This is a genomic window from Phormidesmis sp. 146-12 (assembly GCF_052939495.1).
The window spans coordinates 1-112,159 of record NZ_JBJPHS010000010.1 but is presented as its reverse complement, the minus strand read 5'-3'; the positions used below and the strand labels follow the sequence as shown (position 1 = coordinate 112,159).

General features: G+C 49.1%; 111 protein-coding genes, 2 tRNA genes, 1 pseudogene and 1 riboswitch. Of the genes and pseudogenes, 66 read left to right on the top strand and 48 right to left on the bottom strand.

The window, feature by feature from the left end; genetic code table 11:
* Positions 1-156: 156 nt before the first annotated feature.
* Positions 157-1,374, top strand: coding sequence for a geranylgeranyl reductase family protein (locus ACKFKF_RS07090; RefSeq protein ID WP_446867047.1), 1,218 nt, complete (start codon positions 157-159; stop codon positions 1,372-1,374).
* Here ACKFKF_RS07090 and ACKFKF_RS07085 read toward each other — a convergent pair.
* On the bottom strand, positions 1,364-1,540 hold the full coding sequence (locus ACKFKF_RS07085; protein WP_446867046.1) for a hypothetical protein: 177 nt from the start codon (positions 1,538-1,540) through the stop codon (positions 1,364-1,366). The genes ACKFKF_RS07090 and ACKFKF_RS07085 overlap by 11 nt on opposite strands.
* A 169-nt stretch (positions 1,541-1,709) precedes the next feature.
* Between ACKFKF_RS07085 and ACKFKF_RS07080 the strand changes: the two genes are divergently transcribed.
* The 7 genes from ACKFKF_RS07080 (at position 1,710) to ACKFKF_RS07050 (ending at position 8,560) form a co-directional block, all read left to right on the top strand.
* Positions 1,710-1,970 (top strand): hypothetical protein, encoded by a 261-nt coding sequence (locus ACKFKF_RS07080; protein WP_446867045.1) that lies wholly within the window; start codon positions 1,710-1,712, stop codon positions 1,968-1,970.
* A gap of 39 nt (positions 1,971-2,009) precedes the next feature.
* Positions 2,010-2,606, top strand: coding sequence for a Uma2 family endonuclease (locus ACKFKF_RS07075; protein WP_446867044.1), 597 nt, complete (start codon positions 2,010-2,012; stop codon positions 2,604-2,606).
* 454 nt (positions 2,607-3,060) lie between these two features.
* The gene (locus ACKFKF_RS07070; RefSeq protein ID WP_446867043.1) at positions 3,061-4,683 is read left to right on the top strand and encodes an ABC transporter substrate-binding protein; all 1,623 of its coding nucleotides are present in this window, start codon (positions 3,061-3,063) and stop codon (positions 4,681-4,683) included.
* 65 nt (positions 4,684-4,748) lie between these two features.
* On the top strand, positions 4,749-5,186 hold the full coding sequence (locus tag ACKFKF_RS07065; protein WP_446867042.1) for a retroviral-like aspartic protease family protein: 438 nt from the start codon (positions 4,749-4,751) through the stop codon (positions 5,184-5,186).
* 105 nt (positions 5,187-5,291) lie between these two features.
* Positions 5,292-6,317 (top strand): ABC transporter permease, encoded by a 1,026-nt coding sequence (locus ACKFKF_RS07060; protein WP_446859916.1) that lies wholly within the window; start codon positions 5,292-5,294, stop codon positions 6,315-6,317.
* 10 nt (positions 6,318-6,327) lie between these two features.
* Positions 6,328-7,110 (top strand): MOSC domain-containing protein, encoded by a 783-nt coding sequence (locus ACKFKF_RS07055; RefSeq protein WP_446867041.1) that lies wholly within the window; start codon positions 6,328-6,330, stop codon positions 7,108-7,110.
* Positions 7,111-7,312: 202 nt separating this feature from the next.
* Positions 7,313-8,560, top strand: a complete 1,248-nt coding sequence (locus ACKFKF_RS07050) for a DUF7453 family protein (protein WP_446867040.1) — start codon at positions 7,313-7,315, stop codon at positions 8,558-8,560.
* Positions 8,561-8,737: 177 nt separating this feature from the next.
* On the opposite strand, the gene ACKFKF_RS07045 is transcribed toward ACKFKF_RS07050, so the two are convergent.
* Positions 8,738-10,102, bottom strand: a complete 1,365-nt coding sequence (locus tag ACKFKF_RS07045) for a DUF2330 domain-containing protein (protein WP_446867038.1) — start codon at positions 10,100-10,102, stop codon at positions 8,738-8,740.
* A 10-nt stretch (positions 10,103-10,112) separates the two neighbouring features.
* Positions 10,113-10,979, bottom strand: coding sequence for an RnfABCDGE type electron transport complex subunit D (locus ACKFKF_RS07040; RefSeq protein ID WP_446867037.1), 867 nt, complete (start codon positions 10,977-10,979; stop codon positions 10,113-10,115).
* Here ACKFKF_RS07040 and ACKFKF_RS07035 point away from each other — a divergent pair.
* Together ACKFKF_RS07035 and ACKFKF_RS07030 are read left to right on the top strand one after the other, a co-directional pair.
* Positions 10,978-11,151 carry a hypothetical protein gene (locus ACKFKF_RS07035; protein WP_446867035.1) on the top strand — a complete coding sequence of 58 codons (174 nt, stop codon included), beginning with the start codon at positions 10,978-10,980 and terminating at the stop codon, positions 11,149-11,151. The two genes, ACKFKF_RS07040 and ACKFKF_RS07035, sit on opposite strands and share 2 nt — an antisense overlap.
* Positions 11,152-11,266: 115 nt before the next feature.
* Positions 11,267-12,526: a lipid-A-disaccharide synthase-related protein gene (locus ACKFKF_RS07030; RefSeq protein ID WP_446867034.1), complete on the top strand. Its 1,260-nt coding sequence runs from the start codon at positions 11,267-11,269 to the stop codon at positions 12,524-12,526.
* A 104-nt stretch (positions 12,527-12,630) separates the two neighbouring features.
* Here the strand turns inward: ACKFKF_RS07030 and ACKFKF_RS07025 are convergent, their stop codons facing one another.
* A complete protein-coding gene (locus tag ACKFKF_RS07025) occupies positions 12,631-14,088 on the bottom strand; it encodes a mCpol domain-containing protein (protein WP_446867033.1) in 1,458 nt (485 codons plus the stop codon).
* 418 nt (positions 14,089-14,506) lie between these two features.
* Here ACKFKF_RS07025 and ACKFKF_RS07020 point away from each other — a divergent pair, with 418 nt between their 5' ends.
* A complete protein-coding gene (locus tag ACKFKF_RS07020; protein ID WP_446867032.1) occupies positions 14,507-14,725 on the top strand; it encodes a hypothetical protein in 219 nt (72 codons plus the stop codon).
* Between the two features lie 129 nt (positions 14,726-14,854).
* Here ACKFKF_RS07020 and ACKFKF_RS07015 read toward each other — a convergent pair whose 3' ends face one another.
* A complete protein-coding gene (locus ACKFKF_RS07015) occupies positions 14,855-15,589 on the bottom strand; it encodes a 2-phosphosulfolactate phosphatase family protein (protein ID WP_446867030.1) in 735 nt (244 codons plus the stop codon).
* Positions 15,590-15,955: 366 nt separating this feature from the next.
* Here ACKFKF_RS07015 and ACKFKF_RS07010 point away from each other — a divergent pair, with 366 nt between their 5' ends.
* Positions 15,956-16,894, top strand: a complete 939-nt coding sequence (locus ACKFKF_RS07010) for a phosphoribulokinase (RefSeq protein ID WP_446867028.1) — start codon at positions 15,956-15,958, stop codon at positions 16,892-16,894.
* 32 nt (positions 16,895-16,926) lie between these two features.
* Here the strand turns inward: ACKFKF_RS07010 and ACKFKF_RS07005 are convergent, their stop codons facing one another.
* Entirely contained in the window at positions 16,927-17,487 is a 561-nt protein-coding gene (locus ACKFKF_RS07005) for a 5-formyltetrahydrofolate cyclo-ligase (protein ID WP_446867027.1), read from the bottom strand.
* Between the two features lie 87 nt (positions 17,488-17,574).
* Between ACKFKF_RS07005 and ACKFKF_RS07000 the strand changes: the two genes are divergently transcribed.
* Positions 17,575-19,158 carry a peptide ligase PGM1-related protein gene (locus tag ACKFKF_RS07000; protein ID WP_446867026.1) on the top strand — a complete coding sequence of 528 codons (1,584 nt, stop codon included), beginning with the start codon at positions 17,575-17,577 and terminating at the stop codon, positions 19,156-19,158.
* A gap of 42 nt (positions 19,159-19,200) precedes the next feature.
* Here the strand turns inward: ACKFKF_RS07000 and ACKFKF_RS06995 are convergent, their stop codons facing one another.
* The 3 genes from ACKFKF_RS06995 to psbD form a co-directional block, all read right to left on the bottom strand.
* Positions 19,201-19,395 carry a DUF2795 domain-containing protein gene (locus tag ACKFKF_RS06995; RefSeq protein ID WP_446867025.1) on the bottom strand — a complete coding sequence of 65 codons (195 nt, stop codon included), beginning with the start codon at positions 19,393-19,395 and terminating at the stop codon, positions 19,201-19,203.
* 202 nt (positions 19,396-19,597) lie between these two features.
* Entirely contained in the window at positions 19,598-21,463 is a 1,866-nt protein-coding gene (locus tag ACKFKF_RS06990) for an iron uptake porin (protein WP_446867024.1), read from the bottom strand.
* A gap of 807 nt (positions 21,464-22,270) precedes the next feature.
* Positions 22,271-23,332 carry a photosystem II D2 protein (photosystem q(a) protein) gene (psbD, locus tag ACKFKF_RS06985; protein ID WP_446861943.1) on the bottom strand — a complete coding sequence of 354 codons (1,062 nt, stop codon included), beginning with the start codon at positions 23,330-23,332 and terminating at the stop codon, positions 22,271-22,273.
* A gap of 412 nt (positions 23,333-23,744) precedes the next feature.
* Between psbD and ACKFKF_RS06980 the strand changes: the two genes are divergently transcribed.
* The 5 genes from ACKFKF_RS06980 (at position 23,745) to ACKFKF_RS06960 (ending at position 26,750) form a co-directional block, all read left to right on the top strand.
* Positions 23,745-24,011, top strand: a complete 267-nt coding sequence (locus ACKFKF_RS06980; RefSeq protein WP_446867023.1) for a hypothetical protein — start codon at positions 23,745-23,747, stop codon at positions 24,009-24,011.
* A 9-nt stretch (positions 24,012-24,020) separates the two neighbouring features.
* Positions 24,021-24,704, top strand: a complete 684-nt coding sequence (locus ACKFKF_RS06975; protein WP_446867022.1) for an ABC transporter ATP-binding protein — start codon at positions 24,021-24,023, stop codon at positions 24,702-24,704.
* Between the two features lie 153 nt (positions 24,705-24,857).
* A complete protein-coding gene (locus ACKFKF_RS06970; RefSeq protein WP_446860116.1) occupies positions 24,858-25,412 on the top strand; it encodes an NYN domain-containing protein in 555 nt (184 codons plus the stop codon).
* 66 nt (positions 25,413-25,478) lie between these two features.
* Positions 25,479-25,550 (top strand) — tRNA-Asn (locus tag ACKFKF_RS06965).
* A 30-nt stretch (positions 25,551-25,580) separates the two neighbouring features.
* Positions 25,581-26,750, top strand: a complete 1,170-nt coding sequence (locus ACKFKF_RS06960; RefSeq protein ID WP_446867020.1) for an aminotransferase class V-fold PLP-dependent enzyme — start codon at positions 25,581-25,583, stop codon at positions 26,748-26,750.
* A gap of 74 nt (positions 26,751-26,824) precedes the next feature.
* On the opposite strand, the gene ACKFKF_RS06955 is transcribed toward ACKFKF_RS06960, so the two are convergent.
* Positions 26,825-27,196 carry a VOC family protein gene (locus ACKFKF_RS06955; protein WP_446867018.1) on the bottom strand — a complete coding sequence of 124 codons (372 nt, stop codon included), beginning with the start codon at positions 27,194-27,196 and terminating at the stop codon, positions 26,825-26,827.
* Positions 27,197-27,469: 273 nt separating this feature from the next.
* Between ACKFKF_RS06955 and ACKFKF_RS06950 the strand changes: the two genes are divergently transcribed.
* Positions 27,470-27,634 (top strand): hypothetical protein, encoded by a 165-nt coding sequence (locus ACKFKF_RS06950; protein ID WP_446867017.1) that lies wholly within the window; start codon positions 27,470-27,472, stop codon positions 27,632-27,634.
* Here the strand turns inward: ACKFKF_RS06950 and ACKFKF_RS06945 are convergent.
* Together ACKFKF_RS06945 and ACKFKF_RS06940 are read right to left on the bottom strand one after the other, a co-directional pair.
* Positions 27,631-28,575, bottom strand: a complete 945-nt coding sequence (locus ACKFKF_RS06945; RefSeq protein WP_446867015.1) for an aldo/keto reductase — start codon at positions 28,573-28,575, stop codon at positions 27,631-27,633. The genes ACKFKF_RS06950 and ACKFKF_RS06945 overlap by 4 nt on opposite strands.
* Before the next feature lie 148 nt (positions 28,576-28,723).
* The gene (locus tag ACKFKF_RS06940; RefSeq protein WP_446860112.1) at positions 28,724-29,020 is read right to left on the bottom strand and encodes a hypothetical protein; all 297 of its coding nucleotides are present in this window, start codon (positions 29,018-29,020) and stop codon (positions 28,724-28,726) included.
* A 254-nt stretch (positions 29,021-29,274) separates the two neighbouring features.
* Here ACKFKF_RS06940 and trpS point away from each other — a divergent pair, with 254 nt between their 5' ends.
* From trpS to purB, 7 genes are all read left to right on the top strand, one after another.
* Positions 29,275-30,288, top strand: coding sequence for a tryptophan--tRNA ligase (gene trpS / locus ACKFKF_RS06935; protein ID WP_446867014.1), 1,014 nt, complete (start codon positions 29,275-29,277; stop codon positions 30,286-30,288).
* A 202-nt stretch (positions 30,289-30,490) separates the two neighbouring features.
* Positions 30,491-31,429, top strand: a complete 939-nt coding sequence (locus tag ACKFKF_RS06930; RefSeq protein WP_446867013.1) for a methylenetetrahydrofolate reductase — start codon at positions 30,491-30,493, stop codon at positions 31,427-31,429.
* Positions 31,430-31,706: 277 nt separating this feature from the next.
* On the top strand, positions 31,707-33,008 hold the full coding sequence (locus tag ACKFKF_RS06925; protein WP_446867012.1) for an ATP-binding protein: 1,302 nt from the start codon (positions 31,707-31,709) through the stop codon (positions 33,006-33,008).
* A 26-nt stretch (positions 33,009-33,034) separates the two neighbouring features.
* Positions 33,035-35,038: a tetratricopeptide repeat protein gene (locus tag ACKFKF_RS06920; RefSeq protein ID WP_446860108.1), complete on the top strand. Its 2,004-nt coding sequence runs from the start codon at positions 33,035-33,037 to the stop codon at positions 35,036-35,038.
* 272 nt (positions 35,039-35,310) lie between these two features.
* Positions 35,311-36,837 (top strand): YifB family Mg chelatase-like AAA ATPase, encoded by a 1,527-nt coding sequence (locus ACKFKF_RS06915; RefSeq protein WP_446867010.1) that lies wholly within the window; start codon positions 35,311-35,313, stop codon positions 36,835-36,837.
* Between the two features lie 183 nt (positions 36,838-37,020).
* Positions 37,021-38,475 carry a C1 family peptidase gene (locus ACKFKF_RS06910; protein ID WP_446867009.1) on the top strand — a complete coding sequence of 485 codons (1,455 nt, stop codon included), beginning with the start codon at positions 37,021-37,023 and terminating at the stop codon, positions 38,473-38,475.
* Between the two features lie 86 nt (positions 38,476-38,561).
* Positions 38,562-39,923, top strand: a complete 1,362-nt coding sequence (gene purB / locus ACKFKF_RS06905; protein ID WP_446867008.1) for an adenylosuccinate lyase — start codon at positions 38,562-38,564, stop codon at positions 39,921-39,923.
* Positions 39,924-40,029: 106 nt separating this feature from the next.
* On the opposite strand, the gene ACKFKF_RS06900 is transcribed toward purB, so the two are convergent.
* The 3 genes from ACKFKF_RS06900 to ACKFKF_RS06890 all read right to left on the bottom strand — a co-directional run bounded on the left by ACKFKF_RS06900 (position 40,030) and on the right by ACKFKF_RS06890 (position 42,498).
* Positions 40,030-40,818, bottom strand: coding sequence for an SH3 domain-containing protein (locus ACKFKF_RS06900; protein ID WP_446867007.1), 789 nt, complete (start codon positions 40,816-40,818; stop codon positions 40,030-40,032).
* A gap of 343 nt (positions 40,819-41,161) precedes the next feature.
* Entirely contained in the window at positions 41,162-41,908 is a 747-nt protein-coding gene (locus tag ACKFKF_RS06895) for an SH3 domain-containing protein (protein ID WP_446867006.1), read from the bottom strand.
* A gap of 149 nt (positions 41,909-42,057) precedes the next feature.
* Positions 42,058-42,498, bottom strand: a complete 441-nt coding sequence (locus ACKFKF_RS06890) for a hypothetical protein (RefSeq protein ID WP_446867005.1) — start codon at positions 42,496-42,498, stop codon at positions 42,058-42,060.
* 169 nt (positions 42,499-42,667) lie between these two features.
* Here ACKFKF_RS06890 and ACKFKF_RS06885 point away from each other — a divergent pair, with 169 nt between their 5' ends.
* The 5 genes from ACKFKF_RS06885 to ACKFKF_RS06865 all read left to right on the top strand — a co-directional run bounded on the left by ACKFKF_RS06885 (position 42,668) and on the right by ACKFKF_RS06865 (position 47,020).
* Positions 42,668-43,015: a hypothetical protein gene (locus tag ACKFKF_RS06885; RefSeq protein WP_446860101.1), complete on the top strand. Its 348-nt coding sequence runs from the start codon at positions 42,668-42,670 to the stop codon at positions 43,013-43,015.
* Between the two features lie 139 nt (positions 43,016-43,154).
* The gene (gene ycf46, locus ACKFKF_RS06880) at positions 43,155-44,663 is read left to right on the top strand and encodes a stress-responsive protein Ycf46 (RefSeq protein ID WP_446860100.1); all 1,509 of its coding nucleotides are present in this window, start codon (positions 43,155-43,157) and stop codon (positions 44,661-44,663) included.
* Positions 44,664-44,829: 166 nt separating this feature from the next.
* Positions 44,830-45,183: a DUF1257 domain-containing protein gene (locus ACKFKF_RS06875; protein ID WP_446860099.1), complete on the top strand. Its 354-nt coding sequence runs from the start codon at positions 44,830-44,832 to the stop codon at positions 45,181-45,183.
* A 95-nt stretch (positions 45,184-45,278) separates the two neighbouring features.
* Positions 45,279-46,139, top strand: coding sequence for a 3'(2'),5'-bisphosphate nucleotidase CysQ family protein (locus ACKFKF_RS06870; protein ID WP_446867004.1), 861 nt, complete (start codon positions 45,279-45,281; stop codon positions 46,137-46,139).
* A 191-nt stretch (positions 46,140-46,330) separates the two neighbouring features.
* Positions 46,331-47,020 carry a Crp/Fnr family transcriptional regulator gene (locus ACKFKF_RS06865; protein WP_446860097.1) on the top strand — a complete coding sequence of 230 codons (690 nt, stop codon included), beginning with the start codon at positions 46,331-46,333 and terminating at the stop codon, positions 47,018-47,020.
* Positions 47,021-47,080: 60 nt separating this feature from the next.
* Here the strand turns inward: ACKFKF_RS06865 and ACKFKF_RS06860 are convergent, their stop codons facing one another.
* On the bottom strand, positions 47,081-47,857 hold the full coding sequence (locus tag ACKFKF_RS06860) for an SDR family NAD(P)-dependent oxidoreductase (protein WP_446867002.1): 777 nt from the start codon (positions 47,855-47,857) through the stop codon (positions 47,081-47,083).
* Between the two features lie 146 nt (positions 47,858-48,003).
* Here ACKFKF_RS06860 and ACKFKF_RS06855 point away from each other — a divergent pair, with 146 nt between their 5' ends.
* Positions 48,004-48,327 (top strand): winged helix-turn-helix transcriptional regulator, encoded by a 324-nt coding sequence (locus ACKFKF_RS06855; protein WP_446860095.1) that lies wholly within the window; start codon positions 48,004-48,006, stop codon positions 48,325-48,327.
* Between the two features lie 165 nt (positions 48,328-48,492).
* On the opposite strand, the gene ftsY is transcribed toward ACKFKF_RS06855, so the two are convergent.
* The 5 genes from ftsY to hpsJ-B all read right to left on the bottom strand — a co-directional run bounded on the left by ftsY (position 48,493) and on the right by hpsJ-B (position 53,966).
* The gene (ftsY, locus tag ACKFKF_RS06850) at positions 48,493-50,010 is read right to left on the bottom strand and encodes a signal recognition particle-docking protein FtsY (RefSeq protein ID WP_446867000.1); all 1,518 of its coding nucleotides are present in this window, start codon (positions 50,008-50,010) and stop codon (positions 48,493-48,495) included.
* A gap of 93 nt (positions 50,011-50,103) precedes the next feature.
* The gene (gene nusB / locus ACKFKF_RS06845) at positions 50,104-50,730 is read right to left on the bottom strand and encodes a transcription antitermination factor NusB (protein ID WP_446866998.1); all 627 of its coding nucleotides are present in this window, start codon (positions 50,728-50,730) and stop codon (positions 50,104-50,106) included.
* A gap of 190 nt (positions 50,731-50,920) precedes the next feature.
* Positions 50,921-51,643 (bottom strand): DUF502 domain-containing protein, encoded by a 723-nt coding sequence (locus ACKFKF_RS06840; protein ID WP_446866997.1) that lies wholly within the window; start codon positions 51,641-51,643, stop codon positions 50,921-50,923.
* A gap of 391 nt (positions 51,644-52,034) precedes the next feature.
* Entirely contained in the window at positions 52,035-52,943 is a 909-nt protein-coding gene (locus ACKFKF_RS06835; protein WP_446866995.1) for a glycosyltransferase family 2 protein, read from the bottom strand.
* A gap of 225 nt (positions 52,944-53,168) precedes the next feature.
* A complete protein-coding gene (gene hpsJ-B / locus ACKFKF_RS06830; RefSeq protein WP_446860090.1) occupies positions 53,169-53,966 on the bottom strand; it encodes a hormogonium polysaccharide biosynthesis protein HpsJ in 798 nt (265 codons plus the stop codon).
* Between the two features lie 442 nt (positions 53,967-54,408).
* Between hpsJ-B and ACKFKF_RS06825 the strand changes: the two genes are divergently transcribed.
* Entirely contained in the window at positions 54,409-55,233 is an 825-nt protein-coding gene (locus ACKFKF_RS06825; protein ID WP_446866993.1) for a hypothetical protein, read from the top strand.
* A gap of 202 nt (positions 55,234-55,435) precedes the next feature.
* On the opposite strand, the gene ACKFKF_RS06820 is transcribed toward ACKFKF_RS06825, so the two are convergent.
* Entirely contained in the window at positions 55,436-56,488 is a 1,053-nt protein-coding gene (locus ACKFKF_RS06820; protein ID WP_446866991.1) for a diguanylate cyclase domain-containing protein, read from the bottom strand.
* Between the two features lie 378 nt (positions 56,489-56,866).
* Between ACKFKF_RS06820 and ACKFKF_RS06815 the strand changes: the two genes are divergently transcribed.
* The 4 genes from ACKFKF_RS06815 (at position 56,867) to ACKFKF_RS06800 (ending at position 60,967) form a co-directional block, all read left to right on the top strand.
* Positions 56,867-58,285: an amidase gene (locus tag ACKFKF_RS06815; protein ID WP_446866990.1), complete on the top strand. Its 1,419-nt coding sequence runs from the start codon at positions 56,867-56,869 to the stop codon at positions 58,283-58,285.
* Positions 58,286-58,520: 235 nt separating this feature from the next.
* A complete protein-coding gene (locus tag ACKFKF_RS06810) occupies positions 58,521-60,338 on the top strand; it encodes an ABC transporter ATP-binding protein (RefSeq protein WP_446860085.1) in 1,818 nt (605 codons plus the stop codon).
* 91 nt (positions 60,339-60,429) lie between these two features.
* Positions 60,430-60,741, top strand: coding sequence for a type II toxin-antitoxin system RelE family toxin (locus ACKFKF_RS06805; protein WP_446866989.1), 312 nt, complete (start codon positions 60,430-60,432; stop codon positions 60,739-60,741).
* The gene (locus ACKFKF_RS06800; RefSeq protein WP_446866988.1) at positions 60,719-60,967 is read left to right on the top strand and encodes a type II toxin-antitoxin system Phd/YefM family antitoxin; all 249 of its coding nucleotides are present in this window, start codon (positions 60,719-60,721) and stop codon (positions 60,965-60,967) included. The genes ACKFKF_RS06805 and ACKFKF_RS06800 overlap by 23 nt, the downstream gene beginning before the upstream one ends.
* A gap of 31 nt (positions 60,968-60,998) precedes the next feature.
* Here the strand turns inward: ACKFKF_RS06800 and ACKFKF_RS06795 are convergent, their stop codons facing one another.
* On the bottom strand, positions 60,999-61,310 hold the full coding sequence (locus tag ACKFKF_RS06795; RefSeq protein ID WP_446866987.1) for a hypothetical protein: 312 nt from the start codon (positions 61,308-61,310) through the stop codon (positions 60,999-61,001).
* Positions 61,311-61,420: 110 nt separating this feature from the next.
* On the opposite strand from ACKFKF_RS06795, the gene ACKFKF_RS06790 reads away from it, so the two are divergent.
* Positions 61,421-61,633: a helix-turn-helix transcriptional regulator gene (locus ACKFKF_RS06790; RefSeq protein WP_446866986.1), complete on the top strand. Its 213-nt coding sequence runs from the start codon at positions 61,421-61,423 to the stop codon at positions 61,631-61,633.
* Between the two features lie 52 nt (positions 61,634-61,685).
* On the opposite strand, the gene mgtE is transcribed toward ACKFKF_RS06790, so the two are convergent.
* Positions 61,686-63,041, bottom strand: a complete 1,356-nt coding sequence (gene mgtE, locus ACKFKF_RS06785; protein ID WP_446866985.1) for a magnesium transporter — start codon at positions 63,039-63,041, stop codon at positions 61,686-61,688.
* A gap of 350 nt (positions 63,042-63,391) precedes the next feature.
* Here mgtE and ACKFKF_RS06780 point away from each other — a divergent pair, with 350 nt between their 5' ends.
* The 4 genes from ACKFKF_RS06780 to ACKFKF_RS06765 all read left to right on the top strand — a co-directional run bounded on the left by ACKFKF_RS06780 (position 63,392) and on the right by ACKFKF_RS06765 (position 67,295).
* The gene (locus ACKFKF_RS06780; RefSeq protein ID WP_446866984.1) at positions 63,392-63,877 is read left to right on the top strand and encodes a hypothetical protein; all 486 of its coding nucleotides are present in this window, start codon (positions 63,392-63,394) and stop codon (positions 63,875-63,877) included.
* Positions 63,878-64,149: 272 nt separating this feature from the next.
* Positions 64,150-64,683: a zinc-ribbon domain-containing protein gene (locus ACKFKF_RS06775; protein WP_446866983.1), complete on the top strand. Its 534-nt coding sequence runs from the start codon at positions 64,150-64,152 to the stop codon at positions 64,681-64,683.
* Positions 64,684-64,755: 72 nt separating this feature from the next.
* A complete protein-coding gene (locus ACKFKF_RS06770; protein WP_446860079.1) occupies positions 64,756-65,328 on the top strand; it encodes a DUF3172 domain-containing protein in 573 nt (190 codons plus the stop codon).
* Positions 65,329-65,705: 377 nt separating this feature from the next.
* Positions 65,706-67,295: a B12-binding domain-containing radical SAM protein gene (locus ACKFKF_RS06765; protein WP_446866981.1), complete on the top strand. Its 1,590-nt coding sequence runs from the start codon at positions 65,706-65,708 to the stop codon at positions 67,293-67,295.
* Between the two features lie 114 nt (positions 67,296-67,409).
* On the opposite strand, the gene ACKFKF_RS06760 is transcribed toward ACKFKF_RS06765, so the two are convergent.
* The gene (locus ACKFKF_RS06760) at positions 67,410-67,898 is read right to left on the bottom strand and encodes a hypothetical protein (protein ID WP_446866980.1); all 489 of its coding nucleotides are present in this window, start codon (positions 67,896-67,898) and stop codon (positions 67,410-67,412) included.
* Between the two features lie 220 nt (positions 67,899-68,118).
* On the opposite strand from ACKFKF_RS06760, the gene ACKFKF_RS06755 reads away from it, so the two are divergent.
* Positions 68,119-69,942: an aspartate kinase gene (locus ACKFKF_RS06755; protein WP_446866979.1), complete on the top strand. Its 1,824-nt coding sequence runs from the start codon at positions 68,119-68,121 to the stop codon at positions 69,940-69,942.
* A 20-nt stretch (positions 69,943-69,962) separates the two neighbouring features.
* On the opposite strand, the gene ACKFKF_RS06750 is transcribed toward ACKFKF_RS06755, so the two are convergent.
* Positions 69,963-70,235, bottom strand: a complete 273-nt coding sequence (locus tag ACKFKF_RS06750; RefSeq protein ID WP_446866978.1) for a DUF4351 domain-containing protein — start codon at positions 70,233-70,235, stop codon at positions 69,963-69,965.
* A 431-nt stretch (positions 70,236-70,666) separates the two neighbouring features.
* Positions 70,667-70,816, bottom strand: coding sequence for a hypothetical protein (locus tag ACKFKF_RS06745; protein WP_446866977.1), 150 nt, complete (start codon positions 70,814-70,816; stop codon positions 70,667-70,669).
* 25 nt (positions 70,817-70,841) lie between these two features.
* On the opposite strand from ACKFKF_RS06745, the gene ACKFKF_RS06740 reads away from it, so the two are divergent.
* Complete coding sequence (locus ACKFKF_RS06740; RefSeq protein ID WP_446866976.1) at positions 70,842-71,021, top strand: hypothetical protein; 180 nt, start codon at positions 70,842-70,844, stop codon at positions 71,019-71,021.
* 111 nt (positions 71,022-71,132) lie between these two features.
* Here the strand turns inward: ACKFKF_RS06740 and ACKFKF_RS06735 are convergent, their stop codons facing one another.
* Both ACKFKF_RS06735 and ACKFKF_RS06730 read right to left on the bottom strand, forming a co-directional pair.
* Positions 71,133-72,794, bottom strand: coding sequence for a M48 family metalloprotease (locus ACKFKF_RS06735; protein ID WP_446866975.1), 1,662 nt, complete (start codon positions 72,792-72,794; stop codon positions 71,133-71,135).
* A 198-nt stretch (positions 72,795-72,992) separates the two neighbouring features.
* On the bottom strand, positions 72,993-74,156 hold the full coding sequence (locus ACKFKF_RS06730; protein WP_446866974.1) for an MFS transporter: 1,164 nt from the start codon (positions 74,154-74,156) through the stop codon (positions 72,993-72,995).
* A 317-nt stretch (positions 74,157-74,473) separates the two neighbouring features.
* On the opposite strand from ACKFKF_RS06730, the gene ACKFKF_RS06725 reads away from it, so the two are divergent.
* The 3 genes from ACKFKF_RS06725 (at position 74,474) to ACKFKF_RS06715 (ending at position 76,954) form a co-directional block, all read left to right on the top strand.
* Positions 74,474-75,457 (top strand): hypothetical protein, encoded by a 984-nt coding sequence (locus tag ACKFKF_RS06725; RefSeq protein WP_446866972.1) that lies wholly within the window; start codon positions 74,474-74,476, stop codon positions 75,455-75,457.
* Positions 75,458-75,462: 5 nt separating this feature from the next.
* Positions 75,463-75,948, top strand: a complete 486-nt coding sequence (locus tag ACKFKF_RS06720; RefSeq protein ID WP_446866971.1) for a hypothetical protein — start codon at positions 75,463-75,465, stop codon at positions 75,946-75,948.
* A gap of 385 nt (positions 75,949-76,333) precedes the next feature.
* On the top strand, positions 76,334-76,954 hold the full coding sequence (locus ACKFKF_RS06715) for a TenA family protein (protein WP_446860069.1): 621 nt from the start codon (positions 76,334-76,336) through the stop codon (positions 76,952-76,954).
* Between the two features lie 516 nt (positions 76,955-77,470).
* Here the strand turns inward: ACKFKF_RS06715 and ACKFKF_RS06710 are convergent.
* Both ACKFKF_RS06710 and ACKFKF_RS06705 read right to left on the bottom strand, forming a co-directional pair.
* Positions 77,471-77,962, bottom strand: coding sequence for a hypothetical protein (locus ACKFKF_RS06710; RefSeq protein WP_446860068.1), 492 nt, complete (start codon positions 77,960-77,962; stop codon positions 77,471-77,473).
* 78 nt (positions 77,963-78,040) lie between these two features.
* On the bottom strand, positions 78,041-78,682 hold the full coding sequence (locus ACKFKF_RS06705; RefSeq protein ID WP_446866970.1) for a Uma2 family endonuclease: 642 nt from the start codon (positions 78,680-78,682) through the stop codon (positions 78,041-78,043).
* Positions 78,683-79,001: 319 nt separating this feature from the next.
* Here ACKFKF_RS06705 and ACKFKF_RS06700 point away from each other — a divergent pair, with 319 nt between their 5' ends.
* The 4 genes from ACKFKF_RS06700 (at position 79,002) to ACKFKF_RS06685 (ending at position 83,210) form a co-directional block, all read left to right on the top strand.
* Positions 79,002-80,360 carry an AAA family ATPase gene (locus ACKFKF_RS06700; RefSeq protein WP_446866969.1) on the top strand — a complete coding sequence of 453 codons (1,359 nt, stop codon included), beginning with the start codon at positions 79,002-79,004 and terminating at the stop codon, positions 80,358-80,360.
* A complete protein-coding gene (locus tag ACKFKF_RS06695; protein ID WP_446866968.1) occupies positions 80,357-81,040 on the top strand; it encodes a Rho termination factor N-terminal domain-containing protein in 684 nt (227 codons plus the stop codon). Before ACKFKF_RS06700 ends, ACKFKF_RS06695 begins: the two co-directional genes overlap by 4 nt.
* 78 nt (positions 81,041-81,118) lie before the next feature.
* Complete coding sequence (locus tag ACKFKF_RS06690) at positions 81,119-82,453, top strand: TrkH family potassium uptake protein (RefSeq protein ID WP_446866967.1); 1,335 nt, start codon at positions 81,119-81,121, stop codon at positions 82,451-82,453.
* Positions 82,454-82,508: 55 nt separating this feature from the next.
* Positions 82,509-83,210, top strand: a complete 702-nt coding sequence (locus ACKFKF_RS06685) for a potassium channel family protein (RefSeq protein WP_446866966.1) — start codon at positions 82,509-82,511, stop codon at positions 83,208-83,210.
* 97 nt (positions 83,211-83,307) lie between these two features.
* On the opposite strand, the gene ACKFKF_RS06680 is transcribed toward ACKFKF_RS06685, so the two are convergent.
* The 3 genes from ACKFKF_RS06680 to ACKFKF_RS06670 all read right to left on the bottom strand — a co-directional run bounded on the left by ACKFKF_RS06680 (position 83,308) and on the right by ACKFKF_RS06670 (position 86,445).
* Entirely contained in the window at positions 83,308-84,078 is a 771-nt protein-coding gene (locus ACKFKF_RS06680; RefSeq protein ID WP_446866965.1) for a hypothetical protein, read from the bottom strand.
* Between the two features lie 111 nt (positions 84,079-84,189).
* Positions 84,190-84,927: a MotA/TolQ/ExbB proton channel family protein gene (locus ACKFKF_RS06675; RefSeq protein WP_446860063.1), complete on the bottom strand. Its 738-nt coding sequence runs from the start codon at positions 84,925-84,927 to the stop codon at positions 84,190-84,192.
* Between the two features lie 156 nt (positions 84,928-85,083).
* Complete coding sequence (locus ACKFKF_RS06670; protein ID WP_446866964.1) at positions 85,084-86,445, bottom strand: amidohydrolase family protein; 1,362 nt, start codon at positions 86,443-86,445, stop codon at positions 85,084-85,086.
* Between the two features lie 484 nt (positions 86,446-86,929).
* Between ACKFKF_RS06670 and ACKFKF_RS06665 the strand changes: the two genes are divergently transcribed.
* Positions 86,930-88,417, top strand: coding sequence for an alpha-amylase (locus ACKFKF_RS06665; protein ID WP_446866963.1), 1,488 nt, complete (start codon positions 86,930-86,932; stop codon positions 88,415-88,417).
* A 93-nt stretch (positions 88,418-88,510) separates the two neighbouring features.
* Here ACKFKF_RS06665 and ACKFKF_RS06660 read toward each other — a convergent pair whose 3' ends face one another.
* Positions 88,511-88,867, bottom strand: coding sequence for a hypothetical protein (locus ACKFKF_RS06660; RefSeq protein ID WP_446866962.1), 357 nt, complete (start codon positions 88,865-88,867; stop codon positions 88,511-88,513).
* A gap of 32 nt (positions 88,868-88,899) precedes the next feature.
* Positions 88,900-89,091: a CDGSH iron-sulfur domain-containing protein gene (locus ACKFKF_RS06655; RefSeq protein ID WP_446866961.1), complete on the bottom strand. Its 192-nt coding sequence runs from the start codon at positions 89,089-89,091 to the stop codon at positions 88,900-88,902.
* A gap of 117 nt (positions 89,092-89,208) precedes the next feature.
* Here ACKFKF_RS06655 and ACKFKF_RS06650 point away from each other — a divergent pair, with 117 nt between their 5' ends.
* A complete protein-coding gene (locus ACKFKF_RS06650; protein ID WP_446866960.1) occupies positions 89,209-90,189 on the top strand; it encodes a histone deacetylase family protein in 981 nt (326 codons plus the stop codon).
* A 490-nt stretch (positions 90,190-90,679) separates the two neighbouring features.
* On the opposite strand, the gene ACKFKF_RS06645 is transcribed toward ACKFKF_RS06650, so the two are convergent.
* The 4 genes from ACKFKF_RS06645 to ACKFKF_RS06630 all read right to left on the bottom strand — a co-directional run bounded on the left by ACKFKF_RS06645 (position 90,680) and on the right by ACKFKF_RS06630 (position 94,605).
* Complete coding sequence (locus ACKFKF_RS06645; RefSeq protein ID WP_446860058.1) at positions 90,680-91,759, bottom strand: Gfo/Idh/MocA family oxidoreductase; 1,080 nt, start codon at positions 91,757-91,759, stop codon at positions 90,680-90,682.
* A gap of 222 nt (positions 91,760-91,981) precedes the next feature.
* The gene (locus ACKFKF_RS06640) at positions 91,982-93,418 is read right to left on the bottom strand and encodes a hemolysin family protein (protein ID WP_446866959.1); all 1,437 of its coding nucleotides are present in this window, start codon (positions 93,416-93,418) and stop codon (positions 91,982-91,984) included.
* 313 nt (positions 93,419-93,731) lie between these two features.
* Complete coding sequence (locus ACKFKF_RS06635; protein WP_446866958.1) at positions 93,732-94,391, bottom strand: hypothetical protein; 660 nt, start codon at positions 94,389-94,391, stop codon at positions 93,732-93,734.
* Between the two features lie 76 nt (positions 94,392-94,467).
* Positions 94,468-94,605, bottom strand: a complete 138-nt coding sequence (locus ACKFKF_RS06630; protein WP_446866956.1) for a hypothetical protein — start codon at positions 94,603-94,605, stop codon at positions 94,468-94,470.
* Between ACKFKF_RS06630 and ACKFKF_RS06625 the strand changes: the two genes are divergently transcribed.
* A tRNA-Ile gene (locus ACKFKF_RS06625) sits at positions 94,571-94,643 on the top strand. The two genes, ACKFKF_RS06630 and ACKFKF_RS06625, sit on opposite strands and share 35 nt — an antisense overlap.
* A gap of 192 nt (positions 94,644-94,835) precedes the next feature.
* Here the strand turns inward: ACKFKF_RS06625 and ACKFKF_RS06620 are convergent.
* Positions 94,836-95,213, bottom strand: coding sequence for a hypothetical protein (locus ACKFKF_RS06620; RefSeq protein WP_446866955.1), 378 nt, complete (start codon positions 95,211-95,213; stop codon positions 94,836-94,838).
* A 240-nt stretch (positions 95,214-95,453) separates the two neighbouring features.
* Here ACKFKF_RS06620 and pyrE point away from each other — a divergent pair, with 240 nt between their 5' ends.
* The 3 genes from pyrE to ACKFKF_RS06605 all read left to right on the top strand — a co-directional run bounded on the left by pyrE (position 95,454) and on the right by ACKFKF_RS06605 (position 99,823).
* Positions 95,454-96,059 carry an orotate phosphoribosyltransferase gene (gene pyrE, locus ACKFKF_RS06615; RefSeq protein WP_446866953.1) on the top strand — a complete coding sequence of 202 codons (606 nt, stop codon included), beginning with the start codon at positions 95,454-95,456 and terminating at the stop codon, positions 96,057-96,059.
* 211 nt (positions 96,060-96,270) lie between these two features.
* Positions 96,271-98,727 (top strand): molecular chaperone DnaK, encoded by a 2,457-nt coding sequence (dnaK, locus tag ACKFKF_RS06610; protein WP_446866952.1) that lies wholly within the window; start codon positions 96,271-96,273, stop codon positions 98,725-98,727.
* Positions 98,728-98,839: 112 nt separating this feature from the next.
* Complete coding sequence (locus ACKFKF_RS06605; RefSeq protein ID WP_446866951.1) at positions 98,840-99,823, top strand: DnaJ C-terminal domain-containing protein; 984 nt, start codon at positions 98,840-98,842, stop codon at positions 99,821-99,823.
* A gap of 6 nt (positions 99,824-99,829) precedes the next feature.
* Here the strand turns inward: ACKFKF_RS06605 and ACKFKF_RS06600 are convergent, their stop codons facing one another.
* A complete protein-coding gene (locus ACKFKF_RS06600; protein WP_446860050.1) occupies positions 99,830-100,021 on the bottom strand; it encodes a hypothetical protein in 192 nt (63 codons plus the stop codon).
* A 217-nt stretch (positions 100,022-100,238) separates the two neighbouring features.
* On the opposite strand from ACKFKF_RS06600, the gene ACKFKF_RS06595 reads away from it, so the two are divergent.
* Positions 100,239-100,865: a chromophore lyase CpcT/CpeT gene (locus tag ACKFKF_RS06595; RefSeq protein WP_446866950.1), complete on the top strand. Its 627-nt coding sequence runs from the start codon at positions 100,239-100,241 to the stop codon at positions 100,863-100,865.
* Between the two features lie 73 nt (positions 100,866-100,938).
* Here ACKFKF_RS06595 and ACKFKF_RS06590 read toward each other — a convergent pair whose 3' ends face one another.
* A complete protein-coding gene (locus ACKFKF_RS06590; protein WP_446860048.1) occupies positions 100,939-101,271 on the bottom strand; it encodes a DUF565 domain-containing protein in 333 nt (110 codons plus the stop codon).
* A gap of 188 nt (positions 101,272-101,459) precedes the next feature.
* On the opposite strand from ACKFKF_RS06590, the gene ACKFKF_RS06585 reads away from it, so the two are divergent.
* Together ACKFKF_RS06585 and ACKFKF_RS06580 are read left to right on the top strand one after the other, a co-directional pair.
* Positions 101,460-102,008 carry a hypothetical protein gene (locus ACKFKF_RS06585; RefSeq protein WP_446866949.1) on the top strand — a complete coding sequence of 183 codons (549 nt, stop codon included), beginning with the start codon at positions 101,460-101,462 and terminating at the stop codon, positions 102,006-102,008.
* Positions 102,009-102,339: 331 nt separating this feature from the next.
* Complete coding sequence (locus tag ACKFKF_RS06580; protein WP_446866948.1) at positions 102,340-102,546, top strand: hypothetical protein; 207 nt, start codon at positions 102,340-102,342, stop codon at positions 102,544-102,546.
* 71 nt (positions 102,547-102,617) lie between these two features.
* Here ACKFKF_RS06580 and ACKFKF_RS06575 read toward each other — a convergent pair.
* Positions 102,618-102,791 (bottom strand): annotated as a pseudogene (locus tag ACKFKF_RS06575) (zinc ribbon domain-containing protein); the annotation flags it as partial.
* Positions 102,792-103,366: 575 nt separating this feature from the next.
* Here ACKFKF_RS06575 and ACKFKF_RS06570 point away from each other — a divergent pair.
* Complete coding sequence (locus tag ACKFKF_RS06570) at positions 103,367-103,759, top strand: hypothetical protein (protein ID WP_446866947.1); 393 nt, start codon at positions 103,367-103,369, stop codon at positions 103,757-103,759.
* A 158-nt stretch (positions 103,760-103,917) separates the two neighbouring features.
* On the opposite strand, the gene thiC is transcribed toward ACKFKF_RS06570, so the two are convergent.
* Both thiC and ACKFKF_RS06560 read right to left on the bottom strand, forming a co-directional pair.
* Entirely contained in the window at positions 103,918-105,291 is a 1,374-nt protein-coding gene (thiC, locus tag ACKFKF_RS06565; RefSeq protein WP_446866946.1) for a phosphomethylpyrimidine synthase ThiC, read from the bottom strand.
* A 7-nt stretch (positions 105,292-105,298) separates the two neighbouring features.
* Positions 105,299-105,391, bottom strand: a riboswitch (TPP riboswitch).
* 233 nt (positions 105,392-105,624) lie between these two features.
* Entirely contained in the window at positions 105,625-105,765 is a 141-nt protein-coding gene (locus ACKFKF_RS06560) for a hypothetical protein (RefSeq protein ID WP_446866945.1), read from the bottom strand.
* On the opposite strand from ACKFKF_RS06560, the gene ACKFKF_RS06555 reads away from it, so the two are divergent.
* Complete coding sequence (locus ACKFKF_RS06555; RefSeq protein ID WP_446866943.1) at positions 105,755-107,479, top strand: DUF3352 domain-containing protein; 1,725 nt, start codon at positions 105,755-105,757, stop codon at positions 107,477-107,479. The two genes, ACKFKF_RS06560 and ACKFKF_RS06555, sit on opposite strands and share 11 nt — an antisense overlap.
* Here ACKFKF_RS06555 and ACKFKF_RS06550 read toward each other — a convergent pair.
* Together ACKFKF_RS06550 and ACKFKF_RS06545 are read right to left on the bottom strand one after the other, a co-directional pair.
* A complete protein-coding gene (locus tag ACKFKF_RS06550; RefSeq protein WP_446866942.1) occupies positions 107,465-108,181 on the bottom strand; it encodes an endonuclease III domain-containing protein in 717 nt (238 codons plus the stop codon). The two genes, ACKFKF_RS06555 and ACKFKF_RS06550, sit on opposite strands and share 15 nt — an antisense overlap.
* A 208-nt stretch (positions 108,182-108,389) precedes the next feature.
* Positions 108,390-108,944 carry a DUF2267 domain-containing protein gene (locus ACKFKF_RS06545; protein WP_446866941.1) on the bottom strand — a complete coding sequence of 185 codons (555 nt, stop codon included), beginning with the start codon at positions 108,942-108,944 and terminating at the stop codon, positions 108,390-108,392.
* A 25-nt stretch (positions 108,945-108,969) separates the two neighbouring features.
* Between ACKFKF_RS06545 and ACKFKF_RS06540 the strand changes: the two genes are divergently transcribed.
* The 4 genes from ACKFKF_RS06540 to ACKFKF_RS06525 all read left to right on the top strand — a co-directional run.
* Positions 108,970-109,149 (top strand): hypothetical protein, encoded by a 180-nt coding sequence (locus ACKFKF_RS06540; protein WP_446866940.1) that lies wholly within the window; start codon positions 108,970-108,972, stop codon positions 109,147-109,149.
* 38 nt (positions 109,150-109,187) lie between these two features.
* On the top strand, positions 109,188-109,673 hold the full coding sequence (locus ACKFKF_RS06535; protein ID WP_446861996.1) for a YbjN domain-containing protein: 486 nt from the start codon (positions 109,188-109,190) through the stop codon (positions 109,671-109,673).
* 26 nt (positions 109,674-109,699) lie between these two features.
* Positions 109,700-110,431: a lipoate--protein ligase family protein gene (locus ACKFKF_RS06530; RefSeq protein ID WP_446866939.1), complete on the top strand. Its 732-nt coding sequence runs from the start codon at positions 109,700-109,702 to the stop codon at positions 110,429-110,431.
* 208 nt (positions 110,432-110,639) lie between these two features.
* A partial coding sequence (locus tag ACKFKF_RS06525) for a glycogen debranching enzyme N-terminal domain-containing protein (RefSeq protein ID WP_446866938.1) occupies positions 110,640-112,159 on the top strand: 1,520 nt, incomplete at its 3' end.

The following is a 112,159-nucleotide window of genomic DNA, read 5'->3' as shown; positions in this document are numbered from 1 at the left end:
CCTAAAGTCCCCCAGAATTGGGGAGTTGGGGGGCAGAAGCACTGAACACCGAAGCGAAAAACTTTCATCAAAGTCATCTTAAGAAAGGGAGGGGCATTCCTATTTTTTGGGTCTGTGGATTAGGCTAATGAGTGCGGTTTAGGAAACGATCGAGATATGCAGAATTACGATGTGGTAGTGTGTGGGGCGGGGCCGTCTGGGGCGATGGCGGCAGCAGAGGCGGCCCGATCGGGGCTAAAGGTTGCCTTACTCGAAAAGCAGTTTTTGCCTCGGCACAAGACCTGTGGGGGCGGAATGCCGATGGTGATGCAGACGGTTTTACACGATCTGGCACCCGAAGCATTTGTCGAATCGGATGTCACCCACATGCGGCATACCTGGAATTTTGCAGATTCTTACCTTGCGCCGATGAATCCGCCGGGGTCGAGCGATCGACTGTCTCTGTGGATGGTGCAGCGATCGATTTTTGACAATGCGCTGGCTCAAAGGGCGATGCAAGCAGGGGCAGAGTTGCGGGATGGATTGGCGGTGCGATCGCTCGAAGTGGAACCAGATGGCGTAAGAATTCGGGCGGAGGGCGTGAAGACAGGCAGTGAGTTTCTCGCGAAGGCTCGGTATGTGATCGGCGCGGATGGGGCGAATGGAATTACCGTCAAATCGACAAATCTGAGAAAAGATCGCGCGATCGCCATCGCAATGGAAGTTGAGCATCCACACACCTGGGGCGACGGTCATCTTGAACTTAGACCCGATGTTGCTCATCTGGAATATGGAGCGGTAAAACGAGGCTACGGCTGGATTTTTCCCAAAGCCGATCATTTGAATGTGGGGGCGGGACTGTTTCGGCCAGATCAAAAAGATGCGCGGGGCGGGCGAGAGATTCGCCTTCAGTTGCAAAAGACGATTTTTGATTATATGGATGCGCTGGGGGTGAAGTACGATCGCGACGCGCTCAAGTTTCATGCTCACCCGTTACCGACCTGGAGCGGCAAAGAAACCTTACACGAAGGGCGAATTCTCTTAGTTGGCGATGCAGCAGGGCTGATCAATCCCCTGTTTGGCGACGGCATTTTTCACGCTGTTAAGAGTGGCATCATTGCGGCTCAGTGTTTGTCAGAAGACGCGGCGGATCAGTACACCGATCGCATTCACGATGAGTTTGCCGCCAATTTTGATGCCGCTTTGAATCTGGCAAAGGTCTTTTATCAATGGACGGGCGTTTGCTACAAATACGGCGTGAAGTATGAGCGGGCGACTCGGATTGCGACTCAGCTTTTGTGTGGAGAACTGCTGTTTACCAATATGAAAGATCGGGCGCTGCGACGATTGAAGCGATCGGTCGGTGCCAATTTTTTCCCGGCGTTCAATTCCTAAAATCGTCAAACAGCACCAAAAACTCGCCTTCTGGAATGAGTTGCCGCACGATTTTCACATACGCTTCTGCTTCAGATTGGGTGCAAAATCGAGCCACGACGATGCGCTGCATTTTGGGCAATAGCCGCACCACAAACCATCGATTCAAGAAGTCTCGATCGTGCATAATATTTATATCTCCATTGAGTTTGGAGCTTGGCCAGTGCAGAACTTTCCACGGGACGCACTGGCCTTTCGCTTTGGTCAAATCATATCAGATTCAAAAAATAAAGTGAATCAAAACTGAAACATTTTTTTCGATTTTGTAGCTCTAACTGAGAAACTCTGAAACAAACATGCCGAAACGCTTTCCTGTAGGCCCACTCAGCGAACATGATGACGACTGGTTAACCGTTTGGGCTTGGCTGGCAAATCGAAGCAAATCGGCCCAAGCAGGATCGCTCGTCAGTAACGGCATCAACGAGAAGAAAACTGAGATTGAGAAAATTCTAGAGTACGTCGCCAAAAAGCGTGGAATGTCTTCAGATGAGTTGTTTGAGAAGATTTTGAATGGAACGATCGATAATATTGAAAAAGACGACGTGATCGAAGAGTAAACGGGTTGCACTCATCTAGGTCAGTCAGGAGATTACGCTATGACAGTCGCAAAGCCTCGGTTTTCAACATTTGAAGAATACTTAGCCTATGACGACGGCAGCGACAACCGTTATGAATTAGTCGATGGAGCGTTGATCAAATTGCCTCCCGAATCAGAGCTAAACGACAGCATTGCCAACTTCTTATTTCTCAAATTTGCTGCTTTGGGCATTCCGTTTCGGCTGATTCGCCCCGGAAAATGTGAGATTCAAGTCCCCGTCTTACACAAGCAAGATGCTGCAAATCGTTACCCAGATCTGGTGATTTTAGATGAGGTGCATCTGACTTTGACCCAAAAGCGACTCACAATCAAAATAGACATGCCACCGCCTCTCTTAGTGGCTGAAGTTGTTAGCCCTGGCAGAACCAACCGAGAGCGAGATAGCAACCGCAAACGCGCCCAGTATGCCAAACGAGGCATTGCTGAATATTGGCTGCTCGACCCCGAATATCAGGTGATCACAGTACTAAAGCTGCAAGGTGAGCAATACATCGAGATGGGTCAATTCCGAGGCGGCGATGTGGTTCAATCCCAACTTGAAATGCTTCAAGGGCTGCGACTGACGACTCAAGAAATTTTGGCAGCAGACGGTTAGATTGTGAGCGAGCAAGGCAATGTGCAACTTTCTGATCAACGTCCCCCTTTTGAAGGCTACCGTGTACACACAAGTTGATTGATCCGTCATTGCCGAGACCCTTCGCCCTCTAAATCCCCCAAAATTGGAATGCTAGGCAATCTCTCTAGGTCAAAGTCCCCCAGAATGGGGGATTTAGGGGGCTGAAGCCGATTGAAACGAAGCGATTCCGGACTTGTGTGTACACGGTAGCCTTTTTAAGGGGGATGAGGGGGGATCTCTAGACTGTGCCTCCAACGGTACGATCCCCCAACTCCATTCAAAAGGGGGCTAAGAAAAAGTTGCACGTCGCCTCGATCACTTCAAGAACTGTCTTGTACTTTTAGAATGAGCCGCTTCCTCAATCCTGCGCTTCACGCAACTGATGTAGACTAGCCATACCTTCTGCGATCGCAGGTCTTATCGTGAAAAAGTTATGGTGAAAAAGTTGTGGCGTTTCTCTCTGGGTGAATGGTTGAGAGGGTTGATGCTGTTTGGGTTGTGCTGTATTTTGGCGGTGAGTTGTAGTCGATCGACTCCCCAAAACAGATCCGACACCGGACGCATCACATTAGGAACGACGGCGAAAGTTAGCACGATCGACCCCGCAGATGCCTACAATGTTTTTTCTGGGAACTTGCTTTATAACCTGGGCGATCGTCTCTACAGCTATCAGTTAGGCACCACAAAATTAGAGCCACAGCTTGCTACAGCCCTACCCACCGTTAGCAAAGATGGCTTGACTTACAAAATTCCGTTGAGGCAAGGCGTGGTCTTTCATGATGGCGCTGCCTTTGATGCCAAAGCGATGACGTTTTCATTAGAGCGATTCATGAAAAATGGGGGATCGCCTGCGTTTTTGTTGTCGGGTACAGTTGATTCAATTCAGGCGACAGGAACGTATGAGCTGACGATTAAATTAAAAAAACCATTTGCAGCATTCCCTTCGCTGCTGGCATTTTCAGGGGCGTGTGCCGTTTCACCCAAAGCGTATGAGATTGGCGAAAACAAGTTCAAACCCAAAGAATTTGTAGGCACGGGCGCTTACAAACTAGTTAGATATGGAACAGATTCAATGCAGCTTGAGGCGTTCGATCGCTACTGGGGCGGCAAGCCAAAAAATCGTGGGATTGATATTCAATTCTTCTCCAGTCCTGCTAATTTGTTTAATGCATTTCGCACAGGTGCCGTTGATGTTGCCTATCAAGGATTAGCCCTCGAACAAATCCGCAACCTCAGAGAAAGCAAGGCCGACAAGGGTTGGCAAATTGTAGAAGAAGCCGGAAGCGGGATTGATTATCTGTCGTTGAATATGCAGTCTCCTCCGTTGGATAAACTAGAAGTCAGACAAGCGATCGCTGCCATTGTCGATCGTCCTTTATTACAAAGTCGGGTCTTTCAAGGACAAATTGATCCGCTTTATAGCTTAATTCCGGCAACGCTTGCAGAACAGAAGCCCGTATTTGAACAGTACGGCGATCGCAACGTTCAAAAAGCAAGTGAACTGTTGCAAAAAGCAGGCTACTCAGAATCAAATCCCTTAAAGGTTGAGTTTTGGTATCGCTCCAATTTGCCCAATGATCAACTCGCTGCCATGACGATAAGAGCGATCGTTCAAAAGTACTTAGGAAAGATCATGCAAATTGATTTGAATAGTATTGAATCAACGATGGCCTACAAGAACTTAGACAAAGGCGTTTACCCAATTTTTTTATTAGACTGGACTCCCGACTTTCTCGACTCAGACAACTATATTTATCCGTTTTTAGAATGCACAAAAGGCAGTGCTGAGAAGGGATGCGAAGAAGGACAAAGCTTTTCTCAAGGGTCGTTTTATTACAGTCAAGAAGCGAATGAGCTAATCGATCGTAGCCGTCAAGAACTCAATTTCACATCTCGTAAAAAGCTCTTTGGTCAACTTCAAGATATTCTGGCAAAAGACGTTCCCTTTGTCCCTCTTTGGCAAAACAAAGACTTCTTATTTGCTCAAAAAAACGTCCAGGGAGCCAGCTTACAAGCCACGCAAAAAGTTCCGCTTTGGATGCTGCGTAAATCTTGAGCAACAACAAAAATTATTTAGCAAAAAATCTGCCATATTGAAGGGGTATTGCTGAGATCAAAGTTATGCAAATAAACATAGAAATGGGCAAAATTACAACTACCCTGACGATCGTCAACCGCGTTGATCAAGCCCTCTCAGAAAGAGAACTTCTGCCAGTTGAGCAAGTGCGCTCTATTGTTCTCAAAAACGTTTTGGTGGACACTGGCGCAACGACGCTTTGTTTACCTGCAAGCACGATCGCTCAATTGGGGTTACCCGTTCTCAGAGAGGTTGATGTTGAGACCGCTACGGGTATTGGTAAGGCACGAATTTTTCAGGATGCCAAAATTTCTCTCATGGGTCGTGAGGGCACATTTGAGTGTTTAGAACTTCCAGGCGGGCAGGCTCCTTTGCTGGGTGTGATTCCTTTAGAAGCGTTGGGAATCGAACTCGATTTGCAAAACCAACAACTGAAACTGTTGCCCATTAGTCCAACACAAACTTATCTGACGATTCTCTAAGACGAGTTTGTGAAATCGCTTACAGCATCTACCAAACAGTTAGCAAACTTGCGGTAAAGTAACTCACAGGAATGGCAACCTTGATCTTTCTTTACCTCGTCGCTTATGTCTCGATCGAGTTCTCTCCGTTACTACATTTTTGCGCGGATTTTGCTGGCCCCTTTGATGCTGTGGCTGATCACGTCGGTTGTGTTTTTGTTGCTGAGAGCCACACCGGGAGATCCGATCGATGCCATTTTGGGCCCCCATGCGCCCGAAGCGGTGAAAGCAGAACGCAGAGCCGCCTTAGACTTGGACAAGCCGCTGTGGATGCAATACCTCAAATACATGGGGCAGCTATTGCGCCTCAATCTGGGTGAATCGTTTGTAGGGCAGGGGCAATCCGTTTGGGCTACCATTCAGGAGTTTTTTCCGGCGACGGTGGAATTGGCGCTTTTTAGTCTGGCGATCGCGTTCATCGTGGGCATTCTCGTCGGTACGGTGTCGGCTTCTCGTCCTAATACTGCATTCGATACGGGCGGACGGCTGTTTGGCATTGTCACTTACTCGATTCCGCTATTCTGGTTGGGAATGTTGCTCCAGCTTGTTTTCTCAGTGCAGTTAGGAATTTTTCCATTAGGAACTCGCTTTCCGGTGACGGTGCCTGCGCCTGAAAGTGTGACGGGAATCTATACGATCGACAGTCTCCTTCGGGGCAACCTCAATCAATTTTTGATCGCCCTTTATTACCTCGCTCTACCCTGCCTGACGTTGGGAATTTCGATTAGCAGTATTTTTGAACGCATTGTCCGAGTTAATCTAAAACAAACCCTGCAAGCTGATTACGTCGAAGCCGCCAGAGCCAGAGGCATTTCAGAATCCAAAATTCTCTTTAGCCATGCGCTTAAGAATGCCATGATCCCCGTGATCACCATTTTGGGATTGACGTTAGCCTCTCTGCTAGGGGGAGCCGTTTTGACCGAGATTACCTTTTCCTGGCCAGGACTGGGAAATCGACTGGCACTCGCGATCGACCAGCGTGACTATCCAACCGTTCAAGGAATTGTGGTATTCTTTGCCGCGATCGTAGCTCTCGCGAGTATTGCGATCGACGTGATCAACGCTTACATCGATCCCCGAATTCGTTATTAAACTTGTGTATATGACTACTATTCGCGTCAAACAACTCTTCACTCATCCGATCAAAGGGCTTACGCCTCAGTTGTCTACTCGTGTCGATCTGCTGACGGGACATGGCATTCCGGGCGATCGCGCCTTTGCTTTGATGTACGATACTGCCGATGCTGAAACGACTGATCCAATCGTTCCCTGGAAAAACAAGAAAAGCTTTGCGATGCAGTGCGATCGACCCGAATTAGCGGCTTTGGCTTGTGAATATGAGGCCTCTACGGGCGTTTTAACCGTGCGGCGAGAAGATGCTGAGTTGTTGACGGCGGAGGCAAATACAGCGATCGGGCGCACTCAAATCAGCCAATTTTTTAGCCATTATCTCACCACGGTTTCTGACCAAAAGATTGAGCCGCGTCCTTTGAGATTGGTGGGGACTGGAGAAGGGACGACTCGCTATCCCGATCGCAATCACGTTCATTTATCGCTAATTAGTACGGCGACTTTAGAAAATTTGAGTCAGTTGACGGGGCAGTTTGTTGACTCGCGGCGATTTCGTCCCAACATTGTTGTAGAAGGTGTTTCAGCCTGGGAAGAACTCAATTGGGTCGGGCGAGAATTCAACATCGGGACGGCTCGAATTGCGATCGAAGCCCGTCTACCTCGCTGTCTAAACATTGACGTTGATCCTGATACCGGAGTGCGTGATCTTCCTCTGTTTTCTCTCCTTCAACAAGCCTTCCATCATAGGGACACAGGTGTTTTGGCAACGGTCATTCAAGATGGGAGCGTCACGTTAGGAGACTCTTTGCTGTAAGGTCAATTTGCTTGTCTTAAAGTCCCTCAGAATTGGCAGCTTGGAGGGCAGAAGATGCAAATAACGCAGCAAATGAAATTCATTGAATTCATGTTAAACGGCATCCCCTAAATCTATTCCCTAACCTGAATCTATTCCCTAAGAAGTTGTTAACTGGCGCTGTAACTTTTACCGTAAGTACCAACTTAAAACATTGGTGTTTATGAAACCATTCTTGCGCCTGATGACCTGCTCCACGGCGATCGCGTTTAGCCTGTTAGCGGAGAAGGCGATCGCGGCTAATTTTACTTTTACCAAGATTGCGGATACGACGGATGGGTTTGGTCGATTTTTGAATTCGCCAGCCCTCAATGACAACGGCACCGTCGCCTTTAGCGGCACATTAAATGACGGAAGCACAGGCGTTTTTACGGGGAGCGGGGGCACCATTACGCCGATCGCGGTTAGCGGGACTCGTTCCAATTTTCAGTCTGTGTTGAGTAATCCATCTATTAACAATGCGGGGACAGTTGCCTTTGGAGCCACTACAGACAGCCGTAGAAATGTAGGAGTTTTCACAGGTTCGGGGAATGGGCTAACGACGATCGCCACCTTAAACAATGCTGCTCTATCTGATCGAAGCTATGCGCCAATTCCTCCTGCGATCAATGATGCCGGGACGGTTGCATTTGCTGCCTACCAATATGCAGATTCTGACCCCAACCAAAATTTTGCACCGACTCCCAATGTATTAATTAGCAGCAACGGTCAGTTGAGCGCGATCGAACTCAAAACTAATGAATCCTCCGCAATTCCAACGGTTCCCAATTCGGTGGCGATTAATAATGCGAATACGGTTGTCTTTTCATCAGGTTTTGGCGGTTCGCTGGGGTTTGGGGGACTGTTTGCCAAAGTGGGTGACGCTCCTCTGACAACGCTTGCAAACGGCGGAGTTTACCCAGTTTCTCTCAATAACCAGGGAACCTATGCAACAGCTTTTGCAGGGGCAGGTGGCAGCACTGGAATTTTGATCGGAGACAGCAAAGGCGGCCCCACCGCAAGAGTGATTTATGGTCAGTCTGGTTTTAGTGGCACTTCCCCAGTGCGGGTTAGTCAGCCTGCGATCAATGATCAGGGCAAAGTTGTTCTTCAGGCTGAGTTTATTGGTTCTGTCTACCCAAGTCCTCAAGGCTTGTTTTTTGAAAATTATACAGATGCCAACAAGATCATTGCGACGGGCGATCCGTTGTTTGGGTCTACGGTGAGTGCGATCGGGTCGTTTTCCACAAGAGGGTTAAATAATCTCGATCAAGTTGTTTTCTATTCCCAACTAGCCGACGGTCGTGCAGGCATCTTTCGGGCTGAACCAGTTCCCGAACCACAAACGGTCATTCCAAGTGTGCTATTCATATTAGGTTTTGGAGCGCGTCAGCTAATGAAACGTCGAGCGTCATTGTCAGGTAGAAGATAGACATTAGACGTTGAACATTGGACATTGAACATTGAAAGTTAGACGTTGGACATTGGAGAATTAGTCGATCGCAAATAAATGCGGTAAGCCAGAACCTAATGTCACGTTGCGATCGACTTCTCAAACATTCTCTCAGGCTCAAAAAGTCCAATGTCCAATGTCCAACGTCCCTCGCCCTTACTGTCCAATTAGAGACAGCCAAACCTCGTTCCACCAGGGGATCTGACTTTGTAGCTGCGGCTGTTTTTTGCGAATGTCATCGATCTTCCAGCCTGTGAGACGAGCTAGAGTTTGGGACTGTTCTTCAAAGCGTTGACGGAGCGATCGTTGATATCGTCTGCCTTCTGAACAGCTTGTTTCACCCTTAAATGGATGGCGCAAAATGTAGCGGCCTTGAAAGGTTTCTTGGTTGTTAGTGTCTTGAAACATCAAATCTTCAGGAAATTTATCGCGGGTGTAGCGGACGTGCAGACGAGTCATGAAAACATTAGAATTAAACACCGGACGACGCACTCGCGGCATTGACATCTTCTCATCTGTCCCGTCTAGCCAAAGTACCCCTGCCTGCTTAAGTTCTTCTGGGTTGAGCGGATCAGCCGAACAAGGATCACAGTTGCTCATATTCCAGGCATATTCTAGAAAAGCGACTTTTTGATCTTCGCGATCGTAAGTTTTAGTAAACATGGCCTTATAAAAGCTACTAAATTCGTCTTTCACAAAGAGTGGTACTTCAGCGTCAGACGGAATTTTAACTGTTCGGTAATTAGTAACTTCGGCTTGTCCTTTGGGCGACAGAATGTAGACGATTAAATCCTGTGCGCTTTGAGCGTTGATCATTCCCAATCGAATCGGCAACATAAATCGAGGCGAATTGTAGCTAATTTGCAGCGGTCGCAGGGATTGAAAACCCGCTTTGTCGTACTCCTCTAAATTGACTTTAGCGACGAAGAATTTTAGCTTTTGCCGAATGTAAGGTTTCAATAATTGCTTTGCGCCACGCGGCATTCGATAGCCATTTTGCACGAGCCAAGTTTCCAATCCGCCCGATTCTTTAGCGCTGAGAATTAGAATGTCATATTCGCCTACCGTAAACTTCGCTTCTACAGTCACACCGAGGGATTCATTTCGCGCCCTTGAGGAAACAGCGGCTGAAGGCATCGGAGCAGACAGCGGCCTTTGATCAAGCATTGATTCCTGTGGGGTACAAGGATCAGGATCAAAATATTCAACCAGTCGAGGAGCGCTAAAAGCATCCAATCTTTCGATGATTTTGGAATCGCTAATTTTCACCTGCTCTTTTTGTAAAACAACCGGAACAGGAACAACGATCGCAAAGTCTTTGACCTCACCCTGATAATCATTTGCCATTGTTAAGATGGTGCGATCGCCGTTTCGAGCAATTGCGACCTGAGAGGCCTGGTTATAAAGTTTTGCATCAGCTTTAGCCACATAAAATCCGCAAAACGCCCAGGCTTTGGGAACAAAAATAAAGCAGCTTAGACAGACAATTAGAAACGCTGAAAAAATTCGGAAAGATCTCATAGCAACCTCCTCAAAGTGATGGATTAGTGATTGAGCGATCGAGTGGATTAGCGATAGATGCATCTGAATTCCAGAAAAAACGCTCATCAGGAAAGAGCATGTCTAACACAATGCTGAGAGGAGCTAAAGCAAACAGCGCCCAAAACACAGCAGTTGATACAAAAAATTGATTGCGAAGAATAAAGGTGAGAAACGCGATCGCCATTGCCCAGATGATTCGGCCCGTTTGAGAATTGGGAATGGTGCGCGGATCGGTGACCATAAACAGCGCAAACATCAGCAGCGAACCACTCATCAGTCGATGACCCCAAACATCCCATGTCCAGCCCAACCAAGCATTACGGACAGCTTCTAAACCCAGATAAGTGGCGAGAAACGCGATCGTCGTATCCCATCTGCCCACTCGCCTGAGAACCAGCCCGCCCGCCCCCAAAAACAGCAGCGCATACCAGCCTTCTTCGCCCCACTGCCCCGGCGACACCCACGCATCAGACGTGACCAACAACGCGACAATGATTCCAAAGTTAGCCGGATTAAACAGGTGCTTTTTACCCACTCGCAACAGCCGCTTACTCAAAATTGCTGCCACACTCGCCAGAACGATCGTGCTGTAATGATCCGCCCGCAACAATAGGCTCAACCCCAACGCTGTAATTAAAGCACTGGGCAATGTTTTGAGTTTTGACACCTTGAGTCCAAAGGTCAGACGCGGATCGTCCTCATCTCCTGGAATAATGAACCATTGCGTTAACAAACAGGTGGCGATTGTTATGCCCACCATTTCTAGATGCAGTGACCAGTCCCGTGTCTCCAGTCCGACTAGCAAAAACAGTGACAGAAAAAAGATCTGATAGATTCGAGCATCGTTCAACAGCATGGGGCAACGTGTCCGCAGTTCGTTGGATGGCTGCATTATGCTGCGCCTCAAAGTAAAACAAGCCTGCCGTTACCATTTAAGAAACAAACCTGCGACTAAAGTGTGTAGTGGAGCTTGTGGAGTAGTTCTCAGTTCTCTAAATGAGTGTGACAACAGCAAAAAGAGCCATTAGACGTAGACATCAAACTTTCAATGCTGCTTCGTCCAAAGTCACCTGCCCGATCGCTCCCCATTTCAGCCCAACAAGTAGCATAGTATTCTAGTCAAGTCCCTTACTCCTCGTTGCCATGCGCCTTCTCTGTCTCAGCAATGGTCACGGCGAAGATGCGATCGCCACTCGCGTTTTATCCGAACTTCAACAGCAGTTGGGCTGTCCTGACATTCAAGCACTCCCGATCGTCGGGGAAGGTCACGCCTACCAGAAGCTAGGAATCGCCACGATCGGCACTGTTCAATCGATGCCTTCTGGTGGCTTCATTCACATGGACAGTCGGCAACTGGTGCGAGACGTGAAAGAGGGATTGGTGCAGTTAACGATCGCTCAAATCAAAGCCATTCGCACTTGGGCAGCAGCCGATCCCAAAAATTCCTTTATCCTTGCAGTGGGCGACATCGTACCCTTGCTGTTTGCCCTAGTGAGTGGTGTTCCTTATGCCTTTATTGGAACGGCAAAATCAGAGTATTATCTGCGCGACGAAAGCGGCTGGCTCCCTCGAAAATCCTGGTGGGACGATCGCCTAGAGCGGTGGACAGGCTGCGTCTATCACCCGTGGGAACGCTGGCTAATGAGTCATCCCCGCTGCAAAGCTGTTTTTCCGCGCGATCGCATCACCGCCAATATTTTGCAACAGTTCAACGTTCCCGCCTTTGACTTGGGCAATCCGATGATGGACGGCTTAGAGTGGTCAGATACATCCCGTCAACCGTCAAAATTTAAGATTCAAACGGCGCTTCCTTTGACGATCGCCCTCATCCCCGGCTCAAGAATTCCCGAAGCCTACAACAATTGGGAGATCATTCTACAAGCCATTAATGGAATGCTAGGGCAAATGGGAAGACCAATACTAGGGTTAGCAGCGATCGCACCTGGATTAGAACTGGAACGATTTCACAAAATGCTTCTAGAATATCGCTGGCAACCTTCAGATCTAAATCGCTACACACTCGGCTTTGGTGAAAAACAAGCAACTCTAGAGTTAATGCCCCAACGATTTGCAGAATGTTTGCAGCGATCGGATGTGGCGATCGCACTCGCAGGCACCGCAACCGAGCAATTTATCGGACTGGGGAAACCTGCAATCATCATTCCGGGACAGGGCCCCCAGTTCACGCCCGTCTTTGCAGAAGCTCAAACTCGCCTCCTCGGAGCCTCCGTTACCCTGGTCGAACAGCCCAATCAAGTCGCCGCCAAGTTAAAAGCACTGTTGAACAATCCAGACAGTTTGCAACTCATGGTTGAAAATGGTCACCGCCGCATGGGAGAACCGGGAGCCGCCAAACGAATTGCTCAATGCCTACTGGAGCAAATAGATTCTGTTAGAGAATGAAGCGATCGACCAACGTTCCCGCTCACCGGACGCAGACAGCCTTTGCATCTCACCGATAACTTGACTTCGTTCCGGTGCAGCGGGATTGTTATGCAGCGACAAACTCAACAAAGCTCAATTCCAACAATAGCATTTTTACCTGGCTGAGTCTTCGCTAGTTTTAATGCTAAATATACTTCTTGAAATGATCTCCCATAACCGATTGAGCACGTTAGCCCAGGCGTTAATTGTGAGTACATAGCTTGCATTTCCAAAAGTGCATCTTCTTGAAGATTTCCCTTGAACAGAAGATCGTCGCCTGCCTCAAATACGATTGCATTTTTGCCAAGCTTATCAGCAACAAATTTAGAAATTTTTGAAATTGCATTCGCTACATCTTTGCTTAATTTCCGAAAGCTGGATTCATCGCTACAGGCAAGAAAAAGTTCTTCCAATATCTTTCCTGTATCATCTCCGTCCAACCCATAATACAAAGCGTCTTCTGGCGCTATATCAGCATATGCTAATTTTTTCATATGCTTCGGCTCTCTAGAAAGCTCACCACTTGATAGCAAAGGATGCACGATGTCTGTATAAAATTCAATAAAGGGAAACGCCATTTTGACGGAAAGTTCCGCCTTGAACTTCTCCAAGTCAGTTAAAAGCTTACCTTTATGTGTGGAACTATTTCTCAAGTACAGGATGAAATCATTGAACTTGCTAAAAAACTCTACATCAAAATCAGATGGTGCGTCTTTTTCAATTTTGGCTTGAATGATTTTCAGCTTTTGTCCAAAAGTTTTGCGATCTACTCCATCAGGAGTATCAGTTAGGACAAATTTGCTCACTAGAAGGCGAATTAGATCCTCCACACTAGCCGAAATTGATGAAGCTGCTATTCGATAAATAGCATTATCTTTACTCTGATCTCCTTGTAACTTTAATTGAATAGAATGACCCAAGTTATCCTTGAAAAACTCTCTATCAGAGGAACTTGGATCTATGGCTACATATCTATTAGCATGTGATTCTATAATTTTCCTGTAGCGTACCATTTCTGACAGATTTAGATAAGCAATGCTATCCAGTCTAGTACTATCAGGAACTGGAGAATAGCAGGATAACAAAATATTAGTTGGAAGAAAGCCTCTCTCTTTGGTTAGTTCAAATAACTTAGAGACATCGATCGTATACTGATTTCTTACGTCAAGAATGTATGAAGCTATTGAGAGTAAATTTTTCTGTAATGAAGTTCCATTCGTAATATCAATAATGAGGTTTGATCCATTTGGAATACCTTTCAAAATAAACTCAATATAATCAACAAATCTTTTAATCGAGTCATCTTCTGATGTAATCTCAATGATTTTATTGACAAACAATTCTCGGCTTACACCATTTTTCTCCGTATGACCTACCCAATCTTCAATACTCTTTAGCTTGGCATAGGAGTCTCTTGAATGTACAACAAATATATTAGTTAGACCCTGCCCAAATATTTCCTCAGCCTTGGCATTGGCTGCGATTACAGAGTTTGCAAATGTGAACTGATTGATGTTGCCGAGAACGAGCAGATTTGTCATGTCTCTTTGATCACTTATGAATTGCTTGGTAACAACATAGCTCAACTACACAGACAATGCAGAAGGTTTTTAATCTTACCGCTTCAAGGCAACTCCAGACTAGCGTTGTCCCTACCGATCGCCCAGCCGTATAACAATACAATTGAGCGACAACATGATCGAAACAAAGCCCAACGACTTTCTTCATCACCCCAATAAGGTACTAGTCCGCTTTAACCTAGTTCAAAAAATTCTGATATTCGTCGTGTATGGGTTTTCTAGAAATCAGCCGTTGCAAAGGACTTCATCTAGATCTCTCACACGATTAGCTTCAATATTAGCTTCAATAGCTGACTCTGCTTGAGCAATGAGGCGATCGAGGCAAACCAAACGCTCTAAGATAGATGCAACAGATTCAACCTAAATCAATGGAAAGCTTATGTCTCTCCCCGAACTTGTGCCCCTGCTGAAGGAATTATCTCATTCTGATAAGCTCTTGTTGTTACGTTTCCTGGTAACTGAATTATTAAAGGAATCAAGCTTAGTCCCATTGGACACTCAAAGCAAAGCAGGTAGCCAAGGTTTACATGACTCCTTTGAAGCAGCAGCGGTTTTAGCAAAGGCCTTGGCAGAGGAAAAAGTGATTACACATGGTTGATAAAGTCAGATTTGCCTTTACCTAAATTGCAGAGGGGACACACAGCACTTCTAGCAATTAACCCACCCGCCTAAGATTGGCGATCGGCACTCCAACAAATGACCCATCACCAATCTTTCAACTAATCAATTAACCTCTAACCAACACCCCAATCTCACGCTGAATCGGCAACACATCCAGCACATCTGTTTGAGAACAATACTTCAAGTCATCGTGACAATCGAGCCGCAACAGTCGCTTACCATGACTCGCATGATGCAACAACCCCAACAAATCCGCTTGCCACTGCTCATACAGCGAAACGGCCCCCGTCACTTCATCATTGCCAGCCAACTCTTCCATCGTGACTCCTAGCCCTGCTGCAACACTGTGAGCGATCGCCCCCGCACAAACCGTATCCTCCAGCGCAAACGATCCTTCCCAGCCCGCACCCACAATCCAAACCGTTTCGGGTTGATGTTTGAGCAAATGATCGACCACCGCCTGACGATTGATCAACGCCGCCGCCAAAACCGTAGTCGATCCTTGAATCTTTTGCAGCGCCCGCGTTCCATTCGTCGTACTGATAAAGAGACGGCGATCGTGCATCAGTTCCGGTGTACAGTCCAAAGGCGAATTGCCCATCTCACAGCCCGTCACCCGACTCCCTCCCCGCTCTCCCGCACGCAACCGCTTCTCAGAGGGCCACGCATCACTCTCATACATCAGCTTGTCCATATCACTAAAGACCTGAACGGCCTCAGCACCCACCGACAGCGCTGTCGCGATCGTACTCGTCGCCCGAAGCACATCAATGGCGATCGCACAATCCGCACCGTTTTGATCTGGAGTCAACTCAGGCGTGTGAAAGACAAATATTTTCATAGGTTTAGGAAAGACTGCAAGCTACTAAATCAGTAGTGAAGGGCGGCGGCAGGCTGAGCGAGATGACTGGGGCCGTCGAACTGCCTCTAGCACAATTTCGCTGCAAAAATTACCTGTCCGTCTTCAGAATAACGGATGCTTTCTCTCTCAGGATCAAGGTTTCTTCGGGGGTAATCATAGACTATAAGTAATGGTAAGAGAGTCATGAATCCAGTGTGACGAATGCAAATAAGGGTTGAACAAAACAAAACTGCTTTATCAACTCGCTATCTTTCGCAATCATTCTTGAACAAACTTAGATTGCTTCCCTACGCAGTTGTCCATAGAATGAGACCAATGTGTGGATGACCTATTATCGGAGGATTCATGACCCATCGCCCCATTATTCTTGGCATTGTGGGTGATAGTGCTGCGGGTAAAACAACCCTGACCAGAGGCATTGCTCAGGTACTGGGAGAAGAGAACGTCACCACGATCTGCACAGATGACTATCACCGCTACGATCGCACCCAACGCGCCAAATTGGGCATCACTGCTCTGCATCCTGACTGCAACCATCTAGACATCATGCAGCAGCATCTTTCATTGTTGCGAACCGGACAGCCCATTCTAAAACCCATCTACAGCCACAAGACAGGCAGCTTTGAGCCACCGCAATACATTAAGCCTAACAAGTTCATCATCATTGAAGGGCTATTGGGGTATTCGACTCGCGCGGTGCTAGATTCTTATGACGTTAAAGTTTACCTGGCTCCTCCCGAAGCGCTACGAACTCAGTGGAAGGTCAAACGTGATACGCAAAAGCGCGGCTACTCTGAGGAGCAGGTTTTAGCAGAGATGCAAAAGCGAGAACCCGATTCAGAACAGTTCATTCGTCCGCAGCGTACCTGGGCCGATATGGTGGTCAGTTTTTACCCACCCCCCGCAGAATCTCAGGAGACCAATGGTCATCTCAATGTACGTTTGGTGCTCCGACCGACGATTTCTCACCCCGATTTGACTCAAGTTGCCAGTTTGTCTGATCCCCAGGGCAAGTCTGCCATTCGGTTGTGTCTCGATCGCGATATGGGCAAGCCCGTCGATGTCTTAGAAGTGGATGGACACGCGACGATCGAGCAGGTTCGAGAGTTAGAAAAGTTTATCTGCAATAAAGCGCCAGAGTTGTTGACGTTTTGTAGTACCCAGTCCAACACTGAGCTAGGTAAAATCTCTGGCACCACAGGTGAAACGCTGCAAAGCTATCCCCTGGCATTGACACAACTGCTGATTGTTTATCACATGCTGAGAGCGACCAAGGGGCATTAGGAGGGAGGAGGGAGGAGGGAGGAGGGAGGAGGTTAGCTTAAGGATGCAGTCACCCCAACCTCGGTGCAGATAAATTGGAGGGGACGATCCCACGGGTCGATCGCCAGCGCTTCCAAGACTCCAAACTGGAAGACGATTCCGATCGTCGGTTTGTCTGCCCATCTAGGAGAACTGAAGAGGCGATCGTAAAAGCCTCCTCCATAGCCAAGACGGTAACCGCGCTGATCACAAGCGACACAGGGAACCAGGATTAAATCAACGCGATCGATCGTCACGATCGGGGCTTCAGGATGCGGCTCGGTAATGCCATAAGCGCCTGTCTGGGTCGGAAAGTCAGAGGGAAAAAGATGCCAGAAGAGAGAATTTTCGACACAGCGAGGCACTCCCAAGACTTTATCCAGTTTCCATAACAAACTCAGATCGGGTTCCTGCCTAAAACTAAAGTAAGTCAAAATCGTTTTCGCGTCTCGAAACAGGGGAAAGGCTTGTAGATGGTCACAGATTTGTTGACTTTTGCACTGCCACTCATTAAGGGAGAGCGATCGCCGTTTTTGCAGAAGCTTTTTTCTCAACGTTGCCTTCACGTCCTCCATCTCAGCAATTTCCCTCCTCCGCACGTATTGTCACTGTCAATCTAATCTGTATGATCGCTGATATCCCACCCATCAGGGGTTATGTATATGAACTCTCTTGATATTTCCGTTGACTCAGCAGAACCCTTTCAGCAGCTTAATCTCACATTGCGCGATCGCTGGCGGAGTGCTGACGATTTTGACACGAGTGATGCCGATATTGTGGTCATTCCTTCGATTAGCGTCGATCAGCGCGAACTGCTAAAGATCGAAGGCTTCCACCATTATGAAGAACGCTTACTATTCTCATTAATTCGTTTGCGAAATCCTCGTACAAGGCTGGTTTACATTACGTCACAGCCGCTTCATCCCAGCGTGATTGACTACTATTTACAACTCCTCCCCGGAATTCCGTTTTCTCACGCTCGCGATCGCCTGCTGCTGCTGTCTACTTATGACTCTTCAACTCGCCCCCTGAGTCAAAAAATTCTCGATCGTCCTCGGTTGCTAGAGCGGATTCGGCAGGCGGTGAGTCACGATCGAGCTTATATGATTTGCTATAACTCAACCCCTCTAGAGCGAGATTTATCCATTCAGTTAGATATTCCACTATTCGCGCTTGACCCAAACTTACTGATCTGGGGCACCAAAAGCGGCAGCCGTCAAATCTTTGCTGAGAGTGGCGTTCCTCATCCCGATGGCAGTTTACTCGTCTGGAATGCTAAAGATCTCGCAGTAGCCGCCGCCGAACTTTGGGAACGACAGCCCACCCTCAAACGCATCGTGATCAAATTAAATGAGGGATTTTCGGGCGAAGGGAATGCACTTCTGGATCTGCGTCCACTAGAAGAAATTGCGCCTGGGTTGGCCACTCATTCCGATCGCGTGACCACCCTTTTAGAGCGATTCAAAACCTTGCGCTTTGAGGCAAAATCTGAGACCTGGGAAAACTACAGCAGTCGCATTCCCGAACTGGGAGCCATTGCAGAAGCCTTTATCGAAGGGGAGGAAAAGAGATCGCCTAGTGTTCAGGGACGAGTTACGCCGATCGGAGAAGTCGAAATTCTCTCAACCCACGATCAAATTCTGGGCGGCCCCAGCGGGCAGATCTATTTGGGATGCCGTTTCCCTGCGGATGAAGTCTATCGGATGCGTTTACAAGAATTGGGGCTGCGCGTTGGCAAGACGCTAGCTGAGAAGGGCGTTTTGGAGCGGTTTGGCGTTGATTTTGTCGCGGTTCACGATCCCGATACAGATGACTGGGATTTTCAGGCGATCGAAATCAACCTTCGCAAAGGAGGCACAACCCACCCGTTTATGACGCTCAAGTTTATGACAAACGGCCGCTACGACCTCTCAAGCGGCTTATTCTACAGTCAGCAGGGACGCGCCAAATATTACATGGCAACAGACAACCTGCAAAAAGACCAGTATCGCGGCTTGCTCCCTAACGATCTGATGGACATCATCGCGCATCATCAACTTCACTTTGACACCAGCACCGAGACAGGCACCGTGTTTCATCTCATGGGCTGCTTATCAGAGTTTGGGAAGTTAGGACTCACCAGCATTGGCAACTCGCCTCAGCAAGCAGAAGATCTTTACCGACGAGTCGTGAAAGCGATCGATGAGGAAACAAAGCCCAGCGACTCCAGTCACATCCTATCAACGCGCTGGAATAGCTGGTACTGAGCAGTTCTGGTGGGTAGCGGGTCATCGCCAACTCACGCCCACTTATTCAATTTGACCGATCGCCTTGCTGACATCAGCCGCGGTTTCATACTCCTCATCTGGCAATTCTTCTAAAACAGATTGCAGGTCTTCGTCGGCACCATTTTGCTGCAAATGTTTGAGCAGATTTTCTTTGTCAACGGGATAGTCAATGCCTTTGAGGTGCTTTTGTACTTCGATCGGATTCACTCTAGCCATCGTGGTCTTCTCCTGGGTTGGATTAAGTTATCAACTAGAACAAACAAAATCGTAAGTCCATCCTAAAAGCAGATCCTCTCTCTCCAGGCACGCTCTACTAGATCTACAAATCTATCTTCATCAAGATAGCTCAAAACGCAAAGAAGCCTCACCGGAGTGAGGCCTCAAAGACTTGATTAAAAAATCAAGCGTCAATCAGAAACTAGAAGGTGAAGGTCGTTCTTACGGTTCCGATCACAACGTCATCATTGGCACTGTTTTGACCAGGATTAACAATCCAAATCACGCCAGGTGTGACAGAGATGTTGTCGTTGAGTTGGTACTTGTAGAAGCCCTCAAAGTGGAGCGGCAGACTGTTGGGTCTGACATCGCCACGATAAGGTTCGACACCAGCCGTAAAGCCAAGAAGATTTCCTTTCTTGCCAAAGTCAGGTAACGCCAAGCCTGCACCATACGTCCAGATGTCTTGCGAACCTGCACCATCATCCACAAAGTCAGCATTGACGTAAGAACCAAAGGCATTCAACACCAGTTGAGGGCTGAGTCTAAAGGCAACCGACGCACCGTAGGCATTGATCTTTGAGGGAGTCGCGGCACCCAGTGCATTGGTTCCCACGTTTGCAGCCAGCGTCCCAGAAGCTCCTACGCCACCGTTGCCTGTGTCAAAGATCGCCGATCGACGGTAAGCATTCACATAGGTCAACGCTAGAGTTAGCGCATCACTCGCTTTGAAGGTAATCTGTCCCAAAGCTGAGTAGCTACCGTTAAACAAGCCATTCTTGTCACTTGGGTTATTAGCACCAGAAGCGATCGCACCACCAATTCCAGAGTTGTCAGCCAGGTAACCGCCACTGATAGTGAATGCTGGGGTCAGTTCAACGTTGACACCAACCCCAGAGCCACCACCAATCTGATAGATCGGGTTACGTTGAGCAAATACGGACAGAGGCCCTGTCCCGCCATCAGCCGCATCTAAAGCAGGGCTTGCGGTCGGTGCATAGTCGTAGTGCAGACCACCCACAGCCGGGACGTAGAATCTTACCTTGTCATTCAGGCTGAAGAAGTAAGCAGCCCAGTCAATGAAGACCTGGTTTCCACCTGTGTTGCCGAAGTTGAAGGTTTGAATGCCTTCAGCGTTTGCGCCAGCAGGTAGTGTGAAGGTGTTTGCGTTACCAGCAGCAAGACGAGTGACCAACAGATCCTTACCCGTGAAGCTTGTGTTAAGCGCTAGACGAACTCTGTTCTGAAAGACGGTGTTGTTGCCATTTGTGCCATCGACACCAAACTCATCCGTAACGGCGAAGATTGCTTCACCAGCCAGCTTGGTGGTTGTCGAGAACTGCTGTTTTTCTAAAGTGGTGGTTCGGGCTTCTAGGGCATCAACACGACCCCGCAGAGTAGCCAATTCAGCCGCAAACTCTTCTTGAAGCTTTTGCAGGGTTGCTAAGTCTTCTTTCTTGACCAGATCAGCCGTGGCTGCTGCAATTAGTTCGTTGACGCGATCGAGACAGGCATTCAAACCCGCTGCAAACTCATAGCGAGTCAGGGCGCGATTGCCGCGATAGGTCTTGTCAGGATAGCCTGCAATACAGCCGTAGCGCTCGACCAGAGACTGCAATGCTTGGAACGCCCAATCCGTTGGACGCACGTCAGAAAGCTGAGACACAGAAGTAACTTGCCCAGCAGCAGTCGTGTTGGCGGCTCTACCTTCTCGGCTGTAGCGGTTGATTTGATCGATCGACACATCAGCAGGAGCCGCTTGAGCCATTTGGACGGGAGCAGGAGCCGAAAGAGTTGAAATCTTGGACTCAGGAGCTTGAGGTTGAATCGACTCAACAGTGGCCACCTGGACACCAGCAGGAGCAGCTACAGAAGCGATCTGCTTGACTTGAGGCTGAGAAACGTTGGAAGGAGCGATCGACTCTAGAGCTTGAGTTGTTGACTCAATGGCAGCTAACGGGGAAACTTCAGCTTGCTTTTCGGCAGCAATTGCACCGGAGGATACAGCCAGCGCTGCCCCCAACACTGCCGGACTTACAAGCAATGAATTCAATAAAACTTTTAGCATTTTGTTCTCCTCACACCTAATCTTAGATAGAACGACTGTACCAGCCTTCTACGGCTACAATCAAAACTTGTAAGCTGTTGCAAAACTACAAAACCTCTCTCAGCGTATTATCTGAAGCAGTCAGGTATTGTGCGTTAGATCACAGTTTGGACTACGCTTTTGCAAATGATAGCAGATTCTCTAGGCTGCATCGACATGCGATCGCACCAGTCCACCTAAATCAGCTCACATGCTAATTTCCCTTTTAGCTTTCCAGACGGGAGTATTAGCAACCTCTATCCAAAGACGTACTTCTTTAGGACGAAGGCAATTCTGTTGCTAAGTGCAGCCTCAAGAGACAGTCTCAAAAGCGTACTTGACGTATTTAAATGTGTTTTAAAAAACTATCCGCGCTTGCCTCAAGAAGTTTAGTCAAATCTAAAACTCTCAAGGTCAAGCGCGGTGTAGCGGATCATCAGATTAAACTAGACTGCCGGAAGGGACTCCAAGCTAGTCAAGCCGTCTTAGAGAAGTCACTTTTACCAGGAAGGCAAAGCTAACTAGAGAACAGCCCCGGCGCACAGCCAGTTTCTTGCAATCTGACGACCCAGGCATTTACTACTATCTTGCATGGGCATCACCTCCTATCGCCTATGTGGTCTTACGAATTTAAGGTATCGGAACCTTTAGGACGGGGCAATTGCTTACCCTTCGATCAGGATAACACAGAGTTTTGAGGCTGTGTGGCACCCCCCGAAACCTTTCTCACAAAAAAAGCTCCTACCCAAAAGCAGGAGCCGTATCAGACAAAAGTTGATTTGGATACCCTTAGAGAGCGTTACCGCGGGGCAGAACCTCTTCGGGGAATACAAATTTTTCGTGAGGCTGATCTTGAGTGGCCATCCAAGCGCGGATGCCCTCATTCAGCAGAATGTTCTTGGTGTAGAACGTCTCAAACTCTGGGTCTTCAGCCGCCCGTAGCTCCTGCGAGACGAAATCATACGCCCGCAAGTTCAACGCCAGACCGATGATGCCCACCGAGGCCATCCACAACCCCGTCACGGGCACAAACAGCATGAAGAAGTGCAACCAGCGCTTGTTGGAGAAGGCAATCCCAAAGATCTGTGACCAGAAGCGGTTTGCCGTCACCATTGAGTAGGTTTCTTCACTCTGCGTCGGGTTGAACGCCCGGAAGGTGTTGGCGTTTTCGCCATCTTCAAACAGCGTGTTCTCCACGGTTGCGCCGTGAATCGCACAGAGCAACGCACCACCCAGGATGCCCGCCACGCCCATCATGTGGAACGGATTCAACGTGAAGTTGTGGAAGCCCTGGATGAACAGAATAAAGCGGAAGATGCCCGCCACCCCAAAGCTGGGGGCGAAGAACCAACTCGATTGCCCCAACGGGTACATCAAAAACACCGACACAAACACGGCGATCGGTCCTGTGAAGGCGATGGCGTTGTAGGGTCGGATGCCCACCAGTCGGGCAATCTCTAGCTGACGCAAGCAGAAGCCAATCAGTCCGAAGGCTCCGTGCAGCGCCACGAATGACCACAGTCCGCCGATTTGGAACCAGCGGGTCAGGTCACCTTGGGCTTCCGGTCCCCACAGCAGCAGTAGGGAGTGTCCCAGACTGTCAGCAGGGGTGGAGACGGCAACGGTCAGAAAGTTGCAGCCTTCGAGGTACGAGGACGCGAGTCCGTGGGTGTACCAGGAGGTGACGAAGGTGGTGCCGGTCATCCAGCCCCCCACAGCCATGAAGGCGCAGGGGAACAACAGAAGACCAGACCAGCCGATGAAGACGAAGCGATCGCGTTTCAACCAGTCGTCCAGGGCATCAAAAATGCCTCTGCTCGGTTGTTGCGCGCGTCCAACTGCAATGGTCATAGCGCAAAGCTCCAAAAAAGTTTAGATAAGTACAGTGGCAAAGCACCTTGTCTTAGATCTAGCGCCTTACACAGAAAGTGAGCAACTCTAGAGACGAAGTTTACTTTTCTTTACTATGTCACTGATTATAGAGGCATGTCTCAGAAATTTCTAGCCCGATTGCAGTTTGAAATGAGAATTTGTATATATTTGTTTACATAGTCCCTGCAAAATAATGTTTCGATCGCGCAGGTTGGACTTCCGAAAGGCGGCAACTCTGGGCGGCTCAGGTATTGCATTGGAGTTTGGCAGAGATTTGGAGAGCTATCAGTGAATCTGGCAAAGGGCATTTCTGATCACAAAATTTTGGTCAAGCCGTTGCTCGTCAGATTTGCGATACTAGAGTTTGGCTCTCCGTAACGAACTTTACACTATGTTCATCATTGAATTGACTCTCAAAAACACGCCCATGCCCCTTTCAGTGCAGCGCAAATCAGCCGAAGAAGCGGACGCTACCTATCAAGAGATCGTTGAAGCGATGCGATCGGGAGGCAGCAAATTAATGGAGCTGACCTGCGATCGACAGATCGAAAAGAAACTCGCCGTTCTTAGCGACACGATCGCGGCTGTGTCCGTTTATGAGAAATCGAGTGCTTCATCTTCGGGCAGAACACCTGGTTTCTTTGCGATGGCGGAATAGTTTTGCAGCATGACTGATTCAACGCTGGCCATTCAAGTTCACAATCTCTGTTTTGGGTTTCCCAAAGGCGGAGCAATTTTGCAATCTTGCTCTTTGGAGGTTCCCAAGGGGGAGTTTTGGATGCTGTTAGGCACGAATGGCAGCGGCAAATCAACGTTATTAAGGTTGTTGGCGGGGTTACTGACAGCAGAAGCAGGGGAGGTTCAAATATCACCCCCTGTAGGCTTTGTGTTTCAGAATCCCGACCATCAGCTTGTGATGCCGACGGTGGGCGCAGATGTGGCATTTGGGCTGGTGCCAGAAAAATTATCGACATTGGAAACCCGACAGCGCGTCGAAGAAGCTTTGTCTACGGTAAATTTAATGGCCTTTCAGCGTCGCCCGATTTATGCCTTGAGCGGGGGACAAAAACAGAGAGTGGCGATCGCGGGAGCCATTGCCAGACATTGCGAAGTTCTCCTTTTAGATGAACCGACTGCGCTGCTTGACCCGGATAGTCAGTTAGATCTCGTTGCTCAGGTGCAAAAGTTAGTTGCCAGCAGAGGAATGACAGCTCTTTGGGTCACGCATCGTCTTGAAGAGTTGAACTACTGCGATGGCGCGTTTTTGTTAGAGAACGGACAGGTGGTGGATAAGGGCGACCCTCAGAGATTGAGAGAGCGGTTGATGCAGATGGAAGTCCCTGAATTGTAAATTGATTTAAAATCGCAAAAGTTAAGCCGTGACTGGGTTTATGTCAGTTGTCGCTAACCTAAAGTGCAAACTTTTGTGTACAAGTTTTGTTTAAAGGTGCAACTATTAAGGAAGTGAGGAATCCCTACTAAAGTCAACCTACCTTTTTGAGCGATGCCACGCTCCACGCCCCAAGCCATGTTGTTAGTAGACGGCTATAACATAGTCGGAGCTTGGCATGATCTAAAACAGGTGCGCGATCGTGAAGGACTTGAAGAAGCCAGGCGCAAATTAGTCGAAGCGCTAATGGGCTACAGTGCCTTCCAGGGGTTCGACACGCAGGTGGTGTTTGATGCCCAATATCGCGATAGTCCCAGCAATCGTGAAGTGATCACCGAGCATTTGTGCGTTCACTATACAGACTTGGGGCAAACTGCGGACACCTATATTGAGCGTACCTGTGCAGATTTTCGGCATGATATTCGCAAATTTAAGCAACGGCTGATTGTAGCGACCTCTGATCGCGCACAGCAGCTTACGGTTGTCGGCTATGGGGCGGAGTGGATGTCGGCTCAACAGCTTGCCAATGAGGTCGATCATATTGCTCGTCGAGTTAAGCGCAAACAAAAAGACAGCAAAAAATCTTCTGGTCGCTTTTTATTCAATTCGCTTGATCCGATCGCGCAACAACGCCTCGCAAATCTACGTCACGGCAAGCTCGAAGAATGAATTTTAGAAAAGGCTTGCCAAATCGTTTTGTTTATCGGTAATATAGGATTCGCAATGAGCGCACGTTCCTCAGTAGCTCAGTGGTAGAGCGATCGACTGTTAATCGATTGGTCGCTGGTTCGAATCCAGCCTGGGGAGTTTTAAAAGTTAGGGATGAGGGATGAAGCTTTGCGTTTCAAATCTCACGAGTCGGACATCCAAAAATATTGGTCGCTTGATCCACAGGTCACGTTTCTCAATCATGGCTCGTTTGGGGCTTGTCCTTTGCCTGTGTTGGAGTTTCAGCAGGCTTTACGGGAGCGGATTGAGCGGCAGCCCTTACGGTTTTTTGGGCGAGATCTGGAGGAGTTGCTTGATCAAGCCAGAATTGAGTTGGCTAAATTTCTCAAGGCTGAGATAGATAGTTTGGTATTTGTCCCTAATGCGACGACGGGAATTAATACTGTTCTGCGATCGCTGAGATTTGAGCCTGGGGATGAGTTGTTGACGACCAACCAGGAATACAACGCCTGTCGAAACGCACTAGATTTTGTAGCAGAACGGAGTGGGGCAACGATTGTGGTAGCTGAGGTGCCTTACCCCATCGCTCATTCAAATCAGATTATCGAACCCATTCTCAAAGCGGTCACTCCCAAAACTCGATTGGCACTACTGGATCACGTCACCAGTCAGACGGGGTTGGTGTTTCCGATCGGGCAACTCATTCAAGCCTTAAGAGAGCGGGGAATTGACACGCTAATCGATGGGGCCCACGCGCCGGGAATGGTAGAGCTTGATCTAAAAAAATTGGGAGCAACCTACTACACAGGTAACTGTCACAAATGGCTTTGTGCGCCCAAAGGGGCTGCTTTTTTATATGTTCAGCCAGACAAACAGTTTCAGATTCGACCCTTAACGATTAGTCATGGAGCAAATTCGCCGAGGCGCGATCATTCTCGCTTTCAGTTAGAGTTCGATTGGACGGGAACAGACGATCCAACTGCCTATTTAAGTGTGCCAGAAGCGATTCGGTTCATGGGTTCGCTTTTGCCGGGTGGTTGGATTGAGTTGATGGCGCAAAATCGAGCCAAAGCGTTGGCAGCGAGACAGATTCTCAGTCAGATTTTGCAGGTTTCTGCACCCAGTTCTGATGAAATGGTGGGTGCTCTGGCAACCTTGCCGCTACCGGATGGCTCCTACACAGCGTTACAGGATGCTCTGCTAGAACAGTTTGGCATCGAAGTGCCGATCGTGCCTTATCCCACAGTTCCCAGGCGACTTGTTCGCGTTTCTGCCCAGATTTACAACCAGTTGGATCAGTACGACTATTTGGGGCGATCACTGCTCAAACTTTTGTAGTCCCCATTTGATAAGCGATCGCTCAATAACTTCAAAGCTGTATCGGTGACTGGTAAGGCAAAGCTTTTCACGATTTAAGCTGATTGAGAATGTAGGGCGATGCGGTTTCCTTCGCTGTCCTCAAATTCGGCGACCCAGCCAAGTTCTCCGATCGAGGTTTTGGGATACAAGGTTCTGCCCCCGCTTAGGTTTGCTTTAGACAAAGTATCGTCAATGTTGTCTGTACTGAAGTAAACTAGCGACCCCTTGGTTGTCGGAGTGTAGCTTTCTCCTTTTGCCAGAGCGCCACTGATACCAGGTACATCTTTGTGAATTGGAAACCATGCCATTTCGTTGCCGTCTACCGATGCTCGCTCGAATGTGTAGCCAAAAACTTTTTCATAGAAGCTGATGGCACGATCGAGATCATTGACAGGAATTTCAAAGTAGCCAACAGGGTTCCTCATCCTTAACCTCCGCTTTTTCTCTAAATCAAAGCAGATACTAGTACATTTAACCTAGTTATTCAAGCTCTAACTGAGGTGATGAAGAGTGGGAAACATAACGACCTCGACTCGGTTGCACATTCTATCGTGAGAATTACAGACTTCATGTAGCCAAACACTAGTTCAGATTCCGCAATCCTTCCTAGAACCTGACAAGAGCGGGTTGGGCACCTTAAGCGAGTTAGAACCGCACGACTGCGACGTGCCGCACACCGCTACCTGGACGCTTAACTCATGCCACTTCATCCTCTCAAATTTCCGCTCTGGCAATATCTGACTCAGCCCGTCTTTCAATCTGCCTATCCGCTTGTTTTAGATCCGCATCGATTTAACCATCATTATCAAGTCGAGCTATTAGAACGGTGTCTCGCTAAAAGCGTCGAATCTCGCCGGGACTAGCGCTCGTAAGAATAGATGTCACCATCTTGCTGAAACAGATGAGACGATCGTTCTGATAAGAGTTGCAGGTCTTCAGCATCCAGGTTCTCGGTAAAAGCGTCTACATTTTGTTGAATGTGTTGGCGATCGAGGGTCAGTCCAGAGATCACAGACTGTACACCCTGCTGCTGTTTTACCCAGTTTAAGGCAACTTGAGCGATCGTCTTTTTGTATTTTTGAGCGACCTGAGCCATCGTCTCTAACAGTGCAGTGACGGGAGTCCAGCCTCCATGAGCGCGTATCATACTGCTGTAGTAAAAAGATTGGGCGTGGTCAGGAGCCATTTGGGGAGCGGCAACGCCTCGATATTTATCAGACAAAAAGCCACCTGCTAGTGGGCCGTAAGGCAAAATTTTGATCTGGTGTTTGAGACAAAACGCTTGCATACCATTTTCGACTCGGCGGTCAATCAGGCTGTATTGAAGCTGATGAAGGTCGATCGGCGCGTATTGTATCGCCTTTTCTATCATGGACGTATTGAAGTTGGTCACCCCTAGTTTGGTAATTTTGCCCTGCTCGATCAAATCGTTAAATTGAGCAAACGTGGACGCAAAATCAAGCTGCGGATCGTGCCAGTGAATCTGAACATAATCAAGGCGATCGCGCTGCAAATTTCGTAAAGAATTCTCGATCTTGCTGCGAATCTGGTTGGCAGAAGGAACGCCGCTAAAAAAAACTGCCTTCGTCAACACCGTGCAGTCTCGCCCTTTGAGCAATCGCCCCAAAACCTGCTCACTGCGTCCATAAATGTCAGCCGTATCAAACGAGTGAACGCCTCGTGCCAGATAAGTGTCGATCGCGCGTTCGAGACTGGCTTCGGGAATGGGCTTCCAACTGCGATCGTCTAATTGCCAACAGCCGACTGTGAGAGCAGACAGACCCAACTTTGAAGGAGAACGCATGGCAAAAAACAAATGCAGGGAACTTGGCAGGATGTGTGACTTGATTGAGTTCTCCTTAAGAAGGGCTGGGAAAATCACTGCCTAGAGCGCTCAGTGTGGAGATCACCCAAACCCTTCTAAGAAGAGAAAACATGAATTTAAGGAACGCTTACTGTTCTCGAACCAGACGTAAATAGTTTTGCTGAAGTTGAACGTGGTTTTGGGCCAGCCGCTCGGAGACTTCTTTTTCGACATTGCTGAGTTGTTGCCAAAAAGCAGCCGATCGCCGGGCAGTCAAAACTTCTGTCCATAGGGCATTGAGTAACGCTTTAGCGGGAGAGTCTTCTGACACGGTGGACTGTAAGTATGAAAAGGCTTCTGTAGCTTGAGTGTGCTGAGTCGGATCTTGAGCGAGATGAAGACAGACTTGAAGCTGATCGAGTTGATGTTGGGTAAGTGGTTGCATAATAAGTGAACTGGAAGCTTCTCCTGATAACAGACGCGATTGGCAGGGGCGATCCTGAAATTTTGAACAGTTAGCCTCAGAGTTTTCTGCCTTCAGGCTTTTTGGCCATTGAGCTTCTGAGCAACCGTTCAAAGTTTACAAGCCTGCTGAATTTCTCTTGACGAAACTCAACGATCGCCCTTAGCTTGCTGAGGATTTGTTACATTTTTTAATTGTAGCTTTAGGCTATCTCACCCGACCTATTATTCAAGCGTATGACGAGGCAGCGAGTTCTTTCTGGCATCCAAACAACGGGCTATCTCCATCTGGGAAACTATTTGGGTGCGATCCGCAACTGGGTAGAGGATCAGAGTCAGTATGACAATTATTTCTTTCTAGCAGATCTGCACGCGATTACGGTACCCCACGATCCCAAAACGCTGGCGGCCGACACTTATACGATCGCGGCTCTCTATTTAGCCTGTGGGTTGGATTTGCAGTACAGCACGATTTTTGTTCAGTCTCAGGTGCCTGCTCATACGGAGTTTGCCTGGTTGCTGAGTTGTATTACACCGTTAAACTGGCTGGAAGATATGATCCAGTTCAAAGAAAAAGCGGTGAAGCAAGGGCAAGAAGTGGGAACGGGACTGCTAACCTATCCGGTGCTGATGGCTTCTGATATTTTGCTGTACGAACCGGATAAAGTGCCCGTCGGAGAAGACCAAAAGCAGCATTTAGAACTGACCCGTGATCTGGTCGATCGCTTCAATCATAAATTTGCCACTCCCGATCATCCTGTTCTCAAGCGTCCTGATCCGTTGATTCGATCGGCGGGCGCACGAGTCATGAGTTTGACGGATGGTACTAAGAAAATGTCTAAGTCCGATCCGTCAGAACTGAGTCGCATCAATCTGCTCGATCCGCCGGATGTGATTCGCAACAAGATCAAAAAGTGCAAAACTGACCCGATTAAAGGACTGGTGTTTGGCGATCCAGAGCGTCCAGAGTGCAACAATTTGCTGACGTTGTACATGATTTTATCCAATCAGACTCAAGAAGCCGTCGCCGCAGAATGTCAGGACATGAGCTGGGGACAATTTAAACCATTGCTGACCGAAACGACGATCGCTGCCCTTCAACCCATTCAAGAAAAGTACAGCGCCATTATGGAGGACAGAAGTTATCTAGAATCGGTGCTGCGCGAGGGACGGGAAAAAGCGTCGGCGATCGCCAATCAAACCCTCAAAAAGGCCAAGCAAGCGTTGGGATATGCGTTGCCGGGAGAGTGAGGGGTGAGGGGTGAGGAGTGAGGGGTGAGGAGTGAGGAGTGAGGAGTGAGGAGTGAGGAGTGAAGGCTTCTGAAGCTAAAGAATTAAAACTCTTCTCTTTAAGCTGCCGTAAAACTTCGTGGAGTCCCTTTAACTTTGGACAAAATGACCGATAGGCTAGAGCAAATACCCTGAACTTGCACATTGAACTTGCACATTGCCCATGCTCGATACTCAAGCTCCGATTTCCTCGTTTCGTACGGCTGCTTTGTCTGGAGAATTTCTGATCACCGCAGAAGTCGCTCCGCCTAAAGGCAGTAACCCGGCTCATATGATTGCGATGGCGCAGACGCTCAGGGGGCGGGTTCATGCGGTCAATATTACGGATGGTAGTCGGGCGGTGATGCGGATGTGTTCGCTCGTCTCGTCGTTTCTGCTGCTGCAAAATGACATCGAACCGATTTGGCAGGTCGCCTGTCGCGATCGCAATAGTATCGGTCTGCAAGCGGACTTGATGGGGGCCCATGCGCTGGGGATTCGGAATGTGTTGGCGCTGACGGGCGATCCGGTGAAGGCGGGCGATCATCCCGATGCCAAAGCCGTGTTTGAACTGGAGTCGGTCAGACTGTTGCAACTGATTCGGCGGCTCAATTTGGGGTTTGATCTCAATGAAAAGCCGTTGACCGACGAAGCAACCGATCTGTTTGTAGGAGCGGCGGTCGATCCTCAGTGTGGCAGTTGGTCAGGGTTACAGCGTCGCTTCGATCGCAAGCTAGAAGCCGGGGCGCAGTTCTTCCAAAGTCAGCTAATTTCAGATTTTGACAAACTCGCGAATTTCATGGATCAAATCGGTTCCCCTTCTGGAAAGCCAGTTCTGGCGGGAATCTTTCTGCTCAAGTCTGCCAAAAATGCTCAGTTCATTAATCGCTGTGTGCCGGGGGTGCAGATTCCGGATCATATTATCGATCGCTTAGAACGGGCCGCTGATCCCCTTCAAGAAGGCGTGATGATCGCTGCCGAACAGGTGCAACTGGCGATGAAGCTCTGTCAGGGCGTTCACATGATGGCCGTCAAGCGTGAAGACTTGATCGCACAGATCCTTGACCTGGCGGGGATTGCTCCCCTGACAAAAGTTTCGGTAGAAGCAAAATCTTCCAACTAAGTGGCTGATGTGAAAGGGAAGGGCTACGATCGGGCTATCCAAAGTTTTATCAACACGAATCGCTAGAATTTCAGAGCAACGTGAATTCATGTTCTTAGCTCTGGTTGCAGACGCGGCTTGCTCCCCAAACTTCCTATCAGTAAGAGATTTTGAACCAAAAATCTTGTCTTAAAGTCTCCCAGAATTGAAGGGTTAGGGGCAGAAGCGTTGAACACTGAAGCGAAGGAATTGAATTCATAGCAAAACCGACGATCGCCCTTCCTAATGACTGAAACGAATGTCTGAAACGATTATTTCCCGTAATCCCTTTGTTGTCGGTAAACCTGTTCCGCCTGCGTTCTTTACGGGGCGAACTTCCGAAATCGAGACGGCTTTTGACCAAATTCTCAGCAAAAGTAATCTGGCAATCTGGGGCAGTCCGGGAATTGGCAAATCGTCGCTGTTAGAACTGCTCGCCTCTCCCCTGGCGTGGCAACTGAGAGGACACAATCCTTCTGCTGCGGTGATTGTGTTGCTAAGTTGTCTGAGCGTTCACCCATTTAACGGGTCTAACTTTTGGCGAGAAATTTTGAGCTTGATGAAAGACGCGCTAGACGGCGAAGCAGACCTTCAGGCAGAAATTAGTGCCCTGCTAGACAAGGAAACCACCACGAAAGACAGTCTGCGATCGATCCTGCGATCCCTGGGCAAACATGAGAAATTTTTGGTGCTGCTAGTGGATGACTACGACGCGGCACTTCATCCCCAAGACGGCTACACCGACACCGACATTGCCACCTTTTTGAGCGACTGCCGAAATCTCGCTTCTCACTCCAAAGAGCGACAGTTTCTCTCGATGGTTGTCACCTCGATTCGACGGCTTAACGAACTGGGGCCTGCTTTAAAACCCGGCGGTTCTCCCTGGTACAATCACTATCTGTTTCAGCCGCTCAAGCCCTTTACCGAAACGGAAGCCGCCGCCCTGCTTGGCTCAATGCCGATGACTCTGGCCCTCCGCGATGGCATTCGAGAGATCGCCGATGGTAACCCAGCTTTGCTTCAAAACGCAGGCCATTTGCTCTACCGAGAACTGCGATCGGGTCATGTCCCCAGCGCCGAAGCGTTTGCCAGAGATTTTGAACGCGCAACCGAGCAATATTTTCAAGACATGTGGCGGCTGGCCAGCGAGGTTGAGCAAACTTTGATGATGCTGATTGCGCTATCTGCCCTCAAGGGTCGATTACTCAAAAAGCGCTACGATCTAGGAGATGTGGATCTCGTTTTTAGTCAAAAAGAGCGAGAACTGACTGATCTAGAGGAGCAGGGCACGATCGTTTCGGGGAGACAAGAAGGCAAAAAATGGTACGCCTTTGCATCGTCGATGATGGAATGGTGGGTGATTAAGGAGATCGAAAATAGCAACGAAGAATCGCTGCAAAATCGTCAAAAGGTGTTTCTCAACCTGATGAGCCATAAACAAGCAGAAACGGTGACAAAAGCGATCGAATGGCTATGGCAACACAAAGAAGAAGTGCCCTCGACGCTGGAATGGATTGGGAAAGTCTCAGCAGCATTGCCCAAAGGCTTGATTCAGGGTTAATCTAACCCAATAGACAAAAACTCGATATGTTCTCGCACAATCGCAGAAATCTTGAAGGTTTCTCGTCTAACCAGAGAAATCCGTACATCATTGGTCGCCCGATCACGGAGTCAGAACTGTTTTTTGGGCGAGACACGCTCTTTCAGTTCATTGCAGACAATCTGGTGCAGGGGGCCCAGGTGATTTTGCTGCACGGTCAACGGCGGATCGGCAAGTCTTCTGTGCTGGCGCAAATTCCCAATTTTGTTGACCTGGAGGGATTTGAGTTTGTTCCGCTTTCGCTAGAAGGAGATAGCCAAAAGCCGTTGGCCGAAGTGCTGCATGAGTTGGCGAGAGATTCGCTAGAACACTTTGATCTGATGGGCCAGGTGGAGTTACCCTCGATCGCTCTTCTCAAGCACAAGCCAAAATTATTTGCCGATCGCTTTCTCCCCGATCTTCGCAAAGCACTCAAAACTCAAAATTTGGTGCTGTTGTTGGATGAGTTTGACGCGCTGGCTGACTATGACTCAGAGGCGGCTCCAGGTCATCTTTTTCCTTACTTACAAGCTGCGGTTTACGAACACAAAGAGCTATTTATTATTCCCGTGGTCGGGCGGCAACTGCACGAGTTACCGAGGCTGCTGGGATTGTTTCGCGAAGCACCCAACCAAGAAGTTGGCTTTTTGGACAACCGCAGTGCTGAACAACTCATTACCCAACCCGCACGAGGCGTTTTAGAATACACCCCCGACACGATCGCCGCCATTCTCGAACTTTCTGCGGGGCATCCTTATTTCACCCAACTGATTTGTTTTGCGCTATTTGCTCAAGCACGAGAAGAAAATCGCTGGAAAATTACGCGGGCAGATGTGCAGCGGGTGGTCGATAACGGAGAAGGCACCGGGCGAGGCCGAGCGATCGAGCTGGGTGAAGGTGGGATCACCTGGTTTTGGGATGGGTTGCCTTTACCAGAGCGAGTTGTTTTTTCGGCAGCCGCAGAGATTCCAGAACTAAAGCTGGCCAAAATCGGGGAAGCGGCCACACTGCGAGACGAATATTTAGCACTCCAGTTTACCGAAGCCGAACCGCTGGAACTGCTGGTCGATTGTGGCGTGATGCTAACCGAGACGCTGCGCCAAGCTGAGCTTAATTTGTTTGAATGGAAATTTTTGCAGCCTGTGCCCATGAGAACAAGCCGTAGTGGTACCAGCATTCCGCCTCGGATGGCCGCCTACCGGGTGACGATCGAGCTGGTGCGACGCTGGCTGGTCAGAAAGCACTCAATCCGGCGAGAAATCTGGCAGCTAGAGCATCTCAACGCTGAAGCGCACCATCTTTATGAAACCGTCAAAGCCCTACGCCAAACTGCCACAACGGTGAATGTATTGTCAGGACTGAGCCGCGTTTTGAATCTCAATCCCAATCATTTTGGAGCGCTGTTTGAGTTGGCCGAAAGCTTGACCGAGTTGCGGCAATTTTCTCAAGCGTTGAAGCATTACGATCGCGCTTATCAAGTCGATCCGATTCGTGCTAAGGACGGCTATTTACTCGCGCTACACAATTATGGCGAAGAACTCCGAGAAGAAGGTCATCTAGAAGACGCGATCGATGTTCTGGAGAAAGCTTTGGAGATCGATCCTGACAACGAAGAGATTGAAGAGTTGTTAGAAAAAGTACACAAAGAACAACAGTACAGTGAATACTTGACTCCCATCTCGTTTAATGTAGGAACGAATGGCAACGGCAAACATTTGTCATCCAAGGAGCCAACGTCTGAGGAAGACGATCTCGTTAAACTTCAGCAAGAATTTCGTCAGTTGTGGGATCAGGTGAGCGGTGAAGCTCCTCGTGAAGTCAAGGATCAAGCGCTAGAGCGACTTTCTGAAGTGGGTGAACTCTTCACAACCAAAAAGCTCAACTTGGCAACATTGGCCTATGTCAAGCAGTGGTTTCTCAAGCGGTTGCCTCCTTCTCTAGCATCTGCGGTCAGTCGATTTGTCGAAGAAGTGGTGGACACGGCGATCGAGAAAAAGGATGTAGATGACTAGAGAAGGCTCAAGTAAACCGATCAAGGTGGTCGGTAAAGTAGGGCATTTCTGTAGAGAGAATCGCTTGAAAACTCAATTCTGGCGCTAAAGCTTTCTGAAAGTCGCGACCGCCAGCGGCCCAGAAATCAGGCTTCTAGAGCAGAAGACTTGCTAAACGAAGCGAAAAACCTGGATCGAACTGATTTTGTTGCTGCTAATCAGATTCGACGATCGTCGATCATTGCTTCCTGCAAAATGGGCACTCTACCCAAGCATCCGTCGGGGAATAGATCATGCTGGCAAGAATTTGGAGCGCGTCACTTATTGGAATTGATGCCGTCAAGGTGGGCGTTGAGGTAGACGTTGCAGGCGGATTGCCAGGAATTGTCGTCGTCGGACTGCCCGATACCGCCGTTCAAGAGTCAAAAGAACGTGTCAAAACAGCGCTCAAAAATGCGGGTTACACATTCCCGATGCGAAAAATTGTAATCAACCTTACGCCCGCCGACCTCCGCAAAGAAGGGCCGAGCTTCGACTTACCGATCAGCGTAGGAATTCTCGCCGCCTCAGAGCAAGTTAGTGCTGAACTTATGGAGACTCATCTGTTTTTAGGCGAAGTTTCATTAGATGGATCGTTGAGACCTGTGGCGGGTGTGTTAGCGATCGCTGCCGCCGCCAAACAACTTGGATTTTCTGGTTTAGTCGTCCCGTCTGATAACGTTCGCGAAGCCGCTGTCGTCAAGGGACTCAACGTTTACGGATTCAAACATCTCTCAGAAATTGGTCAGTTTTTGGGCAATCCTGCTGCTCATCTCCCTGTCCAAATTGATGCCGAAAAAGAGCTAGAACAAATGCAGATTGACGCGCCCGATCTGCGTGATGTAAAAGGACAATCCCACGCCCGTCGCGCGCTAGAAATTGCTGCCGCTGGCGGTCACAATGTTGTCTTTGTCGGCCCGCCCGGAAGTGGAAAAACCATGCTGGCCCGACGATTGCCCGCGATCTTGCCACCCCTCTCCTTTGAGGAAGCACTAGAAGTCACCCAAATTCACTCGGTCGCAGGACTGCTCAAAGAAAAAGGTGCACTGGTCGCTACTCGTCCCTTTCGTAGCCCTCACCATTCTGCATCCGGAGCCTCGCTAGTTGGAGGAGGCAGCTACCCGCGCCCTGGCGAAATCTCTCTAGCTCATAGGGGAATTTTATTTCTTGACGAATTAACAGAATTTAAGCGAGACGTTCTAGAGTTTCTGCGCCAACCCTTGGAAGATGGGCACGTCACGATTTCTCGCACTCGTCAGTCTGTTTTATTTCCTGCCCGATTTACGCTCGTTGCCAGCACTAATCCCTGTCCCTGTGGCTATTATGCAGACACCATTCAGCCTTGCACCTGTTCGCCGAGAGCCAGGGAGCAATATTGGGCAAAGCTTTCGGGGCCCTTAATGGACAGAATCGATTTACAAGTTGGAGTCAACCGCCTCAAGCCCGAAGAAATTACCCAGCAGCCCAATGGTGAAGATTCGGCAACGGTACGATCGCGCGTTCAACTCGCCCGCAACCGCGCCTATCAACGATTTGAAAACACCCCGCTGCGCTGCAATGCCGAAATGCAAAGCATCCACTTGAGAAAATGGTGCATTCTCGACGACGCGACCCGTAGTTTACTCGAAAATGCAATTCGTAGATTGGGGCTATCGGTGAGAGCCAGCGATCGCATTCTCAAAGTTGCTAGAACGATCGCTGATCTGTCGGCTGATGAGCATCTACAAACTCATCATGTTGCCGAAGCCATTCAATACCGAACCATCGATCGCATGTCCTAAATTCGTATCCAGAAAGTTTCGACAAACAGTGCAAATACCAATTGATTGTTGATTAATTATCGAACTTGGCTATTAAGCAAATCTCCTGATTATGCTGTTTGCAAAGTTGCAGTTATCCCCCCTCTGGTTTCGGGAAACATAGGCAGCAGAAGGCAATCCAGCCAGCTATCTCAGGAGCTTTTTATGCCAAAAGATTATCGCCATGTTCGTCGGGCAACTGTAGTTAAAAATCCGTCCGGACAAGTAATTAAATTAGGCGGTTATCGTCCTGATAGGCAAAATCCTAGAGACAAAAAATTTAGTGATCGCGATCGCAATCTTCCCTCTAACGTTGACTTGCGGGAATACCTGACCCCTGTCGAGAATCAAGGCGACTCTAATAGTTGTACTGCAAACGCAATGGCAGGCGCATATGAATATCTAGCCAATCGTCTCATGGGTCAGAGCAATGATGTTAGCCGCCTCTTCATCTACTACAACGCTCGCGAGTTAGACGGTGACACCAGTCAAGACGAAGGCACTTATCTTCGCAGTTGCGTCCGAGTCTTACGAAAATATGGCGCTTGCTCAGAAAACACTTGGTCATTTGATTTAGATCGGGTCTACGACCAACCCAGCGATCGAGCTTACCAGGAAGCCGCCAATTTTAGAATCGAAAACGCCTACCGTGTAGAGGTTGATCTGCAAGCAATGCGGAGTTCTCTAGCAAAAGGCTACCCCTTCGCTTTTGGGCTACAACTGTTTTCCTCTTTTCAACAAGCTGGCTCAAATGGATTAGTTCCCATGCCCGACCCAGACAACGAAAGTCACGACGGTGGTCACGCAATGCTATGTGTAGGCTACTCAGACGATGATCAAGTCTTTATTGTTCGCAATTCTTGGGGAGAAGAGTGGGGCGATCGCGGCTACTGCTATATTCCCTACGACTACATGACCAAGCCTGATTACAACGGCGATTGTTGGGCAGTTCGTCAGGTCAGCGATGTTGATTTTAGTCAAGGAATTCGAGGTAAGTCTGGCTCATTGTTTAGTGGCAAAAAGGCTGCGATCGCTGCCGCATTTCAACGCCCCGGAGCTGCCCAAAACTCCGAAGTAATCAGCCTGTTTGATGAAACCTACGAAGTCGAATACACCGAGCAACTCGTCTACATTGCGGAGCAGGGATATGTCTCAATTGAAGAACACAGCGACCTCGAATCGCTCTACTATCTAGAATACGAAGAGGAATTCGAAACGGAAGAAGAATATGAAGCATTTGAGTCATCAATTGAATACTCTGAAGAAACAGAAGATAGCTACGAAGAATCTGAAGACTTTGACGAGGAGGAATCTCAAGAACTAGAAGACAGTTACGAGGAATCCGAAGAGGAAGAATCCGAAGAGGAAAGCAGCGACAATGAGGAATTTGAGGACGAAGAACTAGAAGATAGTTACGAAGAATCCGAAGAGGAAAGCAGCGACGATGAGGAATTCGAGGACGAAGAATCTGAAGAACTAGAAGACAGCTACGAAGAATCTGATGGAGAAGAGGAGTTAGAAGAGGAATCCGAAGAAGAAAGTAGCGAGGACGAAGTATATGAGGACGAAGTATATGAGGAGGACGGAGGAGATCAAGGGTATGAAGCCGACGAAGAATAGTTAACCCACTCGATCGCAGTCAGAGTGCTAACCCCCGTTTTAGTAAGCATTCTGGCTGACGCGAACCCAATCTACCCAACTCCCTGATGCGATCGCCATTTATCGTGCAGATTAGACGCTACAATGTGACGGTTGAATTCTGTGCGATCGCCTTGATAGAGCGTTATACCCTGCCCGAAATGGGCAATTTGTGGACGGAAGCTTATAAATTTAAAACCTGGTTGCAGGTCGAAATCGCAGTCTGTGAAGCTCAAGCAGAACTGGGATACATCCCATCAGAGGCAGTGGAGGAAATCAAAGCAAAAGCAGATTTTGACCCCAAAAGAATTTTAGAAATCGAAGCCGAAGTCCGTCATGACGTGATTGCCTTTCTCACCAACGTCAACGAATATGTCGGCGACTCAGGACGCTACATTCACCTGGGAATGACCAGTTCCGACGTGTTAGATACTGCTTTGGCGCTACAACTCGTCGCCAGTCTAGATCTGATCATGTCGCAGGTAGAAGCACTCATTCAAGCACTTCGCTACCAAGCGCAGCAACATCGCAACACTGTAATGATTGGTCGATCGCACGGCATCCACGCAGAACCCATCACCTTCGGCTTCAAACTCGCTGGCTGGTTAGCCGAAATGTTGCGCCATCGTGATCGCCTCTGCAACCTCAAAAAAAGCATTGCTGTCGGTCAAATTTCTGGTGCCGTCGGCACCTACGCCAACATTGACCCCAGAATCGAATCGCTCACTTGCCAAAACCTGGGACTCGAACCCGATGCCGCCTCGACGCAGGTGATTTCTCGCGATCGCCACGCCGATTTTATGAATGGACTGGCTTTGTTGGGAGCGTCGATCGAGCGTTTCGCTGTCGAAATTCGCAACCTCCAGCGCACCGACGTTCTCGAAGTTGAAGAATTTTTCTCAAAAGGGCAAAAAGGCTCCTCAGCGATGCCCCACAAGCGCAACCCGATTCGATCAGAACGCCTCACCGGAATGGCTCGATTACTTCGAGGATATGCTGTTGCCGCTCTGGAAAACGTCGCGCTCTGGCACGAACGAGACATTTCTCACAGTTCCGTCGAACGGGTTGCCTTCCCCGATGCCTGCATTCTGACTCACTTTATGCTGGTCGAGACGACCGACTTGGTGAAAAATCTGCTCGTCTACCCCGAAAATATGAGCCGCAACATGAACCTCTACGGCAGTGTTGTGTTTAGTCAGCGAGTTCTATTAGCGCTTGTGGCTAAGGGGATGGGACGTGAAGAAGCGTATGCGATCGTGCAGTCCTGCGCCCACCAAGCCTGGAACAAACCCGAAGGTGACTTTCGTAAGCTGATTGCCGAAAATACTCAAGTCGCCGAAAAGCTTTCGAGCACTGAGATCCAAGACTGCTTTAATCCACAAGCCCATCTCAAAAATCTAGACCAGGTTTACCAAAGACTAGGCATCTGAAGGTTACAGCCTTCGCTTCAGCAGATTCTAACAACGAGTGACCGACCCAAAAATCCCTGCTTTCAATCTACTGGGTCTTTATTACTCCGATCCAATCGCCGACTTTCTACTTCACTTCTACTGAGAAAGCGTATTTGTAGCCTTTGAAATTGGACTCCATTTGCAATTTGTAGTCGCCTGTCGAAGGAAGCTCGCTCATCCAAACCTGTTTTCCGTCTTGAGGGTCATTGATCACCTTGCCATTTGGGGCAAAAATCAACGGCAGATCTCCTTTCTCACTTCTCACCGTCAACATCTGACCTTTTGCCAGGTTCAAGCGATATTCATGAGAACCGACCCCAATAAAGCGATCGCTAATCTCCACTGAGTTTCCACCCTTTCCAAAGCTGACTCGCTCGACCTTCCCATTACAGCCACTTTCCACATTTTTAATCGAAAGCCAGCCTTTAACCGGAGTACTGATCCGAAACCAGCCTTCTTGCTCACCCGTAACTGTGACAAAGGTACCGTTTTTGAGTTGACCGACCACATTGTCATTTGAAGTGGTGTCGGGGGTCGATCGCACATTCAAAGGCGGATTTGGGTCACTCACTTTTGCCATTGTCACCTTACAAGACTCCACCTCACGCAGCGCTTCCGCAGGGTTTTCAGGTTCCGTTGGTTCAGGATTTTGATCAACTGTCTGATCGGCAGGAGATTGCACCGAAGGTTTTGGCGCAGAGAAATTGGTGGCTTGAGGGTTGGGAGTTGGGGATGCACTCGCGATCGCGTTAGGTGATTCTGAAACCGTCACCGTTGGCTGAGGAGATTGAGACTGCATCACAGCGGAAGTAATGCCCATAACAGCAGCAAGCCCCGCTAAGCCTGCCACAATAAGAACCGATTTAGGTGCCATATATTTGAGTATCTGCGATCACACTTAACTTCACCAAGGCAGGTGTAAATATCGGAACAAGCAATAAGTTTCAGTCAAATGCACAACTTTTCCAAAAAGTGATCAACTGCTAACCCCTATCAGGTCTATTACCAATTATCTATTCCAATCATCGTGCCATCAACATTACTACAGCTATCCTAACTAAGTTGTGATAATTCGGTGGTTCGTGGTTAATCGTCAATCAATAGCTATGTAACTAATGACTAATAACCCGATATGTGAAGATTCTCACAACCGATTTAGAACTGCTATGTTTCTAATCGATTAGGTTTCGACCTTATCAATGAGATGTTATCGTTTCTTACTTAGATTTTGAACTCGCTGTATGCCGAAGCTCAATAGCTTTTTTAACTAATGGAGCCAGTTTCTCTCGCCAAAACCGAATGTCTGGAAACTCATCTACAAGCTTTAATACCACTTCCCATTTACTTTGCTTGAGTGCTTTTTCTGCGGTGTTGTAAAGCAATTGTGCCTGCTTCCATTCAGACGGCATTTCTTTGAGCTTGGCTTGAGCTTTTGGGTAAGCAACACTGCTAGAAGGAATTGTTTTTACTAGCGCGATCGCCCCCTGCAAATCTCCTGCTTGATAAACCGAAATCGCACTCGCCAAAAGACGATCGCCTTGATCTTGCTGCGCCAACTCCTTTGACCGAGCAATCTCAGCTTTCGCATCATCAACTTGAGCAGTCGTCCCACAGACGGTCTTTGTTAGCGACTGATCCACCCAACCTCGCACAGGCGAACTCACTTCAAACCAAGATTCATTTCCTCCAACCACCGCCAGTGTCTCGCCATTTTTGACCTGTCCAACCACGTTGCCCTTCAGTTCAACAGGGCTAGAACGGATATTCAGAGGCGGATGTGGGTCATTGACGATCGTCTGACAGTCGGGTTTTGTCGCAGTCGCGATCGCCGTTGACTGAAGCGTGGAGGAATCCGATCGAGGGCTTAAGACTGCATAAATTGTTCCTGCAACTGTAACGATAGCTGTAATACAAACTCCCACTGCCAAAGGAGATTTCAAGACACCATTCACCCTAGAAACCATCACAACGCCTCAGTTTTGCGACACAATTTTATCCACCCGTCTTGTGTGTAGATTGCCCAAAACCGATCGCGAAACCTCTTTTACAAACAGTTTTTACAAATAGTGCAGATCCCACAAATCCCTTGGATTCGCACTTCTTTGCAGTCAAACTATTTTGGAGCGCTATAGATCTTGAAGCGACTGACAATGTAGTAAAAAAATTGGTAGAACTCATCAAATTGTTGACTTGGGGCACTACCACGCCAGTTGTAGCGAATCTTGTTTTGCACGATCGTCATCGTCATCGAACTCACCTTCGCGTCAACTTTGATTTCGAGATTTCCTGAAATTCCCTGTTGAGTCGTAAAATTCGACGGGGTTGATTTTCTTTGGTTACTGAGATCCGTTCCTGCCCAGCCTCTAATCTCGACGTTGGGATTGGTCGGGTCGCTAAAGGCCATTCCGTCTCGATTTTCTGGCGTAATGGAGGCAACCCAGCGATCGGGGTACAAAAACTCAAAGCCAAAGCGATCGTTTCGATAAACTGTCCAATTGCCAGCCTGGTTGCGATCGTTTGCTCCACAGCCCGACAAAAAGACCGTCAAAACCATCCCCACTAGGAGATAGATGACCTTGACTTTAGGGGAGAAGTTTCTAAAATTCACGCTCATTTGTAAAGAAGTGTAACAATATTGCCGTCATGCTGGTTTAGCATCTTGACAGCCCCGAAAACAGCCGATATCGTGATTCACATACCCGGGTAAAACGACTGAGAGTTATATGCAAGACAAGCAAAAAGTCACGTTGTATCTTCCGCCAGAATTGCACCGACAGCTAAAAATTCGAGCCGCCGTTGCTGCTGAGGCGATGTCAGCCCTAGCGGAAAAGGCACTCGTCTTCTACCTCACCCATCCCGAAATGGTTGAACAACTAGAAGAAGCTCACGGTCAAACTCACCGGATTTACAACTGTCCTGAGTGTACGACTCCAGTCGTTCTAAAGGATGGTGAAATTGTTCCTCTGGGTAAAGAACCTAGTGTAGTGACTGGTGAGCCGCTTCCCGTTGAAAAGCAGAAGGTCGGTTCTGCCGCCGGAAATCAAGGAGAGGGCGAACTCGTCCCCTGCTAGTTACCTCCTTACAAAGAAAGTTTGTTTTCCCCTCCCCCTGCTTCACCGCTACTTTTTACTTTTGTGGCGTTTCTAGCAGACAGTCGGGAACCTCTCGTATCACAATCGATCTGCGCCGTTTCTAATGAGTTGGGTGGTTATGCAAGAAGAGCTAAATATTCTCATACAAGCTCAATATCCTTTAATCTACCTTGTGACCTCAGAAGAGGAGCGAGCCGAGCAGACGATTGCTGCGATCGCCCAAGCCAAGCCTGTTCGCCGTGTCTACCTCTGGACTGTCACTCACGGAATTGTTGAATACGGTCAGCCGCGCAACGTTACTCAGCACAACACGGTTTCGCCCGAAGCGGCCGTTGAGTGGGTGATGCGTCAGCGAGAGCCTGGTATCTTCGTCTTCAAAGATCTGCATCCTTTCATTGACTCGCCTGCGGTGACTCGGTGGCTTAGAGATGCGATCGCCAGCTTCAAAGGCACTCAGAAGGCAATTATTCTGATGTCTCCGGTACAAAACATCCCGATCGAGCTTGAGAAAGAAGTTGCTGTCATTGATTTTGCCCTGCCTGACATGGCGGAACTGAATCAGGTTTTGACCAACCAGCTTGAACAAGTTCGTGGACGCAAGATCACAACCGAGACTCGCGAGAAGTTGTTGAAAGCAGCCCTAGGGCTGACGCGAGATGAAGCGGAAAAGGTCTACCGTAAAGCACAGGTGACAGCAGGCCGCCTGACCGAAGAAGAAGTTGACATTGTTCTTTCTGAGAAAAAGCAGCTTATTCGTCGCAACGGTATTCTGGAGTATATCGAAGAAGATGAAACTCTCAACTCAGTGGGCGGACTCGAAGAATTGAAAAAGTGGCTGACTCAACGCTCAAACGCATTCACCGAAAGAGCTAGAGAGTACGGTTTACCTCAACCTAAAGGAATGCTAATTTTAGGAGTACCCGGTTGCGGTAAGTCCCTAATCGCCAAGACGACCTCTCGGTTGTGGGGATTGCCCTTGCTGCGGCTAGATATGGGCCGAGTCTACGATGGGTCAATGGTGGGGCGATCGGAAGCCAATCTTCGCAACGCGCTTAAAACGGCTGAATCAATCTCTCCAGCAATTCTGTTCATTGATGAAATGGACAAGGCGTTTGCTGGAACAAGTGGGTCGGCTGATTCAGACGGAGGGACTTCTAGCCGGATTTTCGGTTCCTTTCTCACCTGGATGCAGGAAAAGACTTCTCCCGTCTTTGTAATGGCGACCGCGAATCGCGTAGAACGCCTTCCTGGAGAATTCCTTAGAAAAGGACGATTCGACGAAATCTTCTTCGTTGACCTGCCCACGGCCGAAGAGCGAAAAGAGATTTTCAGAATTCACTTATCCAAGCGTCGCCGCGAGATTGAACGATTTGACTTGGATCAGTTAGCAAGTGTCTGTGACGGCTTCTCTGGTGCCGAAATCGAGCAAGGACTCGTGGCAGCCATGTATGAAGCCTTTGCCCAAGACAGAGAGTTTACCCAATTGGATATTATTGCGGCGAGTCGAGCCACAATGCCTTTATCCAAGACCATGACAGAGCAGGTGACGGCCCTTCGGGATTGGGCCAGGCAGCGAGCGCGACCTGCTGCGTCCTCAGTCGCAGAATACCAGCGGCTTGAGTTCTAAAAGCTTTCTCCTGCTTCCCAACAGGAGGAAAGGCTGGCAATCGCCAGTAGTCCAAAAGAGCGATGAATCATGAGTAATGCGTTGTTAGACTCAAAACTCACTATTCAAAACTCGCAACTTGTAAAACGTTGTCGTTGTTTTCAAATTTCCACTGGAGGAAACCCCAATGTCTCACTTTAGCACTCTGCGTACCAAGATCACCGACGCTGAAATCCTCAAATCTTCTCTTCGCGACCTCGGCATCAACGTTAAAACTGAAGCTGATGTGCGTGGTTACAACGGTCAGCGCGTTCGCTCTGATATCGTTGCAGTCCTCGAAGGCGAATACGATTTGGGCTGGAGCCGCAATGCTGATGGTTCTTTCGACCTCATTGCTGACCTCTGGGGCGTTGCTAAAAAGCACAACCAAACCGAATTGATCAACTCTATCAACCAGAAGTACGCTGTGAACAAGACCCTCTCTGAGGTCAAGCGTCCTGGTCTGCAAAACGCGAACGTTAAGCTAGTTCTGCAAAAGTAGTTTCTCTGCGCGTTCCCAAGCTGGCGGGTTAGCCCTTCGTTAGGTTAACCCGTTTTTTTGTGTCAAAATGGCACTGCTGCTGCCTCCTAATCATCATGACTTTTGATAACGACCGGGATACTCAGATACGATCGCTGATTCGATCGTGTGGGCAGCAAGCAAAACAAATGGCAGCCCAGGGGTTAGAAATCTTTGAAAAGGCTCCGGCTGACTTTGTGACGAATGTGGATCGAATGCTCGATAGCCAACTTTCTGCGGGATTTGCTCACTTCTTTCCTCAAGATGGCGTGATCACAGAAGAGAATTCAGAGTCGAGAGCGCAGTTTCAGTCCGGTAATCCTCGGCTTTGGTGCATTGATCCGATTGACGGCACGGAAGACTTTATTCACGGCCGACCCGACTATGCAGTGATGGTCGGACTCTTAGAGAAAAATCAGCCTGTCTCAGGTTGGATCTATGCGCCCCAACAGGATGTGATGTACTACGGTGGGAACGACCAAGGATTGTGGCAAGCGATCGCAGACTTTACACCCCAGCAGCTATCACCTTCTAAACCCAAGCCGCCTTCGCCTGATCGTTTTCGCTTGATTGTTGGTAACAAAGACCGAGAAAATTTTGGGGAGGCCATTTCTCGATCGATTCCTGAAGTGGAATTTGTCTACTCGCTGGGTAGCTTTGGGCTGAAGGTGATGAACGTGATCATGGGTCAGGCTGGGCTGTATGTTTATCTCAATGGTCGAGTGAAAGTTTGGGATACGGTAGCACCCCTGGCGCTAGCAAAAGTCGCGGGACTGGTCTGCTGCGACCTGAACGGCAACGAGTTGAGCTATGCAGATGACGCGATGAACCTGGAAACTTTGGCACATCAGCAATCGATCGTCATCGGATGGGCACCCTATGTAGAGTCGCTATTGCCTAGAATGAGGACAGCGATCGCCTCGGTTGTTAGTTCTTAGCTGTAGACTTCACGGTTGAAGGTGAAGAACGATCGAGCATTCACAACTGTTCTACCTGGCAACCTTTAAGAATCCGTAGAATTGCCCTGAGACAAGGCTATCAATTCTTGCCAAGATAGAAAGAGATGTGTCTCATCTGATACGTTTTCTCGTGTGATTGTCCACTACAAAATTCCCTGAAGATCATTTTCATGCAGACTGAAGTTTTCAGTGAGCTATTTCCGTTGCTGGCTGCGGCCAATCCAGAGACCTTAGACTGGCTCCTATCCGTGGCAACTGAGCATGAGTACCCGTCTGGCAGAGCCGTTTTGATGGAGGATGCTTGGGGAAATGCTGTCTATTTTGTGGTGAATGGCTGGGTCAAGGTGCGTCGGCACTCTGGAACGGGTGAGGATGTGGCGACGCTGGCGATTTTGGGACGGGGCGACTTTTTTGGTGAGATGGCGATCTTGGATGAGTCGCCGCGATCGACCGATGTGATTGCCCTGTCGAATGTGCGTCTCTTGAGCATTTCAGCACAGCGATTTATCCAAACCCTCTTCAAAGATCCGCAGCTACACCATCGGATGCTGCAATTGATGGTCAGACGACTGCGCCAAACCAATTTTCGCTTTCAACTCCGCAACCAACCGCCTGCAATCAAGCTGGTAAATACGCTGGTGGCACTGGGTGAAAATTACGGACAGGAGTCGGGCAGCGGGACGGATATTTTCAACGTTCCAGCGAAAGACCTGGCGGATGTCTCAGATATCAGCGCCGACGAGACGACCAAAATTCTAGAGAAGCTCGACAGCAAAGGCTGGATCAAAATCGATCCAAGTAAGCAGGTAATTCACCTCGTCAACCTCAAACAGTTGATGAATCTGGCGGGTAAACGATAAGTTGTCCTGCTTATGTTTCAGATACAGCAGGAATTTGAAGTTGATCCACCAGCCTCAAGATCAAGAATTACGTCCCGCCATAACTCCACCATCCACATTCCAGGTCGCCCCCGTGATCCAGGAGGAGTGATTAGACATTAAGAATGTGATAACCCCTGCAATATCGATAGGTTGTCCGACACGCCCGATCGGATGAAAGTCATTGAACCCTTGTAGCGTTGTATGAATGTCTTCCGGCTTAATGAACGCTCCATAGATCGGAGTTTCTACGACAGCAGGCGCAACCGCATTCACCCGAATTTTGTACTGACCGAGTTCCATTGCTAAGTGTTGTGTGAGCGAATGTAAGCCTGCCTTTGCCATTGAGTAAGCAGAAGATGGGGTTGCTAATACCGCTTGATGTGCCCACATTGAGCCAACGTTGACAATTGCACCGCCTTGTTTCTGCTGTACCATATTCCGAACGACCTGCTGTGTTGTGAAGAAGGTGCCGTGATTGAGGTTGAGATAGCGATCGTAGTCTGCCTCTGAGTGTTCGAGAAATGGCTTTGGCAGAAAAACACCCGCAGCATTTACGAGGTAGTGAACATTCGTGAGTTTGGTAGCAATTTGATCAGCCAGCCGAAATGTATCTCGGCGATCGCTGATGTCTGCCTGCCAAATTTGGATGTTCCCGTACGGTTCGAGATCAGATGCCGTTGCTTGAAGTTTTGCAAGATTGCGTCCGATAATGGTGACGATCGCTCCTTGGCTGAGAAGACTTTCTGCAACTGCTCGTCCAATACCACTGCTCCCACCGATGATGAGTGCTTGTTTTTGCCTAAACTCTGAGTACATGATTACTTCCTTTCCGAGGCAATAGATGGTAACTACAGCATCTTAAGCAACTGAGTACGAGTAGAAAAGTCAGCACTTTTGGGTGGGGTACTTACTTTCTGGTAGAAATTAAGGCAGGACGGGAGAAAATTTTTGAGTTATGCAAAATGAGTAGAGGCAAACCAGAAGTAACTTCAGCCGCAATGCTGGAATACATCGTTGGCTGTAAATGGTCAATCCGAATTTTGACGTTGATTCGCCAAGGAGTGAATCGTCCCGGAGCTATCACGCGATCGATTGATGGACTGACGACCAAAGTCCAAGGTGACTGCCTGAACAAAATGGTAGGCTTCGGGATTTTAGAAAGGATTGCTTACGGAGAAATTCCGCCGCGAGTTGAGTACAAGCTAACCAGTTTTGGGCAACGCTTCGTCTCAATTTTGGATGCTGTTTCGGAGTTGCAGCACGAAATAGATGCTGCCAACCAGTAGCACGAGGTATTGGAGCCAATCGACGAAAAACGATCGGTTAGAGTTGACAATCTCTGCTCAGGATAATGGATGAAGATGACTGTATCCAAAACCTACTGCGGTAGGTTCGATAGACTGATACTGCGATCGCTTACATATTAGTCAGAACCGCAATTCGCACAATCCTTAACCGCTAATCAAGGCTTCTACAAACTCGTAGCTAGAAAACGGGCGCAAATCTTCGATGCCTTCTCCTGCGCCGATAAAGCGAATCGGTAAACCAAGCTCCTCAACGACGGCCAGCGCCACGCCTCCCTTCGCCGTTCCATCCAGTTTGGTCAACACAACGCCGCTTAACTGAGCCGCTTGAGAAAATACCTGCGCTTGTCGTAAGCCATTTTGTCCCAGTGTGGCATCAAGAACTAAGAGCGACTCAACTTTTGCGTTTACCGCTTTTTTGTCAATGATGCGACGAATCTTGCTCAATTCATCCATCAAATTCTTTTTGTTTTGCAGCCGCCCCGCCGTATCTACCAAGAGAAGCTCAGTGCCTCGCGATTGGGCCGCCGCGATCGCATCAAATACCACTGCCGCCGGATCGGTATTTTGTCCCGGATTGGCAATTACTTCCACGTCGCTTCTCTGACCCCAAACTTTCACTTGCTCGACCGCCGCAGCCCGAAACGTATCGGCAGCCGCAATCAGACATTTGTAGCCAGACTTTTGAGCAATGTGAGCCAGCTTGCCGATCGTCGTCGTTTTGCCAGCCCCATTGACTCCAGTAATTAGCCAGATGTTGAGCGTGTCTTTTTCGGGCACAAAAACAGGCGTGTGAGCAGACTGTAGCGGGCGATCGAGCAATTCTCTCAGCAGTTGTTTGAGGTAGGCGATCGCTTGCTCTGGTGGCAGCACTTCTTCTCGCAATCTGGCTTGCAGCGCGTCGATAATCTTATCGGTGGCTTCAACGCCTGCATCAGCTTGCAAAAGCAGCGACTCGATTTCTGTGACGGCATCCTGGTTGAGCGGCCCTTGACCGACAATTGCCTTGAGACGATTGACCAGATTGCGACGAGTCCGATCCAACCCTTGGCGCAGACGTTTGAGCCAGGTAATTTCTTCGAGGGTGACATCTTCAGCGCGACGACCTTGAGCCGCCAGCACTTCGGTTGACCAGAGAAAGCCTTCATCCAGCGTGAAATCAGGAACTACCAGTTCAGGTTGGGTCGTTTGGACGGCAGGCTCTGGCTCCTCTACGATCGCCGTTGCTCGAAGTCTCTCTAAACGGGCTTCTCGCTCTGCGTCAGCCTGCGCCCAAAAAGGGAGTAGTGCAATTTCGGCAGGCGTTTCATCAACCGCAAAGACGGCCGTTTCAGGGATAGCTTCTTCTATCAGGGCGGCGGTTTCTGGAACTTCGGCAGTCGTAGTTGGGTCAGCGATCCGTTCAGGTATATCTTCAGCAACGGTGTCTGAAGGGGATTCTACGATCGCTTCAGTCGGTTCAGCACTTTCTACAGGCGCTTCTTCGGACTGCTGCTGACGTTTTTTAATGTTTTCATAGGCTGCCTTAGCGAAGTTCAAATAATCTTCGGCAACGGCTGGCGGTGCTTCTTCGGTCGGAGTTGGGTCAGGTTCAGGTTGGACAGGTTCAGCGGGTGCCGCCTCGCCTTTTTGATCAAATTTCCGGTTAAACCAATTAAACGTCATTGCCTGTACCTGAATCTTCTCTCATTACTGTAGAACAGAAGCGGAAGCGGGAGTCGTTTGCAGCGCTAAGTCCTCACAGATTTCCCCACAGATTCAAGGTTTTGATCCGGCGGGCTGCTGCTCAGTGACTCGACGCAAAACGCCATTGATAAATCGGTGTCCATCTTCGCCGCTGTAACGTTTGGCAAGCTCGATCGCTTCATTAATCGCCACACGTTGATCGATGCCCAGATAGATCATATCGACGATCGCCATTCTCAAAATATCTTGGTCGATTCGTGCCAGACGGCTAAGTTGCCAATCGACCAGCGCATTTTCTAAGATGGCATCGATTTCTGAGCGTTCTGAAACTAGTCGCGTAATGATTTCGACTGCGTAGTTGCGAACGTCTGATTGGTTGGTGAGTTGAATGAATTCGGGAATTTCGATCGAGCTTCCGACTCGGTTGATAGCAGTTTGAGTGAGTTCGATCGTTTCTCTCAAAATGGCTCTTGCACTCTCGACATCGCTGGTACGAGTTTCACTTTTGAGCAGTTGAGCGTTGCTGCGTTGCAATTCGGCAGAAGCGGTTTCCAGCGCGTCTCTTGCTTCGGTAGCCAGGGTGCGAACGGATGCCACGACCAAATCCTGGAGTTTTTGAGTGGTCAATTTCTCTGGCTTGGCAGGCAGTTGACTAATGCTCAAAAGAGCCAGTTCACGGGCAATTCGGCGGGCTTGCATGGCGGCTTGGGTTGGCTAGGTTCTGTATCGCTTGGCTATCTTAGCAAGTTTGAGGACGGGTCGGGGGTTTAGACCAAAGGGATTTCCCAGGTTTTAGACAGAAGCCTTCATCTCAAAAAATAAGAGGTCAAGATGACCCCCGTTGAAATTCAAAAGCAGGATTCTTCAATCGTCCCAGTTCTAAACGTGATTATTCTTCGAGCATCGCTTGTCTTGTCGTGTCAATTAGAGGTTCCAACGTGCGCTCTCGTTTGCTGCTGACGCTGGTCAACGTTGCCAAAGCTGCCGAATCAGGACTGACGATTCCCCCCGAAATCACCACCTTGAAGGCATCCTCGATCGGCATTGCCAACGTAATTACAGCCGATTCGGGCACGACCGCATACCACCCTGTCGTTGGATTGGGGGTCGTGGGAATGAACACACTCAGCATCTCTCCCGGAAAATGTGATTGCACCTCTGAACCGATCGCTCCGGTCACAAAGCCGATTGACCAGACTCCCACGCGGGGATACTCGACCAAAACGACGCGACGAAAGCGACCATTAGAGTCTCGCAAAACTGTTTCTAGCAATTGCTTCAGAGTTTTGTAAACTGCGCCTGCTAGAGGAATGGCTTGTAGGACTCGTTCACCTACATCAAGCAGCCATCGTCCAGCAATGTTGCGGGCCATCAGTCCAATCAGCAGAATGCAGGACAGAGGCACCGCCAGCCCCACTAAAAAATTGAGCAGATTCACCAAAATGGGCTGCATTCCATCAAACGGGTTAAGTTGTTTGGGAATGCGGGTTAAAAAGTTAATGACCCAGTTTGCGATCGTAATCGTCAGCCAAATCGTAGTGGCCAGCGGAATGACCACCAGCAGACCTGCGATCAGGTCATTCTTTAAGTCTTGTTTGAGGCGTTGGATCACAGGGTGCTTACTCTCCTTCAACTGGCTGCAAGTATCACGGTTAGAAGCTGCCTTTCATCAAGGCAATGAGAAAGATGGATGAGCGCAGCGATGAAATTTTGAGGATGTGCAGGTTTAAAGTGCTCCTCGTCTTGCCTGTTTTTCAACCTTCTTTCTAGAGTTTTAGGAGCGTCTATTACTATTTGTAAAGGTTGTAAAGGAATGTTGCAAGGTTTCCGGTCTCTTTCTCAGGGAAGTTTTCTTATTTAATCATTGATCCCCGATCTGAAATATCCGAACGCGATCGGTATTATTCGTAACATCCTTGTAAAAGCAATGCACAACGATCGTTGGAAACCGATTAGTTTCGATAAACGGCTATTCAAAATCTTGACTGGCTAACCGTTTTAGTCTAGCAGTGATCCGCCTCTGAGATGGGAGGAGCGATCTCTTCGAGATATTTGCCAGAAGCCAATTCTATCTTGTCTGCTGAATGAGGCTGGTGCTGCGGCATATTTTTGATCTCCCAAACTTTGAGCAAGATCAGATACTCATAAAAGGCTTGCAGCGTACACCAGGCAAATCCTGCACGCCCATCCAATAGACCGCCCAAAAAAAAGTACATGTAGATGAAGCGAACGATCGGACGCAAAGGCATTCTCAACGACAGATCCTTTAGCGCTCGTCGCCGTTCAACTTCTGACTTTCCAAAAAACAAACTGCGCCATCTGACCGTACCCTGATCGAGTTGCCGTACGGTTTCGATCGCTTCATTCGTCGAGTAGATATTGTGTTTGTCAATCCAACGACTCAGACCTTTCCCTGACGTGTAGTGAGGATAAGTCTCTTGCAAAAAGCCAGTCGAGCCTTCGACAACTTCGCGCTCAGTGTGACCGTAGTCAGTAAACCAGACCTTTTCTCGCTGAAAGAGGCGGAGTTGGTAGCGAGGATATTGGGTGCTGCGGCGAATCCACTTCCCCATAAACATGACGCGCTCTGCGGCATAATAGCCAACATGTTCAGCCTGCTCGATCGTGTTTAGACATTCTTGAAACAGATCGGGGGTCATCCGCTCATCCGCTTCCAGAATGTAAACCCACTCATGCTTCACCGGAACTTGTTTTAACATCCAGGTGCGCTGTTTGCCATGACTCTCAAAGCGATGTTGCACGACGCGAACAGGGTAGTGGCTAGCAATCTCAACGGTACGATCGCTGCTCAAAGAATCCACCACTACGACATCATCTGATTGCAGAGCAGACTCAATGCAGGCAGCGATATCGATTTCTTCGTTGTGGGTGAGGATGTAGATTGAGAACATGCGGAGGGGGAAGAAGGAATGAGGGATGGTTTTAGTAGAGTTTGGGCGGTAATAATCTTTTCAGAGGGTCGGATGCGTTTCGGGAAGATGGGTAGAACGATCGCGCTGTTGTAATGTACCCTTCACGATCCTTGAAATTGGCAGTTTCCTCAAAGTGAATTGAAAATCTTCATCAAAAAAGCGACCCTTGGAGTCCAAAAGATCGCTTGTGATCAACGGATGAAATTAACGGGGGGCGGGGGCTTTGCGACGGGATCTAAAAATGCCCAGTTCGCGCAGGCCTGTCCAAGCGATCGTGGAGTAGCCCAGGGATAAGAGAAGGCTGCTGACTCCAACCCGCAGACCTGTTTTCCAGGATTCGGTTCGGGCTTGCTGCTCAAGTTGCTGTTTGCGATCGCGAATCTGGATCAAGGCTTTGTTGCGCGCTTCTTTGGCCTGACCTTCTAAAGCACCGGGATTGGCTTTTAGCTGGGTCAGTTGTTTTTGCACTTCTTGAAGTTGTTTTAGCTGATCACCTTGGACTTGACCACTGGCGATCGTGTCGTTGAGTCGCTTTAACTGCGCTTCATCTTTGAGCAGAGTACTCAACTGTTCTTGACGTTGCAGCACCTGAGTATCGACCTGTCCTTCGGCGGCGGTTGCTTCTTGATTGATTTGCTGAATCGCTTGTGCAGAAGCCTGCCGCGTGTTGTTGAGATGCAGAGGCACCAAAACCAAAAACATCAGTCCCAAAATGCTGGCCAAAATCAAAGCCCAGAATCTAAGACTCAAAAACGGCTTGACGCGATCGCCCACAAAAGAACCCGTTTCGAGAAAATACGCGACAAACAAAAAGGCAAGCCCCACCATCGGGATAATGCCGCGATCGACTAATTGAGTGACAGCACCCGCAAGCCAAGCTTTGTCAGACAGTCGGAAGGGAATCAGCAGCGAAATGTAGTCCACTAGGGAAGACAAAATCAGGATGACTCCGACAATCTTGAGAACGATGGGGGCTGAAGGGAGAGAGTTGGTTGCTTTCATCCGACTAAGACTGGAGTAAGGGTTGAATTCATTTCAAACAAGCTGATGACCAAATGACCGCAGGGGAGTGCTCTTTTTGAGATACCCCCTAGGGGTCGGCTCTAGTTCTACAGCGTCAGTTTCTTAAAACATCCGGATAAGCACAGTCGTCTTATCTAATGTTCATCTTCATGGTTCCGCAAGTTTACAGAAAAATCACTAAAAGTTTTCTGAGTGCATTTACCGAGAATGATCTACAACTGAGGGGGCAACCTCTGCGGAAACCTGGTCATTCTACATTAATTGTTTATTCAAGAATTGGGATCTGGGGACAACTTCATCTGAGCGGATGAATGGGTCGTGAATGATTCACCAAAATCAGAAGCCAGAAAACACACAAAATGGCCAACTGAGACTTTTTCACAATACTTGTCTAAACTTCTCTAAATCAGTGAGGACGGTAGTGGAAGAACCTGTAATAAATAAAGCTGTGACGATCGAGCCGATCGCTCAAGGCTTAAATATCTATACTCTGCAAGGCGTTGCGATCAGCCGAGATGGGTTTGGCGTGCCGACGCTGGATGGTCAACTGTTGCTGATTGGGGCGGATGGGGCGACTCGTTCTCTAGTCGATTTAGCCAAGGTGGATTTGGGCATTCCCTTTGCGATCGTTGAGCAAACTGGAGATTGGATCGTCACCGTCTCTGCCTATTTGCCTATGCACTATCTCGTCAGGGTCAAGCGCGACGGAACTTATACAAAAATCGCCGACTTCTCAAAAATCGCTGGAGACTTTGGGGCACCGTTTGGGGTGGTGGCTAACGGCTCAGAGTACATCGTCACCCTCTCGACAGACACCACAGCATCGACAGGTCTGCTCTTGCGAGTGAGCGCGGGAGGAGCGATCGCCCCGATCGCAACCTTAACTGAGTTTGGCAATCCGTTTGGAGTTGTGATAAGCGGCGGCGATTTTGTAGTGGCTCAATCCAAAGGTCAGTTGGTGCGGGTCAGTCCGATCGGAAAACTTTCTGTCATCGTCGATTTGAAAGCGTCTGGATTTGGCATTCCCTTTATGATTGCAGTGCAGAACGAAGATTTGTATGTGACGACGAATTTGGGCCTGGTGGTAAAAGTCGATCGCGCTGGGAAGGTGAAGCCGATCGTCGATCTTCTCAAAGCCCGCTATGGCATTCCTTCAGGAATCGGGTGCAGCGGCAAAGACCTGATTGTGACAACCAACTCTGGCTATCTGCTCAAAATTGGTAATAGACCAGAGACTAAAGACTAAACGCGATGTGCAACTTTTTCCAAACGCTTGAGAATACTGCCCTCACCCTAGCCCTCTCCCCCAGGAGAGGGAACCGGACAATCCTTGAAAGTCTTTCTCCCTGGGGAGAAGGGTCGCGAGGGCTTTGCCCCACTTCGTGAGGATGGCGAATTAGTTGCACATCGCGTAGATAGAATTCCAGCATCAACTGGATCGAAAAGGGTCAGACGGAGATGTGCGATCGTTTAAAACATGGCTTTGGGTCGTTTTGAGAAGGCGCTTGATTGCATTGGACTCGCCAGCGATCGCGTCCCTGACATTTTGCGGTGTAGAGGGCAGTATCGGCCGCAGCAATGAGATCCTGGGTTAGCTTGTCGGCGGTCGGGATCATACTGGTGATGCCTAAGCTCAGAGTTACACAGGGATTGACTAACGATTTTGCATGGGGAATGGCCAGTTGAGCGATCGCCGCTTGAATCTGCTCTGCGACAAAGACGGCTCCCGCTACGTCGGTATTGGGCAAGATAATGACAAATTCTTCGCCCCCATAGCGCGCCACCTCATCCGCAGGCCGACGAATTACTCGATTTATGGTCTGAGCCACATGATAAAGACACGCATCTCCCGCCAGGTGCCCATAGTGGTCATTAAACAGTTTGAAATAATCAACGTCACATAAAATCAGCGACAACGGAGCCTGTTCTCTGAGCAATCGCTGCCATTCGTGGTTGAGATGTTCGTCAAAGCAGCGTCGATTTGCCACTTGAGTCAAACTATCGACCAACGCCAACCGCTGCAAATCTGAATTAGCTTGAATCAGCGCCAATTCTAATCGCTGACGTTCTTGAATTTCTTGCTGCAAGCGCTGGTTTTGCTCCAACAATTGTCTTCTTTGCTGCTGGATCATTAGTTGATTTTGCACGCGTGCCAGCACTTCTGACGCTTGAAACGGCTTGGTGATATAGTCCACACCACCCGCGCTAAAAGCAGCTACTTTGTCAGCGACATCATCGAGCGCCGTCAAAAAAATTACAGGAATGTCGCAGGTTAGCGGGTCAGCCTTCAGGGTTGTACAGACTTCGTACCCATCCATCTGGGGCATCTGAATATCAAGCAAAATCAGGTCTGGAAGCTCGACTCTAATGGTCTGTAGGGCGATCGCCCCACTGGTGGCTTTACGAATTCGGTAGCCTTGACGAGTGAGGAGAAGACTGAGCGCTTGCAGACTATTGAGGTGGTCATCCACGAGCAAGATGTTAGCGGAATCCGAAGTCATCAACGCACTCCTGATGGGGCAATTCAGATTTTGCCATGTTCTTTCATAGAAGCACTAGTCGAAAGGCAAATTCTGAAAATTTTAAAAAGCTTATTGTGCAGAATACCCATAGAGTGAGGCGCAAAACCAAAATGTTCTTTATTGCGAACAGTACTATTGCTGATTCCCTGACTCAAAACTTGTTAGGGTTTAAGGACGTTTTTTCCAATAACAAAGAACTTCTGGTCAACTCTGACGATTACTTTACAAATGGTCTTGGCAAGAGGGTTGCAAGCAGGTGATTTCCGCCTCTGAGCTTCAATAAATGGCAGCAAACTTGCAGCAGCGTTGTCAACAGCGAGTACGATCGGCGACAGGTTGCTTAAGGAATGGGTGGGCATGGATTCAGTTGATTTAGCGTTTACTTCGGCATTAGAGCAGGCTCGACTGATCCGCCGCAAAGAAGTTTCACCCGTCGATTTGGTTGAGACTTATCTTCAACGCATTCAGCAGCTTAATCCTCAGTTAGGAAGTTACTGCACGATGATGGACGATCGCGCCCTACAAGAAGCCAAAACCAAAACTGAGCAGTTAACCGATTTAGTCAGTGATGCAGAATTGCCGCCGTTTTTTGGTGTCCCGATCGCCATCAAAGATCTCAATCCGGTGGCAGAGGTGCCTTGTTCTTATGGAGTAAAGCTAATTCGCAAGCGTGTTGCCGATCGCGATGATTGGGTGGTGACAAAACTCAAACAGGCAGGCTTCATCATTTTGGGCAAAACCACCACGTCGCAGTTGGGATCGTTTCCTTACACAGAGCCTCCGGGCTTTCCGCCTGCTCGCAATCCCTGGAATCTGGACTATACACCTGGCGGGTCAAGTGGTGGATCGGCAGCGGCCGTGGCAGCGGGGTTGTGTGCGATCGCGCAAGGATCAGATGGGGGCGGATCGGTGAGAGGCCCGGCGGCTTGCTGTGGGCTAGTCGGACTCAAACCTTCACGAGGCCGAATCTCTAATGCGCCTGTTGGCGACCATATGGGCGGCTGTGCGGTGAATGGGACGATCGGGCGGACGGTTGCAGATGTGGCGGCGTTTTTGGATGTGACCGCAGGCTATGTGACGGGCGATCCTTACTGGTTGCCCACTCCTGATGCTTCGTTTTTGTCAGCGACTCAGCAATCTCCTGGCAAATTGAGAATTGGATACATTACGTCAATTTCACCCTTAGGCGAGGCCGATCCGATCTGTCAGTCCGCCGTGCAAAAAATGGCGCAATTGCTTGAGAACCTGGGTCACGAAGTCGAACCGATCGCCCCTGATTTTGGCGACTTAGTAGATCCCTTCACGGTGATTTGGCGCACCCAAACTGATGTAGGAATTCCGCCGTTCTTTTTAGAGAAAGTCAATCGCTGGCTCTGGTGGAAGGCTCGATTTACTCCGGCTAGTCAGTATGTGCGATCGCTGCATAAGCTCCAAAAATTTGCGCGTCAGGTCGTTGCTTTGACGGATACTTTCGACATTTTGCTTTCGCCGACCTACATGCATCCTACGATTCGAGTGGGCGAGTGGGCAAAGCTGAGTCCTTTGAGAACGTTGGAGAAAATCATTCACTGGATCGCGCCCTGCCCTGCTTTTAATGTCAGTGGTCAACCTGCGATCTCACTGCCGGGGGGATTTGATCCAAATGGACTCCCGATCGGCATTCAGTTAGTCGGCCGTCCTGCGGATGAATTCACACTCCTCTCTCTCGCCGCCCAAATCGAAGCCGCTCAACCCTGGATTAGCGATCGACCTGGATTAGCGATCGACAGCCATTAAGCACTGAGTCGTAAAACAAAAATCTAATTCAAATTCAAGTCTACGTAGTATCTACGAATGATGTGGATGAGGATTTTGTTTTGAGCGGTGAAAGGAGATCGGACAGATTGCCTGATCGAGGCAATTTTACTCAACCTCTGTGGAATTGTTTGTAGCATAGTGTAGTATATGTAGTTGGGACAGTCTGCCAAACGTCACACAACCCATCTACCTCAGCCGCACTCAGGGGGATTTTATGGCTAAGTTTCTAGAAATCATCTACTACTTTCGCAACTATTGGCGAGTGTCACTGTTTAGTGTTGCGATGATGAGCGTGTTTGAGGTGATTGATCTGTTTGTTCCCTATGCGATCGGTCAGATTCTCAATGTGCTTTCGGGACAGGCGCTCGATCGTCCCGTTCAAAGGTTAGTTGCCTGGACAGCACAAGTTACTAGCCTGCCTGTAGACAAAAATCTAGCTTTGGGGGTTTTACTTGTTCTCGTGTGTCTTGTCTCAGTAGGACGTGCGCCCATTCAGCCCTGGCTTGGCCCCTGGTTTGCCTGGGATACAGCCTTTCGGGCCCGTCGAGAACATGCTGAAAAAGCGTTGAAAAAAGTGTTGACGCTGCCGATCGAGTTTTATGACGAAAACAACTCCGGTCGCATTGCCGCTAGAGTGGCCAAAGGGTTGTCAAATCATACCTGGACTTATCCAGAAGTCACGAGTCAGCTATTGCCCAAGTTCTTTCGAGTGATCGGTATCTTTGTCGTGATCTGGTTTATCGAATGGCGAATCGCGCTCCTGTTGCTGATGTCGTTTATTGGCATTCTTTGCTACAGCCTTTCGGGGTTAAAAAAACTGTCAGACCAGGAAGAAAAACTCGATAAGTACATCGAAAACACCGAGAGCCGCACGTCTGAAATCATCACCAACATCAAAACGGTGAAAGCCTTCGCCACCGAGACCACCGAGTTAAAACGTCAACAACAACGCCTCGATCGGGAGTTCAAAGTTCTGGATTATCGCATTCACCTCGGCTACGTAAAACTGGGCATGGTTGAGCGCACGATCGTCCAAACTTGTGTCTTTTTGGTTCTGGCAATTACAGTGCTTGCCACCGTTCAAGGCAAAATTTCGCTGGGTCACTTCATTACAACGCTGACGGTTTCGAGTATGGCGTATGCCGAAGTGGAGCCGATCAGCCAGCTTGCCGAAGTGTTTGCCCGCCGCTACGCCCCGATGACTCGCTTTCACGAATTCATGCAAACGCCCGTCGGTATCGATGCCAGCAGCCTGGCCGAAGATCCGGCAGCAGTCCCGACTTACCAATTCACCGGAAAGGTCGAATTCTCTCATCTGACGTTTGGTTATAGTGTCGATCGCCCCGTTCTCAAAGATGTAAATTTGCTCATCGAACCTTATCAAACGATCGCGCTCGTCGGTCGCAGTGGTTCTGGTAAATCTACGTTGGTCAAACTGCTATTTCGCTACTTTGAACCCAATCAAGGAGCGGTATTGATCGATGGTCAAGACATTCGCCGATTGGATGTAACAGGCTATCGAAAACGGTTAGCGATCGTTCACCAGGAGGTAGATATTTTCAACGGCACCTTGTTGGACAATCTCACCTACGGTAACCCCAAAGCCACGATGAGCCAGGTACGCGAAGCCTGTCACATTGCTCAGGCAGACGAATTTATCCAGCAGCTACCCGCAAAGTATTCAACCGTCGTGGGTGAACGGGGTGTGCGATTATCGGGGGGTCAGCGTCAGCGAATTGGCATTGCTCGTGCGCTGATTGTTGACCCGGATGTACTGATTTTTGACGAAGCGACTTCTAGTTTAGATTATGAGTCGGAGCGATCGATTCAATTGGCGATGCGATCGATTCTCGGTACGCGCACCTTGATTATCATTGCTCACCGTCTCAGTACCGTTCGAGAAGCGGACAAAATCATCGTCTTAGACAAAGGCAGCATTGTCGAAATCGGCAGTCACGATCAGCTATTGCAGCACGGTGGTATCTATCAACGATTACACTCCCTGCAAGAAACCGGAGAACTGCTGGCTTAATCACTAAAATTCGGGTGGGGTAGATTTCTCGTCTGCCCCTTTTTCTGTGGAGATGCACCACCAAGTATCAGCTTATCTGCCAAACATTTAGATGCTTTACGAAATTGTTTTAACCGCCGAAGCATTAGAGGACTTGCAAGCTCTCAGAGCCGATCAGCGTTCTACACTCCGCAATGCACTCGAAACACACTTGCGCTATGAACCAACCAAAGTTAGCAAGAGTCGCATTAAACGGCTTAGAGAACTCATTAGGCCTCAGTACCGATTACGAGTGGATGAATTGAGAGTCTTTTATGACGTGATCGACGGCATCGTTGAAGTTCTGGCAATTGTGCCAAAATCAGAAGCAGATAGATGGCTACAAGCGCAAGGAGAATTGGATGAGAGAAGTGACAATATCTGACGTTCAAGGCAACTTCTCAGAGTATTTGAGACAGGCTGAAAACGAAGAAATTTTGATCATGCACGAAGGCAAACCCGTCGGAATGTTAGTTGGTTTTGAGTCTGAGGAAGATTGGCAAGATTACCAGCTAGAAAATGACCCTCGGTTTCTCCGACGAATTGCGGCATCGCGTGAGAGTGCCAGAGCCGGAAGAGTTGTGCGCTTAGAAGAGATTGAGTGGGAGTGAGGAGCGATTAAGGCATCCAATTGTCAAGTATTCAACCATCAATTAAACGATCAGCCAAACTGAATCCTCCTTTAATCCACCTAACCACTGCTCTAACTTGCTTCCTTTCTTCAGTAGGCATCGTCACATATCTTTTAGCGAGTTCAAATGTGAGCTTTCGAGCTAAAGTTATAGTCACTGGTATTCCTAGGATGGGTACAAGGGTTGAACAAACCGCCACTCCAAGCCCCCCAGTACCTACGAAACCTGCAAGTTCACTGGCTATTTTTAAACCAGCTTCCAAATCATTTTTAGTAAAAAGCTCATCCGCGTAAGTCTTTAAGTCTTCTTCTAAACTTGCCATCCGACTCCGTAGCAGAGGAACTATTTTTTACAGCTCCCGGAAACTAGCCTAGATTAACGGGGGGACAAATCCCAATAATTAGAAGACCTCTGAGTGGCAAAACTGAACTAATGAAGTCAGGCGAAAAGTTTGCGGCACTCAGAAAGAAACTTGGATTGACTCAGAGACAGGTCGCTGACGCGATTAGAGTCACCGATCAGACTGTAAGCAACTGGGAAGCAGGACGATTTGAGCCAAAACTGACTATTAGCCAAACTCAAGCCCTCTGCCGCATTTTGCAATGTTCTCTCGAAGAGTTGCCCAACTTTCTCGACGACGAATAGATCGGGTTCATCTATAAATCGACATTTCAAACCGTTAAACCGCATCCACAACTCAAACGGGCAAATGTAGAACGTTGAGGCTGAAGGTGATCAGAGACAGGAATAGAATAAAGCCGATCGTATCCAACATGGTCGTCACAAGTGGCCCGCTGACCAGCGCCGGATCGAGCTTCAACCGCTTCAAACCCATTGGCAATAGAGTCCCCAACGTCACAGCGACGATCGAGTTGGTGGCCATTACCGAACCTGCCACGATCGACACCCAGCGTTCTTCCGGTTTTGTCCAGATTAGCGAGAGTAAAACCATCGTCATGCCCAACGCCAGCGCCGTCCCCAATCCCGCCATCAATTCTTTTTTGAGAATCTTGAGTGTATCTTGAGACGTGACTTCTCCGACACCGAGCGATCGGATCGTCACCGTCAACGCTTGAATGCCCACTGTCCCGCCCGTATTTGAGAACAGCGGCATGATCACCGCCAACACAGGCACCGCCGAAATTGTGGTTTGAAAGGGTGCGATCGCGCTCGATGCCCCAATATAAAGCGCCATAATTCCCATCAGCCAGGGCAGACGATTTTTGAGCTTTTGTAAAGGACTGGAGAGCGACGACTCATCGCCCCCGCTGACCCCGGCGAGTTTTTGAATATCTTCGGTGGCTTCTTGTTCGAGAATATCCACCACATCGTCAACGGTGATGATGCCAACTAGACGATCTTCTCGATCGACCACGGGCACCGCGATCAAGTCGTAGCGCTTCATCAACTGAGCCACTTCTTCTTGAGGCGTGTCGGTCTTGGCTTTGATCACACGATCGCTGGCAATGTCTTCAATCCGCGCATCGGGAATCGAGAACAATAGCTGCCGCAGCGAAACCACCTGCTTGAGTTTGCGGTTGTTGTCCGTCACATAGGCGTAATAGACCGTCTCCTTATCTCGGTCAGCTAACCGGATTTTGCTCAACGCTTCGCCCACCGTCAAACCCTGCCGCAGTCGCACATACTCGGTCGTCATGACGCGGCCCGCAGTCCCCTCGGCGTATCCGAGAATCGTAGCCGTAGCCTGTCGCTCTTCGGGGCTGAGTTGTTGGACGAGTCGTTTGGCGATGCCTGCGGGGAGTTCGTCAAAAAGCTCGGCGCGATCGTCCGGTCGCATCGATTCGACAATGTGACAGATCTGAGCGTCGTGCAGTAGCCCGATCAGTTCTTCCTGGACTTCTTGAGGCAGATACTCAAAAACGTCCGTTGCCTGGGTTTTGTTGAGCAATCGGAACGCGATCGCCTGCCGTTCGGGAGGTAATTCGGTGATATAGTCGCCTACGTCGATCGCAGGCATTTCGTTTAATTCATACTTAAGCTGATTGAGATCAGCAATTTCTGTCAGGGAAGTCCGGCTTTCCTGGGTGAGCATAAAACCTCCTCGATCTCCCCCTCGCTGGAAGACCGATGGTTTCCCAGATTAGAGGAGCTTAATACTGTGGGGTAATGGACTTTTGTCCATGAAGTTCACAAAATTCGACATCAACACTCATTACGGAATGTTGCTAAGTCTATGCTAACCCTGAAGATGCAATTCCACAATGTTAAACAAGACACTCTCCCAAAAAGATCTCACTTTTGTTAAGGGCCGCTAAAGTCATGAACCCTCCTCAGCAATATTTCCCCTCTCTCCTAGTAAATAAATTGAAAACAGGAATTTTAACCAAACTTTTGTGTCTGCTTTTTCTTTCTTTGGGCAGTTGTAGCAACCAATCAACGAGTTTGAGTAGTGCGATCCCCAGTTCTGATCCGGCGGCTGGTTCACCTGCGGCTTCTCAGAAAGCCCCTGCGCCGTCTCCAGCTAAGGTAGCCTCCCAAAAGCAGAACGCCCAAGCCACTCGATCGAAAGCAAAGACTCCTAAAACGATCTCGATCGCTGTCTACAAGTTAGACAATCAATGCAAAGGGTTTCTATCAGAAAAAGTTGACGTTCCAGCCGATCAACCGATTACGAAAGCGATCGCTAAAGTTTTAGAAAATACCGACAGCGGCGACTTTAGTTTGGCAGGTTATCGGGTGAATGTTGCGTCGGGTGTGGCTACGATCGATCTCCGCCTTCCGACCAATTCAAAGCGCCGATTTAACGCTCTATCTAACTGCGAACAACTCGCCCTCTTTGGCAGCCTGCGCCGAACTCTAACCAACAACAAGCAATGGAAGATCAAGACCGTCAAGTTTACCGATCGCGGAAAAGCGATCAGGCTGTGAGGCATGAATTCGTTTTGGAACCAGGCGGAGAGAACGACCGGGCGAAAGAACTTCAACAGATTCACTTTAAGAAATGTGGCGATCGACTGTCTTCTGAGCCATTGATCCTTCGTCTGTTAGCGAGAGTGATTAGACTAAAAATACGTGGATTCGATAAAAGACTTTGAACCGCGAATCTCGTCTAAAAGTCTCCCAAAATGGGGGGGCAGCAGCTTGATATCGAAGCAAAGAACCGTTGTCGAATTGACATTAAAAATAAAGACTTCAAAACGATGGCTTACCTATGCGACCTAGGAACGGGACAACAGCTACGGGTTGAGAATCAAGGAACACAAACGATCGTCACCCTCACGAGCAGCAGCACCGGACAACAGCAAAGTCAGCAAAGCAGCGTACAAACAGGCGAATGGCAACTCCCGCCTACACTATTTCGGACGGCGACGGGCTTGATCTTGCGCATCGAAGCTGCTCAGGGTCACACGTTTATCAGCTTGCAGTCCAATTCGATCAGCTTGCTCAAGGGCTTACCGTCAATGGTCAATGCAGACGTGTTGCCGCTTCAACAAACCTCAGACTCAACGCCATTCAAACCAATGGAATTCATGAAGCCACTGGAGCCGATGAAAATGGGCAACATGCAGATGAAAAGTTCGCCAATGGAAATGCGAATGGGCAACATGCAGATGAAGATGGGCAACTCCTCCACGATCCCTTCTACCAAGCGATTTTGTTCTCAATGTGGCGAACGAGTCGGAGTCAGCGATCGCTTCTGTGCCCACTGCGGCTCTCAATTGACCACCGATTAGGGAATGGGCGGAATATACTGAGAGTAGACTAGAGTTACCCGCTCTTGAGACGCTCAATTTGTCAAACTCATTATGAAACGCAGACCCAGAAACCTGTCTTCTAACTACGATCGCCCCAGAGATGACGACTATATGACTCCCGAAAAACCAGCCAAGAGCAAGGGAAATTCGTTGTTTAACTACACGTCTCTGGCGATTATTGCAGGCATTTTTATTTTGGGAATTGGGGTCGGTGTGGCGTTTAGCTCCTCAGTCAGTTCGAGTCCGAATGCGATCGTCTCCAACGTTCAGATCGATCAGTCGGCTCCCAACCCTGAAATTTGTATTCAAAACGGGGCGAGTGCGATCGCGATGGAAACTCGCTTTTTTGTGACGCTCAATCCCTTTAAAGTCTACGTCGCTCAAGCCAGCACCAAACCTGCCTGCGTCTTGCGAAGTGCCAACTGGGCCGTGTTAGAACAACGCAAACTCGTCACCGCCGACCAGTCTCGCGAGTGTCGCCAAAGAATGAACACGTTTGGCTATACTGGGACGCTAGAAAGCAATCCTCAGATCGACTGTCTCTATCAAAGTGAGAACGCCAAAAACCTGTTCCTGACGACACCTGGAGCCGGGGCACCTCCACCTGGAGAAGAGAAGTTTTAGGAAGGCTGCCCAAAGCAAATTCTTCGTCACGCTTAATTCAGGAATACTTTCTAAATCCCCCACAATGGGAGACTCTAAGCCAAGTTTGGTTTCAAAGTCTGTCACGGCTGGGGGACTTGGCGTTTGTTTGATGAATTTTTTTGCTTCGTTATCAAGCTGCTGCCCCCCAATCTGTCAATTTTGAGGGACTTTTAGACAAGATTTCTGTGCAACCAAAATTGCTGAAAGTAGCGAATCAAAACCCTCATCAATCCATTGTTGAATCCGCGTCCCTTCCCCAATTGCAAAATATCAATTACAAATCATCCACAACTTGGAGAACACGATAAGCTTGGAAAATTCACCTGACGTAAAGCCAGTGCTGTGAGGGTTTCTAAATGCGAGTTTTGCTGATTTATCCCATTTTTCCCCAAAGTTTTTGGTCGTTTGAGAAAGCACTACAACTCCTAGACCGCAAAGCGATGTTGCCTCCTTTGGGGCTGATTACCGTCGCTGCGATTTTGCCCCAAGACTGGGAGTTTCGTCTGGTCGATCGCAACGTCAGCACGCTCACCGATGCCGATTGGGACTGGGCAGATCTGGTGATCATGTCGGCGATGATTGTCCAAAAAGAAGATTTTCTAGCTCAGATTCGCGAAGCCAAACGACGCGGCAAAACGATCGCTGTAGGTGGCCCTTATGCCACGGCGTTACCCCACGAAGCGCAAGCTGCGGGCGTTGACTTTCTGATTTTGGACGAGGGAGAAATCACGCTACCGCTCTTTGTGGAGGCGATCGAGCGAGGCGAAACGCAGGGAATCATTCGGGCACCCAACGGCGATCGACCTGATATTACGATCACGCCGATTCCCCGGTTTGAGCTTCTCGATATGGAAGCTTACGATAATATGTCGGTTCAGTTTTCTAGAGGCTGCCCGTTTCAGTGTGAATTTTGCGACATCATCGTGCTGTATGGGCGCAAGCCTCGCACCAAAAACCCCGAACAGCTACTAGCCGAACTGGAGTATCTCTACAACCTAGGGTGGCGACGCAGCATTTTTATGGTGGATGACAACTTCATCGGCAACAAGCGCAACGTCAAACTCTTGCTCAAAGAACTCAAAACCTGGATGGCAGACCACAAGTTTCCCTTCCATCTCAGCACCGAGGCATCGGTTGACCTGGCAAAAGATCAAGAACTGATGGATCTGATGGTCGAATGCAACTTTAACGGCGTGTTTTTGGGCATTGAGACTCCCGACGAAGCCAGTCTGACGCTGACCAACAAACACCAAAATACGCGAGATTCTCTCAGCGATGCCGTCGATGCGATCGCCAAAACGGGCTTACGAGTCATGGCAGGCTTTATCATTGGCTTTGACGGCGAAAAGTCTGGAGCAGGCGATCGCATTGTCCGATTTGTGGAGCAGACAACGATTCCGATCGCGATTTTTAGCATGTTGCAGGCGTTGCCCGACACAGCTCTATGGCACCGACTCAAGCGAGAAGGCCGTCTGATCGAAAACGATGACGCTGCCAACATCAACCAGACCACGCTGATGAATTTTGTGCCCACCCGCCCACTCGAAGAAGTCACCCGCGAATATATTCAGGGCTTTTGGGCGCTCTACGATCCGATTAACTATCTGGATAGAACCTACCGCCATTTCCTCAAACTAGGCGCACCCAGACACAAAGCCAAACTCAGAAAAGTCACCTGGAAAGTGATTCGCGCTTTTTTGATCATCATCTGGCGGCAAGGCGTACTTCGTGAAACTCGCTGGAAATTTTGGCACCATCTAGCCAGCATTCTCAAACACAACCCCAGCGTCGCCGAACACTACCTCTCTGTCTGCGCCCTCAACGAACATTTTCTTGAATACCGTCAGGAAGTACGAACCCAAATCGAAGCCCAGCTTGAGGAATATCTGGCCCAGCAGTCTGTGGAGAAAGTTACTGCTGAAGTCAGGGACTCGATCGCTGCTTAGAGTGGCTCTCCCATTGAGTGACTACCCTGGTTAGCCGAGTGTTGCAGAATGAGATCTCTAACCCGATTTGCAAAGAACGGTCTCTAGAGGGTCATTCTGCATGGTTACTTGGAGTTATAGAACCGTAAGGGCGGCTTTCATCCCCTTCTCAAAGTGATTGTTAACATTGCAGATCACGACATAGCGCCCCTTACTTAGCACGACTTTAAGCGGCTTTGTCGCTCCCTTTTTGAGGTCACCTTCCTCGACTTCAGCAATCATTTTGAGCTTCTTATTTTTTTCGTCGAGTTCACCACCTATTTTTGTGGGTAGCTTATCCAACGGTAAATCTGTTCTAAGCAACACAAACTCATGGGGAATTTTGCCTTTGTTGCTAACCACAAACTCTACTGGGCCAGCGGGGACAGTAGGCTGTGAAAGTTTGATTGCCATTTCTGTCTCAGTCACGGTCACTTTAGTCAGCGCTGACTTTTTAGCCGTTGCACCTTGAGGAACCGCACTCACAGCAGGAGCCGCTTCTGGCTTGCTGGCTGACTCTTTTTTACAGGCGATCGCCCCCACCGCCAATGCAGCCAACATCACCAGCAAGATAGACTTTTTCACGGGCAATTTCCTTTTGTGTTCGCACAATTTAGAGTTGATTTGTTTTACCACGCCCTGACCTATTCAGAAAAACTTCTCAAAACCCGCAAACTTTCTAAATCAAGTTTCGTAGACGGCTGTCGGTCAGTATTATCTATGTATTCGTGTCTTAAGCGCGATAAAATCAAAACCTTAAATATGGGATCTTCGAGGGCAACTCCTTGAAGGCGGGGAATCAGTCATGGCGCTAATTGTTCAGAAATATGGGGGCACGTCGGTTGGGTCGGTCGATCGCATTCGAGCCGTGACTCAACGGGTGATCAAAACGGTTCAGGCGGGAAATTCTGTTGTCGTGGTCGTGTCTGCGATGGGTAAAACGACCGATGGGCTGGTCAAACTGGCCAACGAAATTTCCGCAAATCCCAGTCGGCGCGAGATGGATATGCTGCTGTCTACTGGCGAACAGGTGACGATCGCCCTTCTCAGTATGGCGCTTCAAGAGGCTGGACAGCCCGCCGTCTCACTCACAGGCGCACAGGTCGGGATTATTACCGAAACGGCTCACACCCGCGCGCGAATTCTCAAAATTGAAACCGATCGCTTGCAACATCATCTCACTCAAGGAGAAGTGGTCGTTGTCGCTGGATTTCAGGGCATCAGTAATGCAGAAATTTTAGAAATTACAACGCTTGGAAGAGGCGGGTCAGATACCTCAGCCGTCGCCCTGGCCGCTGCCCTCAAAGCTGATTTTTGCGAAATCTACACCGATGTTCCGGGCATTCTCACCGCCGATCCGCGTCTGGTCGAAGATGCCCAACTGATGACCGAAATCACCTGTGACGAGATGTTGGAGTTAGCCAGTCTGGGCGCAAAAGTTCTCCATCCCCGCGCTGTCGAGATTGCTCGCAACTATGGCGTTCCGCTTGTGGTGCGATCGAGTTGGACAGATGACCCCGGCACCTGGGTAACGGCTCCCACCCCTCAGCCACGTCCGCTTGAAGGGTTAGAGATTGCCCGTCCAGTGGATGCTGTTGAGTTTGACACTGACCAAGCGAAGGTTGCCCTGCTGCGAGTGCCCGATCGTCCCGGTGTGGCGGCCCGTCTGTTTGGTGAAATTGCCACCCAAAGTTTAGATGTCGATCTGATCATCCAATCCATTCACGAAGGCAACAGTAACGACATTGCGTTCACCGTGGTCAAAAATTCGCTGAATCGAGCCGAGGCGGTTGCCAATGCGATCATTCCAACCTTGACAGCGGGACAGCCTTCTAGTTTAGAAAAAGCGCCCGAAGTGTTGGTAGAGCAGAAGATTGCCAAAGTGACGATCGCCGGGGCTGGTATGATTGGCCGTCCTGGCATCGCCGCACAAATGTTTTCTAGTCTGGCGGAGGCAGGTGTCAACATTCAGATGATTTCGACTTCCGAGGTCAAAGTTAGCTGTGTGATTGAGCAAGCCGACTGTGACCGAGCGATCGCTACCCTCTGCCAATCTTTCGACATTCACCAATCGAGCGTCAAAACTGGACAGGAAAGCCAATCCTCAACCCTTGAGCCTCAAACCGCTGTCCGAGGAGTCGCTCTGGATCTCAAGCAGGCTCAAGTTGCCGTCAGACATGTGCCCGATCGTCCTGGCATGGCCGCGAGAATCTTTCAACTGTTGGCGCAAAACAACATCAGTGTGGACATGATTATCCAATCTCAGCGCTGTCGAGTCGTCGAAGGCATCCGGACGCGAGACATTGCCTTCACGGTCGCTCAAATGGATGGAGAATCTGCCAGAACGGTGCTGGAGAAAGCGACTTCTGAATTAGGGTGTGGCGAAATTGTGGTGGACGCAGCGATCGCCAAAGTCAGCATTGTCGGCTCCAACATGGTCGGCCAACCCGGAATCGCGGCTCAAATGTTTGATGCCCTTTACCAGCACAAAATCAACATTCAAATGATCGCCACTTCAGAGATCAAAGTCAGTTGTGTCGTCACAGAAGATCAGGGTGTAACGGCACTTCGGGCGATTCATGCAGCGTTTGGGTTAGCAGGAAGCCAGAAAATTCAGGTATCTGCTTGAGGTAGCGTCTGGTCAAAAGTTCAACTGATATCTCGATCGCCCTGAACGTTAATTGCTAACCAGGTTTCTAGATCGGACAGCTTCTCAAAATCCAGTAACGCTTCTCCTAATGACTCCAGATCAGCGATCGATAGCGTCTCAATCTGCGATCGTACCGCTTCCGGCAACGCGCCCATTCGTCGAGTCAGTTGTCTAAAAACGAGCGATCGTTCCCCCTGTTCGATGCCCTGTTCGATGCCTCGCTGTTGGGTAGCTTGCTCCCATTCTTGATAGGCCTGAGATAAAACGACCATCAGATTTACCTCTTCTCGCTCCAGTTGTGCGTTGAGTTCCAGGCTGATTTTCCAGCTTAGGATCGTGGATTAACTAACTCCGAAATTTCACCCCCACCCTAGCCCTCTCCCCAAGGAGCAGGGTGGTTTCATACAAGAAAAAAATAGTGAGGATTTTTGAATCCCCCAGGGGATTTAGGGGCAAAAAGATTAACACTTCTCACAGATTCATCCCTTCAATCAGCAACGCCAACGATCGAGAAACTTGAATTTCCCTTGGCTTTCTCGATCGTTGCGACCTCAAATTCAAAAGTGCGCGCTTCTTCAATTGTCATGGCTACTGTTTTAGAAATGTAGGTTACGAGTTTTGGCTCCAGGACTTGCTCATCCTTGATACTAAATTTTGATACTAAATGTTATGTGATCCCTAACGTTTAGTATCAGAGATGAGGCTATGTTCCATACAACGCCTGTCTATATCCGCTTTTGCTAGTGGTTTTCTCGGCACCTGTCGCAATCGGAAGATCAGTCGTGCTGTATTCTGTCCAAGTGCCTTCATACACTCGCACTTTCGGATAGCCTAACAGATGCTTTAATACCACGTATCTCAATCTTGCCAAACTGGAGGTGCATCCGCAGCAATTGGACAATCAGCCCTTTGTCTTCTCGATGGCGAGTGCGAAGCGACGGGCGCTCAACGACCATCTGCTGGATACCTTTATTTCAAAGTTAGGGCTATGCCCGACGGTGATTAAATCCCATCCCAACTACCAGAACTTGCGCTCTTACGGCGTAATCACTGCCTAATTTTGGCAATTAGATTGAAGCACTTGCTCTCAGAGCAGTTCAAGTTCATTAAAGATATCAAATGGATTCTATTAGCTCAAATCACCGAAGAAGCGATGTTGAGTTAGGTTTTTATTCATCTTGCGATCGCTCTCTTCTCCGTTTCTTTTCCTGTTGCGCTTTGTATTCCTTAAGCAGTGTCTCAACTTTAGTTTGTAGCATTGCGTGGCGTTCTACTCCCTCGTAGGCGTAGCGATTGTAGCCAGTGTTTTTAATCAAGGCTTCGATGTATTTAATTCGGTCTTTTGTTAGGGGATGGGTAGCAAACCAAGCAGGGGGAGATGGTCGATTTTTTTTGGCTTCTTGCTGTTTGAGGGTCACCATGAGATTGTGTAAGCCATCTGCTGCAAAGCCTGTCGAAACTAGAAGACGAGTGCCCAAAATGTCTGCCTGACGCTCCATGTCGCGACTGTAGCTAAGAGTCGATAAATTACTCAACAAGCCGCCCACATAGGGAATAAATTGAGTCAAATTAGCGGTCAACGTGCCTTCACTGACTAATTGGAATCCGTGGGAAAGGACGGCGTGAGACAATTCGTGGCCCAGCAGTCCGGCGAGTTCAGCTTCTGAATTGGTTTTGGCGATCGCTCCCGCATTGACAAACACTTTTCCACCGGGGAGCGCGAAGGCATTTAAGCGATCGTCCATCACGACATAAAATTCATACTTAAATTCTTTGCGTCCGGCGGCATCGGCTAGCTTTTGACCCAACTGATCGACATAGCTGAGAACAGCTTTATCGTCTACCAGATCTAATTGGCGCTTGGCTTGTCGAGTCACTCGCTCACCCACTGCTGACTCACCTCTCAACAATAAAACTGTGTTTTGGACGGCAGACAATGGCCCAAACAGATTACCCGTCAGCGCATAGCCCAACGCCCCGGTGAGAATGTTGCCCACGAGATTGCCTCGAAGCCTGCTGCGGAGACGACCTTGATAGCGTTTGAGATTAGTGTCTGCCAAGGTGGTGAAGGTTGGAGCGTTGGGATCGGTGGGATTGAGTAGCGCAAACTGTCGGGCGGCGATCGACGCTTCGATCCATTTCTCGTTTTTTTCTAGTGCGGTAATTCTGGCTTTGGCTAGATCGGGCTGATTGGGGTAAAGTGTGGCCGCTTTTTCGAGAATGGCTAGGGACTCTTCGGGGCGATCGTAAGCCTCCAACGCTTCAGCGTATCGCAAGTAGCCGGGGACAAATTGTGGGTAGTTGTCGGTGAGCAGTTTGAGCGGGACGAAAATTCGACTTTCTAGCTTTTGCTCTAATCCGATGCCTGACTCGCGCCAATAGACCTGTCCGCCGGGAGATAGCTGAGTGGGATCAGTGATCGGGTCTACGTTCGCTTTAGTGTCTGATGTGCCTGCAAAGGGGGGTTTTGCTTCCCGGTAGAGCTTCTCAGCGGCCGCTTTGTCACCCGCTTGATAGAGCCGATCGCCCTCCGCTAACTTGTTGAGCCGTGCAGTTTCTTCTGACGTTTTGATCGGAACGATCGGGTCATCGGGTTTCTTGTCAGCAGGTTGGGGAGAAGCTTCGGGAGTCGGCTTTGTTTCGGCGGGCTTTTCGGCAGGCTTTTCGACCGTGGGAGTCGTTGCAACTGCACGCATCGCCACCAGCATTGGATGGAGCAGCAGCACTATCGCAAAACTGACTAATAGAATCTTAAAAGTAGCCTTCTGCAATCGTTTCCAGGCTCTTAAACGCATGGCTGACTCCTGTGCGGCGATCGGGGTTCTAACCATCTAATACCAGAAGTTGTAGAACGGCACCAGATTCTTTAAATCAGTCCTGCAATCGTTAATCGAAAATGCACACTTCAGCGTCTCAATCTTTGGAGTCTGACTGTTGAACTCGTTGTGGTTTCAATTTTGTCAAGCGAGTGGTTTTGTAAGTTTGAATCTGTTTCCGCTCGTATTCACAATCTAGTTGGTGACTCTATTCTACAGAGCAGAAACGCGACGACTTTTTCCGGTTAGAAACGTGGCGATCGCAATCATCATCAACACTAAACTGACAGCACACACTCCATTCCATTGCCAGTGATTCCAGCCGTATGCGCCCAAAAAAGATCCGATCGCGCCGCCCACAAAGTAGAGCATGATGTAAAGCGCATTCAATCGGCTGTGGATCTCTGGTGGCAAACTGTAAATTCTGGACTGGTTGGAAATCTGGGTACTTTGAACTCCCAATTCGAGCAAAATTACTCCAAAAATCAGTCCCCAAATCTGATGTCCCAATGACCAAAAAACTAAAAACGCAAGTGTTGTTGCGGTGAGACCTAATCCGATCGTGAGCGTTGGACTGCGACGATCGGCGACTCTACCTACGATCGGGGCCACCACCGCACCCACCACGCCCACCAGCCCAAACAATCCCGTGACCTCGCTGCCATATTGATAAGGTGGCTCTCTGAGCAAAAAAACCAGCGTACTCCAAAAGGCACTAAACGCCCCAAACGACATCGCCCCAATCAACGACGACTCTTGCAGCACAGGTTGTTGAACCATCAATTGCCACAGACTTTTCATCAGGCGAGGATAGGAAACTTTGAGAGACGGTTGGCTTTTGGGCAGGACGATCGCTAACATGACTGCGATCGCTCCCATCAAGCCACTTGCCAGCCAATACATCGCCCTCCAGCCCCAGATTGCTCCCACAAATCCGCTCACCGTCCGGGCGAGAAGAATGCCGACAAACAATCCGCCCATGACGATCCCGACGACGTTGCCTCTGTTTTGTGGAGCAGTTAGCTGAGTCGCAAATGGAACAATGATCTGAGCCGCGATCGCCGTCATGCCGATTCCAAAACTTGCTGCAATCAAAAACGGAAGACTGGGTGCGATCGCCGCTAACACTAATGCGAATGCTGTTGCGATCACTGTCGTGACGATTAATCGCCGTCGCTCTAACAAATCACCTAACGGCACAAACAATAAAATTCCAACTGCATAGCCAATCTGAGTCAACATCGGAATCAAACCAACCGCCTGAGATGATGCCTGAAACCCTTGAGCAATCGTTGCTAACAAAGGCTGGTTGTAATACAAATTGGCGACCGTTGCACCACTGGCGATCGCCATGACCCAAACAAGATAGGAAGGCATGTGTAGAGAACTCAGAAGGTTATATCTTTTGAGCAGAGTATCAGAGTCGTTCTAGCTTCACAGCATCCTTTAGCAGCAGATATTTTGGGGTTCCCCCTGATAAAGGTGATTTTCGGCGGCCGGCTTTGCCGAGTGGTGGGGCAGGTCGCTGATCTGGCGCATTTGCAAATTAATTTGGTATGAGCCTCTCTGAAAATCGATGACGTTACGATGAAGTGCGGGGAGATGGAACATTGACTGCTGGCAAAAGTCAGTATTTTAGAATGTATAGAATCTTACTTTGACCGAGCGAAATTACAGTTTTGGAGAGATCTTATATGGCAATGCGGAGAGCCGATCGCGGAAATAATTCTAATGATAATGCACTCAATCACCCAACTTCTCGGCAATCAGAACCCATCTCTTATCACGAGCTTAAGCAGTTTCTTGCATCAGCACGAGCATCCCGAATAGAAGCGGAAGCAAAACGAGACGAATTGCAGAAAGTTGTTGAAGCGAAACAGCAGCAAGTAGAGCAGACTGATCATTTGTATCAAGAAGAGCAGCAAAAGCATCAGACAGCCCTGACTCTCTATCAAAAGGAACAGCAAAAATACGCGACAACGCTGACTTTATATCAAGAAGAACAACAAAAACATCAGACAGCCCTGACTTTATATCAAGAAGAACATCAGAAGTACAGCACAGCCTTAACGCAGTATCAAGAAGAACAACAGAAATATACTAGAACGCTGACTTTATACCAAGCGGAACAACAGAAATACACGACAGCCTTAACGCAGGTTCAGGAAGCTCAAACTCAGTCGCGATCGTATCTCCTGCAATATGAAGAGGCTCAGACTCAAGCAAAATCCTACTTCACGCAGTATCAAGAAGCCGAATCACAAGCACAGTCCTATTTGGGGTTATATCAGGCTGAGAAAGTGAGAGGCGATGAGTTAGTGATCAAGGTTGAGGCAGTACAGGGGGAACGCGATCGCTACTTGACGTTGTATAACGAGTCTCAAGATCAGCTTAAGTTTGAGCGACGATCGAAAGCAGGCATCAAAGGCTGGGAAACTCGCCGCAAGAAGGAAAATCAACGGTTAAAACAAGAAATTTCAGAAATGACTGTTTTGTTACGAGACTCGTTTGAGCGTAAAGACGCAGCCGTGAGCAATTTGTACGTTTTGGCGGAACGGATGGATCGGATTCAACAGCTTGTGGATTCAGTCGATGAGACTTCTACAACGAGTCCAATGGGAATGATTCAAAAGTTTCAGCGAATCTGGCAGACCGTCAAAGACATTTTAGCGGAGTAAACAGAATGAGTGATGATGTCTCACTGATCAAAGCCGTGGTTAGAGAAACATTGGGCGATCGCATTCGCACCCTTGCAGACCAACTCAACCAGGAAACAAATCTACAAATTAAGGCAACGTCTCGCATCTTGGGAGCGGCGGCTCAGATTTCGCAGAATCACGATCGGCTGGTTAATGAAGTCGTCGCAATGGTAGAGGAGGATTTAGAGCAGGCTTCTCGATCGCAAGCGGTCGAATGGGTCACCGTTGAGCAATTAAAGCGACAGTTTAAGACGCTGGCCGAGGCAAAAGCACATTTCAATCTCAAAACTAGAACCTGGGTGACGCTGGTAGACAAGCTCAATGGGCAGAAGGCGCTTCCAGAGATCAAGCCGGATGAAATTTCAGTTTCTCAACGACTAGACAAAATTGAAGGCGATCTAAAGGCGTTGCAAACTGATGTCAATCAAGCTTTGAGCCTGCTAGACCTGATCTTAAAGCGGGTTTCGTAGGCGGCATCCCGTGATAATTTGGTCGTCTTAGAGATTTCCAGAAATATTTTTACCCAAGTTGACCTCTCTGACCCCTCCCAACCTCCCCTTAGCAAGGCTGCCGTGTACACATAAGTTGATCAATCTGTCATTGCTGAGATCCTTCGCCCACTAAATCCCCCAAAAATGGGGGACTTTGAGCCGTCGTCGTGGCTTTGAACTTTGGAAATCTTTCCTTTGTCAAAGTCCCCCATTCTGGGGGATTTAGGGGGCTGAAGCCGACTGAAACGAAGCGACAACGACTTGTGTATACACGGTAGCCTTAGCAAGGGGAGGAGCCGTAGGCGGTGGGGTAACGTAGGTATATCCTTATCTGGAAATCTCCTTACTGATCAGGTGAATGCTCATGACGCGCTCGATCGACCTCTGGCAAGCTAATCAAGACCTCGCGATCGCTTCTCTTGAGGGTGCGTTTGTGCGGGGGATTGCCGATGGCACGTTGCCCAAAGCCAAGTTTGCTTACTACGTCGGGCAGGATGCCTTTTTTCTCGAAGCTTTTGCGCGGGCTTACAGTCTCGCTGCTGCCAAAGCGCCCGATTGGTCAGGATTTGAGGCGTTTCATATGCTGGCGAACGGTGTCCTTCAAGAGTTGCAGCTTCATCAACGCTATGCAGCCCAGTGGGATGTTGACCTGACGCAAGTTAAACCAGGAGCCGCCACCCGCCGCTATACCGACTTTCTTTCCGCAACCGCCTGGAGCCAGGAGATCGGATTGACGGCGATCGCCATGTCTCCCTGTATGCGCCTTTATGCCTTTTTAGGTCAAGAACTTGCGCGGGGGGGCATTCCTGATCATCCCTACGCTGACTGGATTCGCACCTATAGCAGCGCTGACTTTGAGCCATTGGCCCAGACCTTAGAAAGCCTGGTCGATCGCTATGCCACATTCACCCCGGTTGCTGAGTCTACTTACCGCTACGCTATGCTTTGCGAACGCGATTTTTTTGAGGCAGCTTGGAACGTTTGAGCAAGGGTTGACGAACTGAGAAGATGAGTAGAGGAGAGCGATCGTTTTGGGGTGACTTAAAGAGATTACATCAGTGACAGTGGGCGATAGTTCTTTCGCGCGTCGATGATGAATCCAGCAGCCCTCTAAATCTCTCACGAGTGAAGGACTTTGAACCGGGAATCTTGTCTGAAAACTCCCCAGCATCGGCAGCTTGAGGGGCAGAAAATTTGCATACCGCAGCGAGAAAAATGATTCGACTCCCACCGTCCATCATTCACGATTGATACTCTGAAGTGCAAGCGCGATGCTTTGAGGTGAAGCGACGATGCTCTGAGGTGGGAGCGCGATGCTTTGAGGTGAAACGACGATACTCTGAGGTGGAAGCGCGATGCTTTAAGGTGGAACGACGATGCTTTGAGGTGAGAGCGTGATTCTCTAGGCTGGGACGATGAAGCTTTGAGAATCAGCGAGGATACTCTGAGGTTCAAGCAGGATTGTTTTCACATCGGCTCTCCACCTCAGAACATGCCCGTCTTAGTTTTTGTCTAGAGACTGCTCACTGGCAGGTTTAGTCGATCGCGCCCTGGTCGCTTTGAATAAATTCCCCAATTGCTCGGCGATCGCTTTGAGTCCGGGGGTCTTTTTGGAGGCTGTCTTTACATAGTCGTAGACCGTCAAGCTGCTGATCATGGCTTCACTGCCCACGGCTAAGAGCGTATCGTCTACCTGCTCGGTGAGTTGGCGCAGTCTCATTCGCAGGTCTGTGAGATTAGTAGCAAGGCGATAGTCGTTGGCAAAACCGTCGTAGTCAAAGCTGGCAGGCAAAATATTGCGATTGTTTTGGGCGGCGTTGAGACTATTTTGCACAAACGACAGACGCTTATCGCCCAGTTTGTAAAGCTGTTTGCGCTCTTCTGCACTCAGTGTCATCAAGAAAGGCAGCTTATTTTGAATGGTGTCGATCGCTCGTTTGATCTCCTGTAGATCGGCATCAGAGAGGGTTGCGTTGACTTCTTTGACTGGCATATTGAGGTTCTGGATAGAATTTGTTTGCCTTTAAGGTGCCCCAATTTCATGCGCTATCAGCGATCGTTCTTAATCCGTTTATGCCTGAAAATTTGTCATCAACCAGGCAACAATCTGGCTATCATCCAGTTGCCGACTCAAGCTCAACACTTCCGACAAGACCGAAATCTTTAGACCTGGAAGAACTTGAGACTGAGTGATGCGATGACTCCCATTGTCCACAATTTGAAACGCGATGATTTGAGTATTTTCGACATCAACCACCCAATATTCAGCAACGCCCAGATCTTCGTAGAGTAACCGCTTTTTGCCCAAATCATCGCTCAGAGAAGAGTCTGCGATCTCAATGGCTAAGTCTGGCGGCGGCGTTTGATCAAGACTGACGATCGAGCCTCCCTGGGGTGCAAACGCGGTTCTATCTGCCACGTAATAAGAGCTATCCGGTTGCGCTTCACGAACTTTTGTTTTGCGATAGCTACAATTGATCAGTCCTTTGAGAACAATTCCTTTGAGGGCGCAGAAAAGAGTGACTGCAACGTGGATGATGCCGTTGTCACCCGCATGGTCTGGCCCAACTCCCACAGTTTCTACCCTCATCTGACCATTAAAATAATAACCCTTCGCTTTTGCATAATTAGGGTCTTCAACGATGGTGAGAAACTGATCCCACGCTGCATTCGTCCAGATGTTGGTAGAAAGTTTGGGCTGAAGGTGAACCATAAGAGCGGCGATCGCAACTACTCAAACGATAGCCGATTTGACTGCTGAGAAATCTCCAGCAAGCCACTTTTTGATCTTAGAAGCTTTGGTTGACTCACAAAATACTTGAAGCCTTGATTTGAAGACAAAAGGCTACCTGTATCATTCTGCATGACAGTGTGACCGTACTCACAGTGGGTTAGAAGATAAAAAACTATACTTGCACTGATACAGCCTGAAACCCTTTGAATGAACTGGTTTTAACAGGGATTTAGAGATGGTCGATCGAGGTATTTCTGGTATAAAAACTAACGAGGCAATGATTTTGCAACCTACACCTATGTCACTCACTCGTTTGCAATCAGCTTTACAGGATCTCCCAAGTGGTGCGCCAGAAGCAGTGGTCAGTAACAATTTTGTGCAGCGCCCTCTACTGTCAGCACTAGGCTTTCAGACTGGAGAGATTTGTCCACAATACGATACTGGCAATGGTGCAGTAGATTACGCAGTTCGCCAAAATATGGATGGTGACATTTTTCTCAATACGCGCTCTAATCCTTATCTTTTGGTCGAGCTTAAGGGGCGAGATGTCAGCCTGCATCAGGGTTCAGCAGGGTATAAAAAAACTGTTGAGCAGTTAAAACGTTACCTTCTGGGTAGTCACTGTAAGACAGCAAAGTGGGGAATCATCACCAACTCTGACCATATTCAGCTTTTTCGCAAACATGGCAAGGTCATCCACCCAGCCACAACCTGCCTCGAAATTACGGCAGAAAACATAGACGCGATCACTGCCCTGGTGAAGGGAAAAATTGAACAGCCTATCCGCGCTCTAACCGTTGCGATCTACAACAATAAGGGCGGTGTCGGTAAAACAACGACGACAGCAAATCTTGCTGCAATCCTCACGCTTTTGGAGAAAAAGGTTTTAGTCGTGGACTGCGACCCTAATCAACAAGATCTCACCAGTTCATTAGGAATGGGATTGAGCGAAGGAGAAGTTTACGAGTGCCTCGTAAACCGAAGCGCCAGTATTCGAGCCGCAATTAAGCCGTTCTCAGTCATCTACAAATCTTTGGGTAAAGAGTTCGAGTTTGATGTCGTTCCCGCAGACCGAAAGTTTTCTAACGGTGGCACGGCAGATGGCGGTTTCATCGATGAAGTCCAACTGCGTCAGCTAATAAAACCCAAGCGACTGGGGGAAATTTTAGAGTTATTGAAACCTGAATATGACTACATCCTGCTGGATGCACCCCCCAACTGGAGAATTTTTAGCCAACTGGCGATCTATGCCGCAGATGTCGTCTTGATGCCCACAAAGCACAACAATCTATTCTCTTTAGAGAACGCTGCACTTGCAATGAAAGAGTTTGTTCCTGAAGCGCAAGAAGTTAGAGGTGATGGCAGCCCGATCGCGCTTCCTATTTTCTTTAACGGTGAGAAGACAACTCCTCCTCAAATAGAAGCAGCACAGCAAGAAATCACGAACATTCTTAAGCAAGCCAAGCGAGAGGGGTTCGATCTTCTGCCTTACTTTTACCCTCACCACACTAACGCTAGGAGAAACCTGCATATCTTTGAAGTTCCCAGCTACGCAAACATTGCAAGTGCGGCCTTCTCTCGTATCCCTGCGACTTACCGCGACAAAACCGCCCGCGACTACTATCTGGCTCTCGCAAAGGAGTACTTCTTACAATGACGACCTTCTCTGACATCGGCAATCTCATGGCTCTCTACCTGGATGACATCGATCCCGGCGAAGGCACTCAAGCATCAGATTTTTTGATTACTGCAACCGCCCAACAACTCAAAGCAGCAGGCGGACGAAACTGGCTCCCCATTGTGGTCAAAGAAACAGACAAAGACCGTTACCAGGTGATCGGCAATAGTTTCGGTTACGCAGTCGCAGAAGCCGCAGCATTAGAAAAAGTCTGGTGCATCATCGCAGATGATAGCGAGACTACAGCCACGATCGCCAAAACACTCGCCAGAGAAGCCGTTCCTCAAATCAATCTTTCTACCGCTTCGAGAGACGACATTCAAGCAGCCCTGCAATATCTCATCGAAAAACCTGGCAGCGGACTGACAGGCATCAAGCTTGCCGTCGCCACCAATCGACTCGAAGAAGCCCCTCGCCAGTATTGGAAAACCTTAGACCCGATCGCTACGCTCAAATGCGGCATCACCAAAGGCAAAAAACTAGACGCGCTCAAGCAAATCTTTTACTTAACGCCGCAGCCCTTACCAGACGTGATCAAAGATCCAGGTATCCTGCAAACCCTCACCGTTGGCGAGTTAAAGAAGATGGCTAAGAAGCGAGAACTGGCAGGATACGCCAAGATGAAAAAACCCGACCTGGTAAACCTGCTCAGTCAATAGTCTCAATAGAGAAGTTGCTCTCATGACCCGTAAAATGAGCAGATGACCTAAAAAACTTCTCTTCACTCAGACACGACTATGACCGTCTCGCGCACCATTTGTTTAGGCTTCCTGACCGTCATCACTGTAGGAGCACTCTTGTTGATGATGCCGTTCTCTCTGACCAGCGGAACGTGGAGCAACCCAGTCACCGCCCTCTTTACCTCAACCTCCGCCGTCTGCGTCACGGGGCTTTCGGTCGTTGATGTCGGCAAATACTACAGCTTTTGGGGGCAGTTGTTTATCGTATTGCTGGTGCAAGTCGGGGGGCTGGGCTACATGACCGCTACCACCGTCCTGCTTTTGCTGATTAGAAAGCGGTTGGGACTGCGAGACAAAATAGCAATTCAACAATCCTTAGACATTCCGGGCTTGTCAGGACTGGCCATGCTAGTACGATCGATTATTGCCACCACCCTCATTTTTGAACTGACGGGTGTCTTTTTGCTACTGACGATCTTCGCGCCTCAATATGGATTTAATCAAGGGCTTTGGCTCTCAATCTTTCACAGTGTTAATGCATTTAATAATGCTGGATTTAGCTTGTTTTCAGATAACTTGATTCAGTACGTCAACGTTCCCTTCATGGGACTCATCATTACGACCTTGATCATCTTTGGTGGCATCGGCTACCAGGTCATCATGGAACTCTACTTTTGGCTGCGCGATCGCCTCTCTGGAAGTATCAAAACCCACAGCTTTTCGCTCAACTTCAAAATTGCGACCAGTACCACGCTACTCTTACTCTCGATCGGCACGCTGGCTTTCTTTATTACCGAGTTCAGTAATCCACAAACCCTGGGCGGACTGAATTTGGGTTCTAAAGTCATGGCAAGCTGGTTTCAGTCAGTCACCCCTCGGACGGCAGGTTTCAACACGATCGACATCACCAAAATGACCACGGCTGGGCTATTTATTACGATCGCCCTGATGTTTGTTGGCGCAAGTCCAGGAGGGACAGGAGGCGGCATCAAAACAACCACCTTTCGCATCTTAATTGACTGCACAAAAGCCGTTTTACAAGGCAAAGAAGAGGTACTCTCTTATCATCGTCAGATCCCGATCGTGTTAATTCTCAAAGCAATTGGTGTCTTAGTCGGCTCTGCCTTAACGGTGATCGGCGCAACCATCTTGATCACCCTGACTGACCCCGAATTGGACTTCATTCATATCTTGTTTGAGGTCGTGTCTGCCTTTGCCACCGTAGGATTGTCTGCCATCGGGACATCCAACGTCTCTATCTGGGGTCAGCTAATCTTGATCGCCACCATGTATATCGGGCGGGTTGGCATTTTGCTGCTGATGGGGGCGTTATTGGGCGATCCAAAACCCAGTTTCGTTCATTACCCTGAAGAAAATCTGTTGGTCGGTTGAAGAGATGGGGACAGCGATCGGGTAAGTTAAAACAAGGTGTTAACGGAACAGATTCGTGAACTTATCTTCGCTAAACTTTTTTCACAGCTTACGGACAGGTCACAAAAGTAAACAGTTTGCCGTCATTGGGTTGGGGCGATTTGGGCGAGCGGTCTGTGCCACCCTGCACAATCAAGGCTACGAAGTGCTGGCAGTCGATACCGATCGCGAAAGAGTTGACCAAGCTTTGTGCGATCGCATCGTTGCCCACGCTCGACAGATCGACTCCACCCAACCTGCCGCCCTCCGAGAAGCCGGAATTTTTGAGCAAGACACGGTGATTGTGGCGATTGGCAACTATGTGCAAGAAAGCATCATCACCACGCTCAACGTTAAAGAAGGTGGCGTTCCCCATGTGGTCGCCAAAGCCTCCTCCGAGATTCATGAAAAGCTACTCAAAAAAGTCGGTGCCGATCATGTCATTTTTCCAGAACACGAAGCGGGCTACAACCTGGCACGATCGCTCACCAAACCCGGCATTTTAGAACGATTTGAGCTTGACCCCGACAATAGCATCGTCGAAGTCATTGTCCCCGAAATCTTTGACGGCAAGACGATCTCCCAACTCAGACTCCGTTCTCACTACGGTCTAAACGTGTTGGCCTTCAGTCAAGACAGCAAGTTTGTCATCAATCCCGACCCCGGCACCCCCCTTATCAAAGGAACGGCGATCGTCGTCATCGGCGCAAACAAAGACATCGATCGGTTACCCATCTAAGGAAGGGGGTAGGGGGTAGCGTTGAGCGATGAATTTTTTGGCTTCGTTATTGGGTCTTCTGCCTCCCAACCCCACACCCCACACCCCACACCCCTGCTCACGCTGCCTTAAAAAATCGAATAATCTCCCTGACATGTTCCAGAAACAGTCCATCGGTGCTGAGTTGGGCGATCGCTTGTCTGGACTCACGAGAAAGACGATCGTGATCTGCTTGATTGGTGGCTCTCAAGCCTTCTTGATTGGCGGCGACGGTGGTTAGATTTTGTCGCAGGGCTTCCCATTGGGATTGTTGCGCGGTGGCCCAAGAGCGGGGATCTTCGCGATCGAGTTCCGCTTCCAGTCGTCTGACCGCTTCCTCAAGTTGGACAAATCGGCCGCGCAGCTCCACCACATCTTCGCGAGGATATTGAAACTGTTGACGTAGCATCGCAATGCGAGTCGCAAAATATCGATACGTTCGTACAGCCGGACGCAATACCGTCAACAACAGAGCCGCCCCCGAAGCAACGTAGCCAATCGAACTGATGCCCGCGATCGCCAATCCATACAATCCCGCCGCCGACAGCAGATGTAGCCCAATCACGACCCAGAGCGATCGCTGCGCCACCAGCCGAATGTAGTCCACCTGACGACCATCCACCGCAATCCCATTTTCTGTAGAAAGGGTCGCCTCAGCCAGCGCTTCTTTGGCATCAAAGTGAATATTCCACGGCACCGTGACGATCGTCAAAAGCCAGCCAAAACTCGTCGCCCCGATCGCCCAATCCAAAAAACTGCCTGTCGGAATGTGTAACCACTGCAATCCCGCAAACGCCATCAACAACAAAGCCACCATCCCAAACGCAAAGCTCAAATAACTGGAATACATGTCGATCGTCTCCTACGGGTATTGAGTCGATCGTGGGCTGTCTTCCTGGCTTCTGAGTAAGTTTTGAGGACGCTAACTCAACTGGTCAAAATTAGTTCGTCAATTAGTTCGTCAATTCTTTCGAGCAATCTGGTGGATTAGCGTCGCTAACTGCTCAACGAGTTGACTGTCGATCGTCCCTTGTGAATGTCCATTGGTGACGATCGCGTAATCATCCACACTCGGCTCATACCAAACTTGACGATAAATCAGTTCTAACTCGCTGCCAATTTCTGAAAAATAATCGACCTGTCTGGCTTGCAGGGTGACACACATCCGAAACGACGCTAACGCCATCAGTGCGACCACCATCCCAGCCGCCGTGGTCAAAAGCGCTTCTGCAATCCCCAAGGCTGCCTTTGTCGTGTCGATATTTGCGCCACCGCCGATCTTCAGATTCAGAAAGGTGACGATCAGCCCGGTGACCGTTCCGAGCAGCCCAAACAGGGGAGCCATGCCCACCACCGTTTCGAGCAGTTTGTCGCCCTTTCGCATCTGAATGAATTCGCGGTCGGCCGCCGCCTCCAGCGCCAAGTGCAGCGTTTCGGGGCTGGGTCGGTTGAGTTTGAGCGGGGCCACCATAAATCGAGCGATCGCTAGGTGCTGAGACTTTTCAGCGATCTCTCTGGCTTTGTCCCAGTCATAGCGGGCCGCATCTAGCACCTGATGGGCTGTCTTATCTTCGCCTCGCAGTACTCTAAACCAGAAGAGTCCACGCTCTAATGTACAGGCAACCGTTGCGATCGACAATCCACCTAGAGGGATCATCACCGGCCCGCCCTTAACCAGCATTTCGTATAGTGTGGACATGATCGATTTTGCTCAACAACCCGTTTACAATTTCACTTAAACTATTTGTAACATAGGTAAAGCAAAACTTCTAAACGAATCATTGAAGTGAAGTGATCATTGAGTTTAATGTATTCCACAACACGTTGTGTATGTAATCTAAAACACATTAAAGAGTTAGCTTGCTCCCACTACCACAGGCGTTAGCGTTGACTTAAATGATTTTCTGCGCTGCATATGATCGAGTGTTTGCTTTTGGATCGCCTGAAGTGCATCAAACTCGTTAATCTTCGTACTTTTTCCTGATTGCACAACGATTTCACCATCCACAAACACCGTGTGAACGTTTGATCCCCGCGCTGCGTACACTAGATTCCACAAAACGTTTGTGTCTTGTTCATCCCACACGATCGGCATCAGGTTCGGTTCCCATAAATTAACCAGTACCAGATCAGCTTTTTTGCCTGCTTCGATCGAGCCAATTTCATGATCCAATTTAAGCAACTTTGCGCCGTCGATCGTTGCCATTCTCAGCGTTTCTGGAGCGGGTAAGGCGGCCGCATCGTAGCGTTTGACTTTTTGCAAAAGTGATGCAAATTTCATTTCCTCAAACATATCTAAACTGTTGTTAGAAATGTTGCCATCGGTGCCCAGTCCGACGGTGATGCCTGCCTGCTTCATTTCCAGAATTGGAGCAATTCCCCCCGCCAGTTTTGCGTTACTCGTAGGACAGTGAGCAACTGAAGTGCCCGTATCTGCCAGAACTTTGATCTCGTCCTCGTTGAGCCAGACGCAGTGCGCGATCGCTGTATTCTCTCCTAAAATTCCGTACTCCTGAAAGAGCGCGATCGGGCGTTTACCAAAGTGTTTAACAACGGCTTCAACTTCTTCGATCTGTTCGCTGCTGTGGGTGTGAATTCCAACTCCATACTCGTCTGCATACAATTTCGCTTTCGCAAAAGCATCTTTTGAGCAGTAAAAAAGGTGTTCTAGTCCCAACCACACTCGGATTTTACCGTTTTGTGAATTGTGATGCGTTTCAATGAGTTTGCGATTAGAGTCTGACGTTTCAAAAAAGTCTTTTCCAGGCATGTCAGCCACATAGGGAACCAGATTAACTCGCAGCCCCAAATCTCCCGCAGCATCCGCACATCGGTGCATATGGCGGTACATATCCATGACGCAAGTGGTGCCCGCTTTAAGCGATTCTAGATAACAGAGCAATGCTGCATAGTAAGCGTCATCTTCGGTCAGGGCCCGATGCTCTAACTGATAGCGAGGTAGCCATTCCAAAAGCTGATAGTTCTCGGTCACCCCTCGCAAAAAGCTGGAGTGAGAATGAACGTCAATCAAGCCAGGAATCACCGCCATTTTGCCCTGACAATCAATCGTTTGTATCACGTCAGATGGAATGGGAAGATCATCACTTCCAACCGCATGAATGTGATCGCCTTCTAATATAATTGTTCCGTTAGCGTGAATGGTATCTGTGTCATCTACGGTAAAGGCGATCGCGTTTTGAATAACGGTGTAGGGCATAAAAATAATAAGTTCTTGAATTGACCTACATAGTAGCGAGGTGAGGGAAAGGATCTCGTCGCGATCGCTACCTTTTCACGCACCTGTTGCAGTTCAGATTATCACCAAACTTTAACCATTTATCGCTCCAAAAAAGAGGCACAACTACTCCCTGTGCAGTATATCCAAGTAAAATTCTGCTTTACGTTCATCTTAGGAAAGAGATAGCGATCGAGCCGCTTTAATAAACTGTTAATATTTACAAAGTGGACAAAACCTCTACAACAAGGAGGATATTAGCTCTAACTATAGCTAGATGTTGCCACTTAATGAATGTGTCTAGTTGTACAAAACTCTGTTATAGACTTCTCTCTAGGCAGATAGATAAAGCTTGCTAAACCTCGTAAAATCCTTTAGCAAAGAGGAAACAACTGCTCAAATTTTCTGATTGCGCCTGCTCAATTCTCAAAAAATTCATTAACTACAATCTTCTAATCGAGGCAATATGTCTGAACTCAATGGGGTTATGATGCAATACTTCCACTGGTACAATCCCGCCGATGGGAGCCTGTGGAAACAAGTTGCAGAAGAGGCAGAAGAACTGGCAAAAGTTGGCGTAACCTCACTTTGGTTGCCTCCTGCTTATAAAGGCACTGGGGGCGGTTATGACGTGGGGTATGGCGTTTACGACATGTTTGACCTCGGCGAGTTTGATCAAAAAGGCTCCGTTCGGACAAAGTACGGCACCAATCAAGAATATATTGATGCGATCAAGAAGGCGCAAAGTGTCGGAATCAAAATCTACGCAGATGCCGTTTTCAATCACAAGTTGGGTGCCGATGAAGAAGAGGAAGTAGAAGCCACCCCCTTTAATCCTGATAATCGCTTTGACACCGTTGGCGAATACCAGAAGATTAAAGCCTGGACGGGTTTCACCTTTCCGGGTCGAGGTGACAAATACTCCAAAATGAAATGGCATTGGTGGCACTTTGACGCGATCGACTACAACGCCTACAACACCGAAGAGAACCCTATCTATCTGCTTAAAGGTAAAGAGTTCGATCGCAACGTTGATTTAGAAAAAGGCAACTTTGATTACTTGATGGGCTGTGATCTAGACATGAGCCATCCCGAAGTTGTTGGAGAACTCAAATACTGGGGCGAATGGTACATTGATACAACCAATGTCGATGGGTTTAGATTTGATGCTGTCAAACATGTCTCTGCTAACTTCTTTCGAGAATGGTTAGATCACGTTAGTCACTATGTGGGAAGAGAAGTTTTTGCGGTCGGTGAGTATTGGTCTTATGATGTCGAAGCCCTACACAGTTTCGTCGAGATGACGAATGGGAAGGTCACACTATTTGACGCACCGCTTCACTACAATTTTCACGTCGCCAGCAAGTCGGGCAACAGCTACGATATGCGCCAAATCTTTGACGGGACAATGGTTCAACACCAGCCGACGCTGGCCGTAACGCTGGTCGAAAATCATGACTCTCAGCCATTGCAGTCTCTTGAATCGGTTGTCGAACCCTGGTTTAAGCCGCTTGCCTATGCGTTAATTTTGCTCAGAAGTGAAGGCTATCCCTGCATCTTTTACGCGGATTATTACGGCGCTAACTACAAAGATACGGGGAACGATGGACAGGAGCATGAGATCTGGTTAGACAGCCACCAATTCTTGATTGACAAGATGCTTTTTGCCCGTCAAACATTTGCCTATGGAGAGCAGTACGATTATTTTGACCATGCCAATACGATCGGCTGGACGCGACTGGGCACCGATGAACAACCGGGAGGCATGGCCGTCATTTTGAGTAATGGGGACGCTGGCAGCAAATATATGGAAGTCGGACAGCCTAATCGCACTTACATTGACATCACCGAACATATCGACGAACCCATCACAACGGATGAAAAAGGTTGGGCTGATTTTCGCTGTGAAGCAGGCTCAGTGTCGGTTTGGGTTCCCAAAGATGCTGTGAAATAGAGCGTGAATGCAGAATAAGCGGATGGACTGTAGAGAGAGTTTTTCCGCAAATGGAGCGATCGAGACTTAACCATCCCGATCGCTTCTCGCTGGCTAACGACCGTTTAAACCTCGCAGTAAGCTATCAACTGCATTGACATAGCCTGTTGTGTTGAGTTGGCTAGAAATCAAGTTGGTTTTGATCGCTTGTTCTACGACTTCTTGAGCAGAAAGGCGACCCATTTGGTAAGCAAAAACCAGCGTTGTTCCTTCTGGAATTCCTTGAGTCTGAAAGTGCCCTTGATAAGCTCCAAAAACTAGTTCAAACGGGGTGAGGGTATTGTTGGCAGGGCTTAAAGTGCTGGGTACGATCGCCGCTTTTTGAGCTTCGTCAGCAGAAGCGTGGGTCACAAAACTGAAATTAACGACTGCTGTAGAGATGACCGCCAGCGTTAACAAAGATATCTTCATAGTGATGGCTCCAGTGTTGAAGCGAGTGATGGTTAAGTGGATTGAGAAGCGTGAGAATTTGTGGTGTCGGGAAGCTCGATCGCTGCGGGGGCTTTGAGTTCTACAACATTGGGCTGAAACGAACTACCCTTGTGAGCGCCATTGCAGAAAGGTAAGTTTTTTGACCATCCACAGGTGCAGAGATAGTGGGTGCCCTGGTCGAGTTGAATTGTGGCTTTGGACATTGGAGGATACCTTAATTTGTTGGATACAAGATTTGTTAGATACAGAACTATTTGAGTTCGTACAGTCTTTATAGCATGATTATTGTTCTAAAGCAAACAGTCTAATCAAAAAGAGTTTTGAAATTTCTGAAAACCGCGATCGTTTTCTATACTAAAGGCAATGCAATCGAGTCTCTGCCGATGTTTCCTGTCTTCTACTCTGACGAATTTTTGCTGCACGAGACGGGACACTTTCACCCCGAAAAGCCAGCGCGATTAACGGCGATTTGTAAAGCACTCCAGACAGCATCCTGGGCGCATCAGCTTGAATGGCGCAAGCCAACGACCGTAGAAGCGCGATCGCCGCTTTCCCTGATTCAGCAAATTCACGATCCGCAGTATGTCGAAGCCGTTCGGCAACTCGCTAATCGGGGCGGCGGTCACATTGATGGCGATACACCCGTGTCTCCTCGCAGTTTTGAAGTGGCACTGCTGGCGGTAAACGCCTGGTTGGATGGCGTTAATTACACACTGCAAGCAGGAGAGCCGAGTTTTGTTTTGGCGCGTCCTCCAGGGCATCACGCGATCGCAGATACAGGAATGGGATTTTGCTTGTTGAGTAATGCCGCGATCGCCGCTCATCATGCTCTAAAACAAGGGGCAAACCGGGTCGCTATTCTCGATTGGGATGTCCATCACGGCAATGGCACTCAAGCGATCGTCGAAACCAATTCCAACATTGCATTTTGTTCATTACATGAGTCGCCTCAGTATCCAGGAACGGGCCGAGCGAGTGAGCAGGGCTTTCACCAAAATGTATTAAACTTGCCCATGAGAGCGGGGAGTACGATCGCAGATTACCAACCCCTTTTTGAACAAAAGATCATGCCGTTTCTCTCCAATTTTCGGCCCGATTTGTTGATTGTGAGTGCGGGCTACGATGCCAATCAGGACGATCCGTTAGCAGGAATTTCTCTACAGCCCAACGACTACGGAATCTTTACAGACTATTGTTTGCAGCTAACCAAACAAGTCGTATTTGGGCTAGAAGGGGGCTACGATTTGAGTGCGCTGTCTCGATCGGTGGTGGCGACGATCGCTCAATGTTTGAGAAGATAAATGCAAGATCAAAAAGCGTTGATTGACGTATTTGTAGATCGGCGTTGCTGATTGGATGAATCTGTGGGAAGTGTCCATCTTTTCGCCCCCTAAATCCACGTCAGTTCGATGAACGCTTCGCTTCGCTTTTAGCTCCAGGAACGCCCCCTAAATCCCCCACGAGTGAGGGACTTTGAACCAGAACTCCTCTCTTAAAGTCCCCCAAGATTGGGGGGTTGGGGGGCAAAAGCCGTGAACAACGAAGTGGAAAAACTCTCATCGAATTCACGTTAAATCCCCCAAAATTGGGGGACTTTGAACCTTGGGTTTCCTGCCGCTTTGGGGCAATTCATCCCCGATTCAGCAACGCCTGTAGATCTTAGAAGCAGAAGATTTTAAACAAAAAAGGGTAGACTCCATGTCCACCCTGTAGAAATTAAAGCTAGATTGAATCGATCTCTTGCGGCTAACTCAAATCGACCCCTTGCGGGTCACTCGAAGAGATCGTCTTTCAGACCGCCATCGCAGGCGTATCGAGTTCGACAACCTTGTTATCTTTGGCTTGCCAAACCTTACCGTCTAGCGCCATTTGTTCAATTTGACTGGCGAGACGTAGGGCTTTTAGCGCCTGTTCTCCTCCGACAGAAGGCTGATTGCCCCCGCGCACACACCCGACAAAATGTTCTAACTCTGCATGAAGCGGCTCAATATTACTGGTGTAAACCTTCTCGATCAGTCCATCTTGGCGATACAAAACCTGACCATAATCCGTCATGTAGTTAGCAGTCGTTTGACGGTGAATTAGAATTTCATTGTTGAGAAAGTCAGCTTCTGTCAGAGAGTTTTTGCAGTGAGCAGCAATGCGGCGAATCTTGCGGTGCGTCACTTTGCTAGAGGTCAGCGTTGCAACAATGCCGTTTGCAAAACCCAGCGTTGCGGTTACATAGTCCAAGTAGCCAGAGTCCGAAGCGCGACTGCCACTTGCAGTTAACTTCACAACCGGAGAAGCGGCCAGTTCTAGCATCAGATCGATGTCGTGAATCATCAGATCCAACACGACCGATACATCATTGGCTCGATCGGAATAAGGACTCATCCGATGGGCCTCGATCGCCAGCAGTTCTTCAGTCTTCAACACCTTGCTGAGTTCTTGAAAAGCCGGGTTAAATCGCTCGATATGCCCAACTTGCAGAATACACTGACACTCTGCGGCAGCATTTACCAAAGACTCAGCTTCAGCAATGCTGGCGGCGATCGGTTTCTCGATCAACACATGCACCCCCGCATTCAAAGCAGCCATCCCCACTGAATGATGCAGACGAGTCGGAACCGCAATACAAACGGCATCCACATGTTTCAGTAAATCGTGATAATCCTCAAAAAATCGGACACGATATTTGCTTGCCGTGTCCAACCCTCGCTCTACATTAATATCTGAAACGCCAACTAATTCAACATCCTTGAGCATACTCAAGACTCTGGTATGGTGCTGCCCCATATTGCCGACCCCAATCACACCGATGCGAATAGGTTCTAGCTGATTTCGCTGCACGTAGAGACTTGAATACCCGATCGGTATACTACCTTTCACTCGTGTTACTCCTCCACCACCGAAAATAAGCTGATGATCAGCCGTAAATTCTCCTCAAACATCCAGATACTAACACAGCAACATTAATTATGAAGAATTTCAAAGCATTATCGAAGTTCCCTTAAACGATATGTTTTTCGGTTTCGATGTTTTTATGCCTTTGGATGTAGTTTTTTAGCGCTGGTCACAGATTTAGTAGATAAACCAGTCCAGGTCTGCCCCTCAATGCTTGAAGTCTTCACCACTCGACAGACTTTGTTGATGATCTGGTCGAGATACGCGCAGAGAGTCGCCCGCTCCAGGCTCAATGCGGTGGACTTGAATCTGATGCAGTCGCGGCCCTTCCGCGGAGACGACCGTCAGTTCATAGTTGCCATACTGCAAAGCCTCGCCAGAACTGGGAATGCGCTGCCACTGGTAGAACAAAAAGCCGCCCAGCGTCTGGTATTCATCGGTAAGCGGTAGATCCAACCGCAACTGCTCATTCACTTCTTCCAAATTCATCTGAGCCTGAACGAGAAAGGTGTTTTCGTCCAAAACCTGAATCGATCGCGTCTCTTCGCTTTCCGGTTCGGGAGAATCTCCGATAATCTGCGTCACGATGTCCTGCAAACTGACCAGCCCCGCAGTGCCGCCAAACTCATCCACGACAATCACCATGTGCTGACGCGATCGCTGCATCAAAGACAGCAATTCTCCCAGAGGCGTGTACTCAGGAACAAATCGGGCTGGACTCACCCACGGTTTAATCGGACTTTCCAAATTTAGTGTGCCCTGAACGAGCGGCTCTGCCAGTTCTTTAAAGTGAACCATGCCGCAGATATCATCCAGCGATTCCCCGGTCACCGGATAGTGAGAATGCCCTGATTGAGCCACTTCTTCAAGCAAATTTCGCACCGTTGCATCGATCGAGAGCGCAGTCATATTCGGTCGGCGCACCATCACCTCACTCGCCGGAACGTCGCCAAACTCAAACACATTACTCAACAGTTCTCGTTCTTCGGCCTCCAGTCCCGTCGATTCGCTGGAGGTGGCGATAATTAGCTGCAATTCTTCTGGGGTGACCTGGTTGTACCAGCCCTGCCCCGCGTACTGAATGCCCACCAGCCGCAGCAAGAGGCGCGTAGACTGATTGAGAACCCAGATAAAGGGATTAAAAAATCGAGCGATCGCCAAACTAAACGGCCCCAAAAATCGCGCAATCTCTTCGGAGTAGAGCATCGCCACCGACTTGGGACACAATTCGCCCAAAACAATTTGCAGATAAGCAATCAACAGGAAGGCGATCGGAATCGCCAGCGAGTGAGACAGCGTTTGGACAGTAGAAGCCGACAGTGGCAACTGAGCAATCCAGGCTGCAACCAAGATGGCCATTGTGCTTTCCCCGATCCAGCCCAGCGCCAAACTCGACAGCGTGATTCCCAACTGAGTCGTCGAAAGTAGACGATCGATGCTCCGCTGCAAATCCTGAACCGTTCTCGCTTGAATATCTCCTGCGTCAACCAACTGATTGATCCGCGAGCGCCGCACCGAGACGATCGAAAACTCTGCTGTTACAAAGAACGCATTAATCGTAATCAGCAGCAGCACCGACAAGAATTTTAGCAAGATATCTGTCCAGCTTGAGTTTTGCAGGACAACCGCAAAAGGGGCAATCATTTGCGAATCAAGAATGACAATTTAGAGAATCAGATTAGGGAAGCAGATCTTAGAAAAGCAAACCAGGGAATTGGCTGATCATACTCCGCTCGTTTCTGAGTCTCCTCTTCCCCACGTTATTAATTAACGTCTATTCAATGTCGGCGTTGCTGAATCAGGGGATGAATTGCCCCAAAGCGGCGGGAACCCCAAGGTTCAAAGTCCCCCAAGTTTGGGGGATTTAGGGGGCGAAAAGATGGACACTTCCCACAGATTCACCCCTCCAATCAGCAACGCCTAGATGTCTATTAGATGAGTCCCTGTGCCCCCAGCTTTATCGGACTGGGACATCTGACAATTTGAGTTGCAGCTTTTGGTCGGGGTAGTCCGTCAACTGCACTGAAAGCTTTTGAGCCTTATCTAAAAGAGCCGTTGAGATGCTGAATGTCCCTGTAAATTTTTGGCTACCTACAGGCAAATCGGTCGGGAGACCCATCGTATCTGCGGTCAAAGCCCGGCCCTGCTCATCGGCGATATTGAGAAAGCTGTAGAGAAACTTGACGGGCTGAGTTCCTTCATTTTTGAGGGCAACATCGTAGACCACAAAATCCGCCTGCTGCCGGACGGCGGTTAGCTCGATCGTCACTCCCTTATCTCGACTCACAAACGGAAACTTGCCAGGAAGACTGGTCTGCTTATCTTCCACCTTGGGCGAAGGACTGGGACTGGGAGGCATTGTCGATTTGGGAGTGCCGCCCTCGATGCGGTCTTTTACCTTTTTGAGAATGTCGTCTTCTTTGAGAATCACGAGGTCTTCCCCGCGCCCCGACGTGTTTTTTTTGTTGACCTTATTCGTCGGACGGGCATCGGGTTGAGTGATTCCTTTGAGAGCTTCTCGCCCGATCGCAAATCCCCAAGCGCCACTCACAATCCCTGCTCCAAACATAAACGTGAGCAAAATGAGCGTGAGGGCGACGGTCGGATTAATTCGCATTGCAGATTTGAGGGAGTGTTGTTTGAGAGCGTTGAGCCGTGAGACCCAAATGGCTGACCAATTGTATTCGCTAAGTTTACGTAGAGACGATCTCTTTAAAAAACATCACGGCGGCAATCGCTGCAAACCCATTTCTCAAGCTAAAATACGGCAGGGATCGCGATCGTGTCTTTCTACTAGCGCCGTTGACCGATTGGGGAGGTAGCGAACTCATAATTCGCCTTCAGGCTGGTTCGATTCCAGCACGGCGCATGACAAACCAAATATGACAAACCAGAGCTTTAGCACACAGACGTAATGGCTGCCAATTCGCTGAATTTGCAAAAAAACGTAATCTGTAGGGTGTATTGAGCCATGCGAAACGCACCACCAACCTAAAAACCACCAACCTACAATTGATGCGTTTCGCTGCTCTTCGGATTGATTGGACTTACCTTACAATCCTCAGCGCCCAGTCGCGCCTTCAAACACCAACTCACCACCTACAACTCGATTGCTCACATTAGCGGTCGGCAGCGTCAAAATCGACGTGTTGTAAGGGTTAGGTAGGTCAGTCGTGCGAATAATAGGGTCGTTAGAAACCTGCTGGGTCAGCAAATCTCGGTATAGACGATGAATATGCTCGCCATTACGAGCGATCGCATTCTCAGGAAAGGCACCCGTCCCAATTAGAGTCTGAACTGAGAACTTGGGGCCGCGATAGTCAGAAACATTCACGTCAAACGCCCGATCAACTGCATCTGGCACCGCTTCTCTCGGTCTAAACACAGCGGGTCTGTCTTGTGCTTGTGCGGCGATCGCAAATAGGGTAGAAGCAGCCATTACCCCTGCACCAATCAAATTCTTTAACCTCACGCCCATAAGATTCAGTTCCTCCGTATTGCGCTCAATGTTAGCTTACGATTTGAGTCTAAGATCAGGGAAAAGTTTTGAGGTTTGAGATTTGAATTGAGGATCTTCTTCAACTTTAAGAATTCAAACCTCAAAACGTTTTCACCCCTTTCTTTTGACAGTTAATAACACTAGTCTGCCCTACCTATGAGCGATCGGACGCAAAATTTGATGGAATCTCAAACAAACTTTTCTTGGGCAACGGTTGAAATGACCGACTTACGAGAACGACTTTTGGATCTGTTCTGTGAGGTGGCTTATCGAGAAGGCGACTTTTTGCTCTCGTCTGGACAACGCAGCACCTATTACATCAACGGCAAACAGATTACGCTTCATCCTCAGGGCGGCTTAGCGACGGGACGGATTCTTTTACCTTTGATTCCTTCTGAAACGGTGGCTGTGGCGGGTCTGACGTTGGGGGCTGATCCGATCGTGACCGCGACCAGTGTGGTTGCAGCGTATGAAGGGCGATCGCTGGCGGCACTCATTGTCCGCAAAGAAGCCAAAGGACACGGCACCCAAGCCTATATCGAAGGCCCAACCTTGCCCAAAAACAGTCCAGTCGTAGTGCTAGAAGACGTGGTGACGACGGGACAATCGGCGATGAAGGCGGTCGATCGCCTCCGGGACGCAGGCTATCAGGTTGAAGAAGTGATTTCGCTGGTCGATCGTCAGCAAGGAGGCGCAGAGTTTTATCAGCAGCAAGGCTTAAAATTCAAAGCAGTCTTCACGATTCAAGACCTTCAGCAGCACGTTCAAAAACTTCAGGAGAGTTAAAGTGGGGAGCGATCGTAGAATTCAGGACTCTGGACTTTGAAAAGGATAATGTCAACGTCTTCGGTCTAACATCTCCGGTCTTCAGTCTAAGTACCCGGATTTCAACATCGCGCCGATTTGACCCTTGACTTCTCCATTAGCAAGATAGAATGAGTCCAGCAAAAGCTCTCAAAATTCATTAGTTTTAGACAAGCGAGGAGCGTCGCAGGGCATGGGAAGAGTCGTTGGAATAGACCTGGGAACTACGAACTCGGTGGTGGCAGTCATGGAGGGCGGCAAGCCAGTTGTCATCGCCAACGCCGAAGGAATGCGAACTACTCCCTCAGTTGTCGGAGTCAGCAAAGAAGGCGAACGTCTGGTCGGACAAATGGCCCGACGACAATCGGTGCTTGACCCACAGAATACATTTTTTGGCGTAAAGCGCTTTATCGGTCGAAAGTATTCAGAACTCAGTCCAGAGTCAAAACGGGTGCCCTACACCATCCGCAAAGACGAATCGAGCAACATCAAAATCAAGTGTCCTCGACTGGAGCGAGATTTTGCGCCCGAAGAAATTTCGGCCATGATTCTCAAAAAGCTGACCGATGAGGCCAGTCGCTATCTAGGAGAGTCGATTACTGGCGCAGTCATTACCGTTCCCGCTTATTTCAACGATTCTCAACGACAGGCGACTCGTGACGCTGGACGCATCGCTGGATTGGATGTCAAACGCATTCTCAATGAGCCGACGGCCGCATCTCTCGCCTATGGACTCGATCGCGGTCAAGCTGAAACAATCCTCGTTTTTGATCTCGGCGGTGGCACCTTTGATGTCTCAATCTTGGAAGTGGGCGATGGGGTCTTTGAAGTGAAAGCTACGAGCGGCGACACTCAACTGGGCGGCAATGACTTCGATAAGAAAATTGTGGACTTTCTGTCCGAGCAGTTTTTAGAAACTGAGAAAGTTGATTTGAGACGCGATCGCCAAGCCCTCCAACGACTGACTGAAGCGGCCGAAAAAGCCAAAATTGAGCTTTCTGGGGTCTCTGTCACCGAAATCAATTTGCCTTTTATCACTGCGACCGAAGATGGACCCAAACATATCGAAACGCGGATGACTCGATCGCAGTTTGAAGGGCTGTGTAGCGATCTGTTGTCTCGACTGCGTGGGCCGCTCAAGCAAGCCTTTCGGGATGCGGGAATGACTCCGAACGACATTGATGACATTGTGTTGGTAGGCGGTTCGACCCGAATTCCGATGGTGCAGCAGGTGGTGCGATCGCTGATCAATCGAGAAGCCAATCAGAACGTCAATCCCGATGAAGTGGTGGCTGTCGGAGCGGCGATTCAGGCGGGCATTTTGGCAGGTGAACTTAAAGATATTCTGCTGTTGGATGTCACACCGTTGTCCTTTGGGTTAGAGACGATCGGCGGCGTGATGAAAAAGCTGATTCCTCGCAATACGACGATTCCGACGCGGCGATCGGATATTTTCTCGACGGGCGAAGATAATCAGACGATGGTCGAAGTTCACGTTCTGCAAGGTGAGCGCGACATGGCATCGGGCAATAAGTCTCTGGGTCGCTTTAAGCTGATGGGCATTCCACCCGCACCACGGGGCATTCCTCAAGTGCAGGTTTCCTTTGACATCGACGCAAACGGCATTTTGCAAGTCACCGCAATGGATCGCACGACCGGACGCGAACAGAGCATCACCGTTCAGGGAGCCTCAACCTTGAGTGAGGACGAAGTGCGGCAGATGATGCGGAACGCCGAAGAATTTGCAGAAGTCGATCGCCTTCGTAAAGAAAAAGTCGAGAAACGCAATCGAGCGGAAGCGCTAACCTTTCAAGCAGAACGACAGCTTAGAGAAGCCACACTGGACTTTGGAATGCAGTTTGTCAGTTCCTATCGCTCTCGAATTGAGCCTCTCGTCCAGCGATTGAGAGAAGGACTGGCCAATAACGACGATCGCAGTGTAGATATTGCTGAAGCTGACCTCAAGGATGCTCTGTACGATTTGAATCGAGAAGTCTACCAACAGACTCAGGGCGACGAAGAAGGCGGATTCTTTGAATCGATCAAAAACTTCTTCTTAGACGACGAAGACGATTACGACTACTACGGTGCTCCTCGTGATCCCTACGACTATGGGGCCCGACGCGACGACTACTGGAATAACCAGCGAGGCGGCAGTCTAAACGGACGCGACAACTACGACTATGGATCTTCTCGCAACTACGATCCGCCCAAGCGAGATCCCTACGATCGCGACTACAACACCCCACCCAGACGCGACTCTTACGACGATCGAGATCCCTACGAGGCACCCAGACGCGACCCTTACGACGATCGCTCTTCTGAAGAACCGAGAAACCGCCCTTATGAAGCGCCCAGACGATCTGACTCTCAAGCGCCTCGACCCCTTGGGGGTAACTCGGAGAGATCGCCACGCAGCGATGGATATGACGCACCCAGACGAGACAGCCGCAACAACGACACCGCTAACGGAAACCGCGACTACAATCCTCCCAAACGTGAACCGCGCAGCGCTCCCTACAACAGCCCTTACAGCGGCAACGATGCTGGTGGAACCCGTCGCCCCAACCGCAGTGATGTTCCTAAAAAGCGTCCTGCTCGACCCGACTACAATCAGGATAATTGGGATGACGAAGACGATTGGTTGTAAAGAGGAAAGCGGGATCAACGTGAAACGGCGACCGATTTCTTTTGGGTCAGCGATTTGATCTATCCTTTTACTTGTTTTCATCCCTCACCCGTCATCCTTTCACCGTTTCGCTATGCAGAATTTCCGCAATTATTATGAGATTTTGGGGGTTGCCAAAGATGCGTCGATCGAGGAGATCAAAAAGGCCTACCGTCGATTAGCGCGTCAATATCATCCTGATCTCAATCCGGGTAACAAAGCTGCTGAGGAGAAATTCAAGGATCTGAGCGAAGCGTATGAAGTGTTGGGAGACACGACCAAGCGATCGCAGTACGATCAGTTTGGCAATTTTTGGAAGCGACCAGGATTTCAAGGGGGCGCAAAAGGCGGCCGTCCCTGGGGAAAGGGAAATGATCCATCTGGGTCGGTGGAGTTTGGTGAATACCGTAACTTTAATGACTTCGTGGATCAATTGCTCAATCGACGCACCACGACGACAACGCCTAGCCGACCTCCTCAACCCCCGCCTGCTGCCGATCCCTACCGTCCTGGCACGACAAAAACGAGCTATACCGTTTCTAGTACGCCGCCCCCTCGCTCCAATCGTCGAGATGCTGAAGCGCGATTGACCGTGCCTTTAGAAAAAGCTTACTCTGGTGGGCGAGAGCGAATTCGATTAGAGGACGGGCGATCGCTCGAAGTGAATATGCCCGCAGGGATGGTGACCGGGCAGCGAATTCGTCTCAAAGGTCAGGGCGTTGCGGGGGGCGATCTATACCTCAAAATCGAAGTCTCTCCCCATCCGTTTTTTAAGCTAGAAGGCTCCGATGTGGTGTGTCAATTGCCCATTACGCCCAGTGAAGCTGCTTTGGGAGGCGCGATCGAAGTTCCCACATTAGACGGGTTGGTGAAGATGACCATTCCGGGAGGGGTACGATCGGGGCAGCGTCTGAGATTGGCGAATAAGGGATATCTGATCAGTGGGGACGATCGAGGCGATCAGATTGTCGAAATTCAAATTGTCGTCCCCAAAGAAATCAGTCTTGAAGAACGGGATCTTTACGAGAAGCTCCGACAGATAGAAAGCTTTGATCCCCGCGCCGACCTCCCAATCTAAAGCGTCCTAATCTTCAGGCAGCACCCACTGGGGCGGAGCGCTCATTTTTTTGCGAATGGCTTCTTCGGCGATCGCCAGCATTTCGTCCAACGACTTTTCTTGAATGAATTTGGCAGCCTGATCTTTATATTCTAAATTGGGACATTTATCTCCCAAAACGCAGCCATTTACGCAGGCTTCTGCACAGTTGATCTCCATGTTCTCTCCTCTAGTTCTTAAAGCTTGACGACACAAACAAATCATCTCGTGGGATGCCTACAAAGGACTCTGCCCACTGATTTATCTTAAACTGTTCTCCTGATGGTGTTGACTGACCGATCGAAAGGGCGAAAAACTACAGCCAGATAGTTGACTTTTAGGTTGATTTCTATTTCTGAAGTTTGAGCCGCTAATTTTTGTCTACTAATTTTGAAATATGAGCTTAAAACTGTTCTCCGCTGCGCTGGTTGTGGCGGTTCCCACTCAGTCCGCGATTCCGCTTGAGCAACAGGTCAATGAAGTTGTGGCGCGTTTGGTCGGGGTCATGGACACGTCTGCTCAAGCGATCGCCAACCCAAAACTACCGGATGTGAGAATGACGACCTGCAAAATTTTTCTTCAGGGATCACCTCAGATCGACGGTGTTTATCTTTATCAAGAACAAGCCCTCTCTTCTGATTTGACGAAGCCCTATCGTCAGAGAATTCTACAAATTTCACCGACAATCTACAGTCATAGTGTGCGATCGCTGTCCTTTCGTCCTGTTAAGCCCGAAGCGCTCGTCGGTTTGTGCAACCAGCCCGAAGCTTCTCGAATTGTGCCCTTGAGCGATCGTGGGGTTCCCATCTGCGCTGTCTTTCTCAAACAGTCTGGCGACAACTACGTAGGCAGAACGCCGATCGATGGGTGTTCCGCTAACGTTGGAGGAGCCGTCCGCATTACCAACCAGATCACGCTTCACAAAACCGGAATGGACACCTGGGATCGCGGTTACGACGCTCAAGGCAAACAAGTCTGGGGCGCAAAAGCACAGTCCTACCAATTTCGCCGCAAAGACCTTTAAGCTTCATCCCTCTCGCGCAGCGGATTACCCCCAAAGGGGGAACAGATCATCGAAGTTCTCCCTCATCCCTCATCTAACTTCCTAACTTAAACGCTTCTAAAATAAAACTATAAGTCATGCCAATTTTGAGCGTGTTGATCATTTCAGCGGGGAGCGATCGCCGAAACCCCTCCCGATTGGTGTAGATGATGCGACTCGTCACTTCAAATAAAATCACCAAAAAGCTGGCCGCCACGACATCTAATTCGGCTCTTTGTCCGGCAGTGGTCGAGATGACGTTGCCCAAAAAAAAGCCAAACAGCAGACTGATCAACATCAGAGACACGCGCCGCCAGGGATTGCGAAACAATTGGCCGATCTGATCGGTCACAACTCCTACAAGACTGTTGAGACGAGTATTTTGCATGGTCGAGGAGAGAGATGAATCTTGAGTTTTGAATTCTAAATCAGGTTGTCTGCTTAGAATTCAACCTTCTCATACCATCCCTTAATTTATCGAAAAAACTATCGGAAAAATTTCTCCCACGATCGTGCCACAGATTGTTATCACTAGAGTAGAAATGGGCGAGAACGAGAATGCGGGGTGTGATGAAGATGAAAATAAAGCTGAACCCTGCGACCAGAGTAGCTTTAGCGACAGCGCTACTTTTATTGGGGCTATGGCTAGTGTTGAGACGCTTTCAGATTCAGGTTGAGGTGACATCCCCGGAGACAGTGCCCATCATTAAGATCGACGAGTCTCAAAACGAGATACAAAAAACGCCTCCGAAACCGGGAGCTTCTCCGATTCCCACGCTCAATCCTGCGATGGTGGCGGCTCGTCAAGGAGCGCTCAGAGTTAGCAATCGATCGGATCACCCCTTGCGAGTTGCGCTACTGTCAAAGAGCAAATCGTCAGCCCCCCAATCTAGCGAGGCCTCTGACTATCAACCGCCCGCCCACTGGGATTTTGCACCTAACGAAGGGAGCGGTAAGGGTTTAGTGGTTTCACTGCCCGATCGCTCAATTATTCTCAAAAAGGGCGATGTCGTCGTGGCTTTTGCTCAAGACGGCTCTCAGCGCTATTGGGGCCCATTTGTGGTAGGTGAGACAAATTCACCAATCTGGAATGGTCAGGAATGGGAGTTAATTTTGAAGCAGTAATGATGAGTCAGAAACTTTGCGTAAGTTAATCCTCCTCAAGGAGCAGAACGGAGAAGTTATTATACTCGCGACGATTAAGAAATGGACTTTTAGAAGATTCTTCCCCATCAAGGATAAGATGCTCATCTGTCCAAGAGTCGGAGTACAGAGGAAGTCAGCCTGATTCGGATTGGATTTACGCCAGAGCAGATTGCCGAGCTGAAGTATGAACGACATCACTATCCTCACCCAAAAGTGCAACAAAGTGCAACAGAAAATGGAGGTGTTGTACTTGAAAAGCTAAGGATTGTCCCATCATGAGATCCGATGACTGTGCGAGATCGGCAAAACGATGCTGACAGTCTATCTCAGACAGTATCACGCAGACGGCATTGAGGGTCTCAAACAGTTGGATTATCAAGGGCAACCGAGTGACCTGAACACCCATGCGACGACAGTCGAAACATACTTCAAAGCGCATCCCCCGCAAACCATTGCCCAAGCCCAAGCAAAGATCAAGGAATTGACCGATCACTACAACGCATCCTTACCTGTTTAGGACTACCTGATGGGAACTCCCGGTGTGGATGCAACCGTTCCTTGCAACCGCTCAACAGGAACGTTATCCGCTCATAATTTACTAACGTTTGCTAACAAACTGAAATCTTCCTGCTTCAACTTGGAGAAGTCGGCTTCACCCGATCCACAGGCTGACACGGGATGGCTTACCGCGGTTTTCAAATTGATTGCCGCATTCAAATCTCGGTCTTGACTGAAGCCGCAATGCTCACAGGTGAACATGCGCTCAGAGAGGGTAAGTGCTTCTTTTTTGGCTCCACAATTTCAGCAAGTTTTACTCGATGGAAACCAGCGATCGCAGGATGAGTAAAAGTTCACCTCGGTACTGGCTCTTCTCTCACTTGAGCTAACAAAGCAGCGATCGCTTTTCTGACGAGATAAAGATAGAGTTTGACATTAGGGTGTGTTTGAAAGCTCTCTCGCTACAATTCTATTCCGAATTCTCTCCGCCCTTTTCTTAATGGCAATACCACGTAGACTCAGTTCCTTACTCTTAGTGGAATGACAGTTTGAGTTGATGCACACCTGCTCGTGCGATCGCTGCCTTTACAATTAGCATGAGCGACAATCAGGGACAAAAGAATAATGGCTTGAACTCTAAATTAAGCCTTGCCTCCTCAACAGATTTTCCACCCGTTGTTAGCCTTGGTGCTTGTATGAGTCTAGTTCCAGTAAAGTCTCTGATATTTCTGATTGCGCTTACGTCTTTGTCTGCCTGCGCTGCCCCAAAGTCCACTGCTGGAAATGATTCAATGAAGGAGATTGAAAAGTCATCCACTGTGGAGATGTCGAAAACAGAGATGCCTATTAGTAAACCCCAAGGCGAATTTGTTAGTCCTTCAGACTTCAAGGATAAGCTCAACACTGTGTCATCCAAAGCGAAGCAAGCAGTGGAAAACGTCGAAGCAAATAAGCTATCAGAAGCCCAAGCCGAGATGTCTCAGTTGAAAACGATTTGGGCAGAAGTCGCTCCAACAGTTTACGCAATCAGCGAATCTAACCACAAAAATCTTCAAAGATCGATTACTTTGGCTGATAACGCCCTACAGAAGTCAGAAGATCGGGTAGTCTCATTGACTTATTTGTACCAAACTTCTAGAACCAGCGCCGCTCTCGTACGAGCATTAGGAAATGGGAATGCCTATTCTAAACGTAGTGCGCCAGAACTCTGTCAGAAATTTACCTGTCTGTAGAGCCGAGTTTAAAGATGACCGCAAGATGATCTGAGAAAGATCAAGAAATCCCATAGGTTAGTCAGCGAGTTCTTCTGACTCATTCTCGAAGCGCTGTCATGAAATTAAAATGCCCCGCTCTCCAAAGAAAACGGGGTTTGTGTAGGCTCTAGGTTGAATTAGCTTTGGGCGACAGGCTCCTTCGCCAAAAACTTCTCAAGCTCGGTCAGTGCATCAGCATCAACTTTGGTTTGCATCGGGCAGAATTTGGGGCCACACATCGAGCAAAACTCAGCCGTTTTATAAATGTCAGCAGGCAGCGTTTCGTCGTGGTATTCCTTCGCCCGATCGGGGTCAAGCGACAACTCAAACTGCTTATTCCAATCAAAGTTATAACGAGCGCGAGAAAGCTCATCATCTCTATCTCGTGCCCCCGGACGATGCCGCGCAATATCTGCTGCATGGGCCGCAATCTTGTAGGCGATCAACCCATTGCGAACGTCTTCTGCGTCGGGTAAGCCCAAATGTTCTTTAGGCGTAACATAGCAGAGCATCGCAGTGCCATACCAGCCCGCCATTGCAGCCCCGATCGCCGATGTAATGTGGTCATATCCCGGTGCAATATCCGTCACCAACGGCCCCAACACATAGAACGGCGCTTCAGAACACTCTTCCATCTGTTTGCGAACGTTGAATTCGATTTGATCCATTGGCACATGTCCGGGGCCTTCGACCATCACCTGAATGTCATCTTCCCAGGCGCGGCGAGTCAGTTGTCCGAGGGTCTTCAATTCTGCCAACTGTGCGGCATCCGAAGCATCATGTTGACAGCCGGGACGCAGAGAATCGCCCAAACTAAACGACACGTCATACTTTTTGAAGATCTCAATAATGTCGCTGAAATGAGTGTAGAGCGGATTTTGTTTGTGGTGATGCAGCATCCAACGAGCCAGAATGCCGCCGCCACGAGAGACGATTCCAGTCAAGCGATCGCGCACCAAGGGCAAATGTTCGATCAAAATTCCAGCGTGAATCGTTTGATAGTCCACTCCTTGCTGGGCGTGCTTTTCGATGATGTGCAAAAAGTCGTCAGCCGTCAGATTCTCAATGTTGCCGTGGACACTTTCTAACGCCTGATAAATGGGAACTGTCCCGATCGGAACGGTCGAAGCCTGGATGATCGTCGTCCGAATCTCATCTAGATTGCCGCCGCCCGTAGACAGATCCATGACGGTATCCGCCCCATATTTCACCGCGAGATGCAGCTTATCGACTTCTTCCTGCATGTTAGAAGAGTTGGGTGATGCGCCGATGTTGGCGTTGACTTTGCATCTAGAAGCAATCCCGATCGCCATCGGTTCTAAATTAGGGTGGTTGATGTTGGCAGGAATGATCATTCGTCCCCGGGCCACTTCTGCGCGAATTAGCTCGACGGGTAAATTTTCCCGCGTGGCCACGTACTGCATTTCTTCGGTCACAACCCCTTGGCGGGCATAGTACATCTGAGACACGTTGCTATGTCCGCTGCGTTTGGCGATCCAATCTGTCCGCATATTCGATTCCTCAGATAAACAGCTTCCCTTCGCTGGCATTACCCAGTCTCAGGTTCTAAGGGTTTGTTCTCAGCCCAAATGGGCACCCCTAGCTTGAGAGCTAATCGTACCACTCATCGCAAATTGGTGATAGAACGTTGCAAAAAGTTGATGGTTTGTTGTGGTTCTTATCGGATGTTTGAAAAGTCTTTGGCTGCAAGAATAGAGTCTCGGAGATCTCCCCTACTCTTCAATCATCCGCTTAGGATCGTGAATTACGTGAATTAAATAAGATCGCTTATTGCCAAGTTACTTCGCCCCCTAAATCTCAAGATACAAGAGCCTATGAGGGATTTAAGCGATCGCTTCCATCTCAAAGACTGATAAAATTGCAGCCTCGACGGACTCTGACTTGCCGCGATCGCCACACTCTGTACATACTTTGCTAGAGTGACAACGGCATTGAAAACCCTTCTCTGGTCGAATGAAAGCCAAACTCAAAACTCGGAAGTCTAAGCCACTTCTTTTAACGCTCGGAGCCTCTGCCCTGATGATTGGTGGGGGCGGACTGGCTTACTGGTTATTTTCTCAACAGGGACGACTTAGCGTTATGCCGATCGGGGCCAATGTGGTGCCGCAAGATGCGCTGATGGTGGTGTCGCTCTCAACCGACCAGGGACAGTGGCAGCGAGTGAGAGAATTTGGCACCCCGCGCAGTCAGACGGCCTTTGATCAAAGTTTGGTGCAGTTTCGCGATCGCTTTCTCACCAGCAAAGGGCTAGACTATCAGCGCGACGTGCAGCCGTGGGTCGGTAAAGAAGTGACGCTGGCGTTTTTGTCGCCTCAAGCCGGGTTAGCGGTGCCCAATCCAGGACAAGCCGCCACACCGCCCAATCCTCAACCCGTGGTCATGGTGTTGCCGATCGCCGACCCGCTCAAAGCCAAACAAACCCTGGAGCAGTCCAACGCTGTCAAAACAGGCAAGTGGGCAGAACGCAAGTACAACGGTATTCAGATTCGCGAAAACCAGGAAACGCCGACCCAAACCGTCTCGATCGCAGCCTTAGATCCCCAAACCGTCGTGGTGGCTAACAGTCCCAAAGCGATCGAACGGGCGATCGACACCTATAAAGGCGGGCCAGCGCTCTCAGCGACACCGGGGTATGGAGAAGCCCTGAGTCAGATCAAGTCTGAGAAGCCAGTCGCGCGCGTCTATGTAAACATTCCTGCGGCTGCCAACACGTCTGCGGCGAACTCCAATCGACCCATACCGCCCCAAGGCACAAATCAGCTTCAACAAACTCAAGGATTGGCCGCGACGGCGACGATCGCCTCTGAAGGCATCCAGTTCAAAAGTGTCTCCTGGCTCAAGCCTGAGAGTAAGCGTCGATTTGAGGTCAAAAACACCGCCAAAATTATGCCCAACCGTTTCCCTGCTGAGACGTTGATGATGACATCGGGTGGCGATTTGCAGCGCTTTTGGAAGGACTACACGCAGGGCGTTTCGGCGAATCCGATTCGATTTATCAATCCAGAAGGGCTACGTCAAGGGCTAAAATCCTCTGTGGGCTTGGATCTGGAGCAAGATTTGCTGAACTGGATGCAAGGTGAGTTTGCGCTAGCGCTGGTGCCTGCTCCCCAGGGATCGCCCGCTAACTTGCCCGCCAGCCTCGTATTTATGGTGCAGACCAACGATCGCCGCGCCGCCGAAAAGACCCTCAAGCAGCTAGACGATACGATGTCGAGCAAGTACACCTTTAAGGTCGAAGAATCGAAAGTAGAAGGTCAATCGGTTGTCAACTGGAGTCTGCCTGCTGCTAACGTCAATATTACCCGTGGCTGGCTCGACAACAATGTAGCGTTTCTCAGTCTAGGCGCACCGGTCACAGGCAGCTTTGTGCCAAAACCCGCAGGTTCTCTTGCTGAGACGGAGTTATTTAAGAAGGCGACAGCGACGGAGTTGGGGTCAAATAATGGTCACTTTTTTGTGAATATGGAGCGGTCACTGGCGTTGAATAATTTTCCGCTGTTGCAGATTCCGCCTGCTAATCGGGCTGTTTTGGAAGCGATTCGATCGATTGGCGTAACGGCCGCAGTCACGAGCGATCGCACCTCTCGCTACGATGTGTTTGTCATGCTGCAAAAAGGCAATCAACCGGGAGCCTTGCCCAGTCCAAACGTGACTCCCAGCCCTTCACCGTCGCCTTGATTGCCCAAACGGGCAGAGCGATAAAACAGGGCAGCGATCGCAGGCTGGATTTTGGTAATAACAACAGCGCTGACCATGCAGCATCAAGACTTCGTGGTTATCGTAAACCTGTTGGGCTGTCCACTTGATCGGCAACTGAGCTTCGAGAATGGCGTGAGCCGGGGCAACGGCGATCGTCGAAGGAATCAAACCCAACCGAATCGCCACTCGATGATGATGACTATCCACAGGCAATGCCCGACGGCGCAAACTGCTAAATGACAGCACAGCGGCACTGGTTTTGGGGCCGACTCCCGGCAGTGACTCCAACCATTCTCTGGCTTCTGAGATCGACAAGTCCGCCAAAAAATCAAGCGACAAACTGCCCTGACGGTCTCCAATCAGTTTCAAGACTTGCTGAATCCGAGGGGCTTTTTGCTCGGCCCAGGTGCAGCGAGCGATCGCTTGTTCAACTTGATCGACGGGAGCATCTCGCACCATTGACCAGTCTGGAAACCGTCGCCGCAACTCATTAAACGCACTGGCAGAATCGGGATTGCGGGTGCGATGAGACAGCAACGCTGAAACCAACTCGCTCAACGGATCAAGCGTATGAAAATAAGGAATCGGACAGCCATATGTTTGACAGAGGCGATCGTGAATCTCAATCAGTTTTTGCTGAATTTCAGGAGAAGCGATCGCGGGTGGTTTTTTGGAAGCCACGGGGATGGGGGATGAGGGGATGATATCGGTTTACTGTTTGGCTGTTGGGGAGATTTTTGAGCGAAATGCCCTCTGGCTCACTGGTCGGATCTCCTAAAGTCAAAGTCCCCCAATTTTGGGGGATTTAGGGGGCGAGGAACTGTGTCAACAACCAGTATTTGCCAGTAGGGAACTTCTCTAGGATGGGTGACTTCTTTGGCAGACTCCTCTATGCCTTTTCCCAGATGGCGCGGATTTCGTCGGGCAGGAAGTTGGCGACTTCTTGAATGCGTTCTGCTGATAGCTCATCTTTGGTCGCTGAGAAAACCGCTTCGACGGCCAATTCAGGTGAGACGTTGGTTTGCAAGCCGCTTTCTTGACGCACTCTAAATAGAAAGGTGCTGGACTTGATAATCAGCGGCGGTCTGAGCTTGCTCAAAAAGTGAACGATCGGATTGGTGTCTTCCCACAGGTCTTCGATTTCGGTTGCCAACGGCGTTGCGGTGTAGAGGGTGCGATCGGGGTTGCCTTCGTCTAGCGGTTTGTGTAATTCTTCGGCGACGTTTTCGACGGCTTCATCGGTCATCATGTCGCGCATCGTCCGAAACACCACTTCTGTCACGTCTCTGGCATCGTAGAGATCCGACAAGCCTGCTTTAAGCTGCACTTTTTCTAAAAACGGAGTGTCTTTGGTCGCGATCGGCGTTCCTGAATAATGCTGCCTCGAAGAGGGCGTAATGTCGTCGATCGGGGCTACCGTATTCAATTCTTGATTGTCTGCCATATAAACATGCCTTTATTGAATTTGTATGTCCCCAAAACTATTGCCCAATATCGTCGATCGCCACATCTGTCACCAGGGTTACTTAAATTACGTCTCAAAATCTCTCATTGGGCAGATTGAGTCTGATGCAGAAGGCAATTTTTGCTACAAAAATGAAGAAATACAAAAAGCCCGTCAGACAACTGAGCGATCAACGCTACCGTAGACACAACCCCTGCACTTAATGCTGAAATAACTCGACCTATGGTGAACTATCAGCCCAACTCCGAAATGATCTCAACCGCCACAACGTCTGATGAATTGGTCGGCGGCACGGGTGGCATTAATGTTGTCGAAGTGATCGAAACGGTGATCGCCAGCCTCGATCAAAGCGACAGTGCAATGGTGAGTCAAAACGACGGCGGCTATATCTGGAAGTTTAAGTACGGCAGTGTCGAAGTCTTTGTCCAACTGACGGGCACGACCGAAGAAGATAATCTGAGCGTTTGGGCATCGGTTCTCAAGCTACCTGCTAAAGATGAGCCACAACTGTTTAGAAAGCTGCTGGAAATGAATTGGCTGAGTACCTTTGAAGCGGGGTTTGCTATTTACGACAATCAAATCGTGGTGCTGTCTACTCGCACGATCGCCGAGCTGTCTCCGGGTGAGATTTCTCGATTGGTGACCGTAGTGGCGACGATCGCAGACGATCACGACGAGTCTTTACAAGCAGAATTTTTGGCCGGTTAATTTTAGCAATTAATGCAAACTAATTGATGCAAACCTGGCGACTGATTCCGTTGATCAAGGCTTCTGGAAGGGTGCAGATGGCGATCGACCAGTGGCTTCTCGAACAGCATCATTTGGGAACTCATCCACCCACTTTAAGGTTCTATACCTGGTCACCTGCTGCGATTTCACTGGGCTATCATCAGCGTCAGTTTCCCGACTTTTGGAAACAACTTACCTGGCAGGGAGCGGCGATCGAGCTAGTTCGTCGTCCGAGTGGAGGGCGGGCTGTTTTGCATCAGGGCGATTTGACATATGCCGTGATCACCTCTGGGCTGTCGGGGCGACGAATGCAGGACTATCAAACGATCTGCAAGTTTTTGATTGAGGGATGGCGATCGCTGGGCGTAGAGTTGCACTACGGAAATGCGGGAAGCTACATTCACAACCCCAACTGTTTTGGGACGGCAACGGTTGCAGACTTAGTGTTAGAAAATGGTGCAAAGCTAATTGGCAGCGCTCAACTTCGCAAAGATCAGACAATTTTGCAACATGGATCAATGCGGTTAGAGCCAAATTTAGAACTGTGCAATCATATCTTCGGTTCATCACAACTTCCTCAACTGCCGCTTGATTTCAAAGGCGAAGCGTTGATCTCTCATGTGACAGAAGCCCTAATCCAAGCAGCCCGCAACAGTTTTGAGATTGACTTTGAGATACGATCGCTCACCGATGCAGAATGGCAAGCTGTTAATGCGATCGCTTTTCATCACGCCTAATGAACATAAATAATGCATGTAAATCGACCGTGCTGAATCCAGATATGAAATTGCTTCCTTTTTCTGATCCCTCATGGCTTTTTCCCAAAAAATCAAGGGCGATCGCGAAAGCAACTTCCTAGCTTCAGCTAAAAATTAGTGTGAAGCCTTGCTCTTTCGCCTCGTATCACCGTAAATGGAGACGCAGACGGGGAAAAGGAACGGGTGAATGAAAATCGACTTTGGGCGGGAGATCTGTGGCAACCTCGACGCTGCGGAAGCACGAGAATGGCTGGTGACCAACGGGATTGGGGGATTTGCATCAGGGACGATCGCCGGACTTTTGACGCGCCGATATCATGGCTTGCTGGTGGCTGCGCTCAAACCGCCTCAACAGAGAACGTTACTGTTAGCCAAACTTGACGAAAGTATTCGTTATGGTGAAGATTACTTTCCCTTAACCACCAATCGCTGGAAAGATGGCATCGTCGGTCAGCAAGGCTATCGACATATCGAGCGCTTCTTTCTCGAAGGGACGGTTCCCGTCTGGCAGTTTGCTTTGGGTGATGCGCTCCTCGAAAAACGCATCTGGATGCAGCAGGGCACGAATACCACTTATGTCTATTATCAAGTGCGGCGATCGACCCAACCTCTGACGCTGACGCTCAAGGCGATGGTTAACTACCGCGATTATCACAGCGACACACAGGCCAATGGCTGGCAAATGGGCATCGAATCCGTCGGTCAGGGCGTTTCGATTTCTGCCTTTCCTGAAGCGGTGCCTTTTTATTTGCTGGGTCGCGGGGCCAAAGTGACTCCGATGCACGATTGGTATTACGGCTTTGATCTGGCTCAAGAACGATCGCGTGGACTGTTGGATCATGAAGATCACCTGCACGCTGCCACCTTTCAAACGACGCTCCATGCGGGAGATTCGCTCACCTTTATTGTCAGCACCGACTCGACCCCTAATCTGGATGGAGAAAGCGCCCTCCGATCGCAACGGGCCTATGAGCAAAGACTGGTCGATCGCTGGAAACTCGATCGCGAAAGTCAGGTCGAGTCAACGCCCAACTGGATTCGTCAACTGATTTTGGCGGCGGATCAATTCATCGTCAATCGATCAACTCCGGGCAATCCCAATGGTAAAACGATCGTCGCAGGCTATCCGTGGTTTACCGACTGGGGACGGGACACGATGATCAGTTTGTCAGGTTTGACGCTGGTGACAGGACGACCTGAAGTGGCGCGATCGATTCTAAAAACCTTTGCGCTGGCAGTCGATCGCGGCATGTTGCCCAATCGGTTTCCGGATGTGGGAGAGGTGCCAGACTACAATACCGTCGATGCAACGCTGTGGTACTTTGTGGCGATTCAGGGATACTACAACGCGACCGAAGACACTGATTTGCTGTATGACTTGTTTCCGGTGTTAGCAGAGATTATTGATTGGCACTGTCGCGGCACTCGCTATGACATTCATCTCGATCCGGCTGATGGTCTACTGTATGCGGGTGAGATCGGAACGCAATTAACCTGGATGGATGCCAAAGTGGGCGATCGGGTCTTTACGCCTCGGATTGGTAAGCCTGTAGAAATTAATGCGCTGTGGTACAACGCCCTGAGAATTATGGCCAAAGTCGCCCGCAGAATTGGTAAGCCACACCGAGAATATGAAGCGATGGCCGATCGCGTGTTAGCCAGATTTTCGCGCTTTTGGAATGAGTCAGCGGGCTATTGTTTTGACGT

What these genes read in the sequence shown, in the direction of transcription:
- trpS (WP_446867014.1), top strand. Translation starts at nt 29,275, where the DNA reads ATGACGAGGCAGCGAGTTCTTTCTGGCATCCAAACAACGGGCTATCTC.
- ACKFKF_RS07015 (WP_446867030.1), bottom strand. Translation starts at nt 15,589, where the DNA reads ATGAAAATATTTGTCTTTCACACGCCTGAGTTGACTCCAGATCAAAAC.
- ACKFKF_RS06990 (WP_446867024.1), bottom strand. Translation starts at nt 21,463, where the DNA reads ATGCTAAAAGTTTTATTGAATTCATTGCTTGTAAGTCCGGCAGTGTTG.
- ACKFKF_RS06970 (WP_446860116.1), top strand. Translation starts at nt 24,858, where the DNA reads ATGCCACGCTCCACGCCCCAAGCCATGTTGTTAGTAGACGGCTATAAC.
- ACKFKF_RS07085 (WP_446867046.1), bottom strand. Translation starts at nt 1,540, where the DNA reads ATGCACGATCGAGACTTCTTGAATCGATGGTTTGTGGTGCGGCTATTG.
- ACKFKF_RS06750 (WP_446866978.1), bottom strand. Translation starts at nt 70,235, where the DNA reads ATGGTCGTTTTATCTCAGGCCTATCAAGAATGGGAGCAAGCTACCCAA.
- thiC (WP_446866946.1), bottom strand. Translation starts at nt 105,291, where the DNA reads ATGCGGACAGATTGGATCGCCAAACGCAGCGGACATAGCAACGTGTCT.
- ACKFKF_RS06705 (WP_446866970.1), bottom strand. Translation starts at nt 78,682, where the DNA reads ATGGTTCACCTTCAGCCCAAACTTTCTACCAACATCTGGACGAATGCA.
- ACKFKF_RS06875 (WP_446860099.1), top strand. Translation starts at nt 44,830, where the DNA reads ATGTCTCACTTTAGCACTCTGCGTACCAAGATCACCGACGCTGAAATC.
- ACKFKF_RS06635 (WP_446866958.1), bottom strand. Translation starts at nt 94,391, where the DNA reads ATGCGAATTAATCCGACCGTCGCCCTCACGCTCATTTTGCTCACGTTT.
- ACKFKF_RS06815 (WP_446866990.1), top strand. Translation starts at nt 56,867, where the DNA reads ATGGATTCAGTTGATTTAGCGTTTACTTCGGCATTAGAGCAGGCTCGA.
- ACKFKF_RS06915 (WP_446867010.1), top strand. Translation starts at nt 35,311, where the DNA reads ATGCTGGCAAGAATTTGGAGCGCGTCACTTATTGGAATTGATGCCGTC.
- ACKFKF_RS06595 (WP_446866950.1), top strand. Translation starts at nt 100,239, where the DNA reads ATGAGCTTAAAACTGTTCTCCGCTGCGCTGGTTGTGGCGGTTCCCACT.
- ACKFKF_RS06755 (WP_446866979.1), top strand. Translation starts at nt 68,119, where the DNA reads ATGGCGCTAATTGTTCAGAAATATGGGGGCACGTCGGTTGGGTCGGTC.
- ACKFKF_RS06580 (WP_446866948.1), top strand. Translation starts at nt 102,340, where the DNA reads ATGCTGACAGTCTATCTCAGACAGTATCACGCAGACGGCATTGAGGGT.
- ACKFKF_RS07060 (WP_446859916.1), top strand. Translation starts at nt 5,292, where the DNA reads ATGTCTCGATCGAGTTCTCTCCGTTACTACATTTTTGCGCGGATTTTG.
- ACKFKF_RS06950 (WP_446867017.1), top strand. Translation starts at nt 27,470, where the DNA reads ATGCCACTTCATCCTCTCAAATTTCCGCTCTGGCAATATCTGACTCAG.
- mgtE (WP_446866985.1), bottom strand. Translation starts at nt 63,041, where the DNA reads ATGCTCACCCAGGAAAGCCGGACTTCCCTGACAGAAATTGCTGATCTC.
- psbD (WP_446861943.1), bottom strand. Translation starts at nt 23,332, where the DNA reads ATGACCATTGCAGTTGGACGCGCGCAACAACCGAGCAGAGGCATTTTT.
- ACKFKF_RS07045 (WP_446867038.1), bottom strand. Translation starts at nt 10,102, where the DNA reads ATGAGATCTTTCCGAATTTTTTCAGCGTTTCTAATTGTCTGTCTAAGC.
- ACKFKF_RS07010 (WP_446867028.1), top strand. Translation starts at nt 15,956, where the DNA reads ATGACCCATCGCCCCATTATTCTTGGCATTGTGGGTGATAGTGCTGCG.
- pyrE (WP_446866953.1), top strand. Translation starts at nt 95,454, where the DNA reads ATGGAATCTCAAACAAACTTTTCTTGGGCAACGGTTGAAATGACCGAC.
- ACKFKF_RS06810 (WP_446860085.1), top strand. Translation starts at nt 58,521, where the DNA reads ATGGCTAAGTTTCTAGAAATCATCTACTACTTTCGCAACTATTGGCGA.
- nusB (WP_446866998.1), bottom strand. Translation starts at nt 50,730, where the DNA reads ATGCAAGCCCGCCGAATTGCCCGTGAACTGGCTCTTTTGAGCATTAGT.
- dnaK (WP_446866952.1), top strand. Translation starts at nt 96,271, where the DNA reads ATGGGAAGAGTCGTTGGAATAGACCTGGGAACTACGAACTCGGTGGTG.
- ACKFKF_RS06775 (WP_446866983.1), top strand. Translation starts at nt 64,150, where the DNA reads ATGGCTTACCTATGCGACCTAGGAACGGGACAACAGCTACGGGTTGAG.
- ACKFKF_RS07000 (WP_446867026.1), top strand. Translation starts at nt 17,575, where the DNA reads ATGAACTCTCTTGATATTTCCGTTGACTCAGCAGAACCCTTTCAGCAG.
- ftsY (WP_446867000.1), bottom strand. Translation starts at nt 50,010, where the DNA reads ATGACGTTTAATTGGTTTAACCGGAAATTTGATCAAAAAGGCGAGGCG.
- ACKFKF_RS06590 (WP_446860048.1), bottom strand. Translation starts at nt 101,271, where the DNA reads ATGCAAAATACTCGTCTCAACAGTCTTGTAGGAGTTGTGACCGATCAG.
- ACKFKF_RS06630 (WP_446866956.1), bottom strand. Translation starts at nt 94,605, where the DNA reads ATGAGTTCGCTACCTCCCCAATCGGTCAACGGCGCTAGTAGAAAGACA.
- ACKFKF_RS06665 (WP_446866963.1), top strand. Translation starts at nt 86,930, where the DNA reads ATGTCTGAACTCAATGGGGTTATGATGCAATACTTCCACTGGTACAAT.
- ACKFKF_RS06890 (WP_446867005.1), bottom strand. Translation starts at nt 42,498, where the DNA reads ATGGTTTTGACGGTCTTTTTGTCGGGCTGTGGAGCAAACGATCGCAAC.
- ACKFKF_RS06680 (WP_446866965.1), bottom strand. Translation starts at nt 84,078, where the DNA reads ATGTATTCCAGTTATTTGAGCTTTGCGTTTGGGATGGTGGCTTTGTTG.
- ycf46 (WP_446860100.1), top strand. Translation starts at nt 43,155, where the DNA reads ATGCAAGAAGAGCTAAATATTCTCATACAAGCTCAATATCCTTTAATC.
- ACKFKF_RS06945 (WP_446867015.1), bottom strand. Translation starts at nt 28,575, where the DNA reads ATGCGTTCTCCTTCAAAGTTGGGTCTGTCTGCTCTCACAGTCGGCTGT.
- ACKFKF_RS06895 (WP_446867006.1), bottom strand. Translation starts at nt 41,908, where the DNA reads ATGGTTTCTAGGGTGAATGGTGTCTTGAAATCTCCTTTGGCAGTGGGA.
- ACKFKF_RS06980 (WP_446867023.1), top strand. Translation starts at nt 23,745, where the DNA reads ATGTTCATCATTGAATTGACTCTCAAAAACACGCCCATGCCCCTTTCA.
- ACKFKF_RS06975 (WP_446867022.1), top strand. Translation starts at nt 24,021, where the DNA reads ATGACTGATTCAACGCTGGCCATTCAAGTTCACAATCTCTGTTTTGGG.
- ACKFKF_RS06710 (WP_446860068.1), bottom strand. Translation starts at nt 77,962, where the DNA reads ATGCCAGTCAAAGAAGTCAACGCAACCCTCTCTGATGCCGATCTACAG.
- ACKFKF_RS06790 (WP_446866986.1), top strand. Translation starts at nt 61,421, where the DNA reads ATGAAGTCAGGCGAAAAGTTTGCGGCACTCAGAAAGAAACTTGGATTG.
- ACKFKF_RS07070 (WP_446867043.1), top strand. Translation starts at nt 3,061, where the DNA reads ATGGTGAAAAAGTTGTGGCGTTTCTCTCTGGGTGAATGGTTGAGAGGG.
- ACKFKF_RS07020 (WP_446867032.1), top strand. Translation starts at nt 14,507, where the DNA reads ATGTCTCTCCCCGAACTTGTGCCCCTGCTGAAGGAATTATCTCATTCT.
- ACKFKF_RS07030 (WP_446867034.1), top strand. Translation starts at nt 11,267, where the DNA reads ATGCGCCTTCTCTGTCTCAGCAATGGTCACGGCGAAGATGCGATCGCC.
- ACKFKF_RS06800 (WP_446866988.1), top strand. Translation starts at nt 60,719, where the DNA reads ATGAGAGAAGTGACAATATCTGACGTTCAAGGCAACTTCTCAGAGTAT.
- ACKFKF_RS07035 (WP_446867035.1), top strand. Translation starts at nt 10,978, where the DNA reads ATGGGGCAACGTGTCCGCAGTTCGTTGGATGGCTGCATTATGCTGCGC.
- ACKFKF_RS06865 (WP_446860097.1), top strand. Translation starts at nt 46,331, where the DNA reads ATGCAGACTGAAGTTTTCAGTGAGCTATTTCCGTTGCTGGCTGCGGCC.
- ACKFKF_RS06570 (WP_446866947.1), top strand. Translation starts at nt 103,367, where the DNA reads ATGCCTATTAGTAAACCCCAAGGCGAATTTGTTAGTCCTTCAGACTTC.
- ACKFKF_RS06655 (WP_446866961.1), bottom strand. Translation starts at nt 89,091, where the DNA reads ATGTCCAAAGCCACAATTCAACTCGACCAGGGCACCCACTATCTCTGC.
- ACKFKF_RS06585 (WP_446866949.1), top strand. Translation starts at nt 101,460, where the DNA reads ATGAAAATAAAGCTGAACCCTGCGACCAGAGTAGCTTTAGCGACAGCG.
- hpsJ-B (WP_446860090.1), bottom strand. Translation starts at nt 53,966, where the DNA reads ATGAAAGCAACCAACTCTCTCCCTTCAGCCCCCATCGTTCTCAAGATT.
- ACKFKF_RS06555 (WP_446866943.1), top strand. Translation starts at nt 105,755, where the DNA reads ATGAAAGCCAAACTCAAAACTCGGAAGTCTAAGCCACTTCTTTTAACG.
- ACKFKF_RS06715 (WP_446860069.1), top strand. Translation starts at nt 76,334, where the DNA reads ATGACGCGCTCGATCGACCTCTGGCAAGCTAATCAAGACCTCGCGATC.
- ACKFKF_RS06545 (WP_446866941.1), bottom strand. Translation starts at nt 108,944, where the DNA reads ATGGCAGACAATCAAGAATTGAATACGGTAGCCCCGATCGACGACATT.
- ACKFKF_RS06725 (WP_446866972.1), top strand. Translation starts at nt 74,474, where the DNA reads ATGGCAATGCGGAGAGCCGATCGCGGAAATAATTCTAATGATAATGCA.
- ACKFKF_RS06870 (WP_446867004.1), top strand. Translation starts at nt 45,279, where the DNA reads ATGACTTTTGATAACGACCGGGATACTCAGATACGATCGCTGATTCGA.
- ACKFKF_RS06640 (WP_446866959.1), bottom strand. Translation starts at nt 93,418, where the DNA reads ATGATTGCCCCTTTTGCGGTTGTCCTGCAAAACTCAAGCTGGACAGAT.
- ACKFKF_RS06695 (WP_446866968.1), top strand. Translation starts at nt 80,357, where the DNA reads ATGACGACCTTCTCTGACATCGGCAATCTCATGGCTCTCTACCTGGAT.
- ACKFKF_RS06605 (WP_446866951.1), top strand. Translation starts at nt 98,840, where the DNA reads ATGCAGAATTTCCGCAATTATTATGAGATTTTGGGGGTTGCCAAAGAT.
- ACKFKF_RS07005 (WP_446867027.1), bottom strand. Translation starts at nt 17,487, where the DNA reads ATGGAGGACGTGAAGGCAACGTTGAGAAAAAAGCTTCTGCAAAAACGG.
- ACKFKF_RS06735 (WP_446866975.1), bottom strand. Translation starts at nt 72,794, where the DNA reads ATGGTTAGAACCCCGATCGCCGCACAGGAGTCAGCCATGCGTTTAAGA.
- ACKFKF_RS06660 (WP_446866962.1), bottom strand. Translation starts at nt 88,867, where the DNA reads ATGAAGATATCTTTGTTAACGCTGGCGGTCATCTCTACAGCAGTCGTT.
- ACKFKF_RS06720 (WP_446866971.1), top strand. Translation starts at nt 75,463, where the DNA reads ATGAGTGATGATGTCTCACTGATCAAAGCCGTGGTTAGAGAAACATTG.
- ACKFKF_RS06930 (WP_446867013.1), top strand. Translation starts at nt 30,491, where the DNA reads ATGCTCGATACTCAAGCTCCGATTTCCTCGTTTCGTACGGCTGCTTTG.
- ACKFKF_RS06530 (WP_446866939.1), top strand. Translation starts at nt 109,700, where the DNA reads ATGCAAACCTGGCGACTGATTCCGTTGATCAAGGCTTCTGGAAGGGTG.
- ACKFKF_RS07080 (WP_446867045.1), top strand. Translation starts at nt 1,710, where the DNA reads ATGCCGAAACGCTTTCCTGTAGGCCCACTCAGCGAACATGATGACGAC.
- ACKFKF_RS06835 (WP_446866995.1), bottom strand. Translation starts at nt 52,943, where the DNA reads ATGTTCTCAATCTACATCCTCACCCACAACGAAGAAATCGATATCGCT.
- ACKFKF_RS06855 (WP_446860095.1), top strand. Translation starts at nt 48,004, where the DNA reads ATGAGTAGAGGCAAACCAGAAGTAACTTCAGCCGCAATGCTGGAATAC.
- ACKFKF_RS06910 (WP_446867009.1), top strand. Translation starts at nt 37,021, where the DNA reads ATGCCAAAAGATTATCGCCATGTTCGTCGGGCAACTGTAGTTAAAAAT.
- ACKFKF_RS06620 (WP_446866955.1), bottom strand. Translation starts at nt 95,213, where the DNA reads ATGGCTGCTTCTACCCTATTTGCGATCGCCGCACAAGCACAAGACAGA.
- ACKFKF_RS06885 (WP_446860101.1), top strand. Translation starts at nt 42,668, where the DNA reads ATGCAAGACAAGCAAAAAGTCACGTTGTATCTTCCGCCAGAATTGCAC.
- ACKFKF_RS06690 (WP_446866967.1), top strand. Translation starts at nt 81,119, where the DNA reads ATGACCGTCTCGCGCACCATTTGTTTAGGCTTCCTGACCGTCATCACT.
- ACKFKF_RS06920 (WP_446860108.1), top strand. Translation starts at nt 33,035, where the DNA reads ATGTTCTCGCACAATCGCAGAAATCTTGAAGGTTTCTCGTCTAACCAG.
- ACKFKF_RS06900 (WP_446867007.1), bottom strand. Translation starts at nt 40,818, where the DNA reads ATGGCACCTAAATCGGTTCTTATTGTGGCAGGCTTAGCGGGGCTTGCT.
- ACKFKF_RS07075 (WP_446867044.1), top strand. Translation starts at nt 2,010, where the DNA reads ATGACAGTCGCAAAGCCTCGGTTTTCAACATTTGAAGAATACTTAGCC.
- ACKFKF_RS06940 (WP_446860112.1), bottom strand. Translation starts at nt 29,020, where the DNA reads ATGCAACCACTTACCCAACATCAACTCGATCAGCTTCAAGTCTGTCTT.
- ACKFKF_RS06995 (WP_446867025.1), bottom strand. Translation starts at nt 19,395, where the DNA reads ATGGCTAGAGTGAATCCGATCGAAGTACAAAAGCACCTCAAAGGCATT.
- ACKFKF_RS07040 (WP_446867037.1), bottom strand. Translation starts at nt 10,979, where the DNA reads ATGCTGTTGAACGATGCTCGAATCTATCAGATCTTTTTTCTGTCACTG.
- ACKFKF_RS06670 (WP_446866964.1), bottom strand. Translation starts at nt 86,445, where the DNA reads ATGCCCTACACCGTTATTCAAAACGCGATCGCCTTTACCGTAGATGAC.
- ACKFKF_RS06600 (WP_446860050.1), bottom strand. Translation starts at nt 100,021, where the DNA reads ATGGAGATCAACTGTGCAGAAGCCTGCGTAAATGGCTGCGTTTTGGGA.
- ACKFKF_RS06795 (WP_446866987.1), bottom strand. Translation starts at nt 61,310, where the DNA reads ATGGCAAGTTTAGAAGAAGACTTAAAGACTTACGCGGATGAGCTTTTT.
- ACKFKF_RS06675 (WP_446860063.1), bottom strand. Translation starts at nt 84,927, where the DNA reads ATGTCCACACTATACGAAATGCTGGTTAAGGGCGGGCCGGTGATGATC.
- ACKFKF_RS07050 (WP_446867040.1), top strand. Translation starts at nt 7,313, where the DNA reads ATGAAACCATTCTTGCGCCTGATGACCTGCTCCACGGCGATCGCGTTT.
- ACKFKF_RS06955 (WP_446867018.1), bottom strand. Translation starts at nt 27,196, where the DNA reads ATGAGGAACCCTGTTGGCTACTTTGAAATTCCTGTCAATGATCTCGAT.
- ACKFKF_RS07090 (WP_446867047.1), top strand. Translation starts at nt 157, where the DNA reads ATGCAGAATTACGATGTGGTAGTGTGTGGGGCGGGGCCGTCTGGGGCG.
- ACKFKF_RS07065 (WP_446867042.1), top strand. Translation starts at nt 4,749, where the DNA reads ATGCAAATAAACATAGAAATGGGCAAAATTACAACTACCCTGACGATC.
- ACKFKF_RS07025 (WP_446867033.1), bottom strand. Translation starts at nt 14,088, where the DNA reads ATGACAAATCTGCTCGTTCTCGGCAACATCAATCAGTTCACATTTGCA.
- purB (WP_446867008.1), top strand. Translation starts at nt 38,562, where the DNA reads ATGCGATCGCCATTTATCGTGCAGATTAGACGCTACAATGTGACGGTT.
- ACKFKF_RS06765 (WP_446866981.1), top strand. Translation starts at nt 65,706, where the DNA reads ATGCGAGTTTTGCTGATTTATCCCATTTTTCCCCAAAGTTTTTGGTCG.
- ACKFKF_RS06925 (WP_446867012.1), top strand. Translation starts at nt 31,707, where the DNA reads ATGTCTGAAACGATTATTTCCCGTAATCCCTTTGTTGTCGGTAAACCT.
- ACKFKF_RS06820 (WP_446866991.1), bottom strand. Translation starts at nt 56,488, where the DNA reads ATGACTTCGGATTCCGCTAACATCTTGCTCGTGGATGACCACCTCAAT.
- ACKFKF_RS06540 (WP_446866940.1), top strand. Translation starts at nt 108,970, where the DNA reads ATGTCCCCAAAACTATTGCCCAATATCGTCGATCGCCACATCTGTCAC.
- ACKFKF_RS06535 (WP_446861996.1), top strand. Translation starts at nt 109,188, where the DNA reads ATGGTGAACTATCAGCCCAACTCCGAAATGATCTCAACCGCCACAACG.
- ACKFKF_RS06730 (WP_446866974.1), bottom strand. Translation starts at nt 74,156, where the DNA reads ATGCCTTCCTATCTTGTTTGGGTCATGGCGATCGCCAGTGGTGCAACG.
- ACKFKF_RS06805 (WP_446866989.1), top strand. Translation starts at nt 60,430, where the DNA reads ATGCTTTACGAAATTGTTTTAACCGCCGAAGCATTAGAGGACTTGCAA.
- ACKFKF_RS07055 (WP_446867041.1), top strand. Translation starts at nt 6,328, where the DNA reads ATGACTACTATTCGCGTCAAACAACTCTTCACTCATCCGATCAAAGGG.
- ACKFKF_RS06770 (WP_446860079.1), top strand. Translation starts at nt 64,756, where the DNA reads ATGAAACGCAGACCCAGAAACCTGTCTTCTAACTACGATCGCCCCAGA.
- ACKFKF_RS06860 (WP_446867002.1), bottom strand. Translation starts at nt 47,857, where the DNA reads ATGTACTCAGAGTTTAGGCAAAAACAAGCACTCATCATCGGTGGGAGC.
- ACKFKF_RS06700 (WP_446866969.1), top strand. Translation starts at nt 79,002, where the DNA reads ATGTCACTCACTCGTTTGCAATCAGCTTTACAGGATCTCCCAAGTGGT.